The organism is Bradyrhizobium elkanii WSM2783 (assembly GCF_000472865.1).
GTDB lineage: Bacteria > Pseudomonadota > Alphaproteobacteria > Rhizobiales > Xanthobacteraceae > Bradyrhizobium > Bradyrhizobium elkanii_A.
In genome coordinates, this window is sequence record NZ_AXAP01000013.1 from 56,287 (window position 1) to 161,110 (window position 104,824).

At 64.2% G+C, this 104,824-nt stretch carries 106 protein-coding genes and 1 riboswitch (1 of these 107 cut by a window edge); of the genes, 61 read left to right on the plus strand and 45 right to left on the minus strand.

Annotation, left to right across the window (positions count from 1 at the left end; genetic code table 11):
- Nucleotides 1–2,017 carry the 5' portion of a TonB-dependent hemoglobin/transferrin/lactoferrin family receptor gene (locus tag YY7_RS0114215; RefSeq protein ID WP_028163841.1) on the minus strand. It extends 377 nt beyond the left edge of the window, so 2,017 of the gene's 2,394 nt are visible here — the first part of the coding sequence; the start codon lies at nt 2,015–2,017; the stop codon falls past the left edge of the window.
- A gap of 262 nt (nt 2,018–2,279) precedes the next feature.
- On the opposite strand from YY7_RS0114215, the gene YY7_RS63080 reads away from it, so the two are divergent.
- From YY7_RS63080 to YY7_RS0114240, 5 genes are all read left to right on the plus strand, one after another.
- A complete protein-coding gene (locus tag YY7_RS63080) occupies nt 2,280–2,486 on the plus strand; it encodes a hemin uptake protein HemP (RefSeq protein WP_028163842.1) in 207 nt (68 codons plus the stop codon).
- 7 nt (nt 2,487–2,493) lie between these two features.
- Nucleotides 2,494–3,444, plus strand: coding sequence for a heme/hemin ABC transporter substrate-binding protein (locus tag YY7_RS0114225; protein ID WP_028163843.1), 951 nt, complete (start codon nt 2,494–2,496; stop codon nt 3,442–3,444).
- Entirely contained in the window at nt 3,441–4,538 is a 1,098-nt protein-coding gene (locus tag YY7_RS0114230) for a FecCD family ABC transporter permease (protein ID WP_028163844.1), read from the plus strand. The genes YY7_RS0114225 and YY7_RS0114230 overlap by 4 nt, the downstream gene beginning before the upstream one ends.
- A complete protein-coding gene (locus YY7_RS0114235; RefSeq protein ID WP_028163845.1) occupies nt 4,535–5,329 on the plus strand; it encodes a heme ABC transporter ATP-binding protein in 795 nt (264 codons plus the stop codon). The genes YY7_RS0114230 and YY7_RS0114235 overlap by 4 nt, the downstream gene beginning before the upstream one ends.
- A gap of 210 nt (nt 5,330–5,539) precedes the next feature.
- Nucleotides 5,540–6,895 carry an esterase-like activity of phytase family protein gene (locus YY7_RS0114240; RefSeq protein WP_028163846.1) on the plus strand — a complete coding sequence of 452 codons (1,356 nt, stop codon included), beginning with the start codon at nt 5,540–5,542 and terminating at the stop codon, nt 6,893–6,895.
- 155 nt (nt 6,896–7,050) lie between these two features.
- Here the strand turns inward: YY7_RS0114240 and YY7_RS0114245 are convergent, their stop codons facing one another.
- The 12 genes from YY7_RS0114245 to YY7_RS61875 form a co-directional block, all read right to left on the minus strand.
- Nucleotides 7,051–8,724 (minus strand): mucoidy inhibitor MuiA family protein, encoded by a 1,674-nt coding sequence (locus YY7_RS0114245; RefSeq protein WP_028163847.1) that lies wholly within the window; start codon nt 8,722–8,724, stop codon nt 7,051–7,053.
- Between the two features lie 204 nt (nt 8,725–8,928).
- Entirely contained in the window at nt 8,929–10,101 is a 1,173-nt protein-coding gene (locus YY7_RS0114250; RefSeq protein ID WP_028163848.1) for a thiolase family protein, read from the minus strand.
- Between the two features lie 261 nt (nt 10,102–10,362).
- Nucleotides 10,363–11,952 (minus strand): phosphoglycerate dehydrogenase, encoded by a 1,590-nt coding sequence (serA, locus tag YY7_RS0114260; protein ID WP_028163849.1) that lies wholly within the window; start codon nt 11,950–11,952, stop codon nt 10,363–10,365.
- Nucleotides 11,953–12,079: 127 nt separating this feature from the next.
- Nucleotides 12,080–13,252 carry a phosphoserine transaminase gene (locus YY7_RS0114265; RefSeq protein WP_028163850.1) on the minus strand — a complete coding sequence of 391 codons (1,173 nt, stop codon included), beginning with the start codon at nt 13,250–13,252 and terminating at the stop codon, nt 12,080–12,082.
- Between the two features lie 78 nt (nt 13,253–13,330).
- Nucleotides 13,331–13,519, minus strand: a complete 189-nt coding sequence (locus YY7_RS0114270; protein ID WP_028163851.1) for a hypothetical protein — start codon at nt 13,517–13,519, stop codon at nt 13,331–13,333.
- A 237-nt stretch (nt 13,520–13,756) separates the two neighbouring features.
- Nucleotides 13,757–14,227: a GNAT family N-acetyltransferase gene (locus YY7_RS0114275; RefSeq protein ID WP_028163852.1), complete on the minus strand. Its 471-nt coding sequence runs from the start codon at nt 14,225–14,227 to the stop codon at nt 13,757–13,759.
- Between the two features lie 18 nt (nt 14,228–14,245).
- A complete protein-coding gene (locus YY7_RS0114280) occupies nt 14,246–14,836 on the minus strand; it encodes a glutathione S-transferase family protein (RefSeq protein ID WP_028163853.1) in 591 nt (196 codons plus the stop codon).
- 78 nt (nt 14,837–14,914) lie between these two features.
- A complete protein-coding gene (locus tag YY7_RS0114285) occupies nt 14,915–15,739 on the minus strand; it encodes an outer membrane protein (RefSeq protein WP_028163854.1) in 825 nt (274 codons plus the stop codon).
- A 184-nt stretch (nt 15,740–15,923) separates the two neighbouring features.
- Nucleotides 15,924–16,778 (minus strand): outer membrane protein, encoded by an 855-nt coding sequence (locus tag YY7_RS0114290; protein WP_028163855.1) that lies wholly within the window; start codon nt 16,776–16,778, stop codon nt 15,924–15,926.
- Nucleotides 16,779–17,080: 302 nt separating this feature from the next.
- Nucleotides 17,081–18,340: an MFS transporter gene (locus tag YY7_RS0114295; protein ID WP_028163856.1), complete on the minus strand. Its 1,260-nt coding sequence runs from the start codon at nt 18,338–18,340 to the stop codon at nt 17,081–17,083.
- A 269-nt stretch (nt 18,341–18,609) separates the two neighbouring features.
- Nucleotides 18,610–19,962 (minus strand): phosphoglucosamine mutase, encoded by a 1,353-nt coding sequence (glmM, locus tag YY7_RS0114300; RefSeq protein ID WP_028163857.1) that lies wholly within the window; start codon nt 19,960–19,962, stop codon nt 18,610–18,612.
- Nucleotides 19,963–20,178: 216 nt separating this feature from the next.
- Nucleotides 20,179–20,343, minus strand: coding sequence for a hypothetical protein (locus tag YY7_RS61875; RefSeq protein ID WP_165435371.1), 165 nt, complete (start codon nt 20,341–20,343; stop codon nt 20,179–20,181).
- 105 nt (nt 20,344–20,448) lie between these two features.
- Here YY7_RS61875 and YY7_RS0114310 point away from each other — a divergent pair, with 105 nt between their 5' ends.
- Nucleotides 20,449–21,585 (plus strand): alpha-hydroxy acid oxidase, encoded by a 1,137-nt coding sequence (locus tag YY7_RS0114310; RefSeq protein WP_028163858.1) that lies wholly within the window; start codon nt 20,449–20,451, stop codon nt 21,583–21,585.
- A gap of 195 nt (nt 21,586–21,780) precedes the next feature.
- Here the strand turns inward: YY7_RS0114310 and YY7_RS0114315 are convergent, their stop codons facing one another.
- The 7 genes from YY7_RS0114315 to YY7_RS0114345 form a co-directional block, all read right to left on the minus strand.
- Entirely contained in the window at nt 21,781–22,359 is a 579-nt protein-coding gene (locus YY7_RS0114315; RefSeq protein WP_080663696.1) for a hypothetical protein, read from the minus strand.
- Nucleotides 22,360–22,470: 111 nt separating this feature from the next.
- On the minus strand, nt 22,471–23,313 hold the full coding sequence (locus tag YY7_RS0114320) for a shikimate dehydrogenase (RefSeq protein WP_028163860.1): 843 nt from the start codon (nt 23,311–23,313) through the stop codon (nt 22,471–22,473).
- Nucleotides 23,314–23,351: 38 nt separating this feature from the next.
- Nucleotides 23,352–23,984, minus strand: coding sequence for a YoaK family protein (locus YY7_RS0114325; protein ID WP_028163861.1), 633 nt, complete (start codon nt 23,982–23,984; stop codon nt 23,352–23,354).
- Between the two features lie 3 nt (nt 23,985–23,987).
- A complete protein-coding gene (locus tag YY7_RS0114330; protein WP_028163862.1) occupies nt 23,988–24,776 on the minus strand; it encodes a GNAT family N-acetyltransferase in 789 nt (262 codons plus the stop codon).
- A 51-nt stretch (nt 24,777–24,827) separates the two neighbouring features.
- On the minus strand, nt 24,828–26,876 hold the full coding sequence (locus YY7_RS0114335; protein WP_028163863.1) for an elongation factor G: 2,049 nt from the start codon (nt 26,874–26,876) through the stop codon (nt 24,828–24,830).
- Between the two features lie 366 nt (nt 26,877–27,242).
- Entirely contained in the window at nt 27,243–27,725 is a 483-nt protein-coding gene (locus tag YY7_RS0114340) for a DUF992 domain-containing protein (RefSeq protein WP_028163864.1), read from the minus strand.
- Between the two features lie 271 nt (nt 27,726–27,996).
- Entirely contained in the window at nt 27,997–29,199 is a 1,203-nt protein-coding gene (locus tag YY7_RS0114345; protein WP_028163865.1) for a pyridoxal phosphate-dependent aminotransferase, read from the minus strand.
- 339 nt (nt 29,200–29,538) lie between these two features.
- On the opposite strand from YY7_RS0114345, the gene YY7_RS0114350 reads away from it, so the two are divergent.
- The 3 genes from YY7_RS0114350 (at nt 29,539) to YY7_RS61885 (ending at nt 30,717) form a co-directional block, all read left to right on the plus strand.
- Nucleotides 29,539–30,195, plus strand: coding sequence for a glutathione S-transferase family protein (locus YY7_RS0114350; protein ID WP_028163866.1), 657 nt, complete (start codon nt 29,539–29,541; stop codon nt 30,193–30,195).
- Nucleotides 30,196–30,359: 164 nt separating this feature from the next.
- Complete coding sequence (locus YY7_RS61880; protein WP_165435373.1) at nt 30,360–30,509, plus strand: hypothetical protein; 150 nt, start codon at nt 30,360–30,362, stop codon at nt 30,507–30,509.
- A gap of 67 nt (nt 30,510–30,576) precedes the next feature.
- Entirely contained in the window at nt 30,577–30,717 is a 141-nt protein-coding gene (locus YY7_RS61885) for a hypothetical protein (protein ID WP_196237268.1), read from the plus strand.
- Between the two features lie 177 nt (nt 30,718–30,894).
- On the opposite strand, the gene YY7_RS0114360 is transcribed toward YY7_RS61885, so the two are convergent.
- On the minus strand, nt 30,895–31,248 hold the full coding sequence (locus YY7_RS0114360; protein ID WP_028163867.1) for a DMT family protein: 354 nt from the start codon (nt 31,246–31,248) through the stop codon (nt 30,895–30,897).
- 226 nt (nt 31,249–31,474) lie between these two features.
- On the opposite strand from YY7_RS0114360, the gene YY7_RS0114365 reads away from it, so the two are divergent.
- Nucleotides 31,475–32,299, plus strand: coding sequence for a PAS-domain containing protein (locus YY7_RS0114365; protein ID WP_028163868.1), 825 nt, complete (start codon nt 31,475–31,477; stop codon nt 32,297–32,299).
- 291 nt (nt 32,300–32,590) lie between these two features.
- Complete coding sequence (locus YY7_RS0114370) at nt 32,591–33,532, plus strand: aldo/keto reductase (protein WP_028163869.1); 942 nt, start codon at nt 32,591–32,593, stop codon at nt 33,530–33,532.
- Nucleotides 33,533–33,690: 158 nt separating this feature from the next.
- On the opposite strand, the gene YY7_RS0114375 is transcribed toward YY7_RS0114370, so the two are convergent.
- Both YY7_RS0114375 and YY7_RS0114380 read right to left on the minus strand, forming a co-directional pair.
- Nucleotides 33,691–34,914 carry a DUF1501 domain-containing protein gene (locus tag YY7_RS0114375; protein ID WP_051396704.1) on the minus strand — a complete coding sequence of 408 codons (1,224 nt, stop codon included), beginning with the start codon at nt 34,912–34,914 and terminating at the stop codon, nt 33,691–33,693.
- Between the two features lie 2 nt (nt 34,915–34,916).
- Entirely contained in the window at nt 34,917–36,464 is a 1,548-nt protein-coding gene (locus YY7_RS0114380; protein WP_028163871.1) for a DUF1800 domain-containing protein, read from the minus strand.
- Nucleotides 36,465–36,830: 366 nt separating this feature from the next.
- Here YY7_RS0114380 and YY7_RS0114385 point away from each other — a divergent pair, with 366 nt between their 5' ends.
- Nucleotides 36,831–37,499: an HAD family hydrolase gene (locus YY7_RS0114385; protein WP_035690094.1), complete on the plus strand. Its 669-nt coding sequence runs from the start codon at nt 36,831–36,833 to the stop codon at nt 37,497–37,499.
- Here the strand turns inward: YY7_RS0114385 and YY7_RS0114390 are convergent, their stop codons facing one another.
- Nucleotides 37,500–38,195 (minus strand): glutathione S-transferase family protein, encoded by a 696-nt coding sequence (locus YY7_RS0114390; RefSeq protein ID WP_028163873.1) that lies wholly within the window; start codon nt 38,193–38,195, stop codon nt 37,500–37,502.
- A gap of 168 nt (nt 38,196–38,363) precedes the next feature.
- Nucleotides 38,364–39,071 carry a glutathione binding-like protein gene (locus tag YY7_RS0114395; RefSeq protein WP_028163874.1) on the minus strand — a complete coding sequence of 236 codons (708 nt, stop codon included), beginning with the start codon at nt 39,069–39,071 and terminating at the stop codon, nt 38,364–38,366.
- Between the two features lie 208 nt (nt 39,072–39,279).
- Between YY7_RS0114395 and YY7_RS0114400 the strand changes: the two genes are divergently transcribed.
- Entirely contained in the window at nt 39,280–40,395 is a 1,116-nt protein-coding gene (locus YY7_RS0114400) for an MBL fold metallo-hydrolase (protein ID WP_028163875.1), read from the plus strand.
- Nucleotides 40,392–40,997 (plus strand): SCO family protein, encoded by a 606-nt coding sequence (locus tag YY7_RS0114405; RefSeq protein ID WP_028163876.1) that lies wholly within the window; start codon nt 40,392–40,394, stop codon nt 40,995–40,997. Before YY7_RS0114400 ends, YY7_RS0114405 begins: the two co-directional genes overlap by 4 nt.
- A gap of 39 nt (nt 40,998–41,036) precedes the next feature.
- Here the strand turns inward: YY7_RS0114405 and YY7_RS0114410 are convergent, their stop codons facing one another.
- The gene (locus YY7_RS0114410) at nt 41,037–41,270 is read right to left on the minus strand and encodes a hypothetical protein (RefSeq protein ID WP_028163877.1); all 234 of its coding nucleotides are present in this window, start codon (nt 41,268–41,270) and stop codon (nt 41,037–41,039) included.
- Nucleotides 41,271–41,283: 13 nt separating this feature from the next.
- The gene (locus tag YY7_RS0114415; RefSeq protein WP_028163878.1) at nt 41,284–42,045 is read right to left on the minus strand and encodes a sulfite exporter TauE/SafE family protein; all 762 of its coding nucleotides are present in this window, start codon (nt 42,043–42,045) and stop codon (nt 41,284–41,286) included.
- A 315-nt stretch (nt 42,046–42,360) separates the two neighbouring features.
- Here YY7_RS0114415 and YY7_RS0114420 point away from each other — a divergent pair, with 315 nt between their 5' ends.
- From YY7_RS0114420 to YY7_RS61890, 9 genes are all read left to right on the plus strand, one after another.
- The gene (locus tag YY7_RS0114420; protein WP_028163879.1) at nt 42,361–43,290 is read left to right on the plus strand and encodes a LysR substrate-binding domain-containing protein; all 930 of its coding nucleotides are present in this window, start codon (nt 42,361–42,363) and stop codon (nt 43,288–43,290) included.
- Between the two features lie 397 nt (nt 43,291–43,687).
- Entirely contained in the window at nt 43,688–43,927 is a 240-nt protein-coding gene (locus tag YY7_RS0114425) for a hypothetical protein (RefSeq protein WP_035690096.1), read from the plus strand.
- A gap of 11 nt (nt 43,928–43,938) precedes the next feature.
- Nucleotides 43,939–44,139 (plus strand): hypothetical protein, encoded by a 201-nt coding sequence (locus YY7_RS51580; protein ID WP_035690098.1) that lies wholly within the window; start codon nt 43,939–43,941, stop codon nt 44,137–44,139.
- 319 nt (nt 44,140–44,458) lie between these two features.
- Complete coding sequence (gene uvrB / locus YY7_RS0114435) at nt 44,459–47,383, plus strand: excinuclease ABC subunit UvrB (RefSeq protein ID WP_028163881.1); 2,925 nt, start codon at nt 44,459–44,461, stop codon at nt 47,381–47,383.
- Between the two features lie 1,054 nt (nt 47,384–48,437).
- Nucleotides 48,438–48,704, plus strand: a complete 267-nt coding sequence (locus YY7_RS0114440) for a hypothetical protein (protein ID WP_028163882.1) — start codon at nt 48,438–48,440, stop codon at nt 48,702–48,704.
- Between the two features lie 197 nt (nt 48,705–48,901).
- Nucleotides 48,902–49,342 carry a nuclear transport factor 2 family protein gene (locus YY7_RS0114445; RefSeq protein WP_028163883.1) on the plus strand — a complete coding sequence of 147 codons (441 nt, stop codon included), beginning with the start codon at nt 48,902–48,904 and terminating at the stop codon, nt 49,340–49,342.
- A 228-nt stretch (nt 49,343–49,570) separates the two neighbouring features.
- The gene (locus YY7_RS0114450; protein ID WP_245287277.1) at nt 49,571–50,503 is read left to right on the plus strand and encodes a hypothetical protein; all 933 of its coding nucleotides are present in this window, start codon (nt 49,571–49,573) and stop codon (nt 50,501–50,503) included.
- Between the two features lie 156 nt (nt 50,504–50,659).
- A complete protein-coding gene (locus tag YY7_RS0114455; RefSeq protein WP_028163885.1) occupies nt 50,660–51,088 on the plus strand; it encodes a hypothetical protein in 429 nt (142 codons plus the stop codon).
- A 241-nt stretch (nt 51,089–51,329) separates the two neighbouring features.
- Entirely contained in the window at nt 51,330–51,467 is a 138-nt protein-coding gene (locus tag YY7_RS61890; RefSeq protein ID WP_165435628.1) for a hypothetical protein, read from the plus strand.
- Between the two features lie 40 nt (nt 51,468–51,507).
- Here the strand turns inward: YY7_RS61890 and YY7_RS61895 are convergent, their stop codons facing one another.
- The 3 genes from YY7_RS61895 to YY7_RS0114475 form a co-directional block, all read right to left on the minus strand.
- Entirely contained in the window at nt 51,508–51,651 is a 144-nt protein-coding gene (locus YY7_RS61895; protein ID WP_028163886.1) for a hypothetical protein, read from the minus strand.
- A gap of 141 nt (nt 51,652–51,792) precedes the next feature.
- The gene (locus YY7_RS0114470) at nt 51,793–52,272 is read right to left on the minus strand and encodes a MaoC family dehydratase (RefSeq protein WP_028163887.1); all 480 of its coding nucleotides are present in this window, start codon (nt 52,270–52,272) and stop codon (nt 51,793–51,795) included.
- Between the two features lie 5 nt (nt 52,273–52,277).
- The gene (locus YY7_RS0114475; protein ID WP_028163888.1) at nt 52,278–52,739 is read right to left on the minus strand and encodes a MaoC family dehydratase; all 462 of its coding nucleotides are present in this window, start codon (nt 52,737–52,739) and stop codon (nt 52,278–52,280) included.
- Between the two features lie 208 nt (nt 52,740–52,947).
- On the opposite strand from YY7_RS0114475, the gene YY7_RS0114480 reads away from it, so the two are divergent.
- The gene (locus tag YY7_RS0114480) at nt 52,948–53,247 is read left to right on the plus strand and encodes a DUF4282 domain-containing protein (RefSeq protein ID WP_028163889.1); all 300 of its coding nucleotides are present in this window, start codon (nt 52,948–52,950) and stop codon (nt 53,245–53,247) included.
- On the opposite strand, the gene ychF is transcribed toward YY7_RS0114480, so the two are convergent.
- The 4 genes from ychF to YY7_RS0114500 form a co-directional block, all read right to left on the minus strand.
- Entirely contained in the window at nt 53,248–54,345 is a 1,098-nt protein-coding gene (gene ychF / locus YY7_RS0114485) for a redox-regulated ATPase YchF (protein WP_028163890.1), read from the minus strand.
- A 115-nt stretch (nt 54,346–54,460) separates the two neighbouring features.
- On the minus strand, nt 54,461–55,072 hold the full coding sequence (pth, locus tag YY7_RS0114490) for an aminoacyl-tRNA hydrolase (RefSeq protein ID WP_028163891.1): 612 nt from the start codon (nt 55,070–55,072) through the stop codon (nt 54,461–54,463).
- A gap of 27 nt (nt 55,073–55,099) precedes the next feature.
- Nucleotides 55,100–55,810: a 50S ribosomal protein L25/general stress protein Ctc gene (locus YY7_RS0114495; protein WP_028163892.1), complete on the minus strand. Its 711-nt coding sequence runs from the start codon at nt 55,808–55,810 to the stop codon at nt 55,100–55,102.
- Between the two features lie 365 nt (nt 55,811–56,175).
- The gene (locus YY7_RS0114500) at nt 56,176–56,439 is read right to left on the minus strand and encodes an accessory factor UbiK family protein (protein ID WP_028163893.1); all 264 of its coding nucleotides are present in this window, start codon (nt 56,437–56,439) and stop codon (nt 56,176–56,178) included.
- Nucleotides 56,440–56,602: 163 nt separating this feature from the next.
- Here YY7_RS0114500 and YY7_RS0114505 point away from each other — a divergent pair, with 163 nt between their 5' ends.
- The 6 genes from YY7_RS0114505 (at nt 56,603) to YY7_RS0114530 (ending at nt 61,941) form a co-directional block, all read left to right on the plus strand.
- Nucleotides 56,603–57,337: a dienelactone hydrolase family protein gene (locus tag YY7_RS0114505; RefSeq protein ID WP_028163894.1), complete on the plus strand. Its 735-nt coding sequence runs from the start codon at nt 56,603–56,605 to the stop codon at nt 57,335–57,337.
- 11 nt (nt 57,338–57,348) lie between these two features.
- Nucleotides 57,349–58,191 carry a prolipoprotein diacylglyceryl transferase gene (lgt, locus tag YY7_RS0114510; RefSeq protein WP_028163895.1) on the plus strand — a complete coding sequence of 281 codons (843 nt, stop codon included), beginning with the start codon at nt 57,349–57,351 and terminating at the stop codon, nt 58,189–58,191.
- An 8-nt stretch (nt 58,192–58,199) separates the two neighbouring features.
- Nucleotides 58,200–59,321 (plus strand): class I SAM-dependent methyltransferase, encoded by a 1,122-nt coding sequence (locus YY7_RS0114515; protein ID WP_028163896.1) that lies wholly within the window; start codon nt 58,200–58,202, stop codon nt 59,319–59,321.
- Nucleotides 59,318–60,085 carry a peptidoglycan editing factor PgeF gene (gene pgeF, locus YY7_RS0114520; RefSeq protein ID WP_028163897.1) on the plus strand — a complete coding sequence of 256 codons (768 nt, stop codon included), beginning with the start codon at nt 59,318–59,320 and terminating at the stop codon, nt 60,083–60,085. Before YY7_RS0114515 ends, pgeF begins: the two co-directional genes overlap by 4 nt.
- A 123-nt stretch (nt 60,086–60,208) precedes the next feature.
- Complete coding sequence (locus tag YY7_RS0114525) at nt 60,209–60,820, plus strand: hypothetical protein (protein WP_051396707.1); 612 nt, start codon at nt 60,209–60,211, stop codon at nt 60,818–60,820.
- A 167-nt stretch (nt 60,821–60,987) separates the two neighbouring features.
- On the plus strand, nt 60,988–61,941 hold the full coding sequence (locus YY7_RS0114530) for a ribose-phosphate pyrophosphokinase (RefSeq protein ID WP_028163899.1): 954 nt from the start codon (nt 60,988–60,990) through the stop codon (nt 61,939–61,941).
- Nucleotides 61,942–62,124: 183 nt separating this feature from the next.
- Here YY7_RS0114530 and YY7_RS0114535 read toward each other — a convergent pair whose 3' ends face one another.
- Nucleotides 62,125–62,712 carry a 6,7-dimethyl-8-ribityllumazine synthase gene (locus YY7_RS0114535; protein ID WP_028163900.1) on the minus strand — a complete coding sequence of 196 codons (588 nt, stop codon included), beginning with the start codon at nt 62,710–62,712 and terminating at the stop codon, nt 62,125–62,127.
- A 75-nt stretch (nt 62,713–62,787) separates the two neighbouring features.
- Nucleotides 62,788–62,939, minus strand: a riboswitch (FMN riboswitch).
- 433 nt (nt 62,940–63,372) lie between these two features.
- On the opposite strand from YY7_RS0114535, the gene YY7_RS0114540 reads away from it, so the two are divergent.
- Both YY7_RS0114540 and proC read left to right on the plus strand, forming a co-directional pair.
- A complete protein-coding gene (locus tag YY7_RS0114540) occupies nt 63,373–63,870 on the plus strand; it encodes a YbjN domain-containing protein (RefSeq protein ID WP_028163901.1) in 498 nt (165 codons plus the stop codon).
- A 173-nt stretch (nt 63,871–64,043) separates the two neighbouring features.
- The gene (gene proC / locus YY7_RS0114545) at nt 64,044–64,877 is read left to right on the plus strand and encodes a pyrroline-5-carboxylate reductase (protein WP_035690102.1); all 834 of its coding nucleotides are present in this window, start codon (nt 64,044–64,046) and stop codon (nt 64,875–64,877) included.
- Between the two features lie 141 nt (nt 64,878–65,018).
- Here the strand turns inward: proC and YY7_RS0114550 are convergent, their stop codons facing one another.
- From YY7_RS0114550 to YY7_RS0114560, 3 genes are all read right to left on the minus strand, one after another.
- The gene (locus YY7_RS0114550; protein ID WP_028163903.1) at nt 65,019–65,222 is read right to left on the minus strand and encodes a tautomerase family protein; all 204 of its coding nucleotides are present in this window, start codon (nt 65,220–65,222) and stop codon (nt 65,019–65,021) included.
- Between the two features lie 116 nt (nt 65,223–65,338).
- The gene (gene hisS / locus YY7_RS0114555; protein WP_028163904.1) at nt 65,339–66,853 is read right to left on the minus strand and encodes a histidine--tRNA ligase; all 1,515 of its coding nucleotides are present in this window, start codon (nt 66,851–66,853) and stop codon (nt 65,339–65,341) included.
- Between the two features lie 73 nt (nt 66,854–66,926).
- Nucleotides 66,927–68,006: a branched-chain amino acid aminotransferase gene (locus YY7_RS0114560; protein WP_028163905.1), complete on the minus strand. Its 1,080-nt coding sequence runs from the start codon at nt 68,004–68,006 to the stop codon at nt 66,927–66,929.
- 325 nt (nt 68,007–68,331) lie between these two features.
- Here YY7_RS0114560 and YY7_RS0114565 point away from each other — a divergent pair, with 325 nt between their 5' ends.
- The 3 genes from YY7_RS0114565 to YY7_RS0114575 are packed head-to-tail and all read left to right on the plus strand — an operon-like array spanning nt 68,332 to nt 71,021.
- The gene (locus tag YY7_RS0114565) at nt 68,332–68,886 is read left to right on the plus strand and encodes a MarR family winged helix-turn-helix transcriptional regulator (RefSeq protein ID WP_028163906.1); all 555 of its coding nucleotides are present in this window, start codon (nt 68,332–68,334) and stop codon (nt 68,884–68,886) included.
- A 41-nt stretch (nt 68,887–68,927) separates the two neighbouring features.
- Nucleotides 68,928–69,623, plus strand: a complete 696-nt coding sequence (locus tag YY7_RS0114570) for a response regulator (RefSeq protein WP_035690117.1) — start codon at nt 68,928–68,930, stop codon at nt 69,621–69,623.
- A 12-nt stretch (nt 69,624–69,635) separates the two neighbouring features.
- Entirely contained in the window at nt 69,636–71,021 is a 1,386-nt protein-coding gene (locus YY7_RS0114575) for an ATP-binding protein (protein WP_028163908.1), read from the plus strand.
- 220 nt (nt 71,022–71,241) lie between these two features.
- On the opposite strand, the gene YY7_RS0114580 is transcribed toward YY7_RS0114575, so the two are convergent.
- Together YY7_RS0114580 and YY7_RS0114585 are read right to left on the minus strand one after the other, a co-directional pair.
- Entirely contained in the window at nt 71,242–71,781 is a 540-nt protein-coding gene (locus tag YY7_RS0114580; protein WP_028163909.1) for a DUF3617 domain-containing protein, read from the minus strand.
- 25 nt (nt 71,782–71,806) lie between these two features.
- Complete coding sequence (locus tag YY7_RS0114585; RefSeq protein WP_028163910.1) at nt 71,807–72,097, minus strand: hypothetical protein; 291 nt, start codon at nt 72,095–72,097, stop codon at nt 71,807–71,809.
- Nucleotides 72,098–72,268: 171 nt separating this feature from the next.
- On the opposite strand from YY7_RS0114585, the gene YY7_RS0114590 reads away from it, so the two are divergent.
- The 4 genes from YY7_RS0114590 (at nt 72,269) to YY7_RS0114605 (ending at nt 75,010) form a co-directional block, all read left to right on the plus strand.
- Complete coding sequence (locus tag YY7_RS0114590; RefSeq protein ID WP_028163911.1) at nt 72,269–72,739, plus strand: hypothetical protein; 471 nt, start codon at nt 72,269–72,271, stop codon at nt 72,737–72,739.
- Between the two features lie 117 nt (nt 72,740–72,856).
- Nucleotides 72,857–73,540, plus strand: coding sequence for a ribonuclease T2 family protein (locus YY7_RS0114595; protein WP_028163912.1), 684 nt, complete (start codon nt 72,857–72,859; stop codon nt 73,538–73,540).
- A gap of 134 nt (nt 73,541–73,674) precedes the next feature.
- Nucleotides 73,675–74,535: a 23S rRNA (adenine(2030)-N(6))-methyltransferase RlmJ gene (locus tag YY7_RS0114600; RefSeq protein WP_028163913.1), complete on the plus strand. Its 861-nt coding sequence runs from the start codon at nt 73,675–73,677 to the stop codon at nt 74,533–74,535.
- A 259-nt stretch (nt 74,536–74,794) separates the two neighbouring features.
- Nucleotides 74,795–75,010 (plus strand): cold-shock protein, encoded by a 216-nt coding sequence (locus YY7_RS0114605; RefSeq protein ID WP_027581161.1) that lies wholly within the window; start codon nt 74,795–74,797, stop codon nt 75,008–75,010.
- A 278-nt stretch (nt 75,011–75,288) separates the two neighbouring features.
- On the opposite strand, the gene YY7_RS0114615 is transcribed toward YY7_RS0114605, so the two are convergent.
- Nucleotides 75,289–75,903: an outer membrane protein gene (locus YY7_RS0114615; protein WP_028163914.1), complete on the minus strand. Its 615-nt coding sequence runs from the start codon at nt 75,901–75,903 to the stop codon at nt 75,289–75,291.
- Between the two features lie 226 nt (nt 75,904–76,129).
- Between YY7_RS0114615 and uvrC the strand changes: the two genes are divergently transcribed.
- The 9 genes from uvrC to YY7_RS0114660 all read left to right on the plus strand — a co-directional run bounded on the left by uvrC (nt 76,130) and on the right by YY7_RS0114660 (nt 87,131).
- Entirely contained in the window at nt 76,130–78,211 is a 2,082-nt protein-coding gene (gene uvrC / locus YY7_RS0114620) for an excinuclease ABC subunit UvrC (RefSeq protein ID WP_028163915.1), read from the plus strand.
- Between the two features lie 89 nt (nt 78,212–78,300).
- Nucleotides 78,301–78,915, plus strand: coding sequence for a CDP-diacylglycerol--glycerol-3-phosphate 3-phosphatidyltransferase (pgsA, locus tag YY7_RS0114625; protein ID WP_028163916.1), 615 nt, complete (start codon nt 78,301–78,303; stop codon nt 78,913–78,915).
- Nucleotides 78,912–79,163, plus strand: coding sequence for a molybdopterin converting factor subunit 1 (gene moaD / locus YY7_RS0114630; RefSeq protein WP_028163917.1), 252 nt, complete (start codon nt 78,912–78,914; stop codon nt 79,161–79,163). The genes pgsA and moaD overlap by 4 nt, the downstream gene beginning before the upstream one ends.
- Before the next feature lie 8 nt (nt 79,164–79,171).
- Entirely contained in the window at nt 79,172–79,639 is a 468-nt protein-coding gene (locus tag YY7_RS0114635; protein ID WP_028163918.1) for a molybdenum cofactor biosynthesis protein MoaE, read from the plus strand.
- Nucleotides 79,639–80,607: a 50S ribosomal protein L3 N(5)-glutamine methyltransferase gene (prmB, locus tag YY7_RS0114640; protein ID WP_028163919.1), complete on the plus strand. Its 969-nt coding sequence runs from the start codon at nt 79,639–79,641 to the stop codon at nt 80,605–80,607. Before YY7_RS0114635 ends, prmB begins: the two co-directional genes overlap by 1 nt.
- Nucleotides 80,608–80,759: 152 nt before the next feature.
- The gene (locus tag YY7_RS0114645; protein ID WP_028163920.1) at nt 80,760–82,106 is read left to right on the plus strand and encodes an aspartate aminotransferase family protein; all 1,347 of its coding nucleotides are present in this window, start codon (nt 80,760–80,762) and stop codon (nt 82,104–82,106) included.
- A 1,169-nt stretch (nt 82,107–83,275) separates the two neighbouring features.
- Nucleotides 83,276–84,391: a YihY/virulence factor BrkB family protein gene (locus YY7_RS0114650; protein WP_028163921.1), complete on the plus strand. Its 1,116-nt coding sequence runs from the start codon at nt 83,276–83,278 to the stop codon at nt 84,389–84,391.
- Nucleotides 84,392–84,544: 153 nt separating this feature from the next.
- Nucleotides 84,545–86,026 carry an EAL domain-containing protein gene (locus YY7_RS0114655; RefSeq protein WP_028163922.1) on the plus strand — a complete coding sequence of 494 codons (1,482 nt, stop codon included), beginning with the start codon at nt 84,545–84,547 and terminating at the stop codon, nt 86,024–86,026.
- Between the two features lie 250 nt (nt 86,027–86,276).
- Nucleotides 86,277–87,131: a TIGR01459 family HAD-type hydrolase gene (locus YY7_RS0114660; RefSeq protein WP_028163923.1), complete on the plus strand. Its 855-nt coding sequence runs from the start codon at nt 86,277–86,279 to the stop codon at nt 87,129–87,131.
- A 143-nt stretch (nt 87,132–87,274) separates the two neighbouring features.
- Here YY7_RS0114660 and YY7_RS0114665 read toward each other — a convergent pair whose 3' ends face one another.
- A complete protein-coding gene (locus tag YY7_RS0114665; protein ID WP_028163924.1) occupies nt 87,275–87,670 on the minus strand; it encodes a response regulator in 396 nt (131 codons plus the stop codon).
- A gap of 233 nt (nt 87,671–87,903) precedes the next feature.
- On the opposite strand from YY7_RS0114665, the gene YY7_RS0114670 reads away from it, so the two are divergent.
- Nucleotides 87,904–88,875 carry a bifunctional riboflavin kinase/FAD synthetase gene (locus YY7_RS0114670; protein WP_028163925.1) on the plus strand — a complete coding sequence of 324 codons (972 nt, stop codon included), beginning with the start codon at nt 87,904–87,906 and terminating at the stop codon, nt 88,873–88,875.
- Nucleotides 88,872–89,423 (plus strand): sugar O-acetyltransferase, encoded by a 552-nt coding sequence (locus YY7_RS0114675; protein ID WP_028163926.1) that lies wholly within the window; start codon nt 88,872–88,874, stop codon nt 89,421–89,423. Before YY7_RS0114670 ends, YY7_RS0114675 begins: the two co-directional genes overlap by 4 nt.
- Before the next feature lie 60 nt (nt 89,424–89,483).
- Here the strand turns inward: YY7_RS0114675 and YY7_RS0114680 are convergent, their stop codons facing one another.
- On the minus strand, nt 89,484–89,696 hold the full coding sequence (locus YY7_RS0114680; protein ID WP_028163927.1) for an MbcA/ParS/Xre antitoxin family protein: 213 nt from the start codon (nt 89,694–89,696) through the stop codon (nt 89,484–89,486).
- 251 nt (nt 89,697–89,947) lie between these two features.
- Here YY7_RS0114680 and ileS point away from each other — a divergent pair, with 251 nt between their 5' ends.
- The 6 genes from ileS to arfB all read left to right on the plus strand — a co-directional run bounded on the left by ileS (nt 89,948) and on the right by arfB (nt 97,996).
- Nucleotides 89,948–92,947 (plus strand): isoleucine--tRNA ligase, encoded by a 3,000-nt coding sequence (gene ileS, locus YY7_RS0114685; protein WP_028163928.1) that lies wholly within the window; start codon nt 89,948–89,950, stop codon nt 92,945–92,947.
- A 146-nt stretch (nt 92,948–93,093) separates the two neighbouring features.
- Nucleotides 93,094–93,591, plus strand: coding sequence for a signal peptidase II (lspA, locus tag YY7_RS0114690; RefSeq protein ID WP_028163929.1), 498 nt, complete (start codon nt 93,094–93,096; stop codon nt 93,589–93,591).
- Between the two features lie 101 nt (nt 93,592–93,692).
- Nucleotides 93,693–94,418, plus strand: coding sequence for a hypothetical protein (locus YY7_RS0114695; protein WP_028163930.1), 726 nt, complete (start codon nt 93,693–93,695; stop codon nt 94,416–94,418).
- A gap of 103 nt (nt 94,419–94,521) precedes the next feature.
- Entirely contained in the window at nt 94,522–95,910 is a 1,389-nt protein-coding gene (locus tag YY7_RS0114700; protein WP_028163931.1) for a M16 family metallopeptidase, read from the plus strand.
- Between the two features lie 59 nt (nt 95,911–95,969).
- A complete protein-coding gene (locus YY7_RS51585) occupies nt 95,970–97,334 on the plus strand; it encodes a M16 family metallopeptidase (RefSeq protein WP_196237271.1) in 1,365 nt (454 codons plus the stop codon).
- Between the two features lie 242 nt (nt 97,335–97,576).
- A complete protein-coding gene (gene arfB / locus YY7_RS0114710) occupies nt 97,577–97,996 on the plus strand; it encodes an alternative ribosome rescue aminoacyl-tRNA hydrolase ArfB (protein ID WP_028163932.1) in 420 nt (139 codons plus the stop codon).
- A 303-nt stretch (nt 97,997–98,299) separates the two neighbouring features.
- On the opposite strand, the gene YY7_RS0114715 is transcribed toward arfB, so the two are convergent.
- The gene (locus YY7_RS0114715; RefSeq protein WP_028163933.1) at nt 98,300–98,599 is read right to left on the minus strand and encodes a hypothetical protein; all 300 of its coding nucleotides are present in this window, start codon (nt 98,597–98,599) and stop codon (nt 98,300–98,302) included.
- 401 nt (nt 98,600–99,000) lie between these two features.
- On the opposite strand from YY7_RS0114715, the gene YY7_RS0114720 reads away from it, so the two are divergent.
- From YY7_RS0114720 to YY7_RS0114735, 4 genes are all read left to right on the plus strand, one after another.
- Entirely contained in the window at nt 99,001–99,321 is a 321-nt protein-coding gene (locus YY7_RS0114720) for a c-type cytochrome (protein WP_028163934.1), read from the plus strand.
- Nucleotides 99,322–99,717 carry a VOC family protein gene (locus YY7_RS0114725; RefSeq protein ID WP_028163935.1) on the plus strand — a complete coding sequence of 132 codons (396 nt, stop codon included), beginning with the start codon at nt 99,322–99,324 and terminating at the stop codon, nt 99,715–99,717.
- A gap of 66 nt (nt 99,718–99,783) precedes the next feature.
- On the plus strand, nt 99,784–100,332 hold the full coding sequence (locus YY7_RS0114730; protein WP_028163936.1) for a hypothetical protein: 549 nt from the start codon (nt 99,784–99,786) through the stop codon (nt 100,330–100,332).
- A 101-nt stretch (nt 100,333–100,433) separates the two neighbouring features.
- Nucleotides 100,434–102,002, plus strand: a complete 1,569-nt coding sequence (locus tag YY7_RS0114735) for a GMC family oxidoreductase (protein ID WP_028163937.1) — start codon at nt 100,434–100,436, stop codon at nt 102,000–102,002.
- Nucleotides 102,003–102,314: 312 nt separating this feature from the next.
- On the opposite strand, the gene YY7_RS0114740 is transcribed toward YY7_RS0114735, so the two are convergent.
- The gene (locus YY7_RS0114740; protein ID WP_028163938.1) at nt 102,315–102,626 is read right to left on the minus strand and encodes a ribbon-helix-helix domain-containing protein; all 312 of its coding nucleotides are present in this window, start codon (nt 102,624–102,626) and stop codon (nt 102,315–102,317) included.
- Between the two features lie 216 nt (nt 102,627–102,842).
- On the opposite strand from YY7_RS0114740, the gene mutL reads away from it, so the two are divergent.
- Nucleotides 102,843–104,657: a DNA mismatch repair endonuclease MutL gene (gene mutL, locus YY7_RS0114745; RefSeq protein WP_028163939.1), complete on the plus strand. Its 1,815-nt coding sequence runs from the start codon at nt 102,843–102,845 to the stop codon at nt 104,655–104,657.
- The last annotated feature ends 167 nt before the right edge of the window (nt 104,658–104,824 follow it).

The window sequence follows — 104,824 nt, forward strand, 5'->3', positions numbered from 1 at the left end:
GCATGTAGCTCCCGGCAATGCCGACGAACCAGGTTCTGGCATCATACATCGTCTCGGCTTCGAAACCCTCGATTCGGGCCTCGGCGATGTTCTGGTACTGCACGAAGGGCAATACGGTGATGCGCGGTGCGGGCGGCGGACCGGTCGGAACCACGAGCGGAGGTCCGTACGACACCAGATCGATGTAGTTCTCGATATCATTGCGGAAGAAGTTGAACTTGCCGCGGATGCTGTCGCCAGGCACGAACAGGTCGTTCTTCTTCAGGTTGAAGCCGATTTCCTTGTTCTTGCCGATCTCGGGCTTCAGGTTCGGGTTGGGGACGAAGCAGAATGTCGAGTCGGCGCCGGGCCCCGGCGTGCCCGACGGACAACGGAAGAACGAGTCGTTGATGGTGGCGCCGGAATGCGGGCCGTTGACGAGCGTCTCGGTGATCGACGGCGCGCGGTAACCTTCGGCATAGCTGACATAGGGCGTCAGCATCGCGGCGGGCATCAGTCCGACCGTGATCTTCGGCGACAGGCGGTCGCCGCTGGAGGACGTCGTCCCCGATTCCAACTGGTAATTGTCGTAACGCAGCGCCGAGATGGTTTCGACCAGGTTCTGGTAATTGGCCTTCCACTGCACGAAGCCGCCGGACACCGTGCGACGGCCGCCTGGCGTCGTCACCTCGGACGTGCCGCTCCTGTCGTTCGTGCTCACCTCGTCCTGGAATGCATCGAGGCCGTAGGTGATGGCATTGTGCCAATCCAACAAATCGAAACGTGAGGTGTTGTGGATGTCGACGCCGTACGTATCGAGGAGATAGCCGCGATTGCTGCCGATACAGCCGGAGACGGCGTTGCCGGGCACGCCGCCGCAGAAGGCCGACGGTGTAGTGCTGGTATGCGCGGTCTTGATCTGGTCGTTCTCGGTGCGATTCCAATAGACCTTCGCATCCCAGTCGAACAACCGGTCATCGGGCTGCGAATAGGTCCAGCCGAGCGTCGTCGTGTAGTTCTTCACGTTGCTGGCGTAGATCGAGGTACCGGAGAGGTTGTTGGTTCCGTTCGCGTTGCTCGAGTTCGGATCGCCTGCGCGACGCGGCGGCTGACCGACGCTGTAGATGTCTTCCTGGAAGATGGTGCCGAGCTTGACCTCGTGTCCGTCGGCCGGGCGCACCGTCAGCTTGGCGATGCCGCTGGAGAGCCGGTTGCCGGTATTGGCGACTTCGAACCCGGTGCCGTCCTTGTAGTTCTCCTGCGTGCTGTAGGTGCCGCCGGCGAACACGTCGACATTGGGATTGACACGAACGCCGCCGAAAACCGAGGTGAGCCAGCGCCCCTCATTGCTGCCGAACACATTCTTGTAGTCGACGCCCCAGCGCTCGCCGGGGCGCACCACATCCTCGATGTCCTTGGTGCGGAACGAGGCCACGCCGCCGATCGCGCCGGATCCGTAGATGTTCGCCGTCGGGCCGCGCACGATGTCGATGCTGCTGATCAATTCCGGATTGAGGAAGAAGGAGCCGTTCGCGAAGTGGCCGGTGCGCTGGTAGTTCTGCCGGGCGCCATCGACCACCACCGCAACGCGACCGAAGTCCTGCAGGCCGCGGATGTTGATCGACGTCGACGGCTCGTCGCCGCGGTCCTGCACCCAGACGCCGGGCAGATTATAGAGGAGATCGCCGATCGTGCTGGGCTGGCGGCCCTGGATCTGCTCAAGCGTAACGACGCTGACGGGCGCTAGCGCGTCGATTGCGCGCTCCTCGATCTTCGATGCGGCAACGGTGATGGTGTCGAGCGATTGCACCGTCACGGCACCGATCTGCGCGCGCGCATTCATTACGGGCGCCGCCGCCTGCTGTTCGACTTTCGGCTTCGCCGGCTTGCGCTTGGCCTGCTTGGCGCGCTCCGACGCGCGACCGGCCGGCTGCGCGTCCGCAGTCTGGGCGAACCCGGACTCCGAAAGCAACAACCCGATTGAAACCACTGATGCGCCCAAAATAAAGGCGCGCGAAATCCTAGCCCCGTCAGCCATATTGCCCCAATCCAAAGGTCTGCTTTTTGGGTCTGGCTGGCGTGCGCTCGCGAAATGATGCGAGCGGCTTGCTGGCTACCAAAATACACAGTGCGGGTCACACGCCCGCGCTACGTTCACATTCGTTACGTCGCGGTAACAAAGTGGTCAACAACGGCACGGCGCAGTTTATATCGATTGTAAACTGCAGCGATTGGATTGCGGCGCGGGCGACCTGTACAAACAGCCATCCAGAGAACGTTCGGGGCGCAGCAAAGAGGATATGGCGGCAACTTCCGGAGACAATACCGAAGGCGCCGGGGGGCGCGCAGCAAATGCCTCACCTGCCGTGAGAAACCTCTCGATGACCGGCAACCGGATCGACAGCCGCGAGCTGTTTCAGACCGAACGGGAGATCATGATCGCGCATGGCAACGAGATTTACCGGTTGCGTCTGACCTCGCAGAACAAGCTGATCCTGACCAAGTGATCCCTCGATGGCAATTTGTCGCACGCTCGCAATCCTGCTGATCGCCAGCCTCTTGCCCGTTGAGGCGGCACTGGCCGCAAACACCACCGTGCATGATGCGCGCGACCGCGACGTCATCGTCGACAACCCCTCGCGAATCGTCTCGATCGGCGGGGCGATCACCGAAATCCTTTATGCGCTCGGCTTCGAGGACCGCGTCGCCGGCGTCGATGCGACCAGCCTCTATCCGGCCGCCGCGCTGCGCGACAAACCCAATGTCGGCTATATGCGCCAGCTCTCGCCCGAGGGCGTGCTCGGGCTCAACCCGTCGCTGGTGCTGGCGGTGCAGGGCTCTGGGCCGAAGGAAACCATGGACGTGCTGGAAGCGGCCAAGGTGCCGCTGGTGCTGGTGCCCGAGACGTTCTCCGAGCAGGGATTGCTCGACAAGATCAAGCTGGTCGGCCACGCCATGGATGCCGATCCGCGCGCCGAATGCCTGACCACCGCCGTCGCGCATGATCTCGCGCAATTGCGGGAGCTGCGCGCCAAGGTCACGAAGCCGGTGCGGGTGATGTTCGTGATGTCGCTGCTCAACGGCCGCGCCATGGCGGCGGGCAACAAGACGGCGGCGAACGAGATCATCCAGCTCGCCGGCGGCGTCAATGCGGTCGAAGGCTATGACGGCTACAAGATCATCAGCGACGAGGCGATCGTCGCCGCCAAGCCCGACGTCGTGCTGTCGATCCAGCGCGGCAAGGATTCGCTGGAGGCCGAGGCGATCTATGCGCATCAGGCCTTCGCGCTGACGCCGGTCGCAGCGAACAAGAGCTTCATCTCGATGGAAGGGCTCTATCTGCTTGGCTTCGGACCGCGCACGGCGGCTGCAGCGCGCGACCTTTCGACGAAACTCTATCCGGCGCTGGTGCCGCAGGCGGAGAAGTTCGTGCCCGCGGCGCTCACGGCGAATTGCCGGCAATGAGCGCCTTGGCGGACGCGCGTGGCAATACTGCCGATCCTCGTACCAAGCGCTCGCGGCCGCCAGCAACGCTGACGCTGCTTTGCCTTTGCGCCGCGCTTGTCGGCACTGCGCTCATTGCGGTGACCCTGGGTGCGGCCGGAATCCCCCTCGCCCGCCTTCCCGCCGCGCTCGGCCTGTGGGGCGACGGAGCGGCCAATCCGCTGGTTGCGCGCGACCAGCTCGTGCTGTGGTCGATCCGGATTCCGCGGATCGTCGCCGCCGCGATGGTTGGCGGCCTCTTGGCGGCGTCCGGCGCAATCATGCAGGGGTTGTTCCGCAATCCCCTCGCCGATCCCGCGCTTGTCGGCGTCTCCAGCGGCGGCGCCTTTGCTGCAGCCGCCGCGATCGTCTTCACAGACAGCCATATCGGCGAGAGCGTCCGCTTCATGCAGCACCAATTGCTGCCGCTGTCGGCGTTCGTCGGCTCGCTGGTGACGACCATCCTCCTGTACAGCATCGCAAGCCGCGCCGGTCGGACGTCGATTGCGATCTTCCTGCTGGCGGGAATTGCGATCGCCGCGATCGCCAATGCGGGCATCGGGCTTCTGGTCTTCGTCGCCGACGACCGCCAACTCCGCGACATCACCTTCTGGATGCTGGGCTCGATGAGCGGCGCGACCTGGGGCAAGATCGCGACACTGGCGCCGGTGCTCACTGTTGCGCTGCTCGCGTGCCTGTCGATCGCGCGCGGGCTCGATGTGCTCGTGCTCGGCGAGGCCGAGGCTTTTCACAGCGGCGTCGACGTCGAGCGATTGAAACGGATTTCCATCATCCTGGTTTCAGCCATGACCGGGGTCGCGGTCTCCGTGTGCGGCGTCGTCGGCTTTGTCGGCATCGTGGTGCCGCATCTGCTCCGGCTTGCGATCGGACCGGCGCACCGGCTGCTGCTGCCGGCTTCCGTGCTGCTGGGCGCCGTGCTGCTGGTCGGCGCCGACACGATGGCCCGCACCATCGTGTCGCCGGCGGAAATGCCGATCGGCATCCTGACGGCGGCGGTCGGCGCGCCGTTCTTCCTCGCCATCCTGTTGCGGCAGCGCAGCCTGGTTTCGCTATGATTCCGATGCTGCAGGCAAGCTCGGTCTCGGTCGTGGTCAGTGGCGCCACGCTGGTCGATGCCGTCGATCTGCGTGTCAATCCGGGCGAGATGATCGCGATCGTCGGGCCGAACGGCGCCGGCAAGTCGACGCTGCTGCGCATGCTGTCCGGCGACATCACGCCGACGCGCGGCACGGTCGAATTGAAGCAGCGCACGCTCCGCGCCTATCCGCCGCGCGAATTGGCGCGGCATCGCGCCATGCTGTCGCAGCATGTCAACGTCACCTTCCCGTTCACGGTGGAGGAAATCGTCTACATGGGCGCGGGCGACAATTCGCGCGCGACGGCCGCGCCGCTGGTCGAGTCCGCACTGGATGAGGTCGGGCTGAGCGGCTTCCGCCATCGCCAATTGCCGACGCTGTCGGGCGGCGAGCAGCAGCGCGCGCATTTCGCCCGCGTGCTGGTGCAGCTCGCCTGCGGCGAAACGCAGAACGGTCCGGGCCTGTTGCTGCTGGACGAGCCGACTTCGAGCCTCGACCTCAGGCACCAGATCGACCTGGTCGAGACCGCGCGCCGCCGCGCGCAGAACGGCACCGCTGTGATCGCGATCCTGCACGACCTCAACCTCGCGATGCGCTTTGCCGACCGCCTCGTTCTCCTGCATCGCGGCCGGCTCGCGGTCGACGGCGGCCGTAGTGAGGCGATGACCGCGGAGACGATCCGCACCATCTTCGAGGTCGACGCCACGATCGACCATACCGACGGCGGCATTCCCTTCCTGCTGCCGCAGACGATGCGACCGGTGACGTAACGCCGCAGGCATATCCAGCGGCAATCGTTAGAGCGTTTTCGAGCGAAGTGGACACCGGTTCGCGTGAAGAAAACGCGTCAAGACAAGAATCTAGAGCTTCGGTTCTGATTCCATCAGAACCGAATATGCTCTAGCCGTCACGAAATTGTCAGCCGCTTGTAACACGCGCCTCCCAGAACTCCGCCACGTTCATCTTCAGGGGAGATCAACATGCGCAAATCACTGCTTTGCTCCGTCGCGACCATCGTGCTGCTCTCGGGAGCCGCCTTCGCGCAAGGCGAAGGCGAATATCCGGCGACCCTCAAGGGCCACGCCGTGCTTCCGGCGGAAAGCTTCATCGACGCGCCGGCCGATGCACCGAACGATCTCAAGACCTCGGGCAAATACACCACCGGCCGCCGCGTCGACGCCACCGGCACCGTGATGGGCAAGTCCTACGAGCGGCCGACCGGCGTCTCGCTGCCGTTCAAGGGTCAGCCGCTGCAGGGCCATTCCGGCATCAAGGTGATGGCGGACGGCACTTTCTGGGTGCTTACCGACAATGGCATGGGCTCGCGCTACAACTCGGCCGATTCGATGCTGTACCTGAACCGGCACAAGATCGACTGGGCGAGCGGCAAGGTCGAGCGGCAGGAAACCGTCTTCCTGCACGACCCCGACAAGAAGGTGCCGTTCCGCATCGTGCATGAGGATACCGCCAAGCGCTATCTCACCGGCGCCGATTTCGACACCGAAGGCTTCCAGATCATCGGCGACACGTTCTGGATCGGCGAAGAGTTCGGACCCTACGTGATCAAGGCCGACAAGACCGGCAAGGTGCTGGCCGTGTTCGACAGCGTCGCCGATGGCAAGCCGGTGCGCTCGCCCGATCACTGGTCGGTGCAGTCGCCGGGCGCGCCGGGCGCCAGCTACACCACCGTCAACCTGCGCCGCTCTAAGGGTTACGAAGGCTTTGCCTCCTCGAAGGACGGCAAGTTCCTGTACGGCCTGCTCGAGGGCCCGCTGTGGGATGCCGAGAAGAAGGATTGGGAGAAGGTCGACGGCAAGGAAGCCTCACGCATCCTCGAGTTCGACGTCGCGAACGAGAAATTCACCGGGCGCTACTGGCAATATGTGTTCGAGCAGAACGGCAATGCCATCGGCGACTTCAACATGATCGACGCCACCAATGGTCTGATCATCGAGCGCGACAATGGCGAAGGCACCGCGGACAAGGCGTGCCCGCAAGGACAGCGCGGCGAGAACTGCTTCCCCGATCTCGCCAAGTTCAAGCGCGTCTACAAGGTCGAGCTCTCGGATGCCAATGTCGGCAAGCCCGTGCGCAAGGTCGCCTATATCGACCTGATGAAGATCCGCGATCCCGACAAGAAGGCGAAGAAGCCGCTCAATGACGGCGTGCTGACCTTCCCGTTCTTCACCATCGAGAACGTCGACAAGGTCGACGACACCCACATCATCGTCGGCAACGACAACAACCTGCCGTTCTCCTCGAGCCGCGATCCCAACAAGGCCGACGACAACGAGTTCGTTCTGCTGGAAGTGGGTGAGTTCCTGAAGGCGAAGTGAGTGACTCCCTCTCCCCGTTCTTCACGGGGAGAGGGTTGGGGTGAGGGGCTCTCTCCACGATTACGGTGGCAGATGTATTCGCGGAGAAAGCCCCTCACCCGGATTGCTTCGCAATCCGACCTCTCCCCGCAAGAGCGGGGCGAGGTAAGAACCACCTACCCCGCCGGCGTCATCACGACGCCCTTGTCCTTGGGCCAGCGGATGCGCCAGGCGAAGTTGATCTCCTTCAGCTCGCTTGGTTTCGCATCGAACGTCCATTGCAGCACGCCACGTCTGTCGCGCAGATTGGTCGCGGTCGGCGCCGTGGTCTGCGGCAGCATCTCCACCACGATCTCCTCGCTCTCGCTGACCGGAAGCTGATCCTCGATCGCGACGCGGATCGGGAAATCATGGCCGTTGCGGATGCTGGTCTTGAACGCGCGTTCGTCGGTCTTCGATGTCGTCACGATCAGACCCGCCGAGCCCTCGTTGCGCTTGACCACCGAGCGCTCGACCTTGACCTTGTCGTCGGCGCCGAAGCCGAGCCGCACCGTTTCGTCCTTGCCGGCGGACGCGATCTTGCCGCGCCCGACGAAGACGCCATCACGATAGATCGCGACGCGGCCCGGCAACAGCGGCGCGTCCTCGGCCTGCTTGAAGCTCGCCTCCAGGAACGCCGTCGGATCGAGCACCGGCACGGCGCGGATCGTCAGCTCGGGCGCGATCACGTGGCTTCCGATGCGCAGGCTCTTGGCTCCCTCGCTGGCACCGAGGCTGACGCGGCCGGGGATTTTGAAGGTGGCCTGGAAGTCGCCGATCTCGGCCACGGCCTGCTGCTCGTCGGCGCGCTCGCGCGCATCGAACGCCTCGGCGGCCTTCGCGGCTGGCGCCGAGCGCAGTGCGGTCGCCGGCCGCGCCAGCTCCGGCACGGCGCTTGACAGCGGCACCGGGCGCGGAGGCTGCGGATACTGCACGAGCAGCGAATTCAATTCGGGCGCGCTGTCGCCACGGGCAATGCGCACGGTGGAGACGCCGAGCGCGACGTTCGACCAGTCCTCGCCGGTCGACTGCGTGATCTCGGCGCGGCGCACCAGCTCCAGCGAGGGCTTTCGATCTTTCGCGCCGGTATCGAGACGCGCGTCGTAGATCGGCGCCCAGCGCGCATTGCGCACCGAATAGGTGACGCGCAGGGTGGCTTTCGCAGCAGTCGCGGCGGCGAGGTCGATACGGACCTCGAGCTTGCCTGGCGGCTTGGCGGCGCGGTCGGATTCCAGCCGCGCGATCTCGCGGTCGATATCGCGCTGCTTGCGCTCGGCTTCGCGGGTCGCGGTATCGGCGATCGCGATCTCTTCGGAAACGGCGGCAAAAGCGGCGCGCCATTCGGACAGCGGCCGCGCCTCGCCCTTCTCGCCGATGCCGACCGGAGCGGCTTCGGCAAAACGCTCGGCGAACTGGCGGCGGGCCTTGGCGGCGTCGATCGCGCCTTGCAGATTGGCGTGCTCGTCGTTCAGCGCCTCGATCCGCTTGTCGAGCTCGGGCAGGTTGACCGGCGGCGCCGCGCGCGGCTGGCGCGTGTCGATCGAGCCGATCGTCAGCTTGCCGTCGGCGTCGCCTTCAACGCGCAGCGAGGATGGATCGAGCGACAGCGGAAAATCCCTGGCGACCAGCGTGCTGTCGCCGGACGGCAGATCGAGCGTGATGACGCGGGTGACGCTCGCACCATCGGGATAGACGGTCACCGCATCCACCGTCGAAGATGCATCGACGTCAGCCGCGCGCGCCGGCAAAGCGGCAAGCGCGGTGACCAGCACCAGACTGGTGGTGACAAGACAATTGGCAATCAAACGCATTGGATTCCTTTCCTGCATAGCGCGCAGACTTCAGCCTGTCGGCACTGCCGGACAGTGGCTGATGTCACACCCCCATCGGTGGTGAGACGCAGCGAGAAAGAAACCGGTTCGATTGCGGTTTGCGTGAGGCGTGGCCCGAAACAAAAAACACGGCGCGGAAACGCGCCGTGTTTTCCGTTCATGTGGCGTTCAGCCGAGCAAGGCTCAGCTATAGATCTCGAACAGGCCGGCGCCGCCCTGACCGCCGCCGATGCACATGGTGACGACGCCCCACTTGGCCTTGCGGCGGCGGCCTTCCTGCAGGAGGTGGCCGGTGAGGCGCGCGCCGGTCATGCCGAAGGGGTGGCCGATCGCGATCGAGCCGCCGTTGACGTTGTACTTCTCAGGATCGATGCCGAGCTGATCGCGGCAATACAGGCACTGGCTGGCGAAGGCCTCGTTGAGCTCCCAGAGATCGATGTCGTCGATCTTCAGGCCGTGGCGCTTGAGCAGCTTCGGCACCGCGAACACCGGGCCGATGCCCATCTCATCCGGCTCGCAGCCGGCGGTCGCCCAGGCGACGAAGCGGCCCAGCGGCTCCAGGCCGCGCTTCTCGGCGTCCTTGGCTTCCATCAGCACCACGGCGGCGGCGCCGTCGGAGAGCTGGCTGGCATTGCCGGCAGTGATGAACTTGCCCGGACCCTTCACCGGCTCGAGCTTCGCCAGACCCTCGATCGTGGTGTCGGGACGGTTGCACTCGTCGCGGTCGACGACATAGTCCTTGATGCTCTCTTCCTTCGTCACCTTGTCGACCACCTTCATCTTGGTCTTCATCGGGACGATCTCGTCCTTGAACTTGTTCGCCTGCTGTGCGGCCGCCATGCGGCGCTGCGACTCCAGCGAGAACTCGTCCTGGTATTCGCGGCTCAGCTTGTAGCGCTCGGCGACGATGTCGGCGGTGTCGATCATCGCTATGAAGATGTCGGGCGCGGTCTTGAGCAGCTCCGGATCGACCGATTCCTTCGGCGTGCCGCCGCCGGGAATCGAGATGCTCTCGACGCCGCCGGCAACGATGCATTCGGCGCCGTCGGAACGGATCGAGTTGGCGGCCATCGCGATGGTCTGCAGCCCCGAGGAGCAGAAGCGGTTCACCGAGACACCCGCGGTCGACTTCGGCAGGCCGGCGAGCAGTGCGGCCTGACGGCCGATATTGGGCGCGCCGTGCGCGCAATTGCCGAGATAGCAGTCCTCGACATACTCCTTGTCGACACCGGCGCGCTCGACGGCATGCTTGATAGCGTGCGCCGCCAGCGACATCGGCGGAGTGATGTTGAACCCGCCGCGGGCGGACTTCGCCAGGCCCGTGCGTGCATAGGAAACGATAACGGCTTCACGCATTGTGTTTTCTCCCTTGTTCGGACGGCCTGATATGACCGGTCTTGGCCCATTCGTACACGGATTTTGTCGGGTGCCAAACGACAAACGCCGCCTCCGATGCCGGAGGCGGCGTTGTTGTTCCGCAGGTCGGAATATGTGGTGTGTGCGAGTCCGTGTCCGCGCGCCGTCATGCCCGGGCTTGTCCCGGGCATCCACGTCTTTCGGCGAACGCGGACAAGCGTGGATGGCNGGGACAAGCCCGGCCATGACGAAAGATGGTAGCTAGAATACGAGCGCCTTGACCTGCTTGACCTGCGGCAGCGCCTGCACCTTGGCGAGCACGTCCGCCGGCACCGAGCCGTCGACCTCGACCAGCGCGATCGCGTCGCCGCCTTGCGCGACGCGGCCGAGATGGAAGGTCGCGATGTTGATCTTGGCGTCGCCGAGCAGACTTGCGAACTTGCCGATGAAGCCCGGCTTGTCCTCGTTGGTCACATAGATCATCGATTTGCCGAACTCGGCGTCGACCCGGATGCCCTTGATGTCGACCAGCCGCGGCTTGCCGTCGTGATAGACGGTGCCGGACACCGAGCGTTCCTGCCGCTCCGTCGTCACGGTCACGGTGATCAGGCTCTCATAGTCGCTCTGCGCGGCGCGCGTCACCTCGTCGACCACCATGCCGCGCTCCTTGGCAACGACAGGCGCGGAGACGACGTTGACGTCGCCCAGCATCGGCCGCAGCAGGCCCGACAGCACCGCCGAGGTCAGCGCCTTGATCTTCATCTCGGCAACATGGCCCTCATAGGTGATCTGGGTCTTGACGATGCCGCTCTCGGTGAGCTGGCCGGCGAACGAGCCGAGCTTCTCGGCGAGCTCGATGAACGGCTTCAGCTTGGGCGCCTCCTCGGCCGTGATCGAGGGGAAGTTGATGGCGTTGGAGATCGCACCGGTGAGCAGATAATCCGACATCTGCTCGGCGACCTGCAGCGCGACATTCTCCTGCGCTTCCGTGGTGGAGGCGCCGAGATGCGGGGTGCAGATCACGTTGGGATGGCCGAACAGGATGTTCGAGGTCGCCGGCTCCTCGGAGAACACGTCGAAGGCGGCGCCCGCGACATGCTTGGAGTTGAGCGCGTCGACCAGCGCCTGCTCGTCGACGAGGCCGCCGCGGGCGCAATTGACGATGCGGACGCCCTGCTTCATCTTCGCAAGCGCCGCGGCATCGATGATGTTACGGGTCTTGTCGGTGAGCGGCGTGTGCAGGGTGATGAAATCGGCGCGCTTGAAGAGATCGTCGAGCTCGACCTTCTCGACCCCGATATCCTTGGCGCGCTCCGGCGACAGGAACGGATCGAAGGCGATCACCTTCATGCGCAGGCCGAGCGCGCGGTCGCAGACGATCGAGCCGATATTGCCGCAGCCGACCACGCCGAGCGTCTTGTTGGTGATCTCGACGCCCATGAAGCGGTTCTTCTCCCACTTGCCGGCCTGCGTCGAGGCATCGGCCTGCGGGATCTCGCGAGCGAGCGCCAGCATCAGCGTGATCGCGTGCTCGGCGGTCGTGATCGAATTGCCGAACGGCGTGTTCATCACGATGATGCCCTTCGCCGTCGCCGCCGGGATCTCGACGTTGTCAACGCCGATGCCGGCGCGGCCGATCACCTTCAGCCTGGTGGCCTTCTCGATGATCTTGGCGGTCGCCTTGGTCGCCGAGCGGATCGCGAGGCCGTCATAGTTGCCGATGATCTCGGCGAGCTTTTCCTTGTCCTTGCCGAGATTGGGCTGGAAGTCGACCTCGACGCCGCGATCCTTGAAGATCTGCACGGCCGCGGGCGACAGGGCGTCGGAAATGAGAACTTTGGGTTTGCTCATGGGAGTAGTTCCCTCGATGGACGATGCACTGATGGCGTCACCCGCGAACCTGCCTCGCGAGTCCATCTTCTTTTCGTGATGGATGGCCGGGTCAAGCCCGGCCATGACGATGATGAGGTGACGTTACTTACGCGGCCTTCGGCAGCGAGGCCTTGGTCTCAGCGAAGGCCCAGTCGATCCACTGCGTGAGCAGCTCGACGTCCTTGGCTTCCACGGTGGCGCCGCACCAGATACGCAGGCCGGCGGGCGCATCGCGGTAATGCGCGAAGTCGAAGCCGGCATTCTCCTTCTCGACCAGGGCAACCAGCTTCTTGCAGAAGTCGGCCTGCAGGTCCGGCGCGAGCGAGGTGATCGCGGGATCGGTGATCTTCAGGCACACCGAGGTGTTGGAACGGATCGCGGGATCCTTGGCCAGGAAATCGATCCACGGCGTCCGCGCCTTCCAGTCGGCGAGCACCTTGGTGCTGGCGTCGGCGCGGGCGATCAGCGCCTTCAGGCCGCCGATCGATTTCGCCCAGTCGAGCGCATCGAGATAGTCCTCGACGCAGAGCATCGACGGCGTGTTGATGGTCTCGCCTTCGAAGATGCCCTGGTTGAGCTTGCCGCCCTTGGTCATGCGGAAGATCTTCGGCAGCGGCCAGGCCGGCTTGTAGGTCTCGAGCCGCTCCACCGCGCGCGGCGAGAGGATCAGCATGCCATGCGCGGCCTCGCCGCCCAGCGCCTTCTGCCAGGAGAAGGTGATGACGTCGAGCTTCGGCCAGTCGAGCGGCTGCGCGAATGCCGCCGAGGTCGCGTCGCAGATGGTGAGGCCTTCGCGGGTCGCGCTGATCCAGTCGGCGTTCGGCACGCGGACACCAGAGGTGGTGCCGTTCCAGGTGAAGACGACGTCGGTTGCCGGATCGACCTTGGAGAGATCCGGGATCTCGCCATAGCCGGCATTCAGCTTGGTGACGTCCTTCAGCTTCAATTCCTTGACGATGTCGCTGACCCAGCCCTCGCCGAAGGATTCCCAGGCCAGCGTCGTGACGGGCCGCGCACCGAGCAGCGACCACAGCGCCATCTCGACAGCGCCGGTGTCGGAGGCTGGCACGATGCCGATCTTGTAGTCGGCCGGCACCTCCAGCACTTCGCGCGTCAGCTCAATAGCTTGCTTGAGCTTGGCCTTGCCGATCTTCGCGCGATGCGAGCGGCCGAGCGCGGCGTCCTTGAGATTTTGGGGAGTCCAGCCGGGGCGCTTGGCGCAGGGGCCGGAGGAGAAATGCGGCGCGTTCGGCCGCGAAGCGGGCTTCGCTGCAGTCATGATCTACCCTTCCAGATAGCTGCCTCTCGGTGGGGAGAGGTTTCCCGCCGTCGGAGATAGTGGAAGGGTAAAGACTCGTCAAGGAACTTCCTGATGATCACAGGCGATTGATGGCGCCTCGTCGGGCGATGGCGCCTGATCAAGCAGTCCGGCCGCATCGTTCACCAGCTTGACGGCCTTCCGCCGGCTGGAGACTCTCATGATGCTCTTTTCATCGGCCTGCACGATGTATTCGTTGCCCGCCCTGACGATTGAATATCGCTTCATCTGAAATATCCCCAAGCTGTCCCAGAACGCGAAGACTTTGGACCGGCATCGCGTTCGATCTTTGCTTGATCATGATCTCTTGCGGATCATGTTCTGCCGCTGGGAGACGCGTAACTAGCAGCAGCGTTCCCGGCCGTAAAATTACGGAGGCCGGCGTAGTTTATCGCTTGTTAACCGGAACGCAGAGCGACGACTACCACTGCGATCAGCGATCTTGCCCACGCAACTTGGCGCAAGTCAGAAGCGCATCGTCATGCCGATATGACTGCGTTGAAATCCAAGCCGTTCATAGAAGCGCTGCGCGTCGGTGCGGGTGTGATGCGTCAGCAGTTCGACGAGGATGCAACCGCTCGCGCGCGCTTCAGTGATCGCCCATTGCACCATCTGCTCGCCGATGCCGCGGCTGCGGCAGTGGGTTGCAACGCGCACATCCTCGATCAAGCCGCGCGAGGCGCCTTGCGAACTTATGCCCGGCAGGATGCATAGTTGCAGGCAGCCGACCACTGCACCGTCAGCGTCCTCGGCGACCACGAGCTTGAAATTCGGATCGCGATCGACCTTCTCGAACGCGGCGAAATAGGATTGAGGCAAGGGATCCTCGATCCGCTCGCGCGCGCTGCCAAGCCGATCGTCCGCAAGCATGCCGACGATGACGGGAACATCGTCGCGACGGGCGCGGCGGATCGTGATCGAGGACGCAGTTGCCATGATGTGTTCCAAAAAAAATTAGCCTGCTGGCGCCAGGCCAAGTGAGCGCTCGGCCTCGCCAATCCAGCGGCGAAGCGCGGGATACCCGCCGAGATCGAAGCCGCCCTCATGCGCGAGCCGCGTGTAGGCAAGCAGCGCCACATCGGCGAGCGAGAGCGCCTTGCCGGCCAGGAACGGCGTCAGCGCAAGCTGCTGCTCCATCCGCGCCAGCGCCGCATGGCCGCGCTTGACCTTCTCCGGATCGAGCTCGGAAGCGGATTTGCCGAGATAGCGCATCTGGAACCGGCACACGGCGATATAGGGCTCGTGGCTGTATTGCTCCCAGAACAGCCACTCATCCATCTTCGCGGCGGCGAAATCATCTGACGGGATTAGGTCGCTGCCACGGGCGAGATAGCGGATGATGGCGTTGGACTGCGCCAAAGCGCGGCCGTCGTCGAGCACGATCGTCGGCACCTGTCCGGCGCTGTTCATGCTCAGGAAGTCCGCACTGCGCGTCTCCTGCTTGAGGATGTCGACGTCGATCCATGTGTAGGGCAGCGCGAGGTAATCGCACACCCATTTCACCTTCAGGCAATTGCCCGACTTGTCGTCACCGTAGATTTTCATGGCTGGCTGCTGTCCTGCTCCCGAATGACAGAGCACCAGTGGAAACGGAAGCTGTCAACACATGGGGCACAAATGCGCCTAGAATTTGTAGCCGAGACCGGCGCGCACTGTGTTGATGTTGGTATCGACCGTTGTGGTGAAGCGGATGTATTCCCATTCCGCGCGCATGAAGAGGCCCCCGACCAGATTGATGTCGATGCCAAGGCCGGCGGTGTAGCCGTAGATCAGGTGATTGTGCACGGCATCAGTCGCGCGCAATGGCATCAACGGTCTGAAAGGTCCAAACGGATCGGCACTCACCGCGTCCGTAACGAGTGCACTATGCGAAATGTCGGCCTTGCCTAGCGCGAAGCCGCCGAACGCATAAGGTAGGAAGCATCCGAACGCATAGGCTGCGCGCCCCCGGAACGTCGCGATGTCCGAGATCGAGATCGAGGACGCCGAGGTGACTCCGACGTCATGGTAGCGGGTGTCGGTAAGAGGGGCGCCGCTCACAAGCTCCTTGCTGGCGCTGGCCGCGCCGCCGAAGCTGCCGTGCACGTAGCTCGCCTCCAGGCCGAGCACGACGTCACTCCATTGCCAGTTGTATCCGACAAAGGCTCCATATGCGGACGAACGCGCCGTCTGCTTTCCGAGACCGAGATTCCATTGCGCAACGCCCATCTGCTGGACGATGTTGTCGGAAATCAGCGAGGAGATCAAAGATGACGGCTTGCTGTCGAAATTGGCATCGGATGATCCGTAGCCGGCTTGGCCACCAATGTAGAGACCTTCCCAGTAAGCTCTGGAGGTTGTCAGCCCATCGGTGAAGCTGCCGCGAAGCACCGGGAGATCGGGAAGATCGGCGGCCTCTGCGCTCGTCACCGCGCCACACATTGCCGCCGCCAGCAGAAACCTACGCATCGCCCACGCCCCCAAATCGACTTAACCAAACCCGGAGACGATCATCGCTCGTTAACCTTAACCAATGGTTGTCACGCGCCGCGTTTGCCACAATCTTCCGCGTGATGGCCGCGCTTTCCACAAAACGAAAACGGCGCGGGAGCATCCCGCGCCGTTTGCAATCGTTAACCGATGAAGGTTCGTATTAACCTTTGCGCACCAGCGGCGGCGGTGCGTAGACCGGCTGCGGGCTGTCCAGATTCCAGCGCACGCCGAGCTTGAGATCGTGCGAAGTGATATCCCTGAAGTTCATTGGATTGTTGGTCGTGAAGCCCTGGAACGTCGTCACGGGTCCGGTCAGTCCCGAACCGAGGTCGACGTAGCTGTAGGCGACTTCCAGCGTCAGGTTTGGACTGACCTTGTAGGCAAGACCTGCATGCGCGGCCCAGGCGAAATTCCACTTGGAAGCCGAAGCGGCGGTCGCAAAGCCCGGCGCAATCACGCCGGGAGAGAAATCGGCAAGACCTTGATCAGTGAAATTGGAGACCGTCACGCGCGCTGCGCCAACACCGGCGCCGATGAACGGCGTCACGCACCACCACGTGCCAAGATCGACATAGGCGTTGGCAAGCACAAGCCATTCCGACTTGCTTGCGTTGTAGTTGTCGGACCCTGCGCCAATAACTCCGCCGCCAAGCGGATAGGTCACGAGATCCTGTCCGTGAAAGTTCGTCCTTCCACGATACTGACCGGTGATGTCGGCGCGGAACCAGTTGTTGAACTGATAACCGACACCAAGACCGAAGATGCCGCCGGTATCGAAGCCGGTCTGCTGGTTCAAGGAGAGCAGCGGCGTGTACAAGGCATTGTTGCCGTTTCGCACTTCCTTCACGCTCTGATTGCTGAAGCCGATATCGCCGCGCAGATACCAGCCGCCGAAATCTTCTACCGGCGGCGGTCCGTAGGCCGGTGGCGGCGCGATCGGCATATCGGCCGCGAATGCCACCGAGGAAATCAAGGAGACCGCACCAGCGGCAAAGAGAGATTTAACGCAACGCATTGGCTTCGTCCTTTTGGCCAGTGAGGCGAGCAGGGAAGCCTCACGTCTGAAAACCCACGGCCGGACGATGGCACTAAATGCTTAAGCGGCGCTTAACCCTAATTATTAAGGTTGACAACCTCTGACGATTTTCCCGAAAGCTCGCGGTATTGCGCTATTCCCGCTGTCGAACAGAAAGTGGTCGCGCCACAAATGCTAACGATGCGTTGACGAAATCTTGGCTCTTGTCTTCGCGGTTTCTTCACGCGAACCGGAATCCACTCTCGGATCAAGTCCGAGGGCGTGCTTCGCTCGAAAACGCTTTAATGCGCGTGGTTCGGCATTTTCGGGAGGAACACCGCAAGCAACCCGATCGCCGGCAGGAACGCGCAGAGCTGATAGATGAAGGCGATGTCGGTGTGATCGGCAAGCTTACCGAGCACCGCCGCGCCCAAACCGCCGATGCCGAAGGCAAAGCCGAAGAACAGGCCGGAAATCATGCCGAAGCGATGCGGCATCAGTTCCTGCGCGAACACGATGATCGAGGGCGTCGCCGACGAGATGATCAGGCCGATGAACACGCTGAGCACGGCGCTGGTGACGAGGCCGGCATAGGGCAGTGCCAGCGTGAACGGCAGCGCGCCGAGGATCGAAAACCAGATCACGTATTTGCGGCCGAAGCGGTCGCCGAGCGGTCCGCCCACGAAGGCGCCAGCTGCGTTCGCTGCAAGGAAGATGAAGAGATAGAACTGCGCCGCTTGCGTCGAGACGTCGAACCTCTCGATCAGATAGAAGATGTAATAGCTCGAGAGGCTCGAGACATAGAGCTGCTTCGAGAACAACAGCGCGACCAGCACGGCGAGCGCGATCGTCACCCGCCGCCCGGTGGGTGCGTCCGGGTGCCGCTCGACGACCGCCGCCTTCTTGGTCACGATCTGCGGCTTGTACCAGGCACCGATGCGCCACAGGATCAGGATCGCAAGACCCGCAATCGAGGAGAACCACGCGATCGAGGGCTGCCCGAACGGCACCACGATCAGCGCCGCGAGCACCGGACCCATCGAGGTGCCGAAGCTGCCGCCAAGCTGGAACACCGATTGCGCAAAGCCGTAACGGCCGCCCGAAGCGAGCCGCGCGATCCGCGCCGATTCCGGATGGAACACCGCCGAACCGAGCCCGACCAGCGACGCCGCGATCAGGATGATGCCGTAGTGATGCGCGCCAGCGAGCAGCAGCAGGCCGAAGAAGGTGAAGCCCATGCCGATCGCAAGCGAGAACGGCTGCGCCTTCTTGTCGGTGAAATGCCCGACCAGCGGCTGCAGCAGCGACGCCGTGAACTGGAACGCCAGCGTGATCATGCCGATCTGCGTGTAGTCCAGCGCGTAGGCGTCCTTCAGGATCGGATAGATGGAGGCGATCAACGACTGCATGGTGTCGTTGAGGAAGTGCGAGAAGCTGATGCCGGCCAGTACGATGTAAGCCGGCCCCACCGCGGTCGCACGGGCTGCCACGCGCGGCGTCACGTCTGATACCAGCACCGGTTCAGCCAGCGCTTCTTCTGAGACGGCAACGGGCTTGTTCAACGGAAATTCCTGGCAGGGAGCCGCGAAGCGGCAATCGGTGCTGCTTACGCCGCACCAAACGCTGCGACTACCGACAATAGATGATGGCTGCGATGCTACCGGCGCGCGCTGGACGGTCCCTTCGCGGCCCATCCTTCGAGACGCCCGCCTTTGGCGGCCTCCTCAGCATGAGGTCTGATTTCGCGGCGCAATCTCAGACCCTCATGGTGAGGAGCGCCGCCTGCGGCGCGTCTCGAACCATGAGGCCCGCCTCGCGGGGGAAGAAAGAGCTACGCCGCAGCAGCCGCAGCATGGCCGAGTGCGGAGACGATGTGATCGACGACTTCCTCGACCAGGAGGCGGTCGTCGCCCTCGCCCATCACGCGGATCACCGGCTCGGTGCCGGAGGAGCGGACCAGGAGGCGACCGTGGCCGTTGAGCCGCTTCTCGGCGTCGACGATGGCGGACTTGACCTCGGCATCATCGAGCGGCCTGCCGCTGCGATAACGCACATTCTTCAGGATCTGCGGCAGCGGATCGAAACGGTGGCAGACTTCCGACACCGGGCGGCGGAGCTTTTGCACCACGGCAAGCACCTGCAGCGCAGCGACGAAGCCGTCGCCCGTGGTGGCGTAATCGGAAAGGATGATGTGGCCCGACGGCTCGCCGCCGAGATTGTAGCCATCACTCAGCATCCGCTCGAGCACATAGCGGTCGCCGACCGGCGTGCGCACCATGTCAAGGCCAATGCCCTGCAGGAAACGCTCGAGCCCGAGATTGGACATCACGGTGGTGACGATGCCGGGCTTGGCGAGCCGGCCCTCGTCCTTCCAGCTCTGCGCGATCACTGCGAGCAACTGATCGCCGTCGACCACATGACCGCGCTCGTCGACCAGGATCACGCGATCGGCGTCGCCATCGAGCGCAATGCCGATATCGGCGCGCATCTCGCGCACCTTCTTGGCCAGCGTTTCCGGCGCGGTGGAGCCGCATTCCTTGTTGATGTTGAAGCCGTCGGGCTCGACCCCGATCTGCACGACGTCGGCGCCGAGCTCCCACAGCGCTTCCGGCACCACCTTGTATGCGGCGCCATTGGCGCAATCGATCACGACGCGGAGGCCATCGAGGCTCAATTCGCGCGGCAACGTGCGCTTGGCGAATTCAATGTAGCGGTCATGGACGCCGTCGATGCGGCGGGCGCGGCCGAGGCTCGCGCTCTGAGCGAGCCGGCGCTCGATCGGCTCGTCGAGCAGTTGTTCGATCTGCTTCTCGACGTCGTCGGAGAGCTTGAAGCCTTGCGGCCCAAACAGCTTGATGCCGTTGTCCTCGAACAGATTGTGGGAGGCTGAGATCATCACGCCGAGATCGGCGCGCATCGACTTGGTGAGCATCGCGACCGCCGGCGTCGGCATCGGGCCGAGCAGCAGCACGTCCATGCCGACCGAGGTGAAGCCCGCGACCATGGCATATTCGATCATGTAGCCGGACAGCCGCGTGTCCTTGCCGATCACCACGCGATGGCGATGGTCGCCGCGCTGAAATACCAGGCCGGCGGCCTGCCCCACCTTGAGTGCAAGTTCCGGCGTAATCAGACCATTGGCACGGCCACGAATCCCGTCGGTCCCGAAATATTTACGGCTCATATAACCCCCAAGTAAGGCCTGGGCTTCTCCAGCCACCTCAGCGAGAAGCCCGAAACGCCACCATGCAGGCGTTATAATGCGTCAGCCACCAAGGCGGCTTCAAAATATATGATGAATCATTACCGTCGCCCGAAGGCAAGAGTTTAGGTTAATATATTGTAAAATAATGTATATTTCGGAGGCCGGGGTTCCTACGGACAGCGGCCAGCGGCGACTCTAGCGCTTGCGGAGGATGTGATGGTCGTCCTTGGACGGCGCCGGTTGCGTCACATTGACGGGGTCGGAGGCCGGAAAAGTCTCCTCCAACCCCTCCTCCAGGGACTCCTCGAGCGCACGCTTTTCGCTCTCGGCATCTTTCGGCTTGGGGGTCGATCCGGTCATGGTGGCCTCCTACTAGGTCGGATTTCGCGGGGGCGATTTGGCAGACGATCCAACCATGCTAGATGACGGCGCATTCGCGAAATACAAGACGGGCCGGGAGCGTCCATGAAGCACATCACCTGCATCGAAGATCTGCGCCAGCTACACAAGCGCCGCGTGCCGAAGGCATTTTTCGACTATGCCGACCGCGGCTCCTATACCGAGGACACGCTGCGCGCCAACAGCGAGGATCTTCAGCAGATCAAATTCCGCCAGCGCATCCTGGTCGACGTCTCCAAGCGTGACCTCAGGACCACGATCCTGGGCGAGCCGGCCGCGATGCCGCTGATCCTCGCCCCTGTCGGCCTGCTCGGCATGCAGCATGGCGATGGCGAGATCTATGCCTGCCGCGCCGCACAGGCCGCCGGGATTCCGTTCACGCAGAGCACGATGTCGATCTGCTCGATCGAGGACATTGCGGCCGCCGTCGACAAGCCGTTCTGGTTCCAGCTCTACGTCATGAAGGACCGCGGCTTCATCAAGGCGCTGATCGAGCGCGCCATCGCCGCCAGGTGCAGCGCGCTGGTCCTCACCGTCGACCTGCAGGTGATCGGCCAGCGGCACCAGGACATCAAGAACGGCATGACCGTGCCGCCGGAATGGTCGCTGTCGAAACTGATCGATTTCGCCACCAAGCCTGCCTGGGTCTCGGGCGTGCTGCGCGGCAAGCGCCGCACCTTCGGCAATCTGGCGGGCCATCTCAAGATCGACCAGGACATCACGTCGCTGTCGACCTGGATCAATTCGCAGTTCGACACTTCGCTGAACTGGAAAGACATCGACTGGATCCGCAGCATCTGGCCGGGCAAGCTGATCCTCAAGGGCATCCTCGACGTCGAGGACGCGGAGATCGCGGCCAAGACCGGGGCGCAGGCGATCGTGGTCTCCAACCACGGCGGCCGCCAGCTCGACGGCGCCCCCTCCTCGATCGAGGTGCTGCCCGAGATCGTGGACGCCGTCGGCTCGCAGGTCGAAGTCATGTTTGACGGCGGCATCCGCACCGGCATGGACGTGATGCGCGCGCTTGCGCTCGGCGCAAAGTCCTGCATGATCGGCCGCGCCTATGCCTACGGTCTCGGCGCCGGCGGACAGGCCGGCGTCACCGAGGCGATCAACGTGCTGGCGAAGGAACTGCTGACGACCATGGGCCTGTGCGGCGTCAACACCATCGCCGAGATCGACGACAAGGTGCTGGCGGTTTAGGTCAACACGCGCGCGATGCCGATTGATGTGCCCTCGCCCCTTGTGGGAGAGGGCAGCTCCGGCATCGGCAACGAGCGCGTTCGGGGTGAGGGGTTCTCTCCGCGAGTGGCGCCGCCCGCGGAGAGAACCCCTCACCCGTCGCGCATTTCATGCGCGCCACCTTCTCCCAGAAGGGGAGAAGACAGCAACCCGCACTTACATCGGCGGTGTGATGCCGTCGCGGCCGACGCTGATGCGGTCGGCCTCGAGCGAGCCGTCGGGCGACTTTTTGGTGAATGCGATGATCTTGGCGCCCGCCTTGAGCTCGGACTTGTCGCCGGGGACGTAGGTCACGACAGGCGTATCGGGCGAGACCAGCATCTTCTTCTCGCCGTCCTTGTATTTGACGAGCAGCGTGTGGCCGTCATTGCTGACAACGGATTCGGCGACCGTCGCATTGGTCATGCTGCTGTTGGGGCGCGTGTCCCAGGGCCGCGAGCCCTCGCCGGTGCCGCGCATGTCCTCCGGGAAGACGTGAACCTCCACCGCTTTCGGCGTGCCGTCGGAACCCGGCACGGTGGTGGCGCCGATGAAGGAGCCGACCTTGATGTCGGATAACGCGATCTTGACGATGCCGGCGACACGCGCATCGCCCGTCAGATGCAGCTTGATCTCCTCGCCGCTGCGCGATTTGACCGCGAGCGTGTCGCCGTCGACGCTTTCGATGGTGCCGCGCAGGCGCGACGACACCGGCGGCTGCTGCGCGATCGCATAAAGGGTTGATGCCGCAACCATGGCGACGGCAAACAGCGGGCGGGCGAGCGTGGAACGGTAGGGAGGCATAGCGAGAGCTCCGGGTGGATCATCTCTACAGAGACCCCGCTTTCGCGGCGATATTTCCTGCCCTCAAGCCTTTGTGAGATCGTTCTCGACCAGCGCACGCAGTTCCGGCGTCACTTGCGGGCGCTGGCCGAACCACAGTTCGAAGCCGCGCACCGCCTGGTGCAGGAGCATGCCGAGCCCGTCGGCCGTCTTCAATCCGCGCCCCTCGGCGGCTGCAAGCAGCGGCGTCTTCAGTGGAACATAGACGAGGTCAGCAACAACAGCATTTGACGGCAGCAAGCCGACGTCGAGCGCGAGCGCCGGCTGGCCGTGCATGCCGAGCGAGGTGGTGTTCACGAGCAGCCCTGCGCGCGGCAACAGATCGGCAAGCGCATCCCAGCCAGCCGGCTCGACGCGAGAACCGAACTGATCGGCAAGCGCGCGGGCGCGCTCGATGCTGCGATTGACGAGGTGAATGCGCTGCATGCCGCGATCGAGCAATCCGAACACCACGGCGCGCGCCGAGCCGCCGGCGCCGAGCACCAGCGCTTCCGTCGCCTGATCCCAGCCGGGCGCCGAGGCGTCGAGATTGTTGATGAAGCCTTCGACGTCGGTATTGGTCGAACGCAGCTCGCCGGCTTCGTACCACAGCGTGTTGGCGGCGCCGACCGCGCGGGCGCGCTCGTCAGGCAGCGACAGCGCCAGCGCGCGCTCCTTGTGCGGGATCGTGACATTGGCGCCGACGAAGCCGTGGAACGCGAGATGCAACACGAACTCGGCAAAGCCTTCCGGCGGGATCGCTTCGATGTTGTAGCCGCCCTCGATGCCGAGCTTCCTCAGCCAGTAGTGATGGATCAGCGGCGAGCGCGAATGCGCGGCCGGCCATCCGATCAGGCATGCGGCGCGGGCTTTGGTCGGTGCGGTCATTGCAGTCCAATCGGACAAGCAATGCGGACTGTCAACATTCACTTATCCCGCACCGCGACGAACGCCGTAAGCACGACGGCGGCGCCAGCGGCGAACCAGACCGCGGACAGATTGAGGTGGAGATAAGCGAGCGCGCCGACGGTCGACCCCAGCACCAGTGCCGCCCATAGCAGGAGGTTCGGCAGCCAGGCCCAGCGCGGGCCGCCGGTCAGCGCCGCCCCAAGGAGTTGGCCAGCCTTGACCAGCGCGCCAGTGACATAGGTGAGGCCGAGGCCGGCGCCGCCGCGGATCTGGAACATCGCATTCTCCAGCCCCATCGCGAACACGATGCCGCCGACCGCGGCCGTCGGCCAGCCGAATGTGTAGGCGAGCGCGGCGCCGACGAGCAGCAGCGCTTCCGTCAGCAACAGCCAGGTCTGGCGACGGCCGCCGCGCGCGAGCACGATCAGGCTGCCCGCCGCCGCGCCGAACACGAAGGTCACGATGATGCCGATGGTTTGCGCCGCCGCGAACCAGTTCGCCTCGGTCAGGTTGACGCCGAGACGCGTCGAATTGCCGCTCATGAAGGAGACGAACAGGCCGCCGAGATGCAGATAACCGATGCCGTCAAGATAACCGGCGAGCGCGCTCAGCGCGCAGGCCAGCGTCATGTTACGGCGCGAGTCAAGCATGCGTCACGCCGTCCACTCGTAGACCTCTTTCTCGTAGGCTTCGGTGAAGCCGGCGCGCAGCAGATTGCGGTACGAATGTTCCAGCATGTACATGGTCTCGGAGACCTGCACTCTGCAGCCCATCTGCTCGGCACGTTCGACCCGCTTCGCAATCAGCGCCTGCTGCGCGCCGCGCTTGCGATGGCTTTCGGCTGTGGTCGCGGCCAGGAGATAGCCGATGTCCTCGAACAGGCAGAGCGCGGCGATCGCCACCGGCTGATTGCCGTCGAACGCCATGTAGTGAACGAAGCCCCTGCGGCCGGCCGAGCGCGCATATTCCGGCCACAGCGTGTCGCCGAGCTGATCGCGCGCAGCGTCGATCTCGTCGGTGGTCACCTCGCGGATGCTGAGATCTGTGGCGAAATGAAGCGGCGAACAGGCCGTGCGCCACAAGGTCGGATATCCGGTGCGACGCGCGCGCGACAGGCCGCCCGCCTCGAGCCGCGCCCGCATCACGTCCATATCGGGACCCGGGCTCAACCAGACGAAGAAGCGCTTCACACCCTCAGCCGTGAACAGATCGATGAAGCGCGGGACCGCATCATCCGCCATCGCGGGATCAGCGCCGCAGAGATAGACGCGATTGAGATTGGCGGATGGAAAGGGCGCCTGACGTTCGGGATCGATGGTCACGTAGCAGTGACCGAACGGCGGACCGTCGAACTGCCGGCGCACGAGGCGGTAGGGCTGACAACGGCCGTCCAGCCATTGCGTCAGCCGCCGCATTTTCAAGGAGAGATCGACAACGTCCATGGCGATGCGGGGATCATGACCCTAGATCCGGGGCCATGATCCTAGCAACACTTATGCCGCCACGCGATGCGCCGCAATAATTTGATCGGCGGTCCGGCCGGTCACTTCAGCCATGTGATCGAACTGCCGGGTGAAGCTGCCGGCGCCGGCGGTGGCCGAGCGGAGTTCCACGATCAGGTCGCCGATTTCGGCTTCCGGCATGGTGGCGCGGACGCAGTCCCAGCCCGCCCAGCCCTCGCGGGTGTCGAAACCGAGGATCTGGCCCCGCCGCGCCGACAGGATCGCGTTGATCTTGGCGGTGGCGTCGGTCGGGCAGACGATTTCGACCATGTGGATCGGTTCCAACAGCACCGGATGACAGTTCGGCAGCGCCTCGCTGACACCGATCCGCGCTGCGGTGCGGAACGCGAGATCGGAGGAGTCGACGCTGTGGTAGGAACCGTCAGTCAGGCACACATGGACGTCGACCACGGGAAAGCCGAGCGGCCCCTTCTGCAGGCCGTCGACCACGCCTTCTTCGACCGCGCCGATATAGTTCCGCGGCACTGCACCGCCGACCACGGTCTCCTCGAAGCTGAAGCCGGAACCGCGCGGCAAGGGCTTCACCTCGAGCACCACGTCGCCGAACTGACCGTGGCCGCCGGACTGCTTCTTGTGCCGGCCGCGCTGGGTGATCGGTTTCCGGATGGTCTCCTGATACCCGATCGCAGGTGGGTGCGATTTGACGTTGACGCCGAAGCGGTCACGCAGCCGTTCCACCGCGACGCGCAGATGCATCTCGCCCTGCCCCCACAGCACGGTATCGTGCGTGCGTGCGTTCTGGATCTGGGTCAGCGACGGATCCTCCTCGTTCAGCCGCAGCAGCGCCTGCCCGAGCTTGACGTCGTCCTTGCGGTCGGTGGCCGCGACCGACATCGCGAGCACCGGCGAGGTCGGCTCGACCTTCACCAGCGAGGGCGGCGCGGTCTTGCCGCTCGCCACGGTGTCGCCGGTCTTGATCGCATCGAGCTTGCCGAGCGCAACCGTATCGCCGGCTTCCGCGGAGGCGCGCTTGGTGTCGAACGCGCCGCCAGCGGCGAGGATACCGGAAACGCGGCCGGTCTCGCCGGACGAGGAGGTCAGCGTCGCGCCATCGTCGAGACGGCCGGCGAGCAGCCGCGCCAGCGACAGTTTGCCACCGTGCTGCAAATGCACCGTCTTGAACACGTAGGCGAGCGCATCCTTGGTTTCGGGGGCGCCAAGGCGCTTGGCGGTGTCGGCGATACCGGGCGATTCATGACGCAACGCCTTCAGCAGGCGCAGCACGCCATTCTCGCGCAGCGCCGAGCCGAGCAGCACCGGGCAGATCACGCCTTCGCGCAGTTCGCGGGCGAGATCGTCGAACACGGCATCGCGCGGCGGCTGGATGTCCTCGAGCAACTGCTCCATCAGCGCGTCGTCATGGTCGGCGAGCTTCTCCAGCATCGAGAAGCGCGCTTCCTTCTCGCGATCGAGATTGCCGCCTTCGAGCGCGACCACCTCCGACGGCTTGTGCTCGCGATAAACGAAGGCGCGTTCCAGCGCCAGATCGACGAAACCCTCGATCAGATCGCCGTTCCATATCGGAATTTGCCTGAGCACCAGCGGCACGCGCGAGGCCGGCTGCAGCGTCGCGAGCGTCTCGCGGACGCGCTTGTTGGCGCGATCGATCTTGTTCAGGAACAGGAAACGGGGAATGGCGAGCTCTTCCAATTCGCGCAGGATGAGCTGCAATTGCGGCAGCTTCTTCTCGTCGGCCTCGCAGACCACGACCGCGGCATCGACCGCGGGAAGCGCCATGCGCATGTCGTGCGCGAATTCGACCGAGCCGGGACAATCGAGGAAGGTGTAACTGTCGCCCATGAAGGTCGTGGTGGCGGCGGTAAGACCGACGCTCATCTTGTGATTGCGCGCTTCCGCACTGGCATCGCCAACGGAAGTTCCGGCATCGACACTGCCGGCTGTCCGGATCGCACCGGTTCGCGCCAAGATCGCTTCGAGTAGTGTGGTCTTACCGCTTTGGAAAGGGCCCACCAGTGCGATGCACCGTGGACCTCGGGGACTTCTGACGTCTTGTCCCATATTGCCGTCTCCTCGTCTGGAGCTCGGCCCTTGATTGGGTCGGCAATCAACAATGCTCCGCCCGTCGCGGGCGTTTGGCAAGCGGGAACACGCGCGAAAACGTCGCTGCGTTGCGATGTAATGCAATGAAGCGTGCACGACTCCTTCCCTTCTCCCCTTGTAGGAGAAGGTGGCGCGCATGCAATGCGCGACGGATGAGGGGTTGTCTCCGCGGGCGACAGTGCTCGTGGAGAGGACCCCTCACCCAAACGTGTTGGTGGCCCGCGCCTGAGCTGCCCTCTCCCACAACAAGGGGAGAGGGCGCGTCAACTGGCACTGCGCACGCATGGCTTGGATGGTGGGCGCGACGCTTTGCCCATGCTTGTCTTAGCGTCCCGGCCGGAGTTCCAGGCTCGCTAGGCCGGCGGCGACGTTGAGGCCGACCTGGCCCTGCAGGCTCAGCGGCTGCAGCGCGATCGAATTGTTGGAGCCGCCGACCAGCACGTTGCCGCCGACACCGACGCCGAGCGTCGCGCTGCCCTGCGCACCCGCATAATTGCCGGAGAGGTCACCGGGCCCGATGCGCGAGACTGGCGCGTAGACGCCCCAGGCCAGCGCCGTCTCCTCGGTGATGCCGATATCGAGGCCCACCTTCTGGATTGTCGCGATATAGCGGTCCTCCGGTACGCCCTCGGCGCGCAGCACGCAGCCGAGATGAGTGACCGACCCCACGATGAAGCCGACGCTGGCGCCGCCGCGGCATTCCAGAACGCCAACCCGCACGCGCTCTGGCTGCTGCGCGCTGGCGCCGGCGATGAGGGATGCGAGCATGACGATGGCCGTGCCCGCGCGAAAGACCAAGCGACGCATGAAGATATCTCCGGCTGAAAAAATCTGACGTGAGGTGAGACGAAGGACCGCGCGCCCGCCCGCGGCGCGTGTTCGTCTATGCCACAAGCTTCAAGGCAGTGCCAGATTGGCGACACAAGCAAGTTGTACCGCGTCGTCATCTTCAGGACATACGGTGCGAAGCCAGATCGGCCCCTCCGTCACTGCGCTCGCAATGACGGCGGAGAGAGAGCGTGCGAACACGAAAAAGGCCCGCTTGCGCGGGCCTCTCATTCTCGCTCGACCGATCGAACTATCGCAGATTGCCGCAGAAGCGCTGGATGCGCTTGCAGGCATCTTCGAGATCCGAGGTCTTGGTGGCGTAGGAGATGCGGAACGCCGGGCCGAGGCCGAAGGCGGAACCATGCACGACTGCGACGCCCTCGCTCTCCAGGAGCTCGGTGACGAAGTCCTCGTCGTTCTCGATCACCTTGCCGCCCGGCGATGTCTTGCCGATCGTGCCGGCGCAGGACGGATAGACGTAGAACGCGCCTTCCGGCCGCGGGCAGTCGATGCCGGCCGCCTGGTTCAGCATCGAGACCACGAGGTCGCGCCGTTCCTTGAACACCTTGTTGTTCACGGGAATGAACTCCTGCGGACCGTTGAGCGCTTCGACGGCGGCCCACTGCGAGATCGACGACGGGTTCGAGGTCGACTGCGACTGGATCGTCGCCATCGCCTTGATGAGCTGCGCAGGGCCGCCGGCATAGCCGATGCGCCAGCCGGTCATGCAATAGGCTTTGGAGACACCGTTCACCGTCAGCGTGCGGTCGTAGAGTTTCGGCTCAATCTGCGCCGGCGTGGTGAAGACGAAGTCGTCATAGACGAGGTGCTCGTACATGTCGTCGGTCATCACCCAGACATGCGGATGCTTCACCAGCACGTCGGTGATCGCCTTCAACTCGGCGCGCGTATAGGCGGCGCCGGTCGGGTTCGACGGCGAGTTGAGGATGATCCATTTGGTCTTCGGCGTGATCGCCTTTTCAAGATCCTCCGCGCTGAGCTTGAAGCCGCGCTCGGCCGTGCACACCACCGGCACCGATTCACCGCCCGCGAGTGCAACCATTTCCGGATAGCTCACCCAATAGGGCGCGGGAATGATGACCTCGTCGCCCGGATTGATGGTCGCCATCAGCGCGTTGTAGAGCACCTGCTTGCCGCCGGTGCCGACGATCACCTGGTTTGGCTTGTAGGTGAGGCCGTTCTCCCGCTCGAACTTGGCGATGATCGCCTCCTTCAGCTCGGGAATGCCGCCGACATCGGTGTACTTGGTCTTGCCGGCCTCGATCGCATGGATGGCCGCCAGCTTGATGTTGGCCGGCGTATCGAAATCCGGCTCACCGGCGCCCAGCCCGATGACATTGCGGCCCGCCGCTTTCAGCGCGCGTGCTTTATCCGTGACCGCGATCGTCGCGGACGGCTTCACACGGTCAAGCGCAGCGGACAGGAAGGGCATCATCGTCTCCGAATTTTGGTGGAAAGAACGCACAACGGCGCACAACTGTTTCTAGGACTGTTGCGGTGCAGTGGCAAGCGAAAAGCGGGGTTTCCTCGGCACTTTTGCCGCAGCTTCACTTCGCGCACCCTCGATCAGACCCGCTGCGATCACCGGATAGCAGAGGCGTGATCGTTGCTGTGCCAATGGAATCATTCTGCACGCGTGCGGTGCGGGAGCTGTTTTCGACTTTTTCCATCCTGCAGGTCTTGCGACACACACCTATCGGCATCATTGTGGGGTTGCGTTTTTGCGGCGCCACCTGCCGCTTGCGCCCTTCGATTGGTGAACTCGGGCAAGATGTACAAGCTCTATTCGATGCAGCGCTCCGGCAACAGCTACAAGGTTCGCCTTGCGCTGGCGCTGCTCAATACGCCCTATGAGGCCGTCGAGGTCGACATCCTGCGCGGCGAGAGCCGCACGCCGGAGTTTCTGGCGAAGAACCCGAGCGGCCAGGTGCCGCTGCTCGAAGTCGAGAACGGACGCTATCTCGCCGAATCCAACGCCATCCTCTGGTATGTCGCCGGCGGCACGCCGCTCGCGCCGGAGTCGGCGATCGACCGCGCCGAGGCGCTGCAATGGATGTTCTTCGAACAGCATGCGCTGGAGCCCAATATCGGCGCGGCCTATTTCTGGCTATCGCTGGTGAAGGGCGGCCGCGACCTCCAGACCCATGCGCTGGAGGATTGGATGGAGCGGGGCTATGCCGCGCTGCAGGTGATGGAAAACCATCTCAAGATCGCGCGCTTCTTCGCCGCCGACCAGCTCACGGTCGCCGACATCGCGCTCTACGGCTACACCCACCTCGCCGACCGCTGCGATTTCGACCTCGTCACCTTTCCCGCGATCCGCGCCTGGCTCAGGCGGGTCGAGCAGGTCCCCGGCTTCGTCGCGATGGACTGGCGGCGGGAGGCCGAATTCGACGACGCCACCGGCATCGCGGCAGGGGCTGAATAGCGGGAATTGCGGGCATAGCCCGTAGAATTACGGGTAAAACCTCGCGCTATGCCGTGGTTCTGCCATTTTTCTCACGGTCACCGCCGCAATATTGCCGGCGACGATTGCGAATCCTCGGGCCAGACAACGCGGGTGATTCGCCCGCGCATGCGAGGATTTTGACCATGACATGGTCGCCCGGCACGGCCGGCTCCAAGAGCCGCCCCGCGCCAGCAGTCCCGTCCCGACTGGCGAGCGCAATCGCCATTTCGGTCACGATCGGCGCGTTGTCACTGTGTGTCGAGGTCACGATGGCGATGCCGCTTTCGACCTGATCCGGTGGTTTCCTTTTCTACAATCGTCACCAACGCAAGGCGCGATGACTGAGATCGCGACCAGAGCATGTTGAAGACACCTGTTGGACTGGTAACAGTTGGACTGACCGTCGCGATCCTGCTCGCGGCCTCGCTGTTGATCGTCACCAGCACCCGTGGCGAGGATCGCGCGCCCGTGGTGCGGGTCCTGCCATCTCATGGGAGGTGATATGCCGGTAGCTTGCGCCCCGCTGCGCTCCTTCCCCCTGAAAGGGGGAAGGTTGGGATGGGGGTCTGCCGCGGGCGAAGGTGCGGGTGGAGAGAGTTGATCCCCCCGGTTTGCGCTCGCGCGCAAACCGACCTCCCCTTTTCAAGGGGAGGTGAAGGGAGCGCAGGTCACCCGCGATCACGTGAACCTGTGGAAGATCAGGAACGCGCCGGCGGCGATTAGCGCAAAGCCGAGTGCGTGGTTCCAGCCGAGCGGCTCCTTGAGATAGAGCACCGAAAAGCCCGCGAACACGACCAGCGTGATCACCTCCTGCATGGTCTTGAGCTGCGCCGCCGAATAGACCGCGCTGCCCCAGCGGTTGGCTGGCACGGCGAGCCAATACTCAAAGAAGGCGATGCCCCAGCTCACCATGATCACCACCGGCAGCGGGCTCGCCTTGAACTTCAAATGCCCGTACCACGCAAAGGTCATGAAGACGTTGGAGGCAAACAGCATCAGGATCGGCAGGATGGTCGGCGAAATCGTGGGCATCGATATCCTCTTGCAATGGTCCGCTACAGCATGACCGAGCAGATCTTCTCGAGCGATCCATGCCACGGAACTGGTTTGACGCAATTCGCATAGCATTTGACTCCAACAATGCGAAAGCTTGGCGCGCGCCATTAAACCGCTCTTAAGCGTGACGCGCAAAATCCCGCCGCCAGCGAAATCCGTCGTCAAACTGCGCGCCTATCGTTGGTTGTAACGAGGCGCAAACATGCAGTTGAACTGGCGCACGATCCTGGGCCCTGCCCTGACGATGGCGACAGCGCTATCCGCCTTCGCCGTCGACAGACATTTCGCCGCCGTGCCGAATCCGGCGCCCTTGTTTGTTTGCATCGTCGCGCTGGCAAGTTCCATCGGCGGCATCGCGTCGGGCCTCGTGAGTGCGGCCATCGCGGTGGCGGGCTCGGCGATCTTCTTCCTCAACCATCGCGCCACGCCAGGGTACGACCTGTCGGACCTGGCGCGGATGGCGATGTTGGCGGCGACCGCCATTGTCACGGCCGTCATCACCGGTCTGCTCAGGCGAAAATGGATCGATGCCTTCGCCTGGGAGCAGAAGCATCATGCCACGGCCGAGCGCCTGAAGGCCGCGCTCGACCGGGTCGACATCGGCATCGTGCTGTTGGATTCGGACACGCGGGCGGAGTTCATCAATCGCGCTTTCCGCGACTATTTCGCGCTTACCGACGAGCAAGCCGAAAGCAAACCGCCGTTCATCGCGCTGATGTATCATGGCCGCGACACCGGCGCCTACGAATTGCCGAAGCACGAATTGAACGACTTCATCGCGCGACGCATCGAGATGATGCGGATCGGCGATTCCACCCCGATCAACATCAACCTCGCCGATGGCCAGGTGCTGCGCTTCAGTTGCACGGCGCTGCCCGACGGCGGCCGCATGCTGAGCTACACGCCGGTGACCGATCTGGTGCGCAGCACCGACGATCCGGCCAAGGCCGACTACTATCGCTCCCTCCGCGGCATCGGTCGCGCCCTTGATCGCGAGCTTGGCCCGGCTTTGCGCGCCGCCGAATAGCATGGACTAAGCGAGCCACGCCGCCGGCTGTGGATAACTTGCCTGTCACCCGCGCGTAACAAAGCACGGCTAGGCTTTCTTACGCGTCTGATCAGGCCCCCCGTCCCAGATCACACGCCCCCCGAGCGGTCCCCGTCAGTCGCCGCGTCTGACCGGGGCCGCTTTTTTTTCGCGACATTCGCTCATGGCTGCACTGCAGCCGACGATGATGTGCGAGCCCGCCGCCGCCTTGCGAGGAACTGGCGTGCGGGCCACAATACACTCTCTTCCCTCCAATTTTCGGATCGCTCCATGCAAATTCGCAATCTCGGCGGCTCGGGCTTACGCGTTTCCGCCGTCGGCCTCGGCTGCAACAATTTCGGCCAGCGCACCGACCTCGAAACCTCGCGCCAAGTGATCCACCGCGCGCTCGACCTCGGCATCACCCTGTTCGACACCGCCGACATCTATGCCGGCATGGGCGGCTCGGAGACGGTGCTCGGCACCGTGCTCGGCGATCGCCGCAAGGACATCGTGCTGGCGACAAAATATTCCAAGCCGATGGCGACTGACGGCACCAAGCAGGGTGCCTCGCGACGCTACATCATGTCGGCGGTCGAAGCGAGCTTGAAGCGATTGAAGACCGACTACATCGATCTCTACCAGCAGCATGATTACGACCCGCTGACCCCGATCGATGAATCCCTGCGCGCGCTCGACGATCTCGTACGGCAGGGCAAGGTGCGTTACATCGGTAATTCGAACTTCCCGGCCTGGCGCATCGCGGAAGCCGAATATGTCGCGCGTGCGATGAACGTGAACCGCTTCGTCTCCTGCCAGGACGAATACAGCCTTCTCGTGCGCGACATCGAAAGGGACCTGCTGCCGGCCGCGCAGGAATACAATCTCGGCCTGCTGCCGTTCTTCCCGCTCGCGAGCGGCCTGCTGACCGGCAAATACCAGCGTGGCGCAGTGGCGCCGGCGGACACGCGCTTTGGCAAGGTGCCGATGCTGCGCGACCGCTACGTCACGCCGCGCAACGAGGACATCGTCGACAAGCTCCAGGCCTTCGCCAGGGAGCGCGACCACACGTTGCTGGAGCTCGCCTTCTCCTGGCTCGCCGCCCGCCCGCAAGTCTCAAGCGTCATCGCCGGCGCCACCCGCGTCGAGCAGGTCGAGCAGAACGTCAAGGCGATCGGCTGGACGCTGAGCGTGGAAGAGCTCTCGCAGATCGACGAGATTACGAAGAGCTAACCACACACGACGCCGTCATCCCGAGCTTGACCCGGGACCCATAACCACAGGGAAGCGTTTTGGCGCGAGCAAGCGGTTGCAGCGTCACGCATCACTTAAGCCGGTGGTTATGGGTCCCGGGTCAAGCTCGGGATGACAGTGTGGCTGGGGTCTGCGTTTTACGATATCAACCCCTGCATCGGCTTGGCGGCGCGGCTGTCTGGAAACACGCTCTCCGCCAGCACGCGGTCGGCGAGGCCGAACTGGTCGCGCAGCACCCCCTTCATCACGGCGCGCAGGTCGGTGGTCGGCGCGAGGTCGCGGCCTTGATAGAGATTGGCGGGCTTCAGGCCGGGCCAATCCGAGATCACGCGTCCGCCCTTCACCGCGCCGCCGGCGAGCAGCGCAATGGTGCCGGTGCCGTGGTCGGTACCTTCGGTGCCGTTGATGCGCGCGGTGCGGCCGAATTCGGTGGCAACCACGATCACGGTATCGCGCCAGCGGTCGCCAAGCCCGCCTTCGAATTCCGCCAGCGCGCCATCGAGGCCGCCGAGCAGTTGCGCGAGACGGCCGACCGGCCCGCCCTCCTTGGCGTGGGTATCCCAGCCATCGAAGGCGAGCGCGCCGATCCGCGGCCCGTCATCGGCCGCCATCAGTTTCGCCGCGCCGCGCGCCACCAGCCGCATCGCACCGATGCCATTGGTGCCGGGCTTCGGCTTCATCTCGTCGCCTTGCGCGACTTTCTCCAGTTGCAAGCCCTGCGTCAGCGCGGAGACGAGTGCGGGATCGCGATGCTGATACAGCTCGAGCAGGCGCATCGCGGTGTCGTCATCGGCTTGCGGCAGCGCGACCGGTGCCCAACCGACGGTCGGCGCCGCGCCCCGCAGCACCAGCGGCGTCGTCGGGCCGACTGCGAGCGCGCGCGTGACCCGCTCGCCTCTGGGCAGCGCTTCGAGAGCGCGGTTGAGCCAGCCCGATTGCACCCTGCCCGGACCGGCAAATCCGCTTTCGAGCACGTCCTGTCCGTCGAAATGCGAGCGCTCGCGATAGGAAGTCGCGACGGCATGGATCACGGCGGCCTGTTTGGCGCGATACATTCGCGCGAATTCCGGCATCGCCGGATGCAGGCCGAAAAAGGAGTCGAGCATGACGGCTGCGTTCGGGCCATCCGGCCGGAGCGCGATCGAGCCATGCAGGCCGGCGTATTCAGGGTCGCCGATCGGCGCCACTGTCGCAAGGCCATCCAGCGCACCGCGCAGGATCACCACGACCAGCCGCGGATCGCCTCCGTCAGCCGCGCGCGCAAATTTCGGCAAGTACGCCCAGGCGGCGAACGCAGCGCCGCCAAGCAGCAGAGAGCGGCGCGAGGCGGCCTGTGATCGCAGCCCTTCACAGCATTGCATCGTCACCTCCTCTGGAATTCCGGCGACATCAACAGCAGCGCCAGCGCCTGCTGCCGCGATTCCGCGCGCTCGACGGTGCGCCGCGTGTCCGGCGAGGCGGCATCCGCGGCGACGAGGTCGAGCAGCTCGCGCGGGTCGATGCCGTCGCCAAGGCGCGAGGCGATCTGCGCCGAGATATCGAGCCGCAGCTTCATGCCTTCAGGCGCGGCCCATGCCGCGCTGGTGTCGGGAAAACCGTTCGGCCCGGCGGGCGACCACAATGGCTGACCAAGGACGTTGAGGCCGCCCAGATAGGGGGAGGGATCTTCGGGATTGCGCCCGAGCAGCCGGCCGGAGGCGATCAGGAATTCGTAAGGCGAGCGCATCTTGGTCAGCGGCGCGTCCCACGCCTCACTGGAATCCACCAGCGCGGTCGCGAGCGCCTTCAGATCGCCGTCGGTCCTTCCGAAGACATCCTGCAGCCGCGCCACCAGGGCCGGCGGCGGATCGTCGGCCACGAAGTGGCGCGCGAATTTGGTGGCGATGAATTTTGCCGTCGAAGGATGGCGGGCGATATCGGCGAGCACGGCCTCGCCCTGCGCCACGCCACTCTGCTCGTAAACCTTGCCCATTACGCGCTGCGCGCCGGGCTGATGCGCATTGGCGTTGAACACAAACGTACCGGGCGGACCGAGCTGGCCCTGCCGGCCGGCAAAGGTCCAGCCCGTGATGACGCGCGCGAGCGCGGTGACGTCGTCCTGCGTGTAGCCGCCGCCGACGCCGAGTGTGTGCAACTCCATGATCTCGCGCGCGAGGTTTTCGTTGAGGCCGCGGTTGCGGTTGATGCCGGCGCGCGAGTCCGGACCCAAGGATTGCTGGTTGTCGAGGAAGAACAGCATCGCCGGATGCTGTTCGACCGCCTTCAGCATGTCGGCGAAGCGGCCGAGCACATGCGGCCGGATCGCCTCGCGCTCGAACGAGCCGGCCCAGATCCGCGCCAGCCCGCCCTTATTGGCGGAGATGCAGAAATGGTTCGACCAGAACACGACCAGGCGCTCGACGAATCCGCAATCGGCGAAGCTCGCGCGCTGGATGCGCGCCAGCGCTTCCGTGCGAAACGTCTTCTGGATGACATTGGGCGGTTGCGGCGGAGGCTTCGGCGGATTGGGCTGCACCGCATCCGGCCGCGCCATCGCGGCATTCACGTTATTGCCGTCGGCGGATGATGCCATCGACTCCTTGGCCGTCATGTCCGTGGCGATCGAGGAGAGCGAGGGATTGCGGCGCTGCGCTTTGGGTTCCGTCGGCGGCGCTTCCGTTGCTCCCGATTTTGCGACGGCGTCGCGCGCCTGCTGAATCTCGAACTGATAGTCGAACAGGGCCTTGCCGAGCGCCGGCGTCGAGGCAAGCCCGGGCATCTCCAGGAGCGCGGCATTGGCGCGATTGAGTTCTGATTTGACAAAGCCGCGCGGATCGGACGCCGCATTGACGAAATCGCCGGAAGCGCCGCCGCGGGCGCCGAAGCCGAAGCGATTGAGCGCAACAAGGGCTGCTTGCGAATCGCGGGCCATCGGATTTCCCTTCGGGCGTCCTCGGTCTATGATTTGCATGATCCGGAAAAGTGGGAACCGGTTTTCCGAAAAGATCATGCTCAAACAAAGAAGCGCGACATCATAGCGCGCGCCGGGATGAACCACGGATTAATTCCGCAATAGGAGAGCGGCCGCTTACATGACAAATCGGAAAGAAAGCACCCCGCGTCAGCTTTCCTGCAGACGCTGCGGCGGCGCCTTCACCTGCAGCCTGTCGGGCGAATGCTGGTGCGGGGCGGAACCTTACCGCCTGCCGATGCCGGCCCATGATGGCGGCGACTGCCTGTGCCCCGATTGCCTCCGCGCGCTCGCGAGGCAGCAAACCGATGCGGCCGCGACGTGACGATGCGCTGGGACATCGGCGCCGTTCTGCTCGACATGGACGGAACGCTGCTCGACACCGAGAAGGTCTATTTCGACAGCCTGGTCGCGGCGCTGAACGCGCATGGCTATACCGACGATGTCGTTACCCTCTGTCATGCCATGATTGGCCTTCCCGGGCCGGAATGCGAGCTGATGCTGGTGAGGCGCTACGGCGATGACTTCCCGCTCGCCGAGATCAACAGGGCTTTTGCTGCGAACCGTGACGAAATGTTTCGCGCAGGCCTGCCGCTGAAGGCCGGCGCCATCGAGCTGCTCGATGCGCTTCGATCCGCGGAACGCCCGATGGCGATCGTGACCTCCTCCTCGCGCGGCTCTGCCGACCGGCACCTCGCGCTCGCGGGAATCCGCGCGCGCTTTGACACCGTGCTGACGCGGGACGACGTTACGCACTGCAAGCCGAGCCCGGATCTGTATCTGCTGGCTGCGCAACGGCTCTGCGTGAAGCCGCAAGCCTGCGTCGCGATCGAGGATTCCAACCACGGCGTGGCCGCGGCCCACGCCGCCGGTGCGATCACGCTGATGGTGCCGGACATGATCCCGCCGACCGAGGAAACGCGCGCCAAATGCGCCGCGGTGCTGCCAGACCTCAACGCGGCGCTGGCGATGCTGCGCGAACGCGGCGCGCTGTAGCTACACCTCGAAGCCGGGCGACGTCCGCGCCATGCCGTCGAACGCATCGAGCAGGCGCTCGCGCCAGGCGTAGACCGGATCACTCTCGACCAGCAGCTTGAACGGGCTCACGACGCGTGCCCACTGGAAGCCGCCGAACACGATGTAATCGGCGTAGTTCGGCCTGTCGCCGCCGAGATAGGCCTGGGTCCGCAGCGTCAGCCGCAGCGGATCGAGACTCCTACGGAAGCCTTCCACTGCCTGGTCGCGGGTCGCAGCGGCCTCTTCCAGCGACTTGCCGAGCCGCGCCTCGCGCGTCCTGCGGAAATAGGCAACGTCGTCAGGCGCGAGATGCGCGGGGATATCGGCGACGATCAGCGGGAAGATGCCGCCGACCACAGTGACATCGCCCCACCAGTTCAGCATCCGCCCCATGGCGCGGCCGCCCTCGCCGCCGAACAGCGAGGGACGGTCGGCATAGGTGTCCTCGAGATAATTGGCGATCGCCCAGGAATCGGTCACCGTGGTGTCACCGTCGAGCAGCACCGGCACCTTGTCGGACTTGTGCGGCGCGATCGCTTCTTTCTGCGTGAAGCACCAGGGGATCGACTCGGCGCCAAGCCCCTTGTGCGCCAGCGCCATCCGTATGCGCCAGCAATACGGGCTGAACGGACGGGACGTGTCCGTGCCGACCAGTTCGAACAGTTTCATGGCCATGGATCAATCCCGCTGATGTCGGCCGTCAGACTAGCCGTCATTGCGAGGAGCGCAAGCGACGAAGCAATCCACGCTTCCGCACGCGGCGACATGGATTGCTTCGCGGAGCCTGTCGTCGGGCGGCGCTACGCGCCGACCCGGTGGCTCGCAATGACGGCAACAACCGCGCTACCGCACCACCGCCGCGGTCTGGCCGAACAGGATCTTGCGCTCCTCCTCGGTGCGGATCGCGGGCTGGCCGAAATTCGGATTGACCTCTTTCGCCTTGGCATAGGCGCGCACCGTGGCGGGCCGCTCCCGGATCGTTTCCAGCCAGCGCTTCAGATGCGGGAAATCGTCGATGTTCTGGCCCTGGTTCTGGTAGCCGACGACCCAGGGATAGCTCGCCATATCCGCGATCGAATAGTCGCCGGCGACGAATTCGCGGTCGGCGAGGCGCTTGTTGAGCACGCCATAGAGCCGGTTGGTCTCGTTCACATAGCGGTCGATGGCATATTGCAGCTTCTCTTGCGCATAGTTGCGGAAGTGATGGTTCTGCCCCGCCATCGGCCCGAGGCCGGCCATCTGCCAGAACGTCCACTGGATCGCATCATAGCGGCCATAGAGATCGGCGGGCAGGAACTTGCCGGTCTTCTCGGCGAGATAGAGCAGGATCGCGCCGGACTCGAACAGCGAGATCGGCTTGCTGCCGCCCTTCGGCGCATGGTCGACGATCGCAGGAATCCGGTTGTTGGGCGCGATCTCCAGGAATTCCGACGCGAACTGCTCGCCCTTGCCGATGTTGACCGGGATGATCTTGTAGTCGAGCCCAGTCTCCTCGAGGAACATCGTGATCTTGTGGCCGTTCGGCGTGGTCCAGTAATGGAGGTCGATCATGGGCATGATCCTGCGGCTGGGAGGGAACGCGCATCGGAGAAAGATGCGAATGCATGAATCTCGCAGAACCGGTGCCAAGTCAATCCGCTTCTTGACGCCATGCGCGCGAATTTGATCGGCGGGTGCACCGCCGCGCGATTGAGGCGGGCTCGCCTCGGTCCTACGCTTGAGCGCTCTTTGCAGTCAGAATGTCGTCTGGGAGGATTCAATGACGAGAGATTTGCCACGACGTGATTTTCTGAAAGGTTCAGCCGCGCTCGCCGGCATCGCGGCTGCCGGCGGATTTTCCTGCGTCGAGATCGCGAGTGCAGCGCCGATCGAGGTGCCGACCGTCGACAGACTGTCGATCCGCGTGCTGGTCGACAGCAGCTACGACATGTTCTTCCGCCCGAAACAGGCAAACGGCGTATCGATCGCGCCGCCGGCACGAAGCGCAGACTTCCGCAAGTCGCTGCACAATGAATGGGGCCTGTCGCTGTGGCTGGAATCTCAGGCCGCAGACACCCAGCGCACGCTGATGCTGGACTACGGCTACACGCCCGACGTGCTCATCAACAATATGGAGCTGGTGGGCGTCGAGCCGGCGAAGCTCGACGCCCTGATCGTCAGCCACGGGCACTACGATCATTTCGGCGGCCTGATCGGCTTTCTGGATAAATATCGCGGCAAGCTTCCGGCGGACGTGAAGCTCTACGCCGGCGGCGAGGACAATTTCTGCCATCGCGTCAACGCGACGCCGACCAAGGGTCAGTTCGCCGATTTCGGCACGCTCGACCGCCGCGAGCTTGCCGCGCATAACGTCACGACCGTTCTCTGCGAAACGCCGACCGTGATCGCCGGCCATGCGTTCACGACGGGCAAGATCACGCGACGCAGCATCGAGCGTATCCTGCCGCAGACCTGGGTCGAGTTCGGCATGAAGGATGGGCTCGGCTGCAATGCCGGCCACTATTTGCCGGCCGAGATGGACGGCAAGATCGTCCCGGACGAGCACATCCACGAGCATGCGACCTGCTTCAACGTGAAAGACAAGGGGCTGGTGGTGATCAGCTCCTGCGGCCATGTCGGCATCGTCAATTCGGTGAAGCAGGCGCAGGAGGTCTCAGGGATCCAGAAGGTGCACGCCGTCGTCGGCGGCTTCCATCTCGGACCGGCGCCGAAGGACTACCTCACCGAAATCGTGGCCGAAATGAAGAAACTCGAGCCCGATGTCGTGGTGCCCATGCATTGCAGCGGGCTGAACTTCGTCCAGGAGGCAAGCGCGCAGATGGGCGACAAGGTGCTCGTCACCACGACGGGCAGCCGCCTCTCCTTCGGGGCATGATCCTGCGCGCCATCAGCAGCGTCGGCATCGGCCTGTGGCTGATGCTGGCGCCTGCCTGCGCGGGCGATGCGCCGGCGCGATCGGCGGCTGAGATCATGGACATCCTGATGTGGAACCGGGAGCCGGTCGGCGGTCCGTTCGAGCTTGTCGACCACACCGGCCATATCCGCACCGAGCGCGATTTCCGCGGGAAGCTGATGCTGGTCTATTTCGGCTTTACTTATTGCCCCGATGTCTGCCCCACCGATCTGCAGGCGATCGGGCTTGCTATGGACCGGCTCGGCAATGATGCCGACAAGGTGCAACCCCTGTTCATCACCGTCGATCCCGAACGCGACACGCCGCAGCATCTGGCGGAATACGTGCCGCTGTTTCATCCGCGCCTGATCGGATTGACCGGAAGCCTTGATGCGATCCGCAAGGCAGCGGACGCCTACAAGGTCTACAGCGCCAAGGTGCCGCTTGGGAAAGACAACTACACTGTCGACCACACCGCGTTCATCTATCTGATGGATCGCGATGGCGGCTATCTCGGCTTCTTCCCGCCGGGCACCTCGGCCGACCGCATGATCGAGATCATCCGCCCGCACCTCGCCAGGTAGAGCGTTTGCCACTGCGCTGTTGTGCGGCACCAAGCCAGCTCAGCCAGCGCGGCCGTGCTCGCGCAGGAATCGTTCGCCAGTTTCGGTGACCACCACCCGCAAACCCTCGACTGTCGGGCGGCGCATGACATAGCCGCGGTCGACGGCGTCTTCCCAGATCGTCAGCCGTGGGCACGAGGTGCGCCAGGTCTCGATCACCTCGGCATAAGGCCGCGGCTCGCGCGCGATCCATTCGACGAGATCGAGCACCAACGCATCCGTCGCCTCCGCCATCGGACTTCCTCCGTCAATGCGCCATCGCGCTGTTACGCGCGACGAGCAGCCAGCCGCCATAGAGGATGTAGTAGCTTGCGACCGTCGTGATCAGCCGGTTCGCCCAGGTGCGAAATTGCGCGTCGCTCATCGCTTCAAGGATTCGCCGCGCCAGCGTGGTGCCGAGCATCGAGGCCGCGACAGCCACGCCCGCGAGCACCGGATCGAGCGTCGCGGCCTGGTCGATGATGCCGCCGAAATAGATCAGCTTAGTGAAATGGCTCGCCACCTGGCAGGTCGCCTTGGTCGCGACCACCTCGCGGCGGCCGAAATTGCCGCCGAGAAAGAAGGTGTCCATCAGTGGGCCGGAGACGCCGGTCATCAGCATCAGCCCCATGCAGACCGAGCCGTAGAAGCTGCCTTGCCAGATGCTGTCGGGGTTCGGCTTGATTCCCTTCGGCATCAGCCGTGCCATGAACGGCGTGACGCCAAGCAGGAGCAGCGCGATCGGCTTGTCCGGCACGTAGCGCGCCGCCGACCAGATCGCCAGCGCCACGCCGCAGCCGATCAGGTAGACCGCGACCGGCCGCCAGCGGATATGCGCCCGCCACAGCAAGGCGCGCCAGCCGTTACTGGCCATCTGCGTGATCGCATGCAGCACCATCGCCGAGGGCAGCGGCAGGATGGTGAGCAGCACGCCAATCAGGATCAGCCCGCCGGCCATGCCGAACAGCCCCGACAAGAATGCCGTCGCGACCATCAGCACGCCAAGGGCTGCAATCACAAGCGGGCTCACGAAAATCTCCACTGAGGCGAACTCGGATCGATACGCGGCAAACTGCTTCCTCTCCCTCTCCCCGTTCTTACGGGGAGAGGGTTGGGGTGAGGGGCTCTCTCCGCGAAGACGGTAAGAGACGGATGCGCGGAGACCCCCTCACCCGGAATCCGCGCGTTCCGCGCGAATTCCGACCTCTCCCCGCAAGCGGGGCGAGGTAAGAAGGGCCGCACCGACTCAACCTCAGATCTTATCTTCATTGTTGTGCCCCGCTTGGACACGGCGCGCAAACTGAGTTATCTCCTCCTGGCATCAGTTTTCCTGAGGGTAAAAGGCTTGCGGCGGCTGCTATTTCTCAACGGCATCAAGGCATTCGAGGCGGCGGCGCGCACCGGCAGCTTTGCCGCCGCGGGCGCCGAGCTCAACGTCACGGCGGCCGCGATCAGCCGGATGGTGCATCTGTTGGAAGAGCGGCTCGGGGTGGCGCTGTTCGAGCGCAAGGCCAATCGCCTCGTCACCACGACGGCCGGCCGCTTCTACCAGAGCGGATTGACGCCGATCTTCGATGCGCTGGCGAGCCTGACGGCACAGGTGACCTCGCCCGCGAGCGTCCGTGTCCTGACTATCGGCGTCGGGCCGACGTTTGCGATGAAATGGCTGATCCCGCGGCTTGCCGATTTCCAGAAGGAAGAGCCCGAGATCGAGGTCCGCATCACCACCGGGGGCGCCGCGGCGCCGGAGCCGTTCAGCGACGACTGGAGCTGCGGCATCAAGCTCGGGGACGGCGACTGGCCTGGGCTGGTGGCCGAGCCGCTGTTCGCCGCCGATCTCCTCCCGGTGTGCGCGCCGCGGCTGGCGAGCCAGCTCAAGCGCGCGAGCGACCTGAAGGGGAGAAGCCTGCTCCGCGTCGCGCACTCGCCCGACGATTGGCCGAAATGGCTGAAGGCCGCGAGCATTGCCAGGGTCACGGCGCGCGGGCCTGAGTTCGAATTTTACGGTCAGGCGCTGCAGGCGGCCGTCGATGGCCTTGGCGTCGCGATGGGAATCCGTCCCTATATCGACGACGACCTCGCCGCGGGGCGGCTGGTCGCGCCGTTCGAGCTGAGCGTGCCGAAGGGCATGCGCTGGTATCTCGTCTATCACGGCTTCCGCACCGGTCAGCGCGACTTTGCCGCCTTCCGCCGCTGGATCATCCGCGCCGCGGCCGAGCCCGCCACGCGGGCCAAGGGGCAGCGATCCCTCGTGAGGGACGAGACGAGCAGGTAATGATCACATTGTCGCAGCCCTGACGGCTGGACAGCGCGACCAAGACTGGCAATAATAAACAATTATTGGTTGCATTTATATTTGACGACCCCCTGGTCGCGTTGATGGAAAACGCCATGTCCAAGGTCAGAGTTCTGTTGGCCGCTCTCACACCGAAGATGATTGCGAACGAGTTGTTGCATGGCATTCACCAACCGCGCCGAGCTTTTCCCGAGTCTGCACATCAACGGAGCGATACATTTGCGCGCCTTACCGGAGGGAGTGAGCTCGTCACGCCACTTCCGCACCGGTCCGCGCGCCTGTAACGAAAGATTCTTACGCAGTGTGATCCAGTTCACAAAGTTCGCTGCCCAGGGCGTGCTTTGGTCCCCCGCGGGAAAAACCTGGGATCGCAGGCATGATTTACGGAGCCTTTGAGATCAACTCATTCGAGGCAGGGAAGGGGCTATGGCACGCCAGGATTCAACGAGCCGATCGCGAGCCGGTCGTCATCGATGGCATCTCGTTTCCGACACTCGAGCTCGGCTTTGCGTGGTCCGATCGGGATGCGGCGATCGCCCACGCGAAAGCGCAGATCGACCGCTACGGCCGGCGCTATGGGGTGATCTCAACCGAACCGTCGCCGACTTCGCGATAATCGGCACCGCCGTGGTCGCGCCGCGCTGCGAAGCCGAGCCGGCGCCGTCACCTCCGCCCGCACGGCCGTTCCTGAACAATTGCCCGGAATGCAAGGCCGAGCTCGCCCTGCTCCGCGTCATTCCCGGTAGGGCCGAATACTGGGCAATGCGCTGCACCGGCTGCGGCGGGATTCATCTCAACATCGTCGAGAAGACCTCGCCCGCCTGCTGACGGCTCGCTTCACCTCGCCCCGCGACACCTCCCCTTGAAAAGGGGAGGTCGGCTTGCGCTTCAGCGCAAGCCGGGTAGGGATCATCTCTCTCCACACGAACAGTGTGACTCGCGGCTGACCCCCATCCCAGCCTTCCCCCTTTTCAGGGGGAAGGAGCCGCAGCGCCTGGTAGCGCCGCAATTGCGATGCTCGGCTTGCGGAGAGGCGAATAGATGGCGCGCCTCCGCCTGTTCCGCGGCTGCTGACACCTGCTGACAGAGCGACCGCGCACCCGCATTCGCCCTTTCATGGCGGCGGTTTCAGTCCCATATTCGCCCCATGGCGAAGAAACCTGATACCCCCAAAAAGCCCGGCAAATCCCCCAAGTCAAAAGCGCATCGGCCCGACGTTCTCCCGATCGCGCCGGCGCTCGCCGAACTCTTGAACCCCGCCATCAACCGCGGCGAAAGCGGCATCGGCTCGTCCACGGGCCTGCAGCCGCCACCGGACAATTCATGCGACCGCCGCGCCGGCGGCGAGGCCGCAGCGCACCGCGCGCGCGCCTCGACGCCGAAGGAATTTCCGAGCGATCGCCTGGCTCCGGCGGACCAGCATGGAGGCGGCGGCTTCGACGAGGCGCCCCAGGCCAACTACGGCACCGCGGCGACGGTGCCCACGCTCGATCCGGAGTTGGCGCGACAGCTCGGCCTGCCCACCGCTGAGGACGATGAGGAGGCGCTGGCCCGCCCGCCGCGCAACAAGATGGAGGCGCTCGGGGTCAAGGCGACCGCTGAGGCGCTCGAGAACCTGATCCGCGACGGCCGTCCCGAGTTCCGGAAAGACGACGGCTCGATGCGGGTGTGGACCCCGCACCGTCCGCCGCGCCCGGAAAAGTCCGAGGGCGGCGTCCGCTTCGAGATTAAGTCCGACTATCAGCCGAAGGGCGACCAGCCGACCGCCATCGCGGAACTGGTCGAAGGCATCGGCCGCAACGACCGTACCCAGGTGCTGCTCGGCGTCACCGGCTCGGGCAAGACTTACACCATGGCCAAGGTGATCGAGGCGACGCAGCGCCCTGCCCTGATCCTGGCGCCGAACAAGACGCTTGCCGCGCAGCTCTATGGCGAGTTCAAGAACTTCTTCCCGGACAACGCCGTCGAATACTTCGTCTCCTACTACGACTACTACCAGCCCGAGGCCTATGTGCCGCGGACCGACACCTATATCGAGAAGGATTCCTCGATCAACGAGCAGATCGACCGCATGCGTCACGCCGCGACGCGCGCGCTGCTCGAGCGCGATGACGTCATCATCGTCGCCTCGGTCTCCTGCATCTACGGTATCGGCTCGGTCGAAACCTATACCGCGATGACGTTCGCGCTGAAGAAGGGCGAGCGCATCGACCAGCGGCAATTGATCGCCGACCTCGTCGCGCTGCAGTACAAGCGCACCTCGGCCGATTTCACCCGCGGCACCTTCCGCGTCCGCGGCGACGTTATCGACATCTTCCCGGCGCACTATGAGGACCGCGCCTGGCGCGTGAACCTGTTCGGCGACGTCGTCGAGAACATCGAGGAGTTCGATCCGCTCACCGGCCACAAGCAGGACGAGCTCGAATTCATCAAGATCTACGCCAACTCGCACTATGTGACGCCGCGCCCGACGCTGGTGCAGGCGATCAAGTCGATCAAGATGGAGCTGAAGCAGCGGCTCGACCAGCTCAACGACCAGGGCCGACTGCTCGAAGCGCAGCGGCTTGAGCAGCGCACCACCTTCGACCTCGAGATGATGGAGGCGACCGGGAGCTGCGCCGGCATCGAAAACTATTCGCGCTACCTCACCGGACGCCGTCCCGGCGAGCCGCCGCCGACGCTGTTCGAATATGTGCCTGACAACGCGCTTGTCTTCGCCGACGAGAGCCACGTCTCGATCCCGCAGATCGGCGCCATGTTCCGCGGCGACTTCCGCCGCAAGGCAACGCTGGCCGAATATGGCTTCCGCCTGCCCTCCTGCATGGACAACCGACCCTTGCGGTTTGAGGAATGGGACATGATGCGGCCGCAGACGGTCGCGGTGTCGGCCACGCCCAGCGGCTGGGAGCTCAACGAGAGCGGCGGCGTGTTCGTCGAGCAGGTGATCCGCCCCACGGGCTTGATCGATCCGCCGGTCGACATCCGTCCTGCACGCACCCAGGTCGACGACCTCGTCGGCGAGGTCCGCGCGACGGCGGCGGCGGGCTATCGCTCGCTGATCACTGTCCTGACAAAACGGATGGCGGAGGACCTCACCGAATATCTGCATGAGCAGGGCATCCGCGTGCGCTACATGCACAGTGACATCGACACCATCGAGCGCATCGAGATCATCCGCGACCTCCGCCTCGGCGCGTTCGACGCGCTTGTCGGCATCAACCTGCTCCGCGAGGGTCTCGACATTCCCGAATGCGCGCTGGTCGCGATCCTCGATGCCGACAAGGAAGGTTTTCTGCGCAGCGAGACGTCGCTGATCCAGACCATCGGCCGCGCCGCGCGCAACGTCGACGGCAAGGTGATCCTCTATGCCGACAGCATGACCGGCTCGATGGAGCGCGCGATCGCGGAGACCAACCGCCGCCGCGAAAAGCAGATGGAATACAACGCCGCCAACGGCATTACGCCGGCGAGCGTGAAGAAGTCGATCGGCGACATCCTCAACTCCGTCTACGAGCGCGACCATGTGCTGGTCGATATCCGCGACGGCAGCGTCACCGAGGACGTGATCTCGATTGGCCACAATTTCGAGGCGGTGCTCGCCGATCTCGAGACAAGGATGCGCGAAGCCGCCGCCGACCTGAACTTCGAGGAAGCCGCGCGCCTGCGCGACGAGGTCAAGCGCCTGCGCGCCACTGAAATGGCCGTCGTCGACGATCCCACCGTCAAGCAGCGCACCGTGCAAGGCAAGGCCGGCGCCTACGCCGGCACCAGAAAATACGGCGACGCCGCCAATTTGCCGGTGAGCGCGATGAAGAAGAAAAGCGTGTCGTCGGCCATCAAGGCCGGCGGCAGCTCCGGATCAAAAGTCCACAAGCCCCATCTCGACGAAATGCACGGCCCGGAGTCCCTGCCCTTCCGCCCGAACCCTGGTGCGAAGCCAGCAAAGCCGTTCGGCAGTACCAGCCGGATCATCCAGCCAACCGACTCGCGGCAGTCAGGGCCGGAGTTCGGGCCGTCGCCACGATCGAGCGGCGGCACGCCGGGGCGACGGGGCGGGTGGAAGAAGCGATGAGCATGCCCGTCATTGCGAGCGCAGCGAAGCAATCCATTCCTCCACTTGCCGCGTTATGGATTGCTTCGCTGCGCTCGCAATGACGATGTGGCCAGTTTGGGTGCGACATATCAACCCGACGGGCAAATCATCGAAAGTCTGTCCAGCCCTCGCGGAAAATACATTCCGCTTTCGCCGTCGGGCAAATCAGTGATTTAACTCCGCGCGTCTCACGGCGGATGAGGGGCGGCTCGCGATCGTCACGAACGTTGCGGTGAGATGCGGTGGACGAGGGTGTCACGACTGACGAGCGTGGCACTAGCGGACGGCGAAGTCGTGTGGTCCTGGCGCCCCGACGCTGGCGCTAAGTTTTTCGCGTGAACACGTTCGCGCGAGAGATGACGGTGGCAAGAAAGCCCGGTCACCGGGGAGAGCGCGAAGGAAACCGTTAAAACCAATGCGCAGGGAAAGCCGGAATGCTTCGGTTGAACCTGTGGTCCTACGCCCGTGCTTTTTGTTGCACGGGACCCATGGGTGCAACCAGCACCCGGCTTTCCCTGCGCCCTCTGATTCGAGGAGGGTGGAAAGTGAAGCAAAGCTCGGGCAATCCATGCCGCGAGAACGCGGACTCACATCCTCTCCTCACACTCCACCGTCATGCCCGCGCAAGCGGGCATCCAGTACCCCGCGGCGTCTCGGCTCAAGTACGACCGCCTCTGGAATACTGGATCGTCCGGTCAAGCCGGCCGATGACAGCGGAGAGCTGTTTGACAATTGAATCAGAGCCTCTCCCCCGTCGTCCTGGCGAAGGCCAGGACCCATAACCACAGGCGCTTGTCGCGTGCTCCGCTGCAACCGCTTGCTCGCGCTACAACAGCTCCCTGTGGTTATGGGTCCCGTCTTTCGACAGGACGACAGCGGAGTGAGACGTGAGAGCGCCGAGCAACTCGGCGAGCGGGCGAGTGACAAACGACGGAACAACGTTCTCCATCAATTCCCCGTCAGGTTGAACCTCGCCGGCGCTTGCGTGACCAACTACTCGGCATGCTGCGGACGATGGGGCTGACAAGACATCATGAAAATCGCGTTGCTGGCGCTCTTGGGTCTGGCATTCGGGGCGCTCAGCGGCGCCGCGCTCGGCATCAGTGCCGGGCTTGCCTGGATCGGAATCTTCAAAACCTCGAATTTTGAAGGCGATGGCGGCGCGCTGGTGTTCTTCACCTTCATGCCGCTGGGCGCCGTGATCGGCGGCATTGGCGGCGCGCTGCTGTTCGCCGTGCTCGCGATCCGCGGCGCCGAGGTCGCAATCGAGCACGAGCATGTAGCCCGTCGCGACCGCTGACGGGGCCGCGGTTGGCGGATTCAGGCAAAATCCCGCAAAAAGTCTGCATTTGTGCAATGCAAAAATAACAATTGCGTTCTGGCACGGTCGCTCTATTTGAGACAGTGAAATTTGAGGTGCAGCAATCTGGCGCGGCGTCGGTGCGGACGCCCTTTTTGCCGTTGCTGATTTGCAATCCAGATTCGGGAAGACGATGAATGACAGAGCATAGTCTCTGGCGTTTTTCGCGCGCGTTTCACCGCGCGATCAACGAACGCCAATTCGCGGATATTGCCGCCCTGCTCGACGAGGACGTCGAATGGGCGATCTATGGACCGATCGATCTATTTTCTTTCTTCGGTGCGCGCCACGGCAAGCCCGCCGCGCTCGAGGTGATCAGGCAGATCGGCGAGAACTTCCGTGTCCGCCGCTTCGAGCGCGAGTCCATCATGCTTGGAGTCGATTCCGCGGCATCGATGATGCGCTATTCGCTGACTGCGCAGGATTCGAACAAGCCGATCGCGGTGCGGATCGCGCATTTCGCGCAATTCCGTGGCGGCCTGCTGACCCGCTTGCGCGTGCTGGTCGACAGCTTCGACCTGGTCGAGCAGACCGTCGGCTATCCGATCCACCTGCCGCGGATCGCAGCGGCGCAATAGTCACCTCCAGTTTCGTCGTACCCGGGCTCTCTCGGGTATCCAAATGCCTTCCTTCGCCAGCCCCGGGAAGGCGTGGATGGCCGGGACATCAGCTGACACCTTCACGCTCTTGTGCCCGGCCACGACGATCCGATCCGTGCTACAAGCTGTCGCGCCGACAACAACGTCGTCGTCATAAATTTGCGCTACGCTATACGTACTACTCTGCCTGGAATGCGGGCTGCGGGAATGACTTCCAAACAACGATCTGGCTGGGCGTGGTTGCCGATGCTGGCCGCGGGCCTTGGCATCGCGATGGTGCTGCCGGCGATGGCGCAGACGTCGCCGCAAATTTCTCCTTGGAGCGGTATCCACGATGAGACGCCGGCCGCCGAGGAGGCTGCGTCCGAGCCCCGGGCAAATGGCGCCGACGCGCTGAAGGACGTCGACGTGGACAAGCTCGACTGGAGCCTGCTCAGCGCCGATGCCTCGCCTTCCGACACCGTGTTGACGCCGAAGAAGGCCGCCGCGCCGAAGAAGGCGGATGGCAGTAATGCCGCATGGTCGTCGAACAACAACGCGAACGGCACGTCCGCGGTCTCGGTCAAGCAATCGATCTCGCCGTTCTGGGACACGCGGATCGGTGCCGACATGACGGTCGCGCGCCAGGGCACGCTGACCAATTCCGAGTTGCTGTCGGAACGGCTCGCCAATGGCGGCAGCCTGCCGCAATCCTCCGGCACCGCCTGGGCCGCGATCACCGCGCCGGGCGTTGCCTCGATCTGGGACAAGACCTCGGTCGAGGCCCGCGTCGATCCCGGCAGCGACCAGACCCGGTTCGGGACCTCAATCAGCAAATCGGTGCCGCTCGCCGACCAGTATTCGCTGACGCTGCAGAACGGCTACAACCTGATCCAGCAGGGCGTGGTGCCGGTGCCCGGCATCGTCAGCCATCCCTCGCGGAGCTATGAGGCCGATCAATCGGCCAGGCTGAGCATCAACAGCAGCGGAACCAGCTTCATCGCCGGCCAGACGCTCGCGACCGGCGACGACAAATGGCTGCACCGGATCGGCGCCGAGCAGAAGCTGTTCGACGGCGTCACCATCTCCGGCTCGATCGGCGAAAGCGCCCAGGGCCCGGTTAACAAGAGCCTAACGGCCGGGTTCAAGCGGAGCTGGTGAGGCCGGCCGCGGTCGCAATCCCTTAAGGAATGATCGAACCATTGCCGCAACTTGGCCTAGATGCGGTCAAAATCGGGCGCCTATGGTTGCCCTTCACGTCGTCGTGCGGCGGGGGGACTTCCGCGCTCGCGTCATTGCGTAACAGAGGAATAGCCGATGAACGCCACCAATCGTTCCGAGCAAGTTGAAACAGAAGTAGAAGGGACGGAAGTCGACAACAACCTCGCCGCCGTCTCGGACGTCGAGGCCGGCATCCGCGAATTCGTGCGCAACGATATCGCCTATCTGCGCCGGTCGCCGCAGCCGCAGGTGAACACGGAACCACTCGAGCCCAACACCGAGGCCACCGTGAACAATGTCAACTCGCTGATCCAGCGCGTCGCCGGCACGTCGCTCGCGGAGATCGAGAAGTTGATCTCCGAGCTCGAAAGCCTGCGCGACCTCCTGCATGCCGAAGGCCAGCGCGTCCAGCGCGAGATCTCGGGCTATGCCCAGCTCAGCCAGGCCGCGATGAAGTCGACTCGCATGATCGCCGACAACGTCACGCAGTGGAAGCGCGCCGCCGACGGGCTGCGCAACAGCTAATCTCGGCGATTGCTTGGGAGTTCATGACCGCCGCATCACCCATGCGGAGGATGCGGCGGTTTCTATTTGACTAAAATGATTTGAAAGACAAAAGCGCAACGCGCGCCAGAGCATGATGGGGAAACGATCATGCTCAAACCTGAAGCGTGAGATTTCTTGACTTGCGCGTGATCGTTTCGATGCGGGTCACGCCGTGACGGATGCCGCTTTGGCACGCCGTTTCTTGGGGAAAACAGCACTGATGCAAAGCGTTCGGCCCGACAACACCGATCCCATCCCGCTGCGGCAATCGCCGCACAGTGTCGGCACCATCATGCTCCGCTTCGTCGGACTATTGATCGCGGCGACCGTGGTGATGGTGTTGATCTGGAGCCGCTGACGCGGCGCGATGGCCGCTGATGGTTAGCAGAAGCTGAAGATCAGCGCCGGACGATCGCGCTGCCCTCGAGCGTGAACGCGCCGTCGGCGTAGCCCTTCACCACCATGCCGGTGGTCAGCATCACCGCAACCGTGATAGTTGCGAAAATTGCGCCCAGAACTTTCAGTCCGACACGATCTGCCATAGTCGTCCCCACGGTGCTTACCCTTGCGTCTGATATGGCCGGCAGAAAGTTCAAAATGGGTTAGCAAATAGATCGTATCCGGAATTCGTCGAATACGGTTAAAGAGCGCGGCAAGGTTCCCGTAGCCACGCCGGCTGTGTTTCAGCCCGCCTTGCGGCGCGGAACAAAGGCGGTGGCGAGGAACGAGAACACGACTTCGCCGTGCTGGTTGGTGCCGGTGTTGCGGCCCTGCAGGATGCCCCATTCGGGACGCTTCTCGGAGGTGCGCTTGGTCTCGACCACATTGGCGTAGCTGATGGTGTCCCCGGCCAGGACCGGCTTGATCCAGCGCAGCTCGCGAAAGCCGGGCGACGGCCCCCACACCGCGGCCTCCTGTCCGCGCGCCGCCATCTCCTGCGCCAGCCGCTTGCCGTCGGCCACCAGGAGCTTCATGCAGACGGAGGCGACGTGCCAGCCCGACGCTGCCAGTCCGCCGAACAGCGACTTTCGCCCTTCCTCCTCGTCGAGGTGAAAGCGCTGCGGATCGAACTGCGCCGCGAAGCGCTTGATGTCCTCGGCGGTGAAGGTGAACGAGCCGAGCTCGCGCCGCGCGCCGATCTCAATGTCCTCGAAGAAGCGCATCGATGCTACCCCGTCACCGCTTCCGCGCGCCGACCGATGATGATCGGCGACTCCATCTCGCACAACATCACGCCGGCCGCATTGCGCACCGTGCACTTGAACGTCACGATGCCGGTCGAAGGTCGGCTCTGCGAGACCCGCGCTTCCACCACCTCGACATCCAGCGTCAAATCGTCGCCCGGGCGGAGCGGCGACAGCCAGCGCATCTCGTTGACGCCGGGTGAGCCGAGCGAGGCCGTGCGGCAGATGAAGCCATCGGCCAGCATCCGCATCGTGAGCGAGCCGAGATGCCAGCCCGAGCCGGACAGGCCCTTGAGCATCGATCGTTTCGCCGCCTCTTCGTCGAGATGCATCGGCTGTGGATCGAACTCGGCGGCAAAGGCCAGTATCTCCTCGCGCGTGACGTGGCGCGGCCCGAAGGTGCCGAAATGGCCGATGTTGAAGTCTTCGAAAGTGAGCGTGGTCATGTTGGGGATTTCAGGAGAGAGGGGCCTGATTGTGGCCGTTATTTGCGGCAATCTCAACCCGCCCGCCCGCATGGCTTGCTTTCAAGGGGGACCACCATAGCGGGGGAGCATCGTCCTTGCGTACCGCTCCCCGACTTGCCCGGACTGAGGTTCGGAGCTAGCCCTGCTTGCGCGCGACTCAAGATCGATTGGCCGGGAGAATCCACCGATGTTCGATTTTCAAGACCTGTTTCAGTGGGACCGCTTCATCACCCCCACGATCATCAAGACGTTCTACTGGCTAGTCATCGGCGTGATCGTGCTGTTCGGCATTTACGGAATCCTCTGGAGCCTGGCCGCAATGGCGATCAGCCCGTTCGGCGGCTTCATCCTGCTGCTCGCCTCGCTCACCAGCATCGTGGTCGGCATCGTGCTCTCGCGCATCGTCGCCGAATTCATCCTGATCGTGTTCCGCATCAACGAGCATCTTGGCGCGATCCGCGATCAAGGCCAGGGCGGAATGCGGTGATCAGGTATTGAACCTGAAATGCATCACGTCGCCGTCGGCGACGACGTATTCCTTGCCTTCCAGGCGCAGCTTGCCGGCGTCGCGGGCGCCGGCTTCGCCGCCGAGCGCGACGTAGTCGTCATAGGCGATGGTCTCCGCGCGGATAAAGCCCTTCTCGAAATCGGTATGGATCACGCCGGCCGCCTGCGGCGCCTTAGTGCCGCGGTCGATGGTCCAGGCGCGCGCTTCCTTCGGACCCACCGTGAAATAGGTGATGAGATGGAGCAACTCGTAGCCGGCGCGGATCAGGCGGTCCAGGCCGGCTTCCTCGAGCCCGAGCGTGTCCAGGAATTCCGTGCGCTCCTCGCGTGACAGCGTCGCGATCTCGGATTCGATCTTGGCGGAGATCACGACGGCGACCGCGCCCTCCTGCTTCGCGTGCGCGAACACCTGCTTTGAGAAGCTGTTGCCATCCTTGGCCGAGCTCTCCTCGACATTGCAGACATAGAGCACCGGCTTGGAACTCAGAAGCCCGAGCATGCGGAAGGCGCGCTCCTCTTCCACCTTGCGCTCGAGCGCACGCGCGGGCCTGCCCTCACGGAGCAGCACCAGCGTACGGTTGACGAGGTCGAGCTGTTCCTTGGCGTCCTTGTCGTTGCCCTTGGCCTTCTTGGTCAGGTTATCGACGCGCTTCTCGAGGCTGTCGAGATCGGCGAGCATCAATTCGGTTTCGATGGTCTCGATATCGGCCAGCGGTGCGATCTTGCCTTCGACATGCGTGATGTCGGAATCCTCGAAGCAGCGCACCACATGCGCGATCGCATCGACCTCACGGATGTTGGCGAGGAACTGGTTGCCGAGCCCTTCCCCCTTGGAAGCGCCGCGGACGAGACCGGCGATGTCGACGAAGGTCAGCCGGGTCGGAATGATCTGCGCCGACTTTGCCACGGCCGCGAGCTTGTCGAGCCGCGGATCGGGGACGGCGACCTCGCCGACATTCGGCTCGATGGTGCAGAACGGATAGTTGGCCGCCTGTGCAGCGGCCGTCTCCGTCAGCGCATTGAACAGCGTCGACTTGCCGACATTGGGCAGCCCGACGATCCCGCATTTGAATCCCATTTCGTCCTCTGTGTCCGTATTCGTCATGCCCGGGCTTGTCCCGGGCATCCACGGCCTTTCTTGCAGCTTCAAGACGTGGATGGCCGGGACAAGCCCGGCCATGACAGGAGAAACCTCAGGCGGGCTTCTCTCCGTTCTCGTCCTTCGCGAAAAAGCCCTTCGCCTGCATCGTCAGATGCACCTTGTTCTGGAACGACGAGTCCTGTCCCGCCGCCAGCAGGCCGGCATTGTCGGCGACCGCCTCGCAGAGCGCATCGACCCACGGCCAGTCACTCTTGGCGAAATCCGACAGTACGTGGCTGTGCACGAGTTCCTTGATCCCGGGATGACCGATCCCGAGCCGGACCCGACGATACTCGTTGCCGATATGCGCGGAGATCGAGCGCAAGCCGTTATGCCCGGCAATGCCGCCGCCGACCTTGACGCGCACCTTCGCCGCCGGCAGCTCGAGCTCGTCCTGGAACACAGTGATGTCGCCCGCCGGAAGCTTGAAGAAATTCTGCGCTTCCTGCACCGCGCGCCCGGACTCGTTCATGTAGGTGGTCGGCTTCAGCAGCACCACCTTCTCGTGGCCGAGCAGGCCTTCGGATGTCTCGCCCTGAAAGCGGCGGCGCCATGGTGCGAAACCATGACGCCGCGCAATCTCTTCGACGGCCATGAAGCCGATGTTGTGCCGGTTATCAGCGTATTTCGCGCCGGGATTACCGAGACCAACAAAGAGTCGCATGACGCGGCATCCCGCGCTGGCGCGCTATCACTTCTTCTTGTCGCCACCGGCCGGTGCCTTGGCACCCGCCGCTGGAGCCGCAGCACCCGCCGCCGGAGCAGCCGCACCTGCAGCCGGAGCCGCAGCGCCTGCCGCCGGGGCCGCACCTGCCGCCGCCTTCTGCTCTTCGGCGTAGCCGGACGGCGGCACGATGGTCACCAGCGTGGCGTCCTCGCGCGACAGCGCCTTCACGCCCTTCGGCAGCTTGATGTCGGACAGATGCAGCGAATAGCTGATTTCCAGCGCGCCGACATCGGCATCGATGTACTGCGGAATGTTTTCGACCGAGCATTCGAGGTCGATCGTGTGGGTGACGATGTTGACGGTTCCACCGCGCTTCACGCCGGGCGCCGTTTCCGCGTTGATGACATGCAGCGGAACGCTGACGCGGATGGTCGCACCTTCACCGAGCCGCATGAAGTCGACATGGAGCGGGAAGTCCTTCACCGGGTCGAGGTGATAGTCGCGCGGAATCACGCGGTGCTTCTTGCCGTCGAGATCGATGTCGAACAGCGTCGTCAGGAAGCGGCCTGCGAGGATGCGCTGGCGCAGCTCGCGGTCGTCGACCGAGATGGTCAGCGGGGGCTTGTTGTCACCATAGATCACTCCGGGAACTTTCCCGGCGCGACGCTCAGCCCGGGCGGCCCCCTTGCCGCTCTTCGGACGTGCGGTCGCCTTCAATTCCTTGACGGTCGCCATCAGTCTAAGTCCTTGTTTTGCAAAAAGTTAAAGGCCGCATCGCGGCCCCGTTTCGCGTCCCGCAGCAAGCCTCCAGGGGTGCGGGGGCTGCGGACGTGGCGGGCTTTTAGCCCCAAAGGGCCGAAATGACAAGGAAAATGGCCGGCGATCTGGGAAGCGATACGCCTCCTAGCTCGTCATGGCCGGGCTTGTCCCGGCCATCCACGCCCTTCGGTCGACAGGAAGAAAGAACGTTGATGCCCGGGACCCGACTCCGCCGAGGCTTCGCCGGGCACTCTAATGTCAGTCCGGCGAAGCGATAGCGAAGACGGGCAAGCCCGGGCATGACGGTAGAGTGCGTGGGAAACGGCCCTACCCGTCCGCCTTCACGTGCTCGGCGCGATCCCGAGCTTGGCCTCCAGCGCTGCGATCCGCGCCTTCAGCGCCTCGTTTTCCTCGCGCGCCAGGCGGGCCATGTCCTTCACCGCCTCGAACTCCTCGCGCCGGACGACATCGAGGTCGCGCAGGACGCGTTCGGCCTGGTTGCGCATGACCGAGTCGACTTCGCGCTTGACGCCCTGGGCGGCGCCGGCGGCGTCGTTCATGAGGCGGCCGATCTCGTCAAAAAAACGGTTCGTGGTCTGGGTCATCTAGCTCTCCGCACTCCCTTGGGCGACCAAGACAATGGCAATCAAAGGCGCGGGGTTCAAGGCCGCAAATGACCCATGATGCCGCTCGCCTTGTCATGCTCCGTTTTCCTTGCAATCGTATTCAGCGCGCAGGAGTAGAGAATCGCGAACCGAAGAAGCGCCCATGATCGACCAGCAGATCGATATTCCGACCAAAGACGGCAAGATCACCACTTTCATCACCCATCCCGAGCGCGGCGGACCGTTTCCGGTGATCATTTTCTACATGGATGCGCCGGCGATCCGCGAGGAGCTGCGCGACATGGCGCGCCGGCTCGGGACGTCCGGTTACTATGTGATGCTGCCGAACCTCTATTACCGCGCCGGCGTCATGGAGCTCGGGCCGATCAATCCCGACCCGGAATCGCCCGAGCGCAAGCGCATGTTCGAATTGATGCACTCGATCAACATCCCCATGGTGATGGAAGACACCAAGGCCCTGCTCGCCTATGCCGAGGGCGAGGCCGCCGCGAATACGCGCCTCGTCGGCACCGTCGGCTATTGCATGAGCGGGCGCTACGCGATCAACGCAGCGACGCATTTCCCCGATCGCGTGAAAGCCGCCGCCTCGGTCTACGGCACGCATCTGGCGACCGACCAGCCCGACAGCCCGCATCTGGCAGCCGAGAAGACCAAGGCCGAGCTCTATTTCGCCTGTGCCGAGACCGACATCTACGCGCCGATGGAGATCATCGAAAAAGTGCAGGCCGGCATGAAGGGATCGAACAACGAGGTCGAGATCTATCCCGCCACCCATCACGGCTTCGCCTTCCCGAAGCGCCCGGTCTATCACCGCGACGCCGCCGAGCGGCACTGGGAGCGTCTGCTGGCGCTCTATCGCCGCAATCTTTCCGCATAGCCCGAGGCGCGATGCCCTTCCTCTTGATCGATTTCCCCGTGTTCAATCCGATCGCCATCTCGATCGGACCGATCGCGATCCGCTGGTACGCGCTCGCCTACATCTGCGGCATCGTGATCGGCTGGATCTACGCGCGGCAGATGATCAAGAACGAAAAATTGTGGGGCGGCCCCGCGCCGATCACGATGACCCAGATGGACGACTTCATCCTCTGGGTCACCCTCGGCATCATCGTCGGCGGCCGCACCGGCTATGTGCTGTTCTACAACCTGCCGTTCTTCATCCAGCATCCCGCTGAGATCTTCGAGCTTTGGAAGGGCGGCATGTCGTTCCATGGCGGCTTTCTCGGCTGCGTCGTCGCAGTGATGTGGTTTGCGCGCCGGAATCGCATCCCGATCCTATCGCTCGGCGACTTAACCACCGCGGTGGCGCCGATTGGCTTGTTCCTCGGCCGGCTCGCCAATTTCATCAACAGCGAATTGTGGGGCCGGCCCGCCGATCCGAGCCTGCCCTGGGCGATGGTGTTTCCCAACGGCGGACCGCTGCCGCGGCATCCGAGCCAGCTTTATGAAGCCGGGCTCGAGGGCATCCTCCTGTTCACGATCCTGGCGGTGATGATCCGGATGGGTGCGTTGAAGCGGCCCGGCCTCGTGCTCGGCAGCTTCATTTTGATCTACGGCATCGCCCGCATCATCGGCGAACACTTCCGCGAGCCCGACCCGCAGCTCGGATTCCTGTGGGGCGGTCCAACCATGGGAATGCTGTTGTCGGTGCCGATGGTTATTGTCGGCAGTATCATGGTTGTGATGGCTTGGCGCCGCAGGGCGCCACAGCCGGTGCCGAATTCGATTTAAGGCTGGATGTGACCGAAGTTTCGCCGCTGCTGTTCGAGATCAAGAAACTGATCAAATCATCCGGCCCGATGCCGGTCTGGCGCTACATGGAACTATGCCTGATGCATCCCCAGCACGGCTATTACGTGTCGCGCGATCCGCTGGGCCGGGAGGGCGATTTCACCACCGCGCCCGAAGTCAGCCAGATGTTCGGCGAGCTGCTGGGCCTGTGGTCAGCGTCGATCTGGCGCGCGATCGGCTCGCCTGACTCGCTGCGGCTCATCGAGATCGGCCCCGGCCGCGGCACCATGATGGCGGACGCGTTGCGGGCGCTGCGGGTGCTGCCGCCACTCTATCAGTCGCTTAGCGTCCATCTGGTCGAGATCAATCCGGTGCTGCGCGAGAAGCAGCGCGCAACCTTGGGCAATGTCCGCGACATCACCTGGCACGAGAGCATCGACGACGTGCCGGAGGGCCCGGCGGTGATCCTCGCCAATGAATATTTCGACGTGCTGCCGATCCACCAGGTGGTGCGGCACGAGAACGGCTGGCACGAACGCGTGATCGAGCTCGACAGCAATGGCAAGCTCGCATTCGGCACCGCGCCGGAGCCGATGCCGCGCTTCGACGTGCTGCTGCCGCCGCTGGTGCGCGCGGCTCCCTTAGGTGCCGTGTTCGAATGGCGGCCCGACACCGAGATCATGAAGCTCGCCCGCCGCGTGCGCGACCAGGACGGCGCGGCGTTGATCATCGATTATGGCCACATGCGCAGCGACGCCGGCGACACCTTCCAGGCCATCGCCCGCCACAGCTTTTCCGATCCGCTGAAGAATCCGGGCCAGGCCGACATCACCGCCCATGTCGACTTCCAGGCGCTGGCACGCGCCGCCGAAGACGTCGGCGCACGCGTCCACGGCCCGGTGACGCAGGGTGAATTCCTGAAGCGCCTCGGCATCGAGGCGCGCGCCGCGGGATTGATGGCAAAGGCCACGCCCGAGATCGGCGCCGAGATCGCCGGCGCACTGAAACGATTGACCGACAGCGGCCGCGGCGGCATGGGCTCGATGTTCAAGGCAATGGCGATCTCCCACCCGGAGCTCACCTCGATCGCCGGCCTCAGCGATCATCCAAACGACGCGGAACGTTCATGACCCTGGCCTCCCCGCTGCTCTCAGCCATTCCCGGCCTGCGCCATGCCTTTTTCTCGCGCGAAGGCGGCGTGTCCGAGGGCATCTATGCCGGCCTCAATGGCGGCATCGGCTCCAATGACGCTGCCGATAATGTCACGGAAAACCGCCGGCGCATGGCGGAGCGCTTGGGGGTCGGGCCCGACCGCCTGCTGACGCTCTATCAGGTGCATTCCCCCGACGTCGTGGTCGCCACCACACCGTGGGCGAGCGATGCGCGGCCGAAAGCCGACGCCATTGTCACCCGCACGGAGAACCTTGCGATCGGCGTCACCGCGGCCGATTGCGGCCCGATCCTGTTTGTCGATCCCAATGCGCGCGTGATCGGCGCGGCGCATGCCGGCTGGAAGGGCGCGCTGACCGGCGTGCTGGAATCGACCGTCGAGGCGATGGAGAAGCTCGGCGCCGACCGCAGCGGCATCGTCACCGCGATCGGGCCTTTGATCCGCCAGCACTCCTATGAAGTGGGGCCCGAATTCGTGGCGCGTTTTCTGGAGGCCGATGCGGACAACGCCCTGTTCTTCCTGCCCGGTGAACGCGAAGGGCACGCGATGTTCGACCTCGGCGGCTACATCCGGATGCGGCTGGAGAACGCCGGTATCCTGATGATCGACGACATCGGGATCGATACCTATTCCGACGAACGCTTTTATAGTTACCGACGCTCGGTGCATCGGAAAGAGGGCGATTATGGCCGGCACGTTCACGCCATCGCCCTGGAGAAATAACCGCTTCCAGGGGAAGTGCTTAAACTTCAAAGAAAATTTCGATCACCGCCCGGAATCTATCGAACCGGCGCCGTGGCTTCACTGCCCTAGACCTTAACGTATTTTAACGATATCGGGGTGATGATGAGCGACACCATCGTCACCCTTTCCCGAATTGCGCGCGCCGCGGTGGCCGCAACGTTGCTGATGGCAGCCTGTGCGCTCGGCGGCTGCGCCAATGGTGGCGCGGCGAGCAACGCCTATGCCATGGCCGGAAACAGCGCCAGTGGACCGACAATCGCATTCGAATCGATCGACGGCCCGCCGCCGCAGGTGTTCGACCGCATGGTGGGTGTGCTGGACAGTGAAGCCAAACTCCGCGACATCGCAATCGTCTCGCGCGAGGGCGCGGCCGCCTACCGCGTGCGCGGCTATCTCTCGGCGCAGGTCGTGCGCGGCAAGACCGCCATCGCCTGGGTCTGGGACGTCTATGACGCCAACCAGCAGCGCGCCCTGCGCCTCTCCGGCGAAGAACCAGCCGGCAAGACCGGCCGTGACGCCTGGGCTGCCGCGGACGACCTGGTCCTGCGCAAGATCGCACAAGCGGGCCTGAGCGGGCTCAGCAGCATGATCAATGGCGGCCCGACCGATGCGCCTGCACCGGCCTCGGCGCCCAGCCGGCAGGGACCTGCGGTCGCAAGCGCGCCTGAACCGGAAGAATCCGGCGTCGTCGCGCTCGGCTACAGCGCTAACTAAACGTTCGGGATAGTCAAAAACCTGTCATTTTTTCGCCGGGATAACGGGTGTGACGGGTTGCCGCTGCCTGCCTCGCCTGATATCTCGTCGCGCATCGAAACCCGCCGGTTCTGTAGGTACTTGAGATGTTGGACATGGTATCGAGCAAACCTCGGGGAGAACCGTCCATGTCGGCCAAGAACGGCGCGATCAAGCTGGTAGCTGGCAATTCCAATCCCGTGCTGGCGCAAGAGATCGCCGATGGGCTCGGGATGTCCTTGACCAAAGCGGTGGTCCGGCGCTTCGCCGATATGGAGATCTTCGTCGAGATCCAGGAAAACGTCCGCGGCTCCGACGTCTTCATCCTGCAGTCGACGTCGTTTCCGGCCAACGACCACCTGATGGAACTTCTGATCATCACCGACGCGCTGCGCCGGGCTTCCGCCCGCCGCATCACGGCGGTCGTGCCCTATTTCGGCTATGCGCGGCAGGATCGCAAATCGGGCTCGCGCACCCCGATCTCGGCGAAGCTGGTCGCCAACCTGATCACCCATGCCGGCGCCGACCGCGTCATGACACTCGACCTGCATGCCATGCAGATCCAGGGCTTCTTCGATATCCCGACCGACAATCTCTTCGCCTCGCCGGTGATGGTGCGCGACATCCGCGAACGCTTCGCGCTGAGCAATGTGATGGTGGTGTCGCCCGACGTCGGCGGCGTGGTGCGCGCACGCGGCCTCGCAAAGCGCATCAATACGCCGCTGGCGATCATCGACAAGCGTCGTGAGCGGCCGGGCGAGTCCGAAGTGATGAACGTGATCGGCGATGTCGCCGGCTACACCTGCATCCTCGTCGACGACATCGTGGATTCCGGCGGCACGCTGGTGAATGCGGCCGATGCCCTGATCGCCAACGGCGCCAAGGAAGTGTTCGCTTATATCACCCACGGCGTCTTGTCCGGTGGCGCCGCGGCCCGCATCGCCTCGTCCAAGCTGAAAGAGCTCGTCATCACCGACTCGATCCTGCCGACCGAGGCCGTGAGAAACTCCGCCAACATCCGCACCCTCTCGATCGCCGGCCTGATCTCCGAGGCCATCGCCCGCACCGCCGCCGAAGAGTCGGTGTCGAGCCTGTTCGACTGACACTGTCGTCCCGGGCTTGACCCGGGACCCATAACCACAGGCGTGTGTTGTGGCGTGCGCAAGCGGTTGCGGCGGAGCACACGACAAACGCCTGTGGTTATGGGTCCCGGCCTTCGCCGGGACGACGTGATTGGTGCATCACTGCAAGATAACGGGCCGCGCGAAGCGGCCCGCGTTTTCTCTCTACCCCACGATCCCCGCGGCGACCTGGCCGCGCAGACGCTCGAGGCTGTGCAGGGTGTTGGCGCAGGCTTCCGCGACCTCGACGCCCTTGATGGCGAAATGCTTGCGGAAGAAATCGAAATGCACCTCCGTCTCGTGGAACTGCTGCGGCGTCAGCACGGCCGAGAACACCGGCACCTCAGTGCGCAACTGCACGTCCATCAGCGCCTTGATCACGGTGTCGGCGACGAACTCGTGGCGGTAGATGCCACCGTCGACGACAAGGCCCGCGGCAACGATCGCCGTGTAGCGGCGCGTCTTGGCCAGGATTTGCGCATGCAGCGGGATCTCGAACGAGCCCGGTACCTCGAACACGTCGATGTTCGTGACATGCCGCGCCTCCATCTCGGCGAGGAAGGCGATGCGGCATTCCTCTACGACGTCGCGGTGCCAGGACGATTGCACGAATGCAACCCGCTGCGGCTTGGCGAACCGCGGATGCGTGGGCGCCGGCGGAGGCTCTGGCGTTGCCGGCGTGGCATCCGCGGGCGACTGGACTTCCTCGGCTTCGGGAGTTTGGACTTCGGCTTCTTGCAACATCTGATTCATGGCTTTCCTCTTTCAGGACCAGAATCAGGGCATACGGAAAACGACTGTAGCCACGCGCGATGGCGAGGCTGCCGCAACCGTTCTCTTTCATCCGGACTTTGACCGTCGGCTTCGGAATTGCACCGAATCTGCTGACCCTTCCTCCTAGGAGGAGAAAGGCGCTCGCGGGCTTGGGCCATCGGGCCCTTACCGCCGGTGGGGACTTTCACCCCGCCCTGAGAACATCGGCCGCCCGGAATGGACGACCTATCCCAAAGCTATTGCCAAACCGAGGGACGCGGCAAGCGCCTTGGCATGGCGAATCGGCATGTTCCCCATGTGCCCGACGCGAGCCTTGACGACCGCTTAGCGACCACTTGGCTGAGCCGAAACGCGCGGCACGCGCGTTAACGATTGCGACGATCGCGCAAATCCGATTCCGGTTTGTTCTCGCGTTAATAATTATGGCGGAGATGAGCTGTGGACGAGCGCGCCTTTGGCTGTGGACGGACTCGGGGGCCGGTTGCGCGGATTCCGCAAATCACATCACTTCATCCTGGCAAGCCTCGGAGCGATCGGGAAGGCCACGGGGGCCTGCAGTCGGCAACCATGCGTTATCTGGTGCAGGCCGGCCTTCCGGATGCGTACCAAGAAAGTCAGAAGAACAAGGGTCGAGACGGCATGTCCCTCCTCGAAGGCATAATCGATTCCGAAAACCATCCGCTTGCGGTGGTCGAAGACATTGCGGCCGATAACAACTGGGCGTTCGAGCGCGCTGGCGACGAGGTCACGATCGTCTCCAAAGGCGACTGGACCGACTATCAGCTCTCCTTCACCTGGATGAGCGAGATCGAGGCTCTGCATCTGGCCTGCGCCTTCGACATGAAGATTCCGCCGGCGCGCCGCCCCGAAGCGCAGCGGCTGATCGCCGCCATCAACGAGCAATTGTGGATCGGCCATTTCGATCTGTGGACCCACACCGGCATGATCATGCATCGTCAGGCGCTGGTGCTGCCCGGCGGATTGAACGCATCGACCGCGCAATGCGAGAGCATGCTGGTCGGCGCCATCCACGCCTGCGAGCGCTACTACCCGGCGCTCCAGTTCGTGGTGTGGGCCGGCAAGACCGCCCAGGAGGCGATGAACGCCGCGATGTTCGACACCGAGGGCGAGGCTTAGGCTCTCCCCAGCCGTCATGCCCGGGCTTGACCCGGGCATCCATCTGCAAAGAATCCTTGGCTTGATGGATTGCCGGGGCAAGCCCGGCAATGACGGTTTCATGCTTGTCGCGGGTTCTGCGCCTCACTAGAACCGCTGATGGAGGAGTCCCGGCCTTCGCCGGGACGACGATCATGGTGGCGCCCTTGAGTAACAGCAGCTCTTTGCAAGACATCACCGGCACCATCGCGCTTGCCGGCGCGGGCAAGATGGGCGGGGCGATGCTGACCGGCTGGCTCGCCGGAGGCCTCGATGCCTCGCGCGTCGCCGTGATCGACCCGCAGCCTTCGGCCGAGATCAGTGCGCTGGCCGCCAAGGGCGTCCGTCTCAATCCCAAAGACGCGGGCAAGGTCGATACGCTGGTGGTCGCGGTCAAGCCGCAATTGTTCCGGGATGCCGGCGTCGCCCTCAAGTCGCTGGTCGCGCCATCGACGCTTGTCGTCTCGATCATGGCCGGAACCACCATCGCCTCGCTTGAAGAAGTCTGCGGCGGCGCGGCGGTGCGGGCGATGCCGAACACGCCGGCCTCGATCGGCCGCGGCATCACGGTCGCAGTCGCCGCGAACAGCGTCGGTGCCGCGCAGCGCGCGATAGCGGATGCGCTGCTACGCGCGACCGGCGCGGTGGAATGGGTCGAGGACGAGGGCCTGATCGACGCCGTGACCGCGGTCTCCGGCTCCGGCCCGGCCTATGTGTTCCTGCTCGCCGAAGAGCTCGCGCGTGCCGGTGTCGAGGCCGGATTGCCGGAAGACCTCGCGACCAAGCTGGCGCGCGCGACCGTCGCGGGCTCCGGCGAATTGTTGCATCGCTCGGACTTGCCGGCGGCAACACTGCGTCAGAACGTCACCTCGCCCGGCGGCACCACCGCCGCCGCACTGGACGTGCTGATGGCTAGTGACGGACTGCGTCCACTGATGATCCGCGCGATCGCAGCCGCAACCAAGCGCTCGAGGGAGCTGGCGAAGTAGCCAAGCTCTGCAGGGTGGGCAAAGCCAACGGGTCGCGCGAACGCGCGCCCGATGACAGGCTCCGCGTGCCCACCATTGCGAGCGGAGTGCTTGATGGTGGGCACGGCGCAAGTGCGCCTTTGCCCACCCTACTTTTCTTGACTACTTCTTCGCCGCGGCGGCGCGCTCAACAAAGGTCTTGCCGCCCTTCATCTTGTGGGTGAGCGGCGCCTCATTGATCTGGATCACGACGGCTTCGGCGTCGACGCCGAGATTCTTGACCAGCGCCTGGGTGATGTCGAGCATCATGCCCTTCTTTTGCTCTTCGGTGCGGCCGGCAGCCATGTTCACGGTGATCTCAGGCATTCTTAGCGCTCCCTTTGTTGTCGTTCACTCGCCCGACCGTCATTGCCGGGCTTGACCCGGCAATCCATCATTTTGAAGATGGATACGCGGGTCAAGCCCGCGTATGACGAATTCACCTATCCCCACCTCACGTCATGCCGCGCCAGCACTTCGCGGACCTTCGCGACGAGGTCAGCTTCCGCGCAGGAGAACTGCGCCGGCCGGGCCTCGCGCCATTCCTGGTTCGACGCGATCGCCGCGGCGGCCTTGGCGCCTTCGATGAGGTCCTTGATCTGCACCTCGCCACGCGCCTTTTCATCGGAGCCCTGGATGATGACGCAAGGCGAATTGCGGCGGTCGGCATATTTGAGCTGGTTGCCCATGTTCTTGGGATTGCCAAGATAGAGCTCGGCGCGGATGTTGGCGCTACGCAACTGCGCGACCATCTTTTGATAATCCGCGACCCGCTCGCGATCGAACACCGTCACCACGACAGGCCCGAATTGCGGCCGCGTGTCGAGCTTGCCAAGCAGCGTCAGCGCCGCCTGCAGCCGCGACACGCCGATGGAAAATCCCGTCGCCGGCACGGGTTCGCCACGGAAACGCGAGACCAGGCCGTCATAGCGGCCGCCGCCGCCGACCGAGCCGAAGCGAACAGGACGGCCTTTCTCGTCCTTCGTTTCGAAAAGCAGTTCTACTTCGTAAACGGGTCCCGTGTAATATTCGAGGCCGCGCACGACGGAGGGATCGATGCGGATGCGATCCGATCCGTAGCCAGATGCCGTGACTAACTTGGCGATCTCTTCGAGTTCACTGACGCCAGCTTGGCCGATCTCACTTTTGGCCAAATAGATGTCCGCCGCTGCAATCGACTCTTTCCAATCTTCGCGTTTTTCCGTGACGCTCAGGACAACATGGGCATCCGCCGAGTTGAGGTCGGCGCCTTTCGTGAAGTCGCCCTTGCCCTCCTCGCCGCCGTCCCAGCGTCCGGGACCGAGCAACTTGCGCACTTCGTCGGCAGGAAACTTGTCGAGTTTGTCGATCGCGCGCAGCACCGTGAGCCGTCGGCCCGCATTGTCTTCGCCGCCGAGGCCAATCGCTTCTAGCACCCCGTCGAGCACCTTGCGGTTATTGACCTTCACGACGTAGCTGCCGCGCGGAATCCCCAGCGCCTCCATCGTGTCCGCCGCCATCATGCACATTTCGGCGTCGGCGGCCGGCGAGCCCGAGCCCACCGTATCCGCATCGAACTGCATGAACTGGCGGAAGCGGCCGGGGCCCGGCTTCTCGTTGCGGAAGACGTAGCCGGCGCGGTAGCTGCGATAGGGCTTCGGCAGCGCGTCGAAATTCTCCGCGACGTAGCGGGCAAGCGGCGCGGTCAGGTCGTAGCGCAGCGAGATCCACTGCTCGTCGTCGTCCTGGAACGAGAACACGCCCTCATTCGGGCGGTCCTGGTCGGGCAGGAATTTTCCGAGCGCGTCGGTATATTCCATCGCCGGCGTTTCCACCGGCTCGAACCCGTAGCGCTCGAACACTTCGCGGATGGTCTCGGTCATCCGGCGCGTCGCGGCGATCGCGGTCGGGCCGCGATCTTCCAGTCCGCGCGGCAAGCGCGCCTTCAGCTTCTGCGGTTTTTTGGGTTTGTCGGCCATGGGCGCGCGTTTACCAGCGGATGGAGAATGCGGCAACCGTCACGCCGAAGCGGCGGAATAATTCCGCCGCCGGTCACAGCACCTTTCTGATCCAGTTGTGCGGATCGGCCGCGCGACCATACTGGATGTCGACCAGTTGCTTCCGCAGCCCCATGGCGACAGGGCCGGCTGCACCGCCATTGATGAGAAACTCGCCCTTCGTGGAACACACCTTGCCGATCGGCGAGATGACGGCGGCCGTGCCGCAGGCGAAGGCCTCTTTCAGCTTTCCGCTGGCGGCATCCGCGCGCCACTGGTCGATCGTGTAGGTCTCCTCGCGCACGGGCGTACCGGCATCCTTCGCGAGCGCGATGATCGAATCCCTGGTGATGCCCGGCAGGATCGTGCCGAGCGGCGGCGTCAGCAGCGAACCGTCGTCGAACACGAAGAAAACGTTCATGCCGCCGAGTTCCTCGATATAGCGGCGCTCGATCGCATCGAGGAAAACCACCTGATCGCAGCCGTGTTCGATGGCCTCGGCCTGCGCCCGCAGGCTCGCGGCGTAATTGCCGCCACACTTGACGGCACCGGTGCCGCCGATCGCAGCGCGCGTGTAGTGCTCCGACACCCAGATCGACACCGGCGCGGGCCCGCCCTTGAAATAGGAGCCGACCGGCGAGGCGATGACGGCGAAGATGTACTCCGCTGATGGCTTCACGCCGAGGAAGACCTCGCTCGCGATCATGAAGGGCCGCAGATAGAGACTACCCTCGCCGCCTGGAATCCAGGCGCGGTCGATGCGCACGAGCTGTTCGACCGCTTCGATGAACACGGGCTCGGGCAGCGGCGCCATGGCCATGCGCTCAGCCGAATTCCAGAAGCGGCGGGCATTGGCGTCGGGGCGGAACAGGTTCACGCCGCCATCGTCGCGCTTGTAGGCCTTGAGGCCTTCGAAAATCTCCTGCGCGTAGTGCATGACGGCGGCGGCCGGATCGAGCGGAAAATTCGCGCGGGATTCGACGCGCGCGCCATGCCAGCCCTTCGCCTGATTGTAGCGAACGATAGCCATGTGATCGGTGAAAATCCGGCCGAAGCCCGGGTCCACGAGCCTTGCCGCGCGCTCCTTGTCGGAGGTCGCATTCGCCGCAGGCTGGATTTCGAATTTCAAACTCATACCCTTGCTTCCCGCTGTCGGAATCCGCGCGATTGCTGGCGCCGGTCTCGCCGGGCCTAACTGGCTTAGTCGGCCTGGACTTCACCGCCAGCCTTACGGCCGGTTTCCATGGCGTCATGTCCGAAAGGACATGCTTTTGCCGGATGCTGAAGTCCAGTATGTTTTGTCGAAATGCCGCTCGACAATCACACGGTAGTCCCAATTTGCGGCCCAAGCCTCCATCACTGGTCTGCTCGTGGCCGATCTAAACTTTGCCAGGGACGAAACGATTTAAAATTTCGTCGTGACTGGCAGTTTTGTAACATTGAACCCAAGATACGTCAATATGGCTGACATAAATTTCTCAACGGCAGCAGCGCAGCCCGATTCTCCGGGAACGGACGTATCCGCCCCCGGGCCGCGGACGGGCGATTTGCGCTGGGACATCATCGAGCTCCTGTTCTTCGCCTATCGCGACTTCGTCGGCGATGCCGATCAGGAGCTGGAGGCGTTCGGCTTCGGCCGCGCCCACCACCGGGTGATGCACTTCGTCACGCGCTATCCCGGGCTCAAGGTCGCCGACCTTCTCGACGTCCTGCGCATCACCAAGCAATCGCTCGGCCGCGTGCTGAAGCAATTGCTCGACGAAGGCTACATCCTGCAGAAGACCGGCAGCAATGACCGGCGGCAGCGGCTGCTTTACGCCACCGCCAAGGGCGAAGCGCTGGTGGCCAAGCTGGCGGGACTGCAGACCGACCGCATCAACCGTGCGGTCGCCGGCCTCGATCCGGGCGGCGTCGAGACCGTGCGGGCGTTCCTCCGTGCGATGATCGACCGCGACGACCCCGACAAGGTGCTGGAGACGATCTTCGGCGGCGCGGCCAAGAAGACGAGGGAGTGAAGGTGACGCAGGGAGCAACCATTGCCGCGGCGACGGCACGCATGCCGATGAAACCGGCCGACGACGCGCCGCACCTGCTGCTGGTCGATGACGACCGCCGCATCCGCGATCTTCTCTCGCGCTTCCTCTGCGGCGAAGGCTACCGCGTCACGACCGCCATGAGCGCCAGCGACGCGCGTGCCAAACTGCTCGGGCTCAATTTCGACCTGCTGATCCTTGATGTGATGATGCCCGGCGAGAACGGCTTCGATCTCGCGCGCTTCATCCGTTCGTCCTCGTCGGTGCCGATCATCATGCTCACCGCGCGCCACGAGGCGGAAGCACGCATCGAGGGCCTGCAGATCGGCGCCGACGACTATGTGGCAAAGCCGTTCGAGCCGCGCGAACTGGTGCTGCGGATCGGCAACATCCTCAAGCGGACCGCGCCGCCGCCGGCGCAGACGCTGGAGCAGATCGCCTTCGGCCCCTACGTCTTCCATCTCGACCGCGGCGAATTGCGGCAGGGCGAGGAGATCATCCATCTGACCGACCGCGAGCGGGACATGCTGCGCATCCTCGCCGCGAGCCCCGGCGAAACCGTGCCGCGCGGCGCGCTGACCGGAGGCGGCACCGTCAACGAGCGCGCCGTCGACGTGCAGATCAACCGCCTGCGCCGCAAGATCGAGCGCGATCCCGCCAATCCCTTGTTCCTGCAGGCGGTGCGCGGCATCGGCTATCGCCTGGTGGCCTCGCCTTAAGCCTTATCCGCCATGAGCACGATCGACACGGGCCTGAGCCTGATCCGCAACGCCTCGCAGCGCGTCTCCAGAGCCAATGGCCGGATGGGAAACGCGTTCAAGAGCTGGATGCCGACCGGCCTCTATGCCCGCGCGCTACTGATCATGATCGTGCCGATGGTGGTGCTGCAGACCGTGGTGGCCTTCGTGTTCATGGAACGGCACTGGAACACGGTGACGCGCCGACTCTCCACCGCTGTGGTGCAGGACATCGCCGCCCTCATCGACGTCTACAAGACCTATCCGCAGGACAAGGACCGCGCGCAGGTGCGCCGGATCGCGCAGCGGCTCCAGCTCGTGGTCGATTTCCTGCCTCCCGGCGACATGCCGCCACCCGGGCCGAAGCCGTTCTTTTCGCTGCTCGACCAGTCGCTGTCGGTGCAGCTCGGCCGCCAGATCGGCCGTCCGTTCTGGATCGACACCGTCGGCAGGTCCAACCTGGTCGAGATCCGCGTGCAACTCGACGACGCGATCATGCGCATCTTCGCGCTGCGCAGCGCCGCCTATGCATCGAATTCGGAAATCTTCATCTTCTGGATGCTCGGCACCTCCACGATCCTTTTGATTGTCGCGGTGCTGTTCCTGCGCAACCAGATCAAGCCGATCCTGCGTTTGGCGGACGCCGCCGAAAGCTTCGGCAAGGGCCGGGAGGCACCGAATTTCCGGCCGCGCGGCGCGCGCGAGGTGCGGCGTGCGGCGCACGCCTTCCTGGAGATGAAGGCGCGCATCGAGCGCACGATCGAGCAGCGCACCGCGATGCTCGCCGGCGTCTCGCACGATCTGCGCACCATCCTGACCCGCTTCAAGCTGGAGCTCGCGCTGCTCGGCGAAGGCCCCGAGATCGACGCCATGCGCAAGGACGTCGACGAGATGTCGATGATGCTGGAGGACTATCTCGCCTTCGCCCGCGGCGACTCCGGCGAGGTCGCACAGCCGACCGACATGACGATGGCGCTGGAGGAATTGCGCAACGACGCCGAACGCCACGGCCATACCGCGACCGTCGCCTTCCACGGATTGCCTGTCGTGACGGTGAAGCCGGCCTCGTTCAAGCGCTGCCTCGGCAATCTCGTCTCCAATGCGGCGCGGCACGCCAACGCGATCTCGATCACCGGCCACCGCGACCACCGCTATCTCACGGTCACCGTCGATGACGACGGCCCGGGCATTCCGGCTGATATGCGCGAGGAGGTGTTCAAGCCGTTCCTGCGGCTCGACGACGCCCGCAATCAGGACGAGGGCGGCACCGGCCTCGGACTGGCCATCGCCCGCGACATCGCCCGCTCGCATGGCGGCGACATCATGCTCGGCGACAGCCCGATGGGCGGCCTCCGCGCGACGGTGAGAGTGCCGGTGTAACAATTCTTCCCTTCTCCCCTTGTGGGAGAAGGTGGCGCGAAGCGCCGGATGAGGGGTTCTTTCCACGGGCGGTGGTGTTCGTGGAGAGAACCCCTCACCCAAGCGAGCCCGCTGCAAGTAGCTAAGCAGCCCTCTCCCACAAGGGGAGAGGGCACGACAATTGGCATCACAAGGCTGAGCTAGCTCGGACGCTTGAAGCGCATGCGGCTACGAAAAGAACTTACTTCGGCAGCTTGGGAATCATGCCCTTCAGCTTTTCCATGTCCTTGATGTTCATCTTCATGCCGCCGGCCATGATGATGTCACCGGGCTTCTGGTCCGCCTTGCAGGGGCCGAGCCATTTAGCTTCGATCGTGCCGGTAGTATCGTGCGCCGCACCGGTCGAGCCGCGATCGGCGTGCGAGGTCGTCTTGACCGTGTAGGCGGAGTTGAAGTCGCCGGTGATCTCGGCATGCGAGGTCACCGTGACGCCGGCGACGCCGCACACGGAATCGCTGACATAGCCGGTCGCGGTCTTCTGGATATCCTGCTTGGAGCAGATATCCTTCGCCATCGGCGAGACCGCCGTGCTCATGTCCTTGTCGGTGGTCTCGTCGGTGCAATGCTGCATCGTCATTTCGGGCGTGGTCGAGCCCGTGCGCGCGATCTTCATCTCCCACAGGCCCGCCTTGCGGACCGGCAGATCGACGGCGCCGGCCGTCCCGGGCAGCAGCGCAGCCAGGCCGATGGCCGATCCGAGCAGAACGAAATATCGCGTCATGCGGCGATGCCGGTACCGGTGCCGATCAATAAAGCGTGCGCAGCGGCCGCTCGGCGGCGCCCCAAGGCACCCAGCGGCACGAGAAGGAGACGTAGCCACCCTCATAGGGCTGCACCGCGAGGAATTTCACCACCTTGCCGTAGGAAGCGCAGTGATCGACCGCGAGCTGGCGGGCGTCCGCCTGCTGGGCCAGCGAATAGGCAATTATGCCGCCGGTATCGTTGCCCTTGAACGGGGGCACCCAGTCGGCCTGGGCCGGTGCAACGGCCAGCATTGCGCCTGCGGCAACCATGCCAGCGGCCAGAATTTTTCGCATCTGCAGACTCTCCTCAAATCCTTGGGCGGCACCATAAAGTGCGCGGGCGACCGTGAAAAGAATCGTGGGCCGGAGATTTGCGGAGTTCTCCGCCAGTGTTGCCGCGTTGCACTTGACCTCGCCCGGCCTTCACGGCACCGTCCGGCGCATTGGATTGTCCGGCGGATTCTCATGCGCAACTCTGTTCGTTCCTCGACCAAAACTGGCCTCTGCGCCGCATTCGGCCTGCTGGTTGGCCTGTTGGCGTCCGCCCAGACCGCCCACGCCGCCAATCCGCTCGAGCTGAATTTCTGGCTGTCCGGACCGAAGTACGAAGGACGGGTGGCCCCCTGCGAGGCAGCGCTGCAGACCATCGCGTCTCAGTTCCAGGAAAAAGAGAGCCAATTCTGGAATTCCCCGTTGGTGATCACCGGCTATTCGCGCATCCACGAGACTGCCTTCCGTCCCTGGCAGTCCGACAACATCCCGCGCCGCTACTGTTCGGGCGACGCGGTGTTGAGCGACGGCAAGGTACGCACCGTGCATTTCTCGATCATCGAGGATGGCGGATTTGCCAGCATCGGCCAGGGCGTCGAATGGTGCGTGGTCGGACTGGACCGCAACTGGGCCTATAATCCCGCCTGCAAGTCGGCCCGGCCCTGATCCTTAGGGCTGGTGTGGCGACGCTTGTTCTCAAGCAATGCGTCGCATCACACTTTGTTCTTGAAATGTTCGGTCTCCCTGCTAGGCTCGCCCGCGGTCGAGTGTGAGGGGTGCTTGATGTTTCGATTGGCCTTGGTTTCCCGCCTGCTGATTTCCGTCCTTGCCTTTTTTGCCGTGATCGGCCCGGTCAGCGCCCAGCACCGCCGACAAAACGCGCCGGGCGAGTTCGATTTCTACGTGCTTGCGCTGTCCTGGTCGCCGTCGTTCTGCGAAGCCGCCTCCGAGCGCGGCGATGGCAGGCGGGCGCAGGTCCAATGCGGCGGACGCCCCTACTCCTTCGTGGTGCATGGGCTCTGGCCGCAATATGAGCGCGGCTTTCCGGAATATTGCCAGCGGCCCGCGCCACGCCTTGCCCGCAATGTCATGAGCTCGATGCTCGACCTGATGCCGGCGCCCGGGCTGATCTACAACGAATGGGACAAGCACGGCACCTGCTCGGGCCTCCCCGCACGCGCCTATTTCGAGAGCATCCGCAAGGCCCGCGCGGCGGTGAAGATCCCTGAGGAATTCCTGCAATTGTCGGAGCCGAAGACGGTCGCACCCGGCGAAATCGAGGAAGCCTTCATCAAGGCCAATCCGGGCCTCAGCAGCTCGGCAATCTCGGTCACCTGCGACAGCAAGCGACTCAGCGAGGTCAGGATCTGCATGAGCAAGGACATGCAGTTCCGTGCCTGCGAGGAAACCGATCGCCGCGCCTGCCGCCGAGACCAGGTGGTGATGCCGCCGATCCGGGGCGGTTAGACAGTCTCTCCATCGTCATGCCCGGGCTTGCCCCAGGCATCCAGGCCCCTCGTGACAGCGGCGACCGCGTGGATGGCCGGGACAAGCCCGGCCATGACGAGTAGAAGTGCGGTGTACAGACCAGCAGATATCTCATGAACTACCGTCACGCCTTTCACGCCGGCGGCTTTGCCGACGTCATCAAGCACATCGTGCTGGTGCGAATCCTGCTCTATCTGCAGGAAAAGCCGGCGGCGCTCCGCCTCATCGACACCCATGCCGGCGCCGGCCTCTATGATCTCACCTCCGACGAGGCACGGCGCGGCGGCGAATGGCTGACCGGAATCGCGCGCGTGATGCAGGCGCGATTCTCGAACGAAGCGCTGCCGCTGGTACTGCCTTATCTCGACATTGTGAGAGCCTTCAGCCCGCCGGGCGAACTGAAGGCCTACCCGGGCTCGCCCTTGATCGCACGGGCGCTGCTTCGACCCCAGGATCGCCTCACCGCTTGCGAGCTCGAGCCGGAGGCGCGCAGACGCCTGATCGACGCGCTGCGCCGCGACGCCCAGGCGCGGGTGGTCGACCTCGATGGCTGGACCGCGCTGCCGGCCTTCGTCCCGCCGAAAGAAAGGCGCGGCCTGGTCCTGATCGACCCGCCCTTTGAAGCCAAGGACGAGTTCGAGCGGCTGGCGCAAGGCTTTTCGGAGGCGTTCGCCAAATGGCCGACCGGCAGCTATCTGCTGTGGTATCCGGTCAAAAGCCGTCACGTGACCGACGATCTCGCACGGCATGTCGCTTTCGAGACAGGCAACAGCAAGCCGGCCGGCAAATGCCTGCGACTCGAATTCAGCGTCGCGCCTCGCGAAGCCGAGAGCGGACTGGTCTCGACCGGGCTCTTGATCGTCAATCCGCCCTGGACGCTTGCCGGCGAACTCAGAATGATCCTGCCCGAGCTAGAAAAGCCCTTGGGCCAAGGCGGCGCCGGCCGATTCAGGCTGGAGACGCCCAAACCTTAACCAACGCCGTTGCTGAAAACTCCCACTCGACCATAGGCAACTTGCCCGGAACCGTATTATGCTTGTCACGTTAGGACTGGCTTTACGTTCCGCTTCCGCGAATGGTTGCGGCGGAGTGACGAGGCCGAAGAAAAATCCAGGCGGGTCGGTGGCGTGACACAGGTCCGCTGAGGTGGCCAAGCTTCCGGCAGCGAATGTCCGGTCACCCGCTACGTGAGTTGCGCGTAGCGGCGGTGCAATGCGGGGGAGGAGTTTCCCGATGGCCATGACTGGGACAGTCAAATTCTTCAATGGAGAGCGCGGCTACGGCTTCATCAAGCCTGACGACGGCGGCCGCGATGTGTTCGTTCACATCACCGCAGTCGAACGCGCAGGACTAAAGGATTTGACCGAAGGACAGCGTATTACGTTCGACGTCGAACCAGACAAGAAGGGCAAAGGCCCCAAGGCGGTCAATCTGGTGATTTCATCGTGAGCTCTTGCGCTCACGCTGAAGCGGACTGAAGTCTCGGGTAACGATTTGCCGGGCGGCGCCCCGCTCGCACAGGCATGTGCGCGATCTCGCGCGGCAGCTCGGCATAAAAAAATTCCGGCCGCCTGCGACGGCCGGAAGGTTGTCGTCGATCGTTTTCTTATTCTTCGAAGTGATTGGTTAGAGCGTTTTCGAGCGAAGTGGACACCGGTTCGCGTGAAGAAAACGCGTCAAAACTAGAATCTAGAGCCTCGGTTCTGATTCGATCAGAACCGAAAACTCTAGAAGTGATAGTTCACGCCGGCACGGATGACGCCGAAATGGTAGCCGTTCGACGCGCCGGTGATGATGAAGTTGCTGCTGGCGAGATCGACATAGAGATATTCGAGCTTGGCGCTCCAGTTCGGTGCAAAGGCCATCTCGGCGCCAAGGCCGGCGGTCCAGCCGACATTGGTCTGGGACTCCGACAGGCCGAAAGTCTCGGCCCGCAGTTCGCCGAACGCCAGGCCGGCGGTAGCGTAGAAGAGCACGTTCTGGAATGCGTAGCCGCCGCGGCCGCGGATGGTGCCGAACCAGGGATTCGAGAACTTCCACGGCGCAAAGGTTTCTTCCGCGCCGGTGGCCTGGATGTCGCCTTCGGCGCCGAACACCCACGGGCCGTTGGTCCAGTTGTAGCCGATCTGCGCGCCGCCCGCGAAACCCGACGGCTTGGTCGGGTTGTTATTTACGCCACCCCAGGCATAGCCGAAATTGCCGCCGAGATAGGGCCCTGCCCAGCTCATGGCGTTGAGCGGCTGGTTGACGGTATAGGGCCCGCGATAATCGGCCGCTGCTGACGACGTCGTCCATCCCCCGACCAACAGCGCCAGCAGGCGCAAGACGACAAACCGCTTCATCGCAACCACTCCAGAACGCAACAGCCGCGACCTGCCGGTTGCGAAGGCCGGCGTGGTTACGGAATTCACTCGTTTTTCGGGAAGATTTATCGAAAGTTTTAAGTTAAAGCCTTGTTAAGGGCGGTTACCGCCCCCTCATCAATCTTAATGAAGCGTTACCGGCGCAAGGCTTTCCACTCGGAGCCCGATGCTGGCGATGGCGGCCGGCAGCGCCTAGTTTAGGCCCATGGATCACGATTCTACTGACCATCCGAAGGCGTCCGTGCCCAAGGGAGCGCGCCACAGCGGAAACCCAGACTTGCCGCCGCAGGACCTCGCGCTCGTCACCGGCGACGTCGATCCGGCGACGTTGGCCGCGGAGGAGGACGAGGACGCGCGGCTGCCCGAGGTTCCCGAGGAACCGGCGGAGGCCGTCGCCGAAGGTACGCTCGCGGTCGGCCATGCCGCGATCGAGAATGCGGTGCGGCTCGCCCCGACCTCGCCGGGCGTCTACCGCATGCTCAACGCGGCCAACGACGTGCTGTATGTCGGCAAAGCGAAGAACGTCCGCAAACGGCTTTCGTCGTATGCCCGGCCCAACGCGCCGCTGCCGGCGCGCATCCTGCGCATGATCGCGGCGACGGTGAATGTCGAGATCGTCTCGACCACCACCGAGACCGAGGCGCTGCTGCTCGAGGCCAACCTCATCAAGCAGCTCCGGCCGCGCTTCAACGTGCAGCTACGCGACGACAAATCGTTTCCCTACATCCTGATCACGGGCGACCATTGGGCGCCGCAGATCCTCAAGCATCGCGGCGCGCAGACGCGGCCCGGGCGCTATTTCGGCCCGTTCGCCTCCGCCGGCGCCGTCAACCGCACCATCACGGCGCTGCAGCGCGCGTTCCTGATCCGCTCCTGCACCGACGGCTTCTTCGAGAGCCGCACCCGCCCCTGCCTGCTCTACCAGATCCGCCGCTGCTCCGGTCCCTGCACCGGCGAGATCGATTTCCCCGGCTATGGCGAATTGGTGCGCGAGGCGACCGAGTTTCTGTCGGGCCGCAGCCATGCGGTGAAGCAGGAGCTTGCCGGCGAAATGGAGAAGGCTTCCGCCGAACTCGAATTCGAGACCGCCGCGCTCTACCGCGATCGCCTCGCCGCGCTGTCGGCGATCCAGTCGCAGCAGGGCATCAACCCGCGCACGGTGGAGGAAGCCGACGTGTTCGCCATCCATCAGGAGGGCGGCTATTCCTGCGTCGAGGTATTCTTCTTCCGCACCGGCCAGAATTGGGGCAACCGCGCCTATTTCCCGCGCGCGGAAAAATCGTTCACGCCGGAGGAGGTGCTCTCCTCCTTCCTCGCGCAGTTCTACGACGACAAGCCGCCGCCGAAGCTCATTTTGCTCTCGCACGAGGTCGAGGACGCCGAGCTGCTCGCCGACGCGCTGTCGGTCAAGGCGGGTCGCAAGGTGGAGGTTTCAGTTCCCAAGCGCGGCGAGAAGAAAGAGCTGGTCACCCATGCGCTGACCAATGCCCGCGAGGCGCTCGGCCGCAAGCTCGCGGACACCGCGACCCAAGGCCGGCTGCTCGAAGGCATGGCCACGACGCTCGGCCTGCCCCAGGCGCCGAAGCGCATCGAGGTCTACGACAACAGCCACATCCAGGGCACCAACGCGGTCGGCGCCATGATCGTGGCGGGTCCCGACGGGTTCATGAAGAACCAGTACCGCAAGTTCAACATCAAGTCGGAAGGGCTTACGCCTGGCGACGACTACGCGATGATGCGCGAGGTGCTGGAACGGCGCTTCAAGCGGCTGCTGAAGCCCGCCGAGGGCGAGGACGCCAAGGTCAAGGCTGACGACGATTCCTTCCCGCAATGGCCGGACCTCGTCATCATCGACGGCGGCCGTGGGCAGCTGAACGCGGTGAAGGAGATTTTCGACCAGTTCGGGCTGACCCAGGTATCGCTGATGGCGGTGGCCAAGGGGCCGGACCGCGACGCCGGCCGCGAAACGCTGTTCATGCCCGATCGCGAGGCCATCAAGCTGGAGCCGCGCGATCCCGTGCTGTATTTCATCCAGCGGCTGCGCGACGAGGCGCACCGGTTCGTGATCGGCTCGCACCGCAAGCTGCGCAAGAAGGACATCCGTGAGGCCGGCTTACAGGAAATTCCCGGTATCGGCCCCTCGCGCAAGCGCGCGCTGCTGCATCATTTCGGAACACTGAAGGAGATCGAGCGCGCCTCGATCGCCGACCTTGGCAAGGTTCCCGGTGTCAGCGCCGAGAGTGCGCGGAAGATCTTCGAGTTTTTCCACTCCCAGCCGGGGGGCTAGAGAGATGGAGTCATCAAGGCGTCGCCTGCAGCGGACCATCTTATGCGCCCACGGTTGACCTCGACGCTTCAGCGGTATTGGTAAGACGGATGAACATGGCGACCACAAGGGGACAGCCCAAGACCCTGTCCCTCCCGAATATCCTGACCTACGCCCGCATCGCCGCCATCCCGGTGGTGGTCGGCTGCATCTATGTGCAGGCGATCATGGACGGCCCGCTCTGGCTGCGCTGGGTGGCGGTCGCGATCTTTATTGCCGCCGGGATCACCGATTACCTCGACGGCTATTATGCCCGGATCTGGAACCAGCAGTCGGCGTTCGGCCGGATGCTGGACCCGATCGCCGACAAGCTCCTGGTTGCCTCCTGCCTGCTGATGCTGGCCGCGGACGGCATCATCCACGGCTGGACGCTGTGGGCGGCGATCGTGATCCTCTGCCGCGAGATCCTGGTGTCGGGCCTGCGCGAATACCTCGCCGGCCTGCGCGTCAGCGTTCCCGTGACCAAGCTCGCCAAATGGAAGACCACGGTGCAGCTCGTCGCGATCGGCTTCCTGCTGGCGGGCGAGGCCGGCGATCAGGTGGTCCCGGTAGTGACGCTGATCGGGCTGGCGCTGCTGTGGATCTCCGCGATCGTCACGATCTACACCGGCTACGATTATTTCCGCGCCGGCATCCATCATCTCATCAAGGAGGATGAAGGATGAAGGTGAAATATTTCGCCTGGGTTCGCGAGCGCATCGGCAGGGCCGAGGAGACCATCGAGCCGCCGGCCGATATCCGCACCATTGGCGAGCTGATCGATTGGCTTGCCGGGCGCGACGAGGCCTCCGCCTATGCCTTCGAGAAGCCGAAGGTGATCCGCGCCGCGATCGACCACGCCCATGTCCAGCAGGACGCCGCGATATCGGGCGCGCGCGAGATCGCGTTCTTTCCGCCGATGACAGGCGGCTGAGCCACAGCATGACCGCGATTGCGACCATCCGCATCCAGGACGCCGATTTCGACATCGCGCAGGAGATTGCCGCGCTCGGCAAGGGCCGCACCGATATCGGCGCCGTTGTCAGCTTCAGTGGCATCTGCCGCGGCAGCGAGAACGGCGAGCCGATCGCGGCGCTGACGCTGGAGCATTATCCCGGCATGGCGGAAGCCGAGATCAGGCGTCACGCGGAAGAAGCCATGTCGCGCTGGCCGCTGTCCGGTCTTACCGTCATTCACCGCGTCGGCCGCATCAGGCCGGGCGAGAATATCGTGCTGGTGGTGACGGCATCGCAGCACCGGCAGGCCGCGTTCCAGGCCGCCGAATTCCTGATGGACTACCTGAAAACCAGCGCGCCGTTCTGGAAGCGCGAGGAAAGCGCGCGGGGATCGAGCTGGATCGAGGCGCGCGACCATGATGACGCGGCAGCCGCGCGCTGGACCAAATCCTGATGGCCAAGCGTCCCACGCCGGCCGCCAAGCGCGGCCGATCTGCAGCGAAGTCCCCCAAGGTTGCCGCGGGCGAGCTCAAGACGCTGCTCGATTTCGTCCGCTATGCGGTGAGCCGCTTCACCGAGTCAAAGCTCGTGTTCGCGCACGGCACCACCGATCCGGTGGCCGAGGCCGCTTTCCTGGTCTGCGAAACCCTGCACCTGCATCCCGATCAGTTCGATCAGTTCGCCGGCGCACGCGTCACCGCGCATGAGGGCAAGCGGATCCTCGACCTGATCGAGCGCCGCATCGCGACGCGGAAGCCGGCCGCCTATCTCGTCAACAAGATCTACATGCGCGGCCTGCCCTTCTATGTCGACGAGCGCACCATCGTGCCGCGCTCCTTCATCGGCGAACTGCTGGATTCGCATTTCGGCGGCGACGAGGAAGGTGGCTCGCTGATCGACGATCCCTTGTCCGTCGTGACCGTGCTCGACCTCTGCACCGGCTCCGGATGCCTTGCGATCCTCGCCAGCCGCAGCTTCCCGAATGCCGACATCGACGCGGTCGATGTCTCGAAGGACGCGCTGGCGGTCGCCGCGCGCAACGTCCGGGATTATGGACTCGAGGATCGGCTGACGCTGCACCAGGGCGACCTGTTCAAACCGCTCGTGGGCAGGCGTTACGATCTCATCATCTCCAATCCGCCCTATGTCGATGCGCTCGGCATGGCCTCGCTGCCGCGCGAATGCCGAGCCGAGCCGAAACTTGCCTTCGACGGCGGCGCCGACGGGCTCGACATCGTCAGGCGCATCCTCGACGAGGCGCCGCAGCATCTGACTCCGGAAGGTGGGCTGCTCTGCGAGATCGGCCGCGGGCGCGAGGTCCTGGAAGCCGCCTATCCGCAATTGCCGCTGCTCTGGCTCGATACCGAGGATTCCGAAGGCGAAGTGTTCTGGATCAGTGCATCCGATCTCTCGTCGGTTTGACGCTTTTCTTCGCAACGAGTGTCCGCTTCGCGCGATGACGCCGCGTGACGCAGTGCAACGCGGCTGAAATATCGCAGCTCGCGCCGTTCACCTCGCCCAGCGAAGCTGGTACTTTCAAGGCAAATCAGCTCACCGCCATCAACGAGGCCCCCATGCTGGACAAGAGCCCCCGCTCCGCCGCCGTCAACGTTCCCAACGATCTCGCCGCGCATTGGATGCCGTTCACCGCCAACCGCGCGTTCAAGAAGCAGCCGCGGCTGCTCGCCGGCTCCAAGGATATGCACTATTTCACCGTCGACGGCCGCCAGATCATCGACGCTGCCGCCGGCATGTGGTGCTGCAACGCCGGCCATGGCCGCACCCAGATTGCCGAAGCGATCGCCAAGCAGGCGGCGGCGATGGACTACGCGCCACCGTTCCAGTTCGGCATCCCGCAAGCCTTCGAGCTTGCCAGCCGCATCGCCGACCTGGCGCCCGAAGGACTCGACAACGTGTTCTTCTGCAATTCGGGCTCGGAAGCGGCCGACACCGCGCTGAAGATCGCGCTGGCCTATCACCAGATCAGCGGCCAGGGCAGCCGCATCCGCCTGATCGGCCGCGAACGCGGCTATCACGGCGTCGGCTTCGGCGGCACCTCCGTCGGCGGCATCGTCGGCAACCGCAAGCTGTTCGGCTCGCTGCTCACCGGCGTCGATCATCTGCCGGCGACCTATGACCGCGAGAAGCAGGCCTTCACCAAGGGCGAGCCGGACTATGGCGTTCATTTCGCCGATGAGCTGGAGCGCCTCGTCAACCTGCACGGCGCCAACACGATTGCCGCCGTGATCGTCGAGCCGATGGCCGGCTCGACCGGCGTGCTGCCGGCGCCGAAGGGTTATCTGAAGCGGCTGCGCGAGATCACCGAGAAACATGGCATTCTCCTGATCTTCGACGAGGTCATCACCGGCTATGGCCGGCTCGGCTTTGCCTTCGCTGCTGAGCGCTATGGCGTGACGCCCGACATGATCACCTTCGCCAAGGGCATCACCAATGGCGCGGCTCCAATGGGCGGCGTGATCGTGCGCGGCGCCATCCACGACGCCTTCATGAATGGCCCTGAGCACGTGGTCGAGCTGACCCATGGCTACACCTATTCGGCCCATCCGCTGGCCTGCGCCGCCGGCCTTGCGACGCTCGACATCTATCGCGAGGAGAAGCTGTTCGAACGCGCAAGCAAGCTCGAGCCGAAATTCGCCGACGCCGTGATGTCGCTGCGCGACCAGCCGAACGTGGTCGATATCCGCACCGTCGGCCTCACCGCCGGCATCGATCTCGCCCCGATCGCGGATGGCCCCGGCAAGCGCGGCTTCGCCGCACTCAACAGCGCCTTCCACGACAACGACCTGATGCTGCGGATCGCCGGCGACTCGCTGTGCCTGACGCCGCCCTTGATCGTCAGCGAGGATCAGATCGGCGAGATCGTCGACAAGGTCGGCAAGATCATCCGCGCGGTGGCGTAGCGTTCGATTTTGCTGGACCCTCATCCTGAGAGTCTGACTCTGAGGAGCGCGGAACGCGCGTCTCGAAGGATGAGGCCCCGACAGTGGCCTCGCCCTTCGAGACGACCGCTGCGCGGTCTCCTCAGGGTGAGGCGATAGGTTGGAATGCGCTTTGCTCGCAATGAAGCAGGCGAGTTCTGTTTCAAATGTCAAACAACTCTCCGCTGTCATCGTCCGGCTTGACCGGACGATCCAGTATTCCAGAGACGGCAGTGCTTGAGCCGAGAGGCCGCCGGATACTGGATGCCCCGCCTTCGCGGGGCATGACGGTGGCGTTGGGGATGCGCGTTCGCATTCTCGCGGCGAGTCACGCCCGAGCTTTGCTTCACTTTTCCACCCTCATTGAACAGAGGGCGCAGGGAAAGCCGGGTGCTGGTTGCACCCGCGGGTCCCGTGCAACAAAAGCACGGGGGTAGGACCACAGGTTCAACCGAAGCATTCCGGCTTTCCCTGCGCGATGGTGTTACGGTTTCCTTCGTGCTCTCCTTGGTGACCGGGCTTTCTTGCCACCATCGCCTCTCGCGCGGATTTCTTCGCGCAAAAAAACTTAGCGCCAGCGTCGGGGCGCCAGGACCACACGACTTCGCCGTCCGTGAATGCCACGCTCGTCAGTCGTGACACTCCCGTCCACCGCATCTCACCGCAACGTTCGTGACGATCGCGACCCGCCCCTCATTCGCGTGAGACGCGCGGAGTTAAATCACTGATTTGCCCGACGGTGGAAGCGGAATGTTTTTCGCGCGAGGGCTGGACGGGGCAAATCTGGTTGATTGACTTAAGGAAATTCGCGCGAACTGTACGACGCCGTCATGCCCGGGCAAAAGCGCGAAGCGCGTCTTCGCGCAGATGTCCCGGGCATCCACGACCTTTGCTAAGGGCGGAGAGGAACGTGGATGGCCGGGACAAGCCCGGCCATGACGGAGGAGAGGATTGCGCAATGCGTCCCTCCGTCATTCCGGGGCGTCCGAAGGACGAGCCCGGAATCCATCCAACCGCATAGCACGCGGCGAAATGGATTCCGGGTTCGCGCTATGCGAGCTCGGAATGACGACGGAGCGGCGCCTTCCGGAACATTCAAATCCGGCTCACGTTCATCCGAACCAGGGACAACTCCTCGCTGGAGAAATCCGATGTCCGACGCGCGCCCCGGACAGGGCGAGAATTGGCTCTTGATCGCGGCGACGACGATCCTGCTCCTTCTCGTCCATCGCTTTCTTCAGCCCGATCCGAAGCCCGCGCCCGCCCACAACGCTATAGACCCGGCGAGAGCGCCGGGCCGTTTCGCCCGCGAACTGGCCCAACCCGGCAGGGGACGCCGGGCGGAGAGCCCGCTCCAGATCCCGCTCGCGGGCTGGAAGGACATCCTGTGGCGCTGCTATCAGCGCATCAATGACGACCGCCTGCTCGCCACCGCCGCAGGCGTCGTGTTCTACGGCCTCTTGGCGGTGTTCCCGACCATCACCGCGCTGGTCTCGTTTTACGGGCTCTATGCCGATCCTTCGACCATCACCAGGAATCTTCAGACATTGGCGCTAATGCTGCCGGAAGGCTCGTTCCAGATCGTGCAGGATCAGATCGGCCGGGTGCTCGCGAAAGGTACCGGAGAATTGGGGGCGACCTTCCTGTTCGGGCTGGCGCTCGCGGTCTGGAGCGCCAATGCCGGAATGAAGGCCGTGATCGATGCGCTCAATGTCGCCTATGACGAGCGCGAGACACGCGGCTTCATTCGATTGAACCTGATCTCGCTCGCCCTCACCCTCAGCGCCATCGCAGCCCTCCTGGTGATGGTGAGCGCGGTGGTCGTACTTCCCCTGCTGCTCGATCGTCTTGGGCTGAAGCCCGAAAGCCAGCTTCTCGTCAGCCTTGGGCGATGGCCGCTGCTGTTCCTGATCCTGGCGGCCGGGCTCGCGGTGCTCTACCGGTATGGACCGAGCCGCCGCGCGCCGCGTTGGGAATGGCTCAGCATCGGGACGCTGGCTTCCGCGCTGCTCTGGATCGCCGGCTCAGCGGCGCTGTCCTGGTATCTATCGAATTTCGGAAACTACACGGCTACCTATGGATCGCTTGGCGCGGCCATCGGGCTGATGATGTGGATGTGGATGTCGACCAGCATCATGTTGCTGGGTGCGGAGCTGAATGCGGAGATCGAGCACCAGACCGCGGTAGACACAACCATAGGCCGCCCGAAGCCGCTTGGCACCCGCAAGGCCGAGGTCGCCGACACGGTTGGACCGGCGGTTTCGTAAGCCTCCCAAAGAACGCTAGCCTGCCGAATCAAACTTGATGGTACAGTAGTCCCGCTTGGGGGAACGCAGACAAGACCGCGCCTAAGAGGCCCGTGTTTTCCCGGGTGGGACAGCCGAGGTGGACAGCCAAACTTGAGAGCGTAACGCGCGGACATGATTCGCATTTCGACGATCTTCATCGCCATCTGCATGGTTCTGGTCGCGGCCTCGCTTGGCCTTGTGCTCTATTCGGTCGCTGGCATCAGCGGAACCGAATCGGCCATCGTGGCGCTGACCGCGTTGACCTTCATGATCCTCTACAATGCCGTGTCGCTGCGGCTACGCGACCGCTCCGATGTCGGCGGCCAGATCGCGGACCTCTCCCGCGGCACCGCCGATCTCGCCCGCCAGGTTGCCGAATTCGGCCGGCGGCTCGCCGCCGTCGAGGGCCGCGTGGTGTCGGCCAATTCCGCCAGCGCGGACCGCATGCAGGCCGTGGTCGGCGAAATCAACGAGCTCGGCAATCTGGTGAAGCAGCTTGCGGCCTCCGTCGCCAGCCATGAAGACATGCTGGCAACCGCTGCGGGCGCGCCTTCGAGTGGGCGCGCGGCAGAGCCGGAACCGGAGCCACGCGCTACCGATCCAGCTCCGGTAGCTGGCACCGTGTGGAGGGCCGCAGCTCTGACGACGGCCCCACAGGTTTTCTCAGCGGCGCCGGCACCGGCGGTATCCGCTCCGGCCGAGGCCATCGAGGCCTCGCGCAGCCAGGGGCAGTTGCTCACCACCATCAAGAATGCGATCGAGGCCAACCGGCTCGACCTGTACCTGCAGCCGATGGTGACGCTGCCGCAGCGCAAGGTGCGCTACTATGAAGCGGTGACGCGGCTGCGCGACGAGCGCGATCAGATCGTCGCCGCTGACGATTTCATCGGCCCAGCGGAAGCCGGCGGCCTGATCGGGCGAATCGACCACATGGTGATGCTGCGCTGTGTGCAGGTGCTGCGCCGGCTGATGGTCCGCAACAAGGATGTCGGCGTGTTCTGCAACGTCTCCGCAGCGACGCTCGGCAACGCCGTCAATTTCACCCAGTGCCTGGATTTCCTCGAAGCCAATCGGGCGCTGGCCCCATACTTCGTGCTCGAATTCAAGCAGTCGACCTTCCGCAATCTCGGCCCGACCGAGAGCGAGCATCTCGCCGCGCTGTCGCAGCGCGGCTATCGCTTCTCGATCGACAACGTCGGCGACCTCCGTTTCGAGCCGCGCGAGCTCGCCGATCGCGGCGTGCGCTTCATCAAGGTGCCGGCGGCATTGTTGCTCGATCCCAGGCAGAGCTCGACCTCGGATATTCACCCCTCAGATCTGTCCGACCTGCTCGGCCGCTACGGCATCGACCTGATTGCGGAGAAGATCGAAGGCGAGCGCGCCGTCGTCGACCTGCTCGACTACGACGTACGGTTCGGCCAGGGGTTCCTGTTCGCGCCGCCGCGGCCGTTGCGGCCCGAAGGCGCATCTGCTACCGCCGGGGCCTCGCCGCCCAAGCCGCAGGAAGCCAATGGCGCCAATACTCCCGTTCCCCAGAATAGCCCGACCATCGACCCGCCACAGCGGGTTACCGGCAATGCCGCGCTGGCGCGCCGCGTCGTGGGCCCGGGCTAGGGCATGATGCGGTCAGAGCAACGTGTTGCCGCCTCGGAGGTGCCCACCTCTCCCACAGGGAGAGGTCGCGCCGAAGGCGCGGGTGAGGGGTTACGCTCTCTCGTGGGACCTGTACCCCCTCACCGGATTTGCGCTGGACGATGCTTCGCATCGCCAGGAGCAAATCGACCTCTCCCCGCTGGGGAGAGGTGGGAGCCCGCGGCCACGGCACTCGACACAACAATCACTTCACTCTAGGCAACGCGCGATCATGACCTCACTTCACTTTGTCGAGCGGCTGCGCGATGTCGTTGGCGACGTCGACGTGGTGCTCTCCGACGTCTGGGGCGTGGTGCATAACGGGCTCGAGTCGTTTCCCGAGGCCTGCGAGGCGCTGCACACGTTCCGCCAGCGGGGCGGCACCGTCATCCTGATCACCAACGCGCCGCGGCCGGCCGACTCGGTGCAGCGCCAATTGCGCAAATTGGGCGTGGCCGACGAGACCTATGATGCGATCGTCTCGTCCGGGGACCTGACCCGGCATTTCGTCGCCGAGCATCCCGGCAAGAAGATCCACTGGGTCGGCCCGGAGCGCGACTCCTCGATCCATCGCGGCCTCGATGCGCCGCTGACGCCGCTGGAACAGGCCGATTACATCATCTGCACCGGCCTGTTCGATGACGAGACTGAAACTCCGGAAGACTATCGCGCGATGCTGCTGAAGGCGCGCGAACGCAAGCTTTCACTGATTTGCGCCAATCCCGATATCGTGGTCGAGCGCGGCGACCGGCTGATTTATTGCGCGGGCGCGATCGCCGAGCTCTATCGCGAGCTTGGCGGCGAAGCGATCTTCTACGGCAAGCCGCACCAGCCGATCTACGAGCGCGCGATGCAACTGGCGGCCGAACGGGCTGGCCATCCGGTCGAACTCAATCGCGTGCTGGCGATCGGCGATTCCGTGCGCACCGACATTGCGGGCGCCAAGGGCTTTGGCATCGACTGCCTGTTCGTGACCCGCGGCATCCATTCCGAAGAGTTCGAAGGCGTCGACCAGCTCGATCCGGCCTCGGTGACGGAGCTGTTCGGCCACCCGCCGAAGGCGCTGATCCGGGAGTTGAGGTGGTAGTGAGTTGAGAGGGCGCGCCCTCTCTCCGCCGTCGTGGCCGGGCTTGTCCCGGCCATCCACGCGTCTCCGCGCACGCGGCCCAAGAACGTGGATGCCCGGGACAAGCCCGGGCATGACGAAACTGATAAAGCGGAGGCTTGGACTTACGCCGTTGCCATGTCCGGGAAGACCGCCTCGATCTTGGTCTTCAGCGTCGCCGCGTTGAACGGCTTGACGATGTAATTGTTCACGCCAGCCTTCTTGGCCGCGATCACGTTCTCGGTCTTGGATTCCGCCGTGATCATGATGAAGGGCGTGGTGGCGAGGTTGGGATCGGCGCGGACTTCCTTGAGCAGATCGTAGCCGGTCATCGGCTCCATATTCCAGTCGGAGATCACGAGACCATATTTCTTGGCGCGCATCTTGTTCAGCGCCGCGGAACCATCGGACGCGTCGTCGATGTTCTCGAAACCGAGCTGTTTCAGAAGATTCCGGATGATGCGGATCATGGTGCTGTAGTCATCAACCACCAGGACCGACATGGATAAATCAACCGCCATCTTCTCTCCCCCAAAACACGCGACTGACGCTTGCAAGAAAAACCGACAGGCCTGCGCGGCCCGCATTCCTCACCCCAAGCAGTAGCATCAGGCGTTAAACAGCGCGTTAACCGGCCGGGGACGGATTGCATCCGTTTTGACGCGATTTCGCCCGCTTGACTTCTGTGGGGCCAACAAGCCACCGTCCGCCGGCATCAATCGACCTTAAGAATTCCTGAAGAACGCAAGAAAAAATGACGACCGGTTTTACCGTTATTCGCGACAATACCCCGCAGAGCGCGATCCCGAGGGGGGCCGTGGTGGCGATGGGCAATTTTGACGGCGTCCATCTCGGCCACCGCGCCGTAATCGAGGCCGCCCTGCGAATGGGCGAGGCGCATGGGAAACCTGCGCTGGCGCTGACCTTCGAGCCGCATCCGCGCAGCTTTTTCAGCCCGAACACGCCGCAGTTCCGCCTGACCAACGAGACCAACAAGCTGCGCCTGCTCGCAGGCACCGGGCTTGCCGGCGCCGTGGTGATGACCTTCGACAAGGGCCGCGCCGGCACCAGCGCGCAGGATTTCATCCACCATGACCTGATCGAACGGCTCGGCATCAGCGGGATCGCGGTCGGCTACGACTTCCATTTCGGCAAGGGCCGCGTCGGCTCGCCGAGCCTCCTGGTTGCCGAGGCGCCGCGGCTCGGCATCGAGATCGATGTCCAGGCGCATGTCGATATCGAGGAGCGGCCGGTTTCCTCCAGCGCCATCCGCATGGCGCTCGCGGAAGGCCAGATCGCGGACGCCAACGCCATGCTGGGCGGTCCCTGGTTCGTCACCGGCGAGGTGATCCATGGCGAGAAACGTGGCCGCGATCTCGGCTATCCCACCGCCAACATCCGCCTCGACAAGAATTGCGGCCTGAAGCACGGCATCTATGCGGTGCGCGTCGGCCGCGGTTCGGAGCGCATCGACGGCGTCGCCAGCTTCGGCCGCCGCCCGACTTTCGACAATGGCGCGCCATTGCTTGAAGTGTTCCTGTTCGACTTCAAGGGCGATCTCTACGGCAATGTGCTCGACGTCGCCTTCATCGGCTTCATCCGCGATGAGCTGAAATTCGACAACATTGAAGCGTTGATCCGGCAGATGGACGACGACAGCGCCCGCGCCAGGGCGCAACTCGCCGCCGCCCCTGAGGCGTTCCCGAAACTCGGAGCGATCGATTGAGCAAGACCGAAAAACAGAAGATGCTGGCGGGCGAATTGTATCGTCCGGGCGATCCGGAATTGCAGGCTGATGCGGCCGCCAACAAGGCCTGGCTCGCGCGCTACAACGCCGCCCTGGCCGCGCCGGCATCTGAACGGCACGCGCTGCTGTCGGAACATTTCGGCCATGTCGGCAAGGGCGCCGTGATCCGTCCGCCGTTCTTCTGCGACTATGGCTACAACATCCACGTGGGCGAGGAGGTCTTCCTCAATTTCAACTGCGTCATTCTCGACATCGTCGAGGTCGTTATCGGCGACCGCACCCAGATCGGGCCCGCCGTGCAGATCTATGCCGCCGACCATCCGCGCGATGCCGAGACCCGGCGCACCGGCCTCGAATTCGGCCGACCGGTGCGGATCGGCCGCGACGTCTGGATCGGAGGCGGTGCCATCATCCTGCCCGGCGTCTCGATCGGCGACGACGCCGTAATCGGCGCCGGCAGCGTAGTCACGCGGGACGTCGCCGCAGGCCAGATTGTCACCGGAAACCCGGCCCGGCCGCGTCCGTGATGAGTTGAAGTTCGGCAATGTCGGTGCGCTGATCCACGAGTCTAGACGAACGCCACAGGCTCACGCGAAGATTCCGTGATCAATTCGCTCGAGCATTTCGCGGACGACCATCGCGCCCGCTTCATCGTTTAGGAGGTCAGCAGGTTTTCGGCCTGACAGATACATATTGGGCCGTTGCAACCAAACTTCACCCTTTTTTGCTTCGCCGAAGACCCGATCGACGAGCATTTGGATTTCGAGGGCGGCAACCTTGGCCGGTGGCTCGGTACTCATGAATTCTCTCCAATAATCAATACATTAGTATCCTCAAAAAAATCCGCAATGATGTCGGCATGGTCCACTCGCCGGCCTTTGCGATTTCCTCCTCCGGCTGCTATGGAAGGCGCCATGTTGATACGGCGCATCATCGGCATTAGCGGCCCGGCTTCCGCCTGAGCTCTTAAAGGCTCGGCGCGAGACCGGGATTTTCATGTTCCTCCCGCGATAGATCGCTAAACGCGCCCATCCTAGTCAAACCTGGTCCGATGTCCGAAAAGCCGCAAAAGTCCGACGCCAAAGACTATTCCAAGACCCTGTTCCTGCCGCAGACCGAATTCCCGATGCGCGCCGGCCTGCCCCAGCGCGAGCCGGAAATCCTCAAATATTGGAACGAGGTCGATCTCTACGACAGGCTGCGCCAATCTGCCAAAGGACGCGCCAAATTCGTGCTGCATGACGGCCCGCCCTATGCCAACGGCAACATCCATATCGGGCACGCGCTGAACAAGATCCTGAAGGACGTGGTGACCAAGAGCCAGCAGATGCTGGGCTTCGATTCCAACTACGTGCCGGGCTGGGACTGCCACGGCCTGCCGATCGAGTGGAAGATCGAGGAGGAGAACTACCGCCGCAAGGGCAAGCAGAAGCCGGATTTCCGCGACTCCGCGGCGATGGTGGCGTTCCGGAAAGAGTGCCGCGCCTATGCGACGCACTGGATCAACGTTCAGCGCGAGGAGTTCAAGCGGCTAGGTGTGATCGGCGACTGGGATCATCCCTATGAGACCATGACCTATCCCGCCGAGGCGCAGATCGCGCGCGAATTGATGAAGTTCGCGGCCAACGGCACGCTCTATCGCGGCTCCAAGCCGGTGATGTGGAGTGTGGTGGAGAAAACCGCGCTGGCGGAAGCCGAAGTCGAGTACGAGGACTACACCTCAGACACGGTGTGGGTGAAGTTTCCGGTCACCTCGCCCGCGCATGGCGTGCTCGCGAAAGCGAATATCGTGATCTGGACCACGACGCCATGGACCTTGCCCGGCAACCGCGCCATCAGCTTCTCGCCGAAGATCGCCTATGGCCTCTATGAGGTCACCGATGCGCCTGCCGACAACTGGGCGAAGGCGGGTGATCTCCTGATCCTGGCGGATGCGCTTGCGGAAAGCGTGTTCAAGCAGGCGCGCGTTACCGCTTACGAGAAGGTGCGCGAGCTGCCGGGCGATACGCTCGACGCGGTAGAAACCGCGCATCCTCTCAAGGGCCTCGCCGGCGGCTACGAATTCACGGTCCCGCTGCTCGCGGGCGATCACGTCACCGACGACACCGGCACCGGCTTCGTGCACACCGCGCCCGGCCATGGCCGCGAGGACTTCGACGTCTGGACCGCGAATGCGCGCGAACTGGAAGGCCGCGGCATCAACCCCACGATCCCCTATACCGTCGACGAGAACGGCGCCTTCACGCATCAGGCCCCGGGCTTCGAGGGCAAGCGCGTAATCAACGACAAGGGCGAGAAGGGCGACGCCAACGAGGCCGTGATCAAGGCCCTGATCGAGCGCGGCATGCTGCTGGCGCGCGGACGGCTGAAACACCAATATCCGCATTCCTGGCGCTCGAAGAAGCCGGTGATCTTCCGCAATACGCCGCAATGGTTCATCGCGATGGATAAGGACATCGCAACGGACGGCAAGGCGAAGCCAGGGGATACGCTGCGCGCCCGCGCGCTGCAGGCGATCTCGGTGACGCAATGGGTGCCGCCGGCGGGCCAGAACCGCATCAACGGCATGATCGCAAACCGTCCCGACTGGGTGATCTCGCGCCAGCGCGCCTGGGGCGTGCCGATCGCCGTGTTCGTGCGCGAGAAAGGCGATGGCTCGGCCGAGATCCTGCGGGACGAGGCGGTCAACCAGCGCATTGCAGAAGCATTCGAGCAGGAAGGCGCCGACGCCTGGTACGCCAATGGCGCGCGCGAGCGCTTTCTCGGCTCGCTCGCCAATGAGGATTGGAAGAAGGTCGACGACATCCTGGACGTCTGGTTCGACTCCGGCTCGACGCACGCCTTCGTGCTGGAAGACCCCGTGCACTTCCCGGGGCTTGCCGGCATCAAGCGCAAGATCGAGGGCGGCGACGACACCGTGATGTATCTGGAAGGAAGCGACCAGCATCGCGGCTGGTTTCATTCCTCGCTGCTGGAGAGCTGCGGCACCCGCGGCCGTGCGCCGTATGACGTGGTGCTGACCCACGGCTTCACGCTGGACGAGAACGGCCGCAAGATGTCGAAATCGCTCGGCAACACCGTCGAGCCGCAGAAGGTGATCAAGGATTCCGGCGCCGACATCCTGCGGCTCTGGGTCTGCGCGACCGACTATTCCGACGACCAGCGCATCGGCCCGGAAATCCTGAAGAACACCATCGAGACCTATCGCAAGCTCCGCAACACGGTGCGCTGGATGCTCGGCACGCTGCATCACTTCAAGCCGAGCGAGAAGGTCGCCTATGGCGAGATGCCCGAGCTCGAGCGGCTGATGCTGCATGAGCTGGCCGGCCAGGCCGCGATCATCCGCAAGGCCTACGCCGAATTCGACTACAAGACCGTGGTCGCGAGCCTTGCGACGTTCATGAACACGGAATTGTCGGCTTTCTATTTCGACATCCGCAAAGACACGCTCTATTGCGATCCGCCGTCCTCGGTCGCGCGCAAGGCAGCGCTGACCGTGATCGACATGATCTGCGATGCGGTCCTGAAATGGCTGGCGCCAGTGCTGAGTTTCACCGCCGACGAGGCGTGGCGGATGTACCGGCCGGAGGCGGAACCTTCCGTGCACCTGACGCTGTTTCCCGAGGGGCTGGAGAAATTCCGCGACGAGCGACTGGCCACCAAATGGGAGACCGTGCGCGACATCAGACGCGTCGTCACCGGCGCGCTCGAGATCGAGCGTGCGGCCAAGAACATCGGCTCCTCGCTGGAAGCCTCGCCGCTGGTCTACGTCTCCGACCAGGAGATGCTCGACACGCTGTTCAACGTCGATCTTGCGGAAGTCTGCATCACATCGAACGCGATGGTGACCAACCAGGACGCGCCGGAGCATGCATTCCGCCTCAACGAGGTGCCGGGCGTTGCGGTGGTGGTGGAGAAAGCGGTCGGCCGCAAATGCGCGCGCTCGTGGAAGATCCTGCCCACCGTCGGCGAGGATGCCGAATATCCCGACGTCTCCCCGCGCGACGCACAGGCGTTGCGGGAGTGGAAGGCGCTGGGTGTCAGCGTCTAGAGATCGTCGTCCCCGCGAAAGCGGGGACCCATACCCACCGCTGTGCGTGATGAACTGAAGACGATGACCCAAAGGCTTTCAAACAACTCCTGCCTGGGGTTATGGGTCCCGGCTTTCGCCGGGACGACTGCGGAGCCGGCGACCGCATGACCCCTCCCGTGCGCGCCGGCATCATCGCGGCGGTCATCACGCTGATCCTCGACCAGGCATCGAAGCTCTGGCTGCTGTTCGTGTTCGACCTCCCCGGGCGCGGGGTGGTGAAGGTGACGCCGTTCTTCGACCTGGTGCTGGCCTGGAACGTCGGGATCAGCTTCGGCTGGTTCCAGAGCAACAGCCCGGCGGCCCAGCTCGTGCTGATGGCGGTCAAGGCGATCGCCGTGGTGGCGCTGGCGATCTGGATGGCGTACTCGCGCACCCTGCTTGCGACAATTGCGCTCGGGCTGATCATCGGCGGCGCGATCGGCAACGCCATCGACCGCTTCGCCTATGGCGCGGTGGTCGATTTCGCCCTGTTTCACATCCAGATCGGGGAAAAAACCCTCAATTGGTACGTCTTTAACCTCGCGGACGTGGCGATCGTTGTCGGGGTAGCCGCACTATTGTATGATTCCTTCCTGGGGGTCCCCGCCGCAAAAGCGCCCTGATCGCGGCCGATACGGCTCTGCTAGCGGGTAGGATTTCAAGGGCGGAACCGTGCCTAAGCCGGTGATCACCCTAGCGAATTTAAAGAGTGGGGAAGAGCGCGATGCGCCACACTGAAGCCAACGCTCCACAAGCCGATAGCTCGACTTCCTGGAAAGCGCTGATGCATGGATTGCGGCTCTCCGCGGTCGCCCTCGGCATCGGCCTCGTGATGGCCGCAGGTCCCGTGCGGGCCGGCGATGACGGGGACGACGAGGATGACAAGACCTTCGAAGAGAAGGTCATCGAAGGCATCATGAAGGGCCTCGGCGGCACCAACATGGAAAACCGCGGCATCGACTACCGCGAGCGCTCGCCGCTGGTCGTGCCCCCCAACCTCAACCTGCCCGCGCCGGCGGCTTCCGCCGAGGCCAAGGTGCCGAATTGGCCGAAGGATCCCGACGAGGCGCGCCGCAAGGCGGCAATCGCGGCGCGGAAGAACACGAACAAGGATCCGCGCGAAGCCAGCCGCATCCTGACGCCGAGCGAGCTCGCTCAGAAGAGCGACAAAAAGTCCACCGGCGGCGAGTCGGTCGACCAGCCCGGCGGCAACCCCGGCGCTAACGCGATCCTCTCGCCGGACCAGCTCGGCTATAAGGGCGGCTTCAGCGGGCTGTTCGGCGGCGCCAAGACGGAGACCGCCCCCTTCAAGGGCGAGCCGAACCGGGAATCCCTGACCCAGCCGCCGCCCGGCTACCAGACGCCATCGCCGAACTATGCCTATGGCACCGGGCCGAAGGAATCACTCAACAAGGAATACAACCCGTCGCAGGGCAAGTATGGCGATTAATTAATCTCGTCTCTCGCCTTCGTGACGATAACAGATTTGAGCGCAGCCTATGATGCTGTCATACCCGGAGCAATCTTGCTCCGGGTTTTTTAGATAGGTCCTGATGTCCCAGCACCGCCTTGTGGTTTCGCTTCTTGCCGGATTGCTTTCGACGGCCTCCCTTTCCGCCTCCAGCGCCATTGCCCAGACCACGGTCACCTCGGAACGCCCTGCGAGCTTCACGCTGAACAACGGCCTGCAGGTGGTGGTGATCCCCGATCACCGCACTCCGGTCGTGACGCAGATGATGTGGTACAGGGTCGGTTCCGCCGACGAGACGCCCGGCAAATCGGGATTGGCGCATTTCCTCGAGCACCTGATGTTCAAGGGAACCGCCAAGCATCCGGCCGGCGAATTCTCCCAGACGGTGCTGCGGGTCGGCGGCAATGAGAACGCCTTCACCTCCACCGACTACACCGGCTATTTCCAGCGCGTGCCGCGCGAGCAGCTCGGCAAGATGATGGAATTCGAGGCCGACCGGATGACCGGCCTGATCCTGCAGGACGAGAACGTGCTGCCGGAGCGCGATGTTGTGCTGGAAGAATACAACATGCGCGTCGCCAACAATCCGGATGCGCGGCTCACCGAGCAGATCATGGCGGCGCTCTATCTCAACCATCCCTATGGCCGTCCGGTGATCGGCTGGCACCAGGAAATCGAAAAGCTCGACCGCGAGGACGCGCTCGCCTTCTACAAGCGCTTCTATGCGCCCAACAACGCGATCCTGATCATCGCCGGCGACGTCGACGCGAGCGAGATCCGCCCGATGGTGGAGAAGAATTTCGCCGACATTCCTGCGCAACCCTCGATCCCCGCAAAACGGCTGCGTCCGCAGGAACCGACGGCGGTCTCGCCGCGCACGGTGACGCTGGCCGATCCACGCGTCGAGCAGCCGACCATGCGCCGCTATTACCTCGTCCCGTCGGCCGCCACGGCGGCGGTGGGCGAAAGCCCCGCGCTCGACGTGCTCGCGCAACTGATGGGCGGCGGCGCCAATTCCTACCTCTACCGCTCGCTGGTGATCGACCGTCAGCTCGCGATCTCGACCGGCGCCAATTACCAGGGCACCGCGCTCGACCCCTCGCAGTTCATCATCGCCGCAACACCGAAGCCTGGCGTCGAGTTCGCGCAGATCGAGGACGCCATCGATAAGGTCATTGCCGATATCGCGCAGAACCCGCCGCGCGCCGAGGACCTCGAGCGCGTGAAGACCCAGTTGATCGCGGAATCGATCTACGCGCAGGATAACCAGGCGACGCTGGCACGCTGGTATGGCGGCGCGCTCACCACGGGTTTGAGCGTCGACGATATCAGGAGCTGGCCCGAGCGCATCCGCGCCGTCACCGCCGAACAGGTCCGCGAAGCCGCGCAAAACTGGCTCGACAAGAAGCGTTCCGTGACCGGTTACTTGATCAAGGATACTGCGCCCAAACGCGAGGAGAAGCGCTCGTGACTTATTCTCTCACTCGGCGTTCGGTCCTCGTCGGCGGCAGCGCGCTCGCGTTGACGACGATGCTCGCATCGCGCCCGTCGCAGGCCGCAACCAAAATCCAGCGTCTTGTATCGCCTGGCGGCATCGAGGCCTGGTTCGTGCAGGATTCGACCGTGCCGCTGATCGCGATGGAATATGCCTTCGGCGGCGGCGCCAGCCAGGATCCCGCCGCCAAGCCCGGCATCGGCAATCTGGTCGGCGACCTGCTCGACGAAGGTTCCGGCGATCTCGATTCCAAGACCTTCCACGAGCGGCTCGATCGCCGCGCCATCGAATTGAGCTTTTCCTCGCAGCGCGACAATTTCCGCGGCTCGCTGCGCATGCTCAAGGACAACAAGGACGAGGCCTTCGACCTCTTGCGCACCGCGCTGACCTCGCCGCGCTTCGAGCCGAGCGATGTCGAGCGCATCCGCGCGCAGGTGCTGTCCAACCTGCGCAGAGAATCCACCAACCCGAGTTCGCTTGCAGGCCGCAAGTTCCTCGAAGTCGCGTTCGGCGACCATCCCTACGGCCGGGGAGCCCAGGGCACGCTCGAGAGCGTGCCGACGATCGAGATCGCCGAGCTCAAGGACTATGTCCGCCGCGTCCTCGCCAAGGACACGCTCAAGGTCGCCGTGGTCGGCGATGTCGATCCGGACACGCTCGGCAAATTGCTCGACAAGTCCTTTGGCGGGCTGCCGGCCAAGGCCACGCTCACGCCGGTCGCCGACATCGTCGCCGCCAAGCCGCCGCAGCGCACCCTCATTCCGCTCGACGTGCCGCAAACGGTCGTGACCTTCGGCGGCCCCGGCATCCGCCGCCACGAACCGGACTTCATGCCGGGCTACGTCGTCAACCACATCCTCGGCGGCGGCGGATTGTCCTCGCGGCTTTACCGCGAAGTGCGCGAGAAGCGTGGGCTGGCTTATTCCGTCTATGGAGCGCTGGTCTGGATGGAGCACTCCTCGCTGTTCATCGGCAATACCGGCACCCGCGCCGATCGCGCCGGCGAGACGGTGGACGCGATCGAGAAGGAAGTCCGCCGCATGGCCGAGGAGGGCCCGACCCAGAAGGAGCTCGACGAAGCCAAGTCGTATTTGAAGGGTTCGCAGATGCTGGCGCTCGATACCTCCTCGAAGCTCGCGCAGGCGATGCTGCAGTATCAGACCGACAAGCTGCCGATCGACTACATCGAGAAGCGCAACGCCATCGTCGACGCGGTGACGCTGGACGACGCCAGGAAGGTGTCGCAGCGGCTCTGGGGCCAGGGCCTGCTCACGGTCGTCGTCGGCCGCACCCCGCAGGCCGCGGCCCAACCGGCCAGCGCGCCATCAGCCGCAACGCCGCCGGCCGCCAGCCCACCTGCCGCCGCGCCGTCAGCCGCCAAGCCATCCGCGCCGAACTAGGTGCTTTAGGCCGCGAGCTATGCTGGCTGCCCCTCATGGTGAGGAGCCGCACAGCGGCGTCTCGAACCATGAGGCCCCGATCTCGCCCGCGGCCATTTTTCGAGACGCGGCCTAGCGGCCGTTCCTCAGGATGAGGGTCTCTGGTTGCGGAGGCTGAAGACCCGCGGCGGCTCCGCAGGCGCACGTGTCTCACAAACCCGCTATGGTACGACCGACGATTCTACTCCGCCACCGGTGATGCCATGCTGCGGGTTGCCCGCGACCTCTTCATTGACGAGAACGATATCGAGATCGGTTTCGTGCGCGCCTCGGGTCCGGGCGGGCAGAACGTCAACAAGCTCGCGACTGCGGCGCAGCTACGCCTCGACACGCACAAGATCGCGCTCGCCGAGGATGTCCGGGCGCGGCTGGTCCGATTGGCCGGCCAGCGCATGACCAAGGACGGTGTGATCGTGATCCACGCCCAGCGCTTCCGCACCCAGGAGCGCAATCGCGCCGACGCGATCGAGCGCCTGCTCGAGTTGCTCCGCGAAGCCATGGTTCGGCCAACCCCGCGCCGACCGACCAAGCCGACGCTCGGCTCCAAGCAGCGGCGCCTGGAAGGCAAGAAACGCCGCGGCGACATCAAGGCACGGCGCGGCGCAAGAGGGTTTGAGGATTGATGTCAAGAACGCGCGGATGCTGCGCTCCCTCTCCCGCTTGCGGGAGAGGGTTGGGGTGAGGGTGTCTCCGCACTGGGACTCCCCGAGTGGAGAGAGCCCCCACCCGGCGCTTCGCCATAGCCGAAGCTTCGCTTCCGCGTTCTTAAGAACGGCCGCCGAAGGCGGCCTATGCCTCCCCCCGCAAGCGGAGAGATGAAGGTTGTAGCCCGGGTTGAGCGGGACGCGTAACCCGGGACGCCTGTGTCCGCCTTGCGAGCGGCCCCGGGTTACGCTGGCGCTTCACCCGGGCTACCACATCACGCGCTAGTAGCGCTTGCTGCCGGGAGCAGCCGGCTCCGTTGCCGTGCCTTTGTGCGCTCCAGATCCGGCGCCTGCACCCACCGTGCCCTTGGCGCCGGCCTTCGCGCCGGCCTTTCCGGTCGGAGCGGCCGTCTGCGCGTTCATCTCCTCATCGCCGCTGCCCGTCATCCCACCCGGCGCCGCGCCCCTTTCCTGCGCGCCGCCGCGGATCGTGCCGCCGGTGGCAGCACCTTGCGCAAGGACAGGGCCGACAAGTGCGGCCGAGAGGGCAAGCGCAATCACAGAGGTTTTCGCTAGCTTCATCCATTGCTCCTGGATTTTGTTCGTGCGGGAAGGTTCGGCGGTTCCATACGCCGCCTGCTGCGCCGGTCTCCCCTTCACGCGGATTGAACGTCTCGCAAACGACGCGTGCGCCATGCAATCTGCGTCGTGTGGAGATCGTGCAGGGATTTCGGGGCAATTTCGCGAAATTGCGCTTCACATATGCGGCGGCGTGAAGCGATCTGACCGGCACGATTTTCCTAGCCGCAGGTCATCGACGCGTTTTGTTCTGCGGTGAAACAGCCCGCTACTACCACCGCCTTTCGTGCGCGACCTAGAGTTACCGCGTACAGGCGGTGATGTGGATGAGAAGGCTACGCGCAACGGCAGCAATCGGGCTTGGATGTTGCAGTGCGTTGCTCGCGACGATCGCGGCTGCGCAGATGCCATTGCCTGCCGCCAAGCCGCCCGATGGTGCTGCGCTGTTCAAGCAGCAATGCGGGACCTGCCACACCACGAACCTGTCCGATCCGGTCCGCCAAGGCCCGCCTCTGTTCAAGATCGTCGGCCGCCCCGCGGGCAAGGCCGAGGGCTTTCACTATTCGTCCGGCTTCGCGCAAGCCGATTTCGTCTGGGACGACGCCAGGCTCGACGCCTGGCTCACCAACCCGCAGGCGATGATCCCCGGCTCCATCATGGCCTATCGCCAGGCCAAACCGGAGACCCGCGCCGCTATCATCGCCTATCTGAAGGAGCTCAACTGAATGGCAAAACCCGTTCACTCGATGATCCGCGTGCTCGACGAGGCGAAGTCGCTCGATTTCTACGCGCGCGCCTTCGGCCTTAAGGTCGCCGATCATCTCACGTTCGACGATTTCGCGCTGATCTACCTGCGCCACCCGTCCTCCCCCTTCGAGGTCGAGCTGACCGTCAATTTCGACCGCAAGGAGCCCTATACGCTCGGCGACGGCTACGGCCATCTCGCTGTGATCGTCGACGATGTCGATGCCGAGCATGCGCGGTTCGAGCGGGAGAAGCTCGCGCCGGGACCGCTGCGCGATTTCAAGCATGACGGCAAGACGCTGGCGCGCTTCTTCTTCGTCGCCGATCCCGATGGCTACAAGATCGAGGTGATCCAGCGCGGCGGCCGGTTTGGCTAGAGCGCTAGCCGGGACGAAGAAATAACAAGCAATCAACAAAGACAAAACATTCCACGGAGGAAAGCCATGAGAGAAGTCGATCGTCGAAGCAAATATGATCGCCGCGTCTTCCTGAAGGGCGCGGCGACGGCGGTACCGACCGTCGCCATTGCCACCAGCGCGGGACTGACCATCAGCGATGCCTGGGCCGATGACGCCACCACGCTGACGCCGGCGACCTTGAAGACACTGGTGAAGATGGCGCGCGACATCTATCCGCACGACTTCCTGGGTGACAGCTATTACATCATCGCGATCAAGCCGTGGGACGGCAAGGCGGCCAAGGATCCCGCGATCAAGTCGCTGATCAACGAGGGAGTCGTCAGACTGGACCAGGAGGCCAACGACCGCCACAAGGTCCCCTACGTCCAGGTGCCCTGGGAAGCTGACCGCGTGGTGCTGTTGCAAGGGATCGAGCAAAGCGCATTCTTCCAGAAGATCCGTGGCGATCTCGTCGTCTCCCTCTACAACCAGAAAGAGGTCTGGCCGAAGTTCGGCTATGAGGGCTCGTCCGCCGAGCATGGCGGCTACCTCAAGCGGGGCTTCGCCGACATCGACTGGCTCCCGAAAGCTTAGAGCATGATCCGGAAAAGTGGGTACCGGTTTTCCCTGCGACAAACGCGAAGCGTTTGCGCGGAGATCATGCTCAAAACAAAGTAACGCTCTGGGAGGACACAATGGCAAAATTCGATCTCAATGACAGTGGCGTGGTGGTGATCGTGGGCTCCGGCGCGGGCGGTGGAACGCTCGGCAATGAGCTGGCGCAGAAGGGCGTGAAGGTCGTCATCCTCGAAGCCGGACCGCGCATCGAGAACCAGGACTTCATCAACGACGAGTGGGACAGCTTTGCGCAGCTCGCCTGGTCGGACATGCGCACGACGTCGGGAAGCTGGCGCGTTGCCAAGGACTTTCCGAACCTGCCGGCGTGGATCGTGAAGGCGGTGGGCGGCTCGACCACGCACTGGGCCGGCGCCTCTCTCCGTTTCGACGAGCACGAATTCAAGGTCAAGAGCACCTATGGCGGCATCCCCGGCGCCAATCTGCTGGACTGGCCGATCACGCTCGCCGAGATGGAGCCGTATTACGCCAAGGCCGAGAACAAGATGGGCGTGACGCGGACCAACGGCATTCCGGGCCTGCCCGGCAACAACAATTTCAAGGTGCTGGAGGCCGGCGCCAGGAAGCTCGGCTACAAGACCGTGCACACCGGCAACATGGCGATCAACAGCGAACCGCGTGACGGCCGCGGCTCCTGCCAGCAGATCGGCTTCTGCTTCCAGGGCTGCAAGTCGGGCGCGAAATGGTCGACGCTCTACACCGAAATCCCGAAGGGCGAAGCCACCGGCAATCTCGAAGTGCGCCCGGGCAGCATGGTGATCAAGATCGAGCACGATCAATCCGGCAAGGTGACCGGCGTGGTCTATGCCGACGAAAGCGGCGCGATGCAGCGCCAGAAGGCCCGCGTGGTCGCGGTCGCCGGCAATTCGATCGAGAGCCCGCGGCTGCTGCTCAACAGCGCATCGAACATGTTCCCGGATGGGCTCGCCAACTCGTCCGGCCAGGTCGGCCGCAACTACATGCGGCACATGACTGGCAGCGTGTATGCGACCTTCGAGAAATCGGTGCACATGTATCGCGGCACCACGATGGCCGGCATCATCCGCGACGAGGCCAAGAACGATCCCTCACGCGGCTTCGTCGGCGGCTACGAGATGGAGACGCTGTCGCTCGGCCTGCCATTCATGGCTGCCTTCCTCAGTCCCGGCGCATGGGGACGCCCGTTCACCAGTGCGATGGAAGGCTATCCGCGGATGGCCGGCATGTGGCTGGTCGGCGAGGACATGGCGCAGGAGACCAACCGTGTCACGCTTGATCCCAAGGCGAAGGACAAGTTCGGCATGCCGGTCGCGAGCGTGCATTTCGATGATCATCCGAACGATCTCGCGATGCGCGCCCATGCCTACAAGCAGGGCGCCGCGGTCTACGAGGCGGTCGGCGCCACCGTCACCTATCCGACGCCGCCCTACCCGAGCACGCACAATCTCGGCACCAACCGGATGAGCGAGAAGGCGAAAGATGGCGTGGTGAACAAATACGGCCAGACCCACGACATCAAGAACCTGTTCATCTCGGATGGCAGCCAGTTCACGAGCGGGGCAGCCTGCAATCCGACCCTGACGATCGTGTCGCTAGCGATCCGGCAGGCGGACCACATCGCCGGCGCGATGCAGCGGAAGGAGATTTAGGCTGATGTCGCGGGGACTCCCCGCACTCGAACAGCGTGACTCGCGGAGGCAACCCCCACCCCAACCCTCCCCCTTTCAGGGGGAGGGAGAAGGCGCCTTCTTCACCTCCCCTTGAAAAGGGGAGGTCGGCTTGCGCAACGCGCAAGCCGGGTGGGGATCAGCTGTCTCCACACGCGCACCTGCACCCGCAGCGCCGTAGCCCGCGTGGAGCGCCGGCGTAACCCGGGACCGTCGGTAGATGTTGATGCAGGCGTCCCGGGTGGCGCGTTCCGCTCCACCCGGGCTACGAGGCTACGAGGTTTGCGAGGGAACCTACTCCGCCGCGTCGAGAATGGCGGGCCTGTCGCGCAACTCGGGCGAGGCTGCGCTCTTGGAGCGATAGATCAGGCAGGAACAGCGCAGCAGCGAGGCGAAATTACTGACCTCGCCGTGATGGTCGAGCACCTCGTTGTGCAGCGTGGTGAGGAATTTCGCCAGGCTCATCCCCTCCTTCGCCGCGATCTCCTCAAGCGTGTCCCAGAATGCCAGTTCCAGCCGGATCGAGGTGCAATGGCCGCCAAGTCGCAGCGATCTGGTCTGCGATTCGTAATCGCGTTGCGGCTGATGGGCGAACAAATGGCACATGGAATCCTCCCGCCAGATTATAATTTTTCTAAACGATATACCCGGCTGCGCAACCCGACAATCCCGCGCTGCACAGGCAGCGTCCAGCGAACGCCAGTCTCTTCAAGACGATAGGCAGGTCCCGTCCCCAGCGCGGCGTGGATTTCCGGACCGGGCGCATGCATTTGCTGCGGCGCCCGCCTAGAATGCGGCCGTAACCCGAATCGATCCCACATCATGCCCGTCCGCCAGCTTCCCGAACAGGTCGTCAATCGCATCGCCGCCGGCGAGGTGGTCGAACGTCCCGCGAGCGTGGTCAAGGAACTGGTGGAGAACGCGATCGACGCCGGCGCCAGCCGGATCGACATCTTCACCGATGGCGGCGGGCGGCGGCGGATCGGCATCACCGATGACGGCGGCGGCATGACACGCGCCGACCTCACGCTTGCGGTCGATCGCCACGCCACCTCGAAACTCGACGACGAGGACCTGCTGCGGATCCGGACGCTGGGGTTCCGCGGCGAGGCGCTGCCTTCGATCGGCGCGGTGGCAAGGCTCAACATCGTGACGCGACATGCGAGCGAGCCGCATGCATGGTCGCTCTCGGTCGAAGCCGGCGCGAAGTCGGAAATCATGCCCGCGGCGCTCGGCCAGGGCACCCGCGTCGAGGTCGGCGATCTCTTCTATGCGACGCCGGCGCGATTGAAATTCCTGAAAACCGACCGCACCGAAGCGGAAGCGATCCGCGAGGTGGTGCGGCGGCTGGCGATGGCGCGGCCCGACATCGCCTTCACACTCGCGGGCGAGGAGCGCGCGCCGGTCACCTGGGCCGCGGCACTGCCGGGCGCTCCCGGCCGGCTGACGCGGCTCGGCGATGTCCTGGGCGCCGACTTCCGCGGCTGCGCGATCGAGGTCCGCTCCGAGCGCGAGGGCGTCGTGGTCGAAGGCTTTGCCGCCGCGCCCTCGCTGACGCGGGCGAATGCGCTCGGCCAATATCTGTTCGTCAACGGTCGCCCGGTGCGCGACAAGCTGATCCTGGGCGCTGTGCGCGCGGCCTATGCCGACTACCTGCCGCGCGACCGCCATCCGGTGGTGGCGCTGTTCGTCACGCTGCCGCCGCAGGAGGTCGACTCCAATGTGCATCCGGCCAAGACCGAGGTGCGCTTCCGCAATGCCGGCCTCGTCCGCGCCCTGATCGTGCATGCGCTCAAAGAAGGCCTCGCGCGCGAGGGAAGGCGCACCGCGGCCAATACTGACGGCGCGGCGCTCTCCGCCTTCCGTCCCTCCTTTGCGCCGTCACCGCCGAGCAATTGGGATTGGCGCCGCTCGCCGGCCTATCCGGTGCGGCCGATGCCGTCGTTCGAGGGCGTGGCCGCGAGCGCGTTGGCCGAACCTGGCCAGGCCGCCTTCGACGTCGGCGCACCGACGGCCGATGTCCGCTTCGAGGCGCAGCCCGCGGCCGACCTGCTCGACCGCCCGCTTGGCGCGGCGCGCACGCAGATCCACGAGACCTACATCGTCTCGCAGACCCGCGACGGGCTCGTCGTGGTGGATCAGCACGCCGCCCATGAACGCATCGTCTATGAAAGGCTGAAGGCGTCGCTGGCCAAAAACGGCGTGCAACGGCAGATCCTGCTGATTCCTGAAATCGTCGAGCTCGATGAATCCACCGTCGAGAAGCTGCTCGATCGCGCCGAGGAGCTTGCCAGTTACGGGCTTGCGATCGAGTCCTTCGGCCCCGGCGCGGTCGCGGTGCGCGAGACGCCGTCGCTGCTCGGCAAGGCCAATGCCGCCGGGCTGCTCCGCGATCTCGCCGAGCACATGGCCGAATGGGACGAGGCGCTGCCGCTCGAGCGACGCCTGATGCATGTCGCCGCCACCATGGCCTGCCACGGCTCGGTGCGCGCCGGACGCCGCCTCAAGCCGGAAGAGATGAACGCGCTCTTGCGCGAGATGGAAGACACGCCGAACTCCGGCCAGTGCAACCACGGCCGCCCGACCTATGTGGAATTGAAATTGTCGGATATCGAGAAGCTGTTCGGGCGAAGGTAGTTCGCGGGCTGCGTAGGGTGGGCAAAGCGAAGCGTGCCCACCTTTCTTGCACCGACTGCGGAGGGTGGGCACGCTTCGCTTTGCCCACCCTACGAGACTGTGAATCTTTTTATATCGGGCGCGTGGCAGCTGTGATTCTCTTCGCGGATTGATTTGCAGGAGGGGGA

Coding starts and splice junctions, on each gene's coding strand:
- YY7_RS63080 (WP_028163842.1), top strand. CDS start 2,280: ATGGCGGCAACTTCCGGAGACAATACCGAAGGCGCCGGGGGGCGCGCA.
- YY7_RS0114225 (WP_028163843.1), top strand. CDS start 2,494: ATGGCAATTTGTCGCACGCTCGCAATCCTGCTGATCGCCAGCCTCTTG.
- YY7_RS0114230 (WP_028163844.1), top strand. CDS start 3,441: ATGAGCGCCTTGGCGGACGCGCGTGGCAATACTGCCGATCCTCGTACC.
- YY7_RS0114235 (WP_028163845.1), top strand. CDS start 4,535: ATGATTCCGATGCTGCAGGCAAGCTCGGTCTCGGTCGTGGTCAGTGGC.
- YY7_RS0114240 (WP_028163846.1), top strand. CDS start 5,540: ATGCGCAAATCACTGCTTTGCTCCGTCGCGACCATCGTGCTGCTCTCG.
- YY7_RS0114245 (WP_028163847.1), bottom strand. CDS start 8,724: ATGCGTTTGATTGCCAATTGTCTTGTCACCACCAGTCTGGTGCTGGTC.
- YY7_RS0114250 (WP_028163848.1), bottom strand. CDS start 10,101: ATGCGTGAAGCCGTTATCGTTTCCTATGCACGCACGGGCCTGGCGAAG.
- serA (WP_028163849.1), bottom strand. CDS start 11,952: ATGAGCAAACCCAAAGTTCTCATTTCCGACGCCCTGTCGCCCGCGGCC.
- YY7_RS0114265 (WP_028163850.1), bottom strand. CDS start 13,252: ATGACTGCAGCGAAGCCCGCTTCGCGGCCGAACGCGCCGCATTTCTCC.
- YY7_RS0114270 (WP_028163851.1), bottom strand. CDS start 13,519: ATGAAGCGATATTCAATCGTCAGGGCGGGCAACGAATACATCGTGCAG.
- YY7_RS0114275 (WP_028163852.1), bottom strand. CDS start 14,227: ATGGCAACTGCGTCCTCGATCACGATCCGCCGCGCCCGTCGCGACGAT.
- YY7_RS0114280 (WP_028163853.1), bottom strand. CDS start 14,836: ATGAAAATCTACGGTGACGACAAGTCGGGCAATTGCCTGAAGGTGAAA.
- YY7_RS0114285 (WP_028163854.1), bottom strand. CDS start 15,739: ATGCGTAGGTTTCTGCTGGCGGCGGCAATGTGTGGCGCGGTGACGAGC.
- YY7_RS0114290 (WP_028163855.1), bottom strand. CDS start 16,778: ATGCGTTGCGTTAAATCTCTCTTTGCCGCTGGTGCGGTCTCCTTGATT.
- glmM (WP_028163857.1), bottom strand. CDS start 19,962: ATGAGCCGTAAATATTTCGGGACCGACGGGATTCGTGGCCGTGCCAAT.
- YY7_RS61875 (WP_165435371.1), bottom strand. CDS start 20,343: ATGACCGGATCGACCCCCAAGCCGAAAGATGCCGAGAGCGAAAAGCGT.
- YY7_RS0114310 (WP_028163858.1), top strand. CDS start 20,449: ATGAAGCACATCACCTGCATCGAAGATCTGCGCCAGCTACACAAGCGC.
- YY7_RS0114315 (WP_080663696.1), bottom strand. CDS start 22,359: ATGGTTGCGGCATCAACCCTTTATGCGATCGCGCAGCAGCCGCCGGTG.
- YY7_RS0114320 (WP_028163860.1), bottom strand. CDS start 23,313: ATGACCGCACCGACCAAAGCCCGCGCCGCATGCCTGATCGGATGGCCG.
- YY7_RS0114325 (WP_028163861.1), bottom strand. CDS start 23,984: ATGCTTGACTCGCGCCGTAACATGACGCTGGCCTGCGCGCTGAGCGCG.
- YY7_RS0114330 (WP_028163862.1), bottom strand. CDS start 24,776: ATGGACGTTGTCGATCTCTCCTTGAAAATGCGGCGGCTGACGCAATGG.
- YY7_RS0114335 (WP_028163863.1), bottom strand. CDS start 26,876: ATGGGACAAGACGTCAGAAGTCCCCGAGGTCCACGGTGCATCGCACTG.
- YY7_RS0114340 (WP_028163864.1), bottom strand. CDS start 27,725: ATGCGTCGCTTGGTCTTTCGCGCGGGCACGGCCATCGTCATGCTCGCA.
- YY7_RS0114345 (WP_028163865.1), bottom strand. CDS start 29,199: ATGCCCTTCCTGTCCGCTGCGCTTGACCGTGTGAAGCCGTCCGCGACG.
- YY7_RS0114350 (WP_028163866.1), top strand. CDS start 29,539: ATGTACAAGCTCTATTCGATGCAGCGCTCCGGCAACAGCTACAAGGTT.
- YY7_RS61880 (WP_165435373.1), top strand. CDS start 30,360: ATGACATGGTCGCCCGGCACGGCCGGCTCCAAGAGCCGCCCCGCGCCA.
- YY7_RS61885 (WP_196237268.1), top strand. CDS start 30,577: ATGTTGAAGACACCTGTTGGACTGGTAACAGTTGGACTGACCGTCGCG.
- YY7_RS0114360 (WP_028163867.1), bottom strand. CDS start 31,248: ATGCCCACGATTTCGCCGACCATCCTGCCGATCCTGATGCTGTTTGCC.
- YY7_RS0114365 (WP_028163868.1), top strand. CDS start 31,475: ATGCAGTTGAACTGGCGCACGATCCTGGGCCCTGCCCTGACGATGGCG.
- YY7_RS0114370 (WP_028163869.1), top strand. CDS start 32,591: ATGCAAATTCGCAATCTCGGCGGCTCGGGCTTACGCGTTTCCGCCGTC.
- YY7_RS0114375 (WP_051396704.1), bottom strand. CDS start 34,914: ATGCAATGCTGTGAAGGGCTGCGATCACAGGCCGCCTCGCGCCGCTCT.
- YY7_RS0114380 (WP_028163871.1), bottom strand. CDS start 36,464: ATGGCCCGCGATTCGCAAGCAGCCCTTGTTGCGCTCAATCGCTTCGGC.
- YY7_RS0114385 (WP_035690094.1), top strand. CDS start 36,831: ATGCGCTGGGACATCGGCGCCGTTCTGCTCGACATGGACGGAACGCTG.
- YY7_RS0114390 (WP_028163873.1), bottom strand. CDS start 38,195: ATGGCCATGAAACTGTTCGAACTGGTCGGCACGGACACGTCCCGTCCG.
- YY7_RS0114395 (WP_028163874.1), bottom strand. CDS start 39,071: ATGATCGACCTCCATTACTGGACCACGCCGAACGGCCACAAGATCACG.
- YY7_RS0114400 (WP_028163875.1), top strand. CDS start 39,280: ATGACGAGAGATTTGCCACGACGTGATTTTCTGAAAGGTTCAGCCGCG.
- YY7_RS0114405 (WP_028163876.1), top strand. CDS start 40,392: ATGATCCTGCGCGCCATCAGCAGCGTCGGCATCGGCCTGTGGCTGATG.
- YY7_RS0114410 (WP_028163877.1), bottom strand. CDS start 41,270: ATGGCGGAGGCGACGGATGCGTTGGTGCTCGATCTCGTCGAATGGATC.
- YY7_RS0114425 (WP_035690096.1), top strand. CDS start 43,688: ATGATTTACGGAGCCTTTGAGATCAACTCATTCGAGGCAGGGAAGGGG.
- uvrB (WP_028163881.1), top strand. CDS start 44,459: ATGGCGAAGAAACCTGATACCCCCAAAAAGCCCGGCAAATCCCCCAAG.
- YY7_RS0114440 (WP_028163882.1), top strand. CDS start 48,438: ATGAAAATCGCGTTGCTGGCGCTCTTGGGTCTGGCATTCGGGGCGCTC.
- YY7_RS0114445 (WP_028163883.1), top strand. CDS start 48,902: ATGACAGAGCATAGTCTCTGGCGTTTTTCGCGCGCGTTTCACCGCGCG.
- YY7_RS0114450 (WP_245287277.1), top strand. CDS start 49,571: ATGACTTCCAAACAACGATCTGGCTGGGCGTGGTTGCCGATGCTGGCC.
- YY7_RS0114455 (WP_028163885.1), top strand. CDS start 50,660: ATGAACGCCACCAATCGTTCCGAGCAAGTTGAAACAGAAGTAGAAGGG.
- YY7_RS61890 (WP_165435628.1), top strand. CDS start 51,330: ATGCAAAGCGTTCGGCCCGACAACACCGATCCCATCCCGCTGCGGCAA.
- YY7_RS61895 (WP_028163886.1), bottom strand. CDS start 51,651: ATGGCAGATCGTGTCGGACTGAAAGTTCTGGGCGCAATTTTCGCAACT.
- YY7_RS0114470 (WP_028163887.1), bottom strand. CDS start 52,272: ATGCGCTTCTTCGAGGACATTGAGATCGGCGCGCGGCGCGAGCTCGGC.
- YY7_RS0114475 (WP_028163888.1), bottom strand. CDS start 52,739: ATGACCACGCTCACTTTCGAAGACTTCAACATCGGCCATTTCGGCACC.
- YY7_RS0114480 (WP_028163889.1), top strand. CDS start 52,948: ATGTTCGATTTTCAAGACCTGTTTCAGTGGGACCGCTTCATCACCCCC.
- ychF (WP_028163890.1), bottom strand. CDS start 54,345: ATGGGATTCAAATGCGGGATCGTCGGGCTGCCCAATGTCGGCAAGTCG.
- pth (WP_028163891.1), bottom strand. CDS start 55,072: ATGCGACTCTTTGTTGGTCTCGGTAATCCCGGCGCGAAATACGCTGAT.
- YY7_RS0114495 (WP_028163892.1), bottom strand. CDS start 55,810: ATGGCGACCGTCAAGGAATTGAAGGCGACCGCACGTCCGAAGAGCGGC.
- YY7_RS0114500 (WP_028163893.1), bottom strand. CDS start 56,439: ATGACCCAGACCACGAACCGTTTTTTTGACGAGATCGGCCGCCTCATG.
- YY7_RS0114505 (WP_028163894.1), top strand. CDS start 56,603: ATGATCGACCAGCAGATCGATATTCCGACCAAAGACGGCAAGATCACC.
- lgt (WP_028163895.1), top strand. CDS start 57,349: ATGCCCTTCCTCTTGATCGATTTCCCCGTGTTCAATCCGATCGCCATC.
- pgeF (WP_028163897.1), top strand. CDS start 59,318: ATGACCCTGGCCTCCCCGCTGCTCTCAGCCATTCCCGGCCTGCGCCAT.
- YY7_RS0114525 (WP_051396707.1), top strand. CDS start 60,209: ATGAGCGACACCATCGTCACCCTTTCCCGAATTGCGCGCGCCGCGGTG.
- YY7_RS0114530 (WP_028163899.1), top strand. CDS start 60,988: ATGTCGGCCAAGAACGGCGCGATCAAGCTGGTAGCTGGCAATTCCAAT.
- YY7_RS0114535 (WP_028163900.1), bottom strand. CDS start 62,712: ATGAATCAGATGTTGCAAGAAGCCGAAGTCCAAACTCCCGAAGCCGAG.
- YY7_RS0114540 (WP_028163901.1), top strand. CDS start 63,373: ATGTCCCTCCTCGAAGGCATAATCGATTCCGAAAACCATCCGCTTGCG.
- proC (WP_035690102.1), top strand. CDS start 64,044: ATGGTGGCGCCCTTGAGTAACAGCAGCTCTTTGCAAGACATCACCGGC.
- YY7_RS0114550 (WP_028163903.1), bottom strand. CDS start 65,222: ATGCCTGAGATCACCGTGAACATGGCTGCCGGCCGCACCGAAGAGCAA.
- hisS (WP_028163904.1), bottom strand. CDS start 66,853: ATGGCCGACAAACCCAAAAAACCGCAGAAGCTGAAGGCGCGCTTGCCG.
- YY7_RS0114560 (WP_028163905.1), bottom strand. CDS start 68,006: ATGAGTTTGAAATTCGAAATCCAGCCTGCGGCGAATGCGACCTCCGAC.
- YY7_RS0114565 (WP_028163906.1), top strand. CDS start 68,332: ATGGCTGACATAAATTTCTCAACGGCAGCAGCGCAGCCCGATTCTCCG.
- YY7_RS0114570 (WP_035690117.1), top strand. CDS start 68,928: ATGCCGATGAAACCGGCCGACGACGCGCCGCACCTGCTGCTGGTCGAT.
- YY7_RS0114575 (WP_028163908.1), top strand. CDS start 69,636: ATGAGCACGATCGACACGGGCCTGAGCCTGATCCGCAACGCCTCGCAG.
- YY7_RS0114580 (WP_028163909.1), bottom strand. CDS start 71,781: ATGACGCGATATTTCGTTCTGCTCGGATCGGCCATCGGCCTGGCTGCG.
- YY7_RS0114585 (WP_028163910.1), bottom strand. CDS start 72,097: ATGCGAAAAATTCTGGCCGCTGGCATGGTTGCCGCAGGCGCAATGCTG.
- YY7_RS0114590 (WP_028163911.1), top strand. CDS start 72,269: ATGCGCAACTCTGTTCGTTCCTCGACCAAAACTGGCCTCTGCGCCGCA.
- YY7_RS0114595 (WP_028163912.1), top strand. CDS start 72,857: ATGTTTCGATTGGCCTTGGTTTCCCGCCTGCTGATTTCCGTCCTTGCC.
- YY7_RS0114600 (WP_028163913.1), top strand. CDS start 73,675: ATGAACTACCGTCACGCCTTTCACGCCGGCGGCTTTGCCGACGTCATC.
- YY7_RS0114605 (WP_027581161.1), top strand. CDS start 74,795: ATGGCCATGACTGGGACAGTCAAATTCTTCAATGGAGAGCGCGGCTAC.
- YY7_RS0114615 (WP_028163914.1), bottom strand. CDS start 75,903: ATGAAGCGGTTTGTCGTCTTGCGCCTGCTGGCGCTGTTGGTCGGGGGA.
- uvrC (WP_028163915.1), top strand. CDS start 76,130: ATGGATCACGATTCTACTGACCATCCGAAGGCGTCCGTGCCCAAGGGA.
- pgsA (WP_028163916.1), top strand. CDS start 78,301: ATGAACATGGCGACCACAAGGGGACAGCCCAAGACCCTGTCCCTCCCG.
- moaD (WP_028163917.1), top strand. CDS start 78,912: ATGAAGGTGAAATATTTCGCCTGGGTTCGCGAGCGCATCGGCAGGGCC.
- YY7_RS0114635 (WP_028163918.1), top strand. CDS start 79,172: ATGACCGCGATTGCGACCATCCGCATCCAGGACGCCGATTTCGACATC.
- prmB (WP_028163919.1), top strand. CDS start 79,639: ATGGCCAAGCGTCCCACGCCGGCCGCCAAGCGCGGCCGATCTGCAGCG.
- YY7_RS0114645 (WP_028163920.1), top strand. CDS start 80,760: ATGCTGGACAAGAGCCCCCGCTCCGCCGCCGTCAACGTTCCCAACGAT.
- YY7_RS0114650 (WP_028163921.1), top strand. CDS start 83,276: ATGTCCGACGCGCGCCCCGGACAGGGCGAGAATTGGCTCTTGATCGCG.
- YY7_RS0114655 (WP_028163922.1), top strand. CDS start 84,545: ATGATTCGCATTTCGACGATCTTCATCGCCATCTGCATGGTTCTGGTC.
- YY7_RS0114660 (WP_028163923.1), top strand. CDS start 86,277: ATGACCTCACTTCACTTTGTCGAGCGGCTGCGCGATGTCGTTGGCGAC.
- YY7_RS0114665 (WP_028163924.1), bottom strand. CDS start 87,670: ATGGCGGTTGATTTATCCATGTCGGTCCTGGTGGTTGATGACTACAGC.
- YY7_RS0114670 (WP_028163925.1), top strand. CDS start 87,904: ATGACGACCGGTTTTACCGTTATTCGCGACAATACCCCGCAGAGCGCG.
- YY7_RS0114680 (WP_028163927.1), bottom strand. CDS start 89,696: ATGAGTACCGAGCCACCGGCCAAGGTTGCCGCCCTCGAAATCCAAATG.
- ileS (WP_028163928.1), top strand. CDS start 89,948: ATGTCCGAAAAGCCGCAAAAGTCCGACGCCAAAGACTATTCCAAGACC.
- lspA (WP_028163929.1), top strand. CDS start 93,094: ATGACCCCTCCCGTGCGCGCCGGCATCATCGCGGCGGTCATCACGCTG.
- YY7_RS0114695 (WP_028163930.1), top strand. CDS start 93,693: ATGCGCCACACTGAAGCCAACGCTCCACAAGCCGATAGCTCGACTTCC.
- YY7_RS0114700 (WP_028163931.1), top strand. CDS start 94,522: ATGTCCCAGCACCGCCTTGTGGTTTCGCTTCTTGCCGGATTGCTTTCG.
- YY7_RS51585 (WP_196237271.1), top strand. CDS start 95,970: ATGCTCGCATCGCGCCCGTCGCAGGCCGCAACCAAAATCCAGCGTCTT.
- arfB (WP_028163932.1), top strand. CDS start 97,577: ATGCTGCGGGTTGCCCGCGACCTCTTCATTGACGAGAACGATATCGAG.
- YY7_RS0114715 (WP_028163933.1), bottom strand. CDS start 98,599: ATGAAGCTAGCGAAAACCTCTGTGATTGCGCTTGCCCTCTCGGCCGCA.
- YY7_RS0114720 (WP_028163934.1), top strand. CDS start 99,001: ATGCCATTGCCTGCCGCCAAGCCGCCCGATGGTGCTGCGCTGTTCAAG.
- YY7_RS0114725 (WP_028163935.1), top strand. CDS start 99,322: ATGGCAAAACCCGTTCACTCGATGATCCGCGTGCTCGACGAGGCGAAG.
- YY7_RS0114730 (WP_028163936.1), top strand. CDS start 99,784: ATGAGAGAAGTCGATCGTCGAAGCAAATATGATCGCCGCGTCTTCCTG.
- YY7_RS0114735 (WP_028163937.1), top strand. CDS start 100,434: ATGGCAAAATTCGATCTCAATGACAGTGGCGTGGTGGTGATCGTGGGC.
- YY7_RS0114740 (WP_028163938.1), bottom strand. CDS start 102,626: ATGTGCCATTTGTTCGCCCATCAGCCGCAACGCGATTACGAATCGCAG.
- mutL (WP_028163939.1), top strand. CDS start 102,843: ATGCCCGTCCGCCAGCTTCCCGAACAGGTCGTCAATCGCATCGCCGCC.